The sequence below is a fragment of the Pontibacter ramchanderi genome (genome assembly GCF_002846395.1).
Taxonomy (GTDB): Bacteria; Bacteroidota; Bacteroidia; order Cytophagales; family Hymenobacteraceae; genus Pontibacter; species Pontibacter ramchanderi.
Map to the genome: position 1 here is coordinate 980416 of NZ_PJMU01000001.1, position 115343 is coordinate 1095758.

104 protein-coding genes (1 of these 104 running past the window's edge) are annotated in these 115343 nt (G+C 53.0%); 37 read left to right on the forward strand and 67 right to left on the reverse strand.

The window, feature by feature from the left end:
- Nucleotides 1-225: 225 nt before the first annotated feature.
- The 14 genes from BD749_RS04175 to BD749_RS04240 form a co-directional block, all read right to left on the reverse strand.
- The gene (locus tag BD749_RS04175) at nt 226-1206 is read right to left on the reverse strand and encodes a DUF5996 family protein (protein ID WP_101443100.1); all 981 of its coding nucleotides are present in this window, start codon (nt 1204-1206) and stop codon (nt 226-228) included.
- A gap of 25 nt (nt 1207-1231) precedes the next feature.
- Nucleotides 1232-1642, reverse strand: a complete 411-nt coding sequence (locus tag BD749_RS04180; protein ID WP_101443101.1) for an OsmC family protein — start codon at nt 1640-1642, stop codon at nt 1232-1234.
- 72 nt (nt 1643-1714) lie between these two features.
- Nucleotides 1715-2233 (reverse strand): DUF488 domain-containing protein, encoded by a 519-nt coding sequence (locus tag BD749_RS04185; protein WP_101443102.1) that lies wholly within the window; start codon nt 2231-2233, stop codon nt 1715-1717.
- Between the two features lie 60 nt (nt 2234-2293).
- Complete coding sequence (locus BD749_RS04190; protein ID WP_101443607.1) at nt 2294-3085, reverse strand: glucose 1-dehydrogenase; 792 nt, start codon at nt 3083-3085, stop codon at nt 2294-2296.
- A 228-nt stretch (nt 3086-3313) separates the two neighbouring features.
- Entirely contained in the window at nt 3314-4564 is a 1251-nt protein-coding gene (locus BD749_RS04195) for a M20 metallopeptidase family protein (protein WP_245868697.1), read from the reverse strand.
- 285 nt (nt 4565-4849) lie between these two features.
- Nucleotides 4850-5383 (reverse strand): TetR/AcrR family transcriptional regulator, encoded by a 534-nt coding sequence (locus BD749_RS04200; RefSeq protein ID WP_101443103.1) that lies wholly within the window; start codon nt 5381-5383, stop codon nt 4850-4852.
- A gap of 28 nt (nt 5384-5411) precedes the next feature.
- Nucleotides 5412-6620: a 3-oxoadipyl-CoA thiolase gene (gene pcaF / locus BD749_RS04205; protein ID WP_101443104.1), complete on the reverse strand. Its 1209-nt coding sequence runs from the start codon at nt 6618-6620 to the stop codon at nt 5412-5414.
- Nucleotides 6621-6712: 92 nt separating this feature from the next.
- Nucleotides 6713-8059 (reverse strand): 3-oxoacid CoA-transferase, encoded by a 1347-nt coding sequence (locus BD749_RS04210; protein ID WP_101443105.1) that lies wholly within the window; start codon nt 8057-8059, stop codon nt 6713-6715.
- 6 nt (nt 8060-8065) lie between these two features.
- The gene (gene pcaD, locus BD749_RS04215; RefSeq protein ID WP_101443106.1) at nt 8066-8875 is read right to left on the reverse strand and encodes a 3-oxoadipate enol-lactonase; all 810 of its coding nucleotides are present in this window, start codon (nt 8873-8875) and stop codon (nt 8066-8068) included.
- A gap of 19 nt (nt 8876-8894) precedes the next feature.
- Nucleotides 8895-9812, reverse strand: a complete 918-nt coding sequence (gene catA, locus BD749_RS04220; RefSeq protein ID WP_101443107.1) for a catechol 1,2-dioxygenase — start codon at nt 9810-9812, stop codon at nt 8895-8897.
- Between the two features lie 39 nt (nt 9813-9851).
- The gene (catC, locus tag BD749_RS04225; protein ID WP_101443108.1) at nt 9852-10148 is read right to left on the reverse strand and encodes a muconolactone Delta-isomerase; all 297 of its coding nucleotides are present in this window, start codon (nt 10146-10148) and stop codon (nt 9852-9854) included.
- A 3-nt stretch (nt 10149-10151) separates the two neighbouring features.
- Nucleotides 10152-11273: a muconate/chloromuconate family cycloisomerase gene (locus tag BD749_RS04230; protein ID WP_101443109.1), complete on the reverse strand. Its 1122-nt coding sequence runs from the start codon at nt 11271-11273 to the stop codon at nt 10152-10154.
- Between the two features lie 267 nt (nt 11274-11540).
- Nucleotides 11541-13310, reverse strand: coding sequence for a SulP family inorganic anion transporter (locus BD749_RS04235; RefSeq protein ID WP_101443110.1), 1770 nt, complete (start codon nt 13308-13310; stop codon nt 11541-11543).
- 162 nt (nt 13311-13472) lie between these two features.
- Nucleotides 13473-14360: a helix-turn-helix domain-containing protein gene (locus tag BD749_RS04240; protein ID WP_101443111.1), complete on the reverse strand. Its 888-nt coding sequence runs from the start codon at nt 14358-14360 to the stop codon at nt 13473-13475.
- Between the two features lie 113 nt (nt 14361-14473).
- On the opposite strand from BD749_RS04240, the gene BD749_RS04245 reads away from it, so the two are divergent.
- The gene (locus BD749_RS04245; RefSeq protein WP_101443112.1) at nt 14474-15517 is read left to right on the forward strand and encodes an LLM class flavin-dependent oxidoreductase; all 1044 of its coding nucleotides are present in this window, start codon (nt 14474-14476) and stop codon (nt 15515-15517) included.
- A gap of 81 nt (nt 15518-15598) precedes the next feature.
- Here BD749_RS04245 and BD749_RS04250 read toward each other — a convergent pair whose 3' ends face one another.
- From BD749_RS04250 to BD749_RS04270, 5 genes are all read right to left on the reverse strand, one after another.
- A complete protein-coding gene (locus BD749_RS04250; protein WP_101443113.1) occupies nt 15599-16561 on the reverse strand; it encodes an adenylate/guanylate cyclase domain-containing protein in 963 nt (320 codons plus the stop codon).
- Nucleotides 16562-16584: 23 nt separating this feature from the next.
- Nucleotides 16585-16881: a GNAT family N-acetyltransferase gene (locus BD749_RS04255; protein WP_101443114.1), complete on the reverse strand. Its 297-nt coding sequence runs from the start codon at nt 16879-16881 to the stop codon at nt 16585-16587.
- A 46-nt stretch (nt 16882-16927) separates the two neighbouring features.
- A complete protein-coding gene (locus BD749_RS04260) occupies nt 16928-17287 on the reverse strand; it encodes a cupin domain-containing protein (protein ID WP_101443115.1) in 360 nt (119 codons plus the stop codon).
- A gap of 47 nt (nt 17288-17334) precedes the next feature.
- On the reverse strand, nt 17335-18270 hold the full coding sequence (locus BD749_RS04265; protein ID WP_101443609.1) for a ring-cleaving dioxygenase: 936 nt from the start codon (nt 18268-18270) through the stop codon (nt 17335-17337).
- 78 nt (nt 18271-18348) lie between these two features.
- Nucleotides 18349-18888 (reverse strand): YceI family protein, encoded by a 540-nt coding sequence (locus BD749_RS04270; RefSeq protein ID WP_101443116.1) that lies wholly within the window; start codon nt 18886-18888, stop codon nt 18349-18351.
- Between the two features lie 313 nt (nt 18889-19201).
- Between BD749_RS04270 and BD749_RS19320 the strand changes: the two genes are divergently transcribed.
- The 4 genes from BD749_RS19320 to BD749_RS04285 are packed head-to-tail and all read left to right on the forward strand — an operon-like array spanning nt 19202 to nt 23764.
- The gene (locus BD749_RS19320) at nt 19202-19342 is read left to right on the forward strand and encodes a hypothetical protein (RefSeq protein WP_180336307.1); all 141 of its coding nucleotides are present in this window, start codon (nt 19202-19204) and stop codon (nt 19340-19342) included.
- Nucleotides 19339-21030: an arylsulfatase gene (locus BD749_RS04275; protein ID WP_101443117.1), complete on the forward strand. Its 1692-nt coding sequence runs from the start codon at nt 19339-19341 to the stop codon at nt 21028-21030. Before BD749_RS19320 ends, BD749_RS04275 begins: the two co-directional genes overlap by 4 nt.
- A 12-nt stretch (nt 21031-21042) precedes the next feature.
- Nucleotides 21043-21933: a bile acid:sodium symporter family protein gene (locus tag BD749_RS04280; RefSeq protein WP_101443118.1), complete on the forward strand. Its 891-nt coding sequence runs from the start codon at nt 21043-21045 to the stop codon at nt 21931-21933.
- 49 nt (nt 21934-21982) lie between these two features.
- Nucleotides 21983-23764, forward strand: a complete 1782-nt coding sequence (locus tag BD749_RS04285) for a SulP family inorganic anion transporter (RefSeq protein WP_101443119.1) — start codon at nt 21983-21985, stop codon at nt 23762-23764.
- Nucleotides 23765-23912: 148 nt separating this feature from the next.
- Here BD749_RS04285 and BD749_RS04290 read toward each other — a convergent pair whose 3' ends face one another.
- Nucleotides 23913-24854, reverse strand: coding sequence for a ring-cleaving dioxygenase (locus BD749_RS04290; protein WP_101443610.1), 942 nt, complete (start codon nt 24852-24854; stop codon nt 23913-23915).
- 203 nt (nt 24855-25057) lie between these two features.
- Between BD749_RS04290 and BD749_RS04295 the strand changes: the two genes are divergently transcribed.
- Nucleotides 25058-25723 carry an NADPH-dependent FMN reductase gene (locus BD749_RS04295; RefSeq protein WP_101443120.1) on the forward strand — a complete coding sequence of 222 codons (666 nt, stop codon included), beginning with the start codon at nt 25058-25060 and terminating at the stop codon, nt 25721-25723.
- A 142-nt stretch (nt 25724-25865) separates the two neighbouring features.
- Here BD749_RS04295 and BD749_RS04300 read toward each other — a convergent pair whose 3' ends face one another.
- Nucleotides 25866-26270, reverse strand: coding sequence for a hypothetical protein (locus BD749_RS04300; RefSeq protein ID WP_101443121.1), 405 nt, complete (start codon nt 26268-26270; stop codon nt 25866-25868).
- 491 nt (nt 26271-26761) lie between these two features.
- On the opposite strand from BD749_RS04300, the gene BD749_RS04305 reads away from it, so the two are divergent.
- From BD749_RS04305 to BD749_RS04340, 8 genes are all read left to right on the forward strand, one after another.
- Nucleotides 26762-27340 (forward strand): Crp/Fnr family transcriptional regulator, encoded by a 579-nt coding sequence (locus BD749_RS04305; protein ID WP_101443122.1) that lies wholly within the window; start codon nt 26762-26764, stop codon nt 27338-27340.
- 113 nt (nt 27341-27453) lie between these two features.
- Nucleotides 27454-28116 (forward strand): NADPH-dependent F420 reductase, encoded by a 663-nt coding sequence (locus BD749_RS04310; RefSeq protein WP_101443123.1) that lies wholly within the window; start codon nt 27454-27456, stop codon nt 28114-28116.
- 48 nt (nt 28117-28164) lie between these two features.
- The gene (locus tag BD749_RS04315; protein WP_101443124.1) at nt 28165-28737 is read left to right on the forward strand and encodes a YceI family protein; all 573 of its coding nucleotides are present in this window, start codon (nt 28165-28167) and stop codon (nt 28735-28737) included.
- Between the two features lie 21 nt (nt 28738-28758).
- Entirely contained in the window at nt 28759-29211 is a 453-nt protein-coding gene (locus tag BD749_RS04320) for a DoxX family protein (RefSeq protein WP_101443125.1), read from the forward strand.
- 117 nt (nt 29212-29328) lie between these two features.
- On the forward strand, nt 29329-30162 hold the full coding sequence (gene ygiD / locus BD749_RS04325; protein WP_101443126.1) for a 4,5-DOPA-extradiol-dioxygenase: 834 nt from the start codon (nt 29329-29331) through the stop codon (nt 30160-30162).
- 42 nt (nt 30163-30204) lie between these two features.
- Entirely contained in the window at nt 30205-30864 is a 660-nt protein-coding gene (locus tag BD749_RS04330; protein WP_101443127.1) for an alpha/beta hydrolase, read from the forward strand.
- A gap of 384 nt (nt 30865-31248) precedes the next feature.
- Nucleotides 31249-31545, forward strand: a complete 297-nt coding sequence (locus BD749_RS04335; protein ID WP_101443128.1) for a hypothetical protein — start codon at nt 31249-31251, stop codon at nt 31543-31545.
- Complete coding sequence (locus BD749_RS04340; RefSeq protein WP_143741228.1) at nt 31518-31889, forward strand: hypothetical protein; 372 nt, start codon at nt 31518-31520, stop codon at nt 31887-31889. Before BD749_RS04335 ends, BD749_RS04340 begins: the two co-directional genes overlap by 28 nt.
- Before the next feature lie 40 nt (nt 31890-31929).
- On the opposite strand, the gene BD749_RS04345 is transcribed toward BD749_RS04340, so the two are convergent.
- Complete coding sequence (locus tag BD749_RS04345) at nt 31930-33222, reverse strand: DUF5690 family protein (protein ID WP_101443130.1); 1293 nt, start codon at nt 33220-33222, stop codon at nt 31930-31932.
- 170 nt (nt 33223-33392) lie between these two features.
- Here BD749_RS04345 and BD749_RS04350 point away from each other — a divergent pair, with 170 nt between their 5' ends.
- The 4 genes from BD749_RS04350 to BD749_RS04365 all read left to right on the forward strand — a co-directional run bounded on the left by BD749_RS04350 (nt 33393) and on the right by BD749_RS04365 (nt 42563).
- Nucleotides 33393-33863, forward strand: a complete 471-nt coding sequence (locus tag BD749_RS04350; RefSeq protein WP_101443131.1) for a hypothetical protein — start codon at nt 33393-33395, stop codon at nt 33861-33863.
- A 161-nt stretch (nt 33864-34024) separates the two neighbouring features.
- A complete protein-coding gene (locus BD749_RS04355) occupies nt 34025-34273 on the forward strand; it encodes a hypothetical protein (protein ID WP_101443132.1) in 249 nt (82 codons plus the stop codon).
- Nucleotides 34274-34979: 706 nt separating this feature from the next.
- A complete protein-coding gene (locus BD749_RS04360) occupies nt 34980-38765 on the forward strand; it encodes an outer membrane protein assembly factor BamB family protein (RefSeq protein ID WP_101443133.1) in 3786 nt (1261 codons plus the stop codon).
- 474 nt (nt 38766-39239) lie between these two features.
- Complete coding sequence (locus BD749_RS04365; RefSeq protein WP_394341662.1) at nt 39240-42563, forward strand: SBBP repeat-containing protein; 3324 nt, start codon at nt 39240-39242, stop codon at nt 42561-42563.
- Between the two features lie 349 nt (nt 42564-42912).
- On the opposite strand, the gene BD749_RS04370 is transcribed toward BD749_RS04365, so the two are convergent.
- The 4 genes from BD749_RS04370 to BD749_RS04385 form a co-directional block, all read right to left on the reverse strand.
- On the reverse strand, nt 42913-46107 hold the full coding sequence (locus tag BD749_RS04370) for an efflux RND transporter permease subunit (protein WP_101443135.1): 3195 nt from the start codon (nt 46105-46107) through the stop codon (nt 42913-42915).
- Nucleotides 46108-46142: 35 nt separating this feature from the next.
- Nucleotides 46143-47288: an efflux RND transporter periplasmic adaptor subunit gene (locus BD749_RS04375; RefSeq protein WP_101443136.1), complete on the reverse strand. Its 1146-nt coding sequence runs from the start codon at nt 47286-47288 to the stop codon at nt 46143-46145.
- Nucleotides 47289-47306: 18 nt separating this feature from the next.
- Nucleotides 47307-48641, reverse strand: coding sequence for a TolC family protein (locus tag BD749_RS04380; protein ID WP_101443137.1), 1335 nt, complete (start codon nt 48639-48641; stop codon nt 47307-47309).
- A gap of 166 nt (nt 48642-48807) precedes the next feature.
- Nucleotides 48808-49410, reverse strand: coding sequence for a TetR/AcrR family transcriptional regulator (locus BD749_RS04385; protein WP_245868704.1), 603 nt, complete (start codon nt 49408-49410; stop codon nt 48808-48810).
- A 165-nt stretch (nt 49411-49575) separates the two neighbouring features.
- Between BD749_RS04385 and BD749_RS04390 the strand changes: the two genes are divergently transcribed.
- Nucleotides 49576-50037 carry a DoxX family protein gene (locus BD749_RS04390; RefSeq protein ID WP_101443139.1) on the forward strand — a complete coding sequence of 154 codons (462 nt, stop codon included), beginning with the start codon at nt 49576-49578 and terminating at the stop codon, nt 50035-50037.
- 268 nt (nt 50038-50305) lie between these two features.
- Here BD749_RS04390 and BD749_RS04395 read toward each other — a convergent pair whose 3' ends face one another.
- Nucleotides 50306-51223, reverse strand: coding sequence for a cyanophycinase (locus BD749_RS04395; RefSeq protein ID WP_101443140.1), 918 nt, complete (start codon nt 51221-51223; stop codon nt 50306-50308).
- Between the two features lie 206 nt (nt 51224-51429).
- Nucleotides 51430-51771 (reverse strand): hypothetical protein, encoded by a 342-nt coding sequence (locus BD749_RS04400; protein ID WP_101443141.1) that lies wholly within the window; start codon nt 51769-51771, stop codon nt 51430-51432.
- Between the two features lie 475 nt (nt 51772-52246).
- Between BD749_RS04400 and BD749_RS04405 the strand changes: the two genes are divergently transcribed.
- A complete protein-coding gene (locus BD749_RS04405) occupies nt 52247-57067 on the forward strand; it encodes a PAS domain-containing protein (RefSeq protein WP_101443142.1) in 4821 nt (1606 codons plus the stop codon).
- A 146-nt stretch (nt 57068-57213) separates the two neighbouring features.
- Entirely contained in the window at nt 57214-57492 is a 279-nt protein-coding gene (locus BD749_RS04410; RefSeq protein WP_101443143.1) for a hypothetical protein, read from the forward strand.
- A 36-nt stretch (nt 57493-57528) separates the two neighbouring features.
- On the opposite strand, the gene BD749_RS04415 is transcribed toward BD749_RS04410, so the two are convergent.
- Nucleotides 57529-58185 carry a response regulator transcription factor gene (locus tag BD749_RS04415; protein ID WP_101443144.1) on the reverse strand — a complete coding sequence of 219 codons (657 nt, stop codon included), beginning with the start codon at nt 58183-58185 and terminating at the stop codon, nt 57529-57531.
- A 189-nt stretch (nt 58186-58374) separates the two neighbouring features.
- Here BD749_RS04415 and purL point away from each other — a divergent pair, with 189 nt between their 5' ends.
- Nucleotides 58375-62058 carry a phosphoribosylformylglycinamidine synthase gene (gene purL, locus BD749_RS04420; protein ID WP_101443145.1) on the forward strand — a complete coding sequence of 1228 codons (3684 nt, stop codon included), beginning with the start codon at nt 58375-58377 and terminating at the stop codon, nt 62056-62058.
- 386 nt (nt 62059-62444) lie between these two features.
- Here purL and BD749_RS04425 read toward each other — a convergent pair whose 3' ends face one another.
- The 19 genes from BD749_RS04425 to BD749_RS04515 all read right to left on the reverse strand — a co-directional run bounded on the left by BD749_RS04425 (nt 62445) and on the right by BD749_RS04515 (nt 81031).
- Nucleotides 62445-63122 carry a LytR/AlgR family response regulator transcription factor gene (locus BD749_RS04425; protein ID WP_101443146.1) on the reverse strand — a complete coding sequence of 226 codons (678 nt, stop codon included), beginning with the start codon at nt 63120-63122 and terminating at the stop codon, nt 62445-62447.
- A 192-nt stretch (nt 63123-63314) separates the two neighbouring features.
- A complete protein-coding gene (locus tag BD749_RS04430; protein WP_101443147.1) occupies nt 63315-64376 on the reverse strand; it encodes a serine hydrolase domain-containing protein in 1062 nt (353 codons plus the stop codon).
- Between the two features lie 45 nt (nt 64377-64421).
- Nucleotides 64422-65930 (reverse strand): sensor histidine kinase, encoded by a 1509-nt coding sequence (locus BD749_RS04435; protein ID WP_245868707.1) that lies wholly within the window; start codon nt 65928-65930, stop codon nt 64422-64424.
- Nucleotides 65931-66014: 84 nt separating this feature from the next.
- Nucleotides 66015-66263 carry a hypothetical protein gene (locus tag BD749_RS04440; RefSeq protein WP_101443149.1) on the reverse strand — a complete coding sequence of 83 codons (249 nt, stop codon included), beginning with the start codon at nt 66261-66263 and terminating at the stop codon, nt 66015-66017.
- 297 nt (nt 66264-66560) lie between these two features.
- Nucleotides 66561-67427 carry a DUF4625 domain-containing protein gene (locus BD749_RS04445; RefSeq protein WP_101443150.1) on the reverse strand — a complete coding sequence of 289 codons (867 nt, stop codon included), beginning with the start codon at nt 67425-67427 and terminating at the stop codon, nt 66561-66563.
- Nucleotides 67428-67882: 455 nt separating this feature from the next.
- Nucleotides 67883-68503 (reverse strand): HAD family hydrolase, encoded by a 621-nt coding sequence (locus BD749_RS04450; protein ID WP_180336308.1) that lies wholly within the window; start codon nt 68501-68503, stop codon nt 67883-67885.
- 35 nt (nt 68504-68538) lie between these two features.
- Entirely contained in the window at nt 68539-69489 is a 951-nt protein-coding gene (locus BD749_RS04455; RefSeq protein WP_101443151.1) for a phosphatase PAP2 family protein, read from the reverse strand.
- 1 nt (nt 69490) lies between these two features.
- Nucleotides 69491-70111: a sterol desaturase family protein gene (locus tag BD749_RS04460; protein WP_101443152.1), complete on the reverse strand. Its 621-nt coding sequence runs from the start codon at nt 70109-70111 to the stop codon at nt 69491-69493.
- Nucleotides 70112-70118: 7 nt separating this feature from the next.
- Entirely contained in the window at nt 70119-70679 is a 561-nt protein-coding gene (locus BD749_RS19565; RefSeq protein WP_101443153.1) for a DUF4833 domain-containing protein, read from the reverse strand.
- Nucleotides 70680-70694: 15 nt separating this feature from the next.
- Nucleotides 70695-71408, reverse strand: coding sequence for a CDP-alcohol phosphatidyltransferase family protein (locus tag BD749_RS19570; RefSeq protein WP_245868711.1), 714 nt, complete (start codon nt 71406-71408; stop codon nt 70695-70697).
- Between the two features lie 24 nt (nt 71409-71432).
- Entirely contained in the window at nt 71433-73961 is a 2529-nt protein-coding gene (locus tag BD749_RS04475; RefSeq protein ID WP_245868714.1) for a DUF5686 and carboxypeptidase-like regulatory domain-containing protein, read from the reverse strand.
- A 61-nt stretch (nt 73962-74022) separates the two neighbouring features.
- Nucleotides 74023-74394: a GtrA family protein gene (locus BD749_RS04480; RefSeq protein WP_101443155.1), complete on the reverse strand. Its 372-nt coding sequence runs from the start codon at nt 74392-74394 to the stop codon at nt 74023-74025.
- Between the two features lie 14 nt (nt 74395-74408).
- Nucleotides 74409-74855, reverse strand: coding sequence for a phosphatidylglycerophosphatase A family protein (locus BD749_RS04485; RefSeq protein WP_101443156.1), 447 nt, complete (start codon nt 74853-74855; stop codon nt 74409-74411).
- A gap of 9 nt (nt 74856-74864) precedes the next feature.
- Nucleotides 74865-76190 (reverse strand): inositol-3-phosphate synthase, encoded by a 1326-nt coding sequence (locus BD749_RS04490; protein WP_101443157.1) that lies wholly within the window; start codon nt 76188-76190, stop codon nt 74865-74867.
- Nucleotides 76191-76229: 39 nt separating this feature from the next.
- On the reverse strand, nt 76230-77222 hold the full coding sequence (locus BD749_RS04495) for an NAD-dependent epimerase/dehydratase family protein (protein ID WP_101443158.1): 993 nt from the start codon (nt 77220-77222) through the stop codon (nt 76230-76232).
- Nucleotides 77219-78340 carry a hypothetical protein gene (locus tag BD749_RS04500; protein ID WP_101443159.1) on the reverse strand — a complete coding sequence of 374 codons (1122 nt, stop codon included), beginning with the start codon at nt 78338-78340 and terminating at the stop codon, nt 77219-77221. The genes BD749_RS04495 and BD749_RS04500 overlap by 4 nt, the downstream gene beginning before the upstream one ends.
- Entirely contained in the window at nt 78318-79559 is a 1242-nt protein-coding gene (gene spt, locus BD749_RS04505; RefSeq protein WP_101443160.1) for a serine palmitoyltransferase, read from the reverse strand. The genes BD749_RS04500 and spt overlap by 23 nt, the downstream gene beginning before the upstream one ends.
- 192 nt (nt 79560-79751) lie before the next feature.
- Nucleotides 79752-80360, reverse strand: a complete 609-nt coding sequence (locus BD749_RS04510; protein ID WP_101443161.1) for a TetR/AcrR family transcriptional regulator — start codon at nt 80358-80360, stop codon at nt 79752-79754.
- Nucleotides 80361-80629: 269 nt separating this feature from the next.
- A complete protein-coding gene (locus tag BD749_RS04515; protein WP_180336309.1) occupies nt 80630-81031 on the reverse strand; it encodes a DUF983 domain-containing protein in 402 nt (133 codons plus the stop codon).
- A 143-nt stretch (nt 81032-81174) separates the two neighbouring features.
- Here BD749_RS04515 and BD749_RS04520 point away from each other — a divergent pair, with 143 nt between their 5' ends.
- Nucleotides 81175-82053, forward strand: a complete 879-nt coding sequence (locus BD749_RS04520) for an AraC family transcriptional regulator (RefSeq protein ID WP_101443162.1) — start codon at nt 81175-81177, stop codon at nt 82051-82053.
- Nucleotides 82054-82072: 19 nt separating this feature from the next.
- Here BD749_RS04520 and BD749_RS04525 read toward each other — a convergent pair whose 3' ends face one another.
- From BD749_RS04525 to BD749_RS19325, 5 genes are all read right to left on the reverse strand, one after another.
- A complete protein-coding gene (locus BD749_RS04525) occupies nt 82073-82987 on the reverse strand; it encodes a pirin family protein (protein ID WP_101443163.1) in 915 nt (304 codons plus the stop codon).
- 72 nt (nt 82988-83059) lie between these two features.
- Nucleotides 83060-85186, reverse strand: a complete 2127-nt coding sequence (locus BD749_RS04530; protein ID WP_101443164.1) for a PAS domain-containing sensor histidine kinase — start codon at nt 85184-85186, stop codon at nt 83060-83062.
- A 158-nt stretch (nt 85187-85344) separates the two neighbouring features.
- A complete protein-coding gene (locus tag BD749_RS04535; RefSeq protein ID WP_101443165.1) occupies nt 85345-87291 on the reverse strand; it encodes a PAS domain-containing sensor histidine kinase in 1947 nt (648 codons plus the stop codon).
- A gap of 131 nt (nt 87292-87422) precedes the next feature.
- Entirely contained in the window at nt 87423-87977 is a 555-nt protein-coding gene (locus tag BD749_RS04540; RefSeq protein ID WP_101443166.1) for a serine acetyltransferase, read from the reverse strand.
- Between the two features lie 76 nt (nt 87978-88053).
- Nucleotides 88054-88230 (reverse strand): hypothetical protein, encoded by a 177-nt coding sequence (locus BD749_RS19325; protein WP_180336310.1) that lies wholly within the window; start codon nt 88228-88230, stop codon nt 88054-88056.
- 164 nt (nt 88231-88394) lie between these two features.
- Between BD749_RS19325 and BD749_RS04545 the strand changes: the two genes are divergently transcribed.
- The 6 genes from BD749_RS04545 (at nt 88395) to BD749_RS04565 (ending at nt 94133) form a co-directional block, all read left to right on the forward strand.
- Complete coding sequence (locus tag BD749_RS04545; RefSeq protein ID WP_101443167.1) at nt 88395-89507, forward strand: SDR family oxidoreductase; 1113 nt, start codon at nt 88395-88397, stop codon at nt 89505-89507.
- Between the two features lie 36 nt (nt 89508-89543).
- The gene (locus tag BD749_RS19220; RefSeq protein ID WP_143741229.1) at nt 89544-89753 is read left to right on the forward strand and encodes a hypothetical protein; all 210 of its coding nucleotides are present in this window, start codon (nt 89544-89546) and stop codon (nt 89751-89753) included.
- 247 nt (nt 89754-90000) lie between these two features.
- Nucleotides 90001-90474 carry a COG2426 family protein gene (locus BD749_RS04550; RefSeq protein WP_101443168.1) on the forward strand — a complete coding sequence of 158 codons (474 nt, stop codon included), beginning with the start codon at nt 90001-90003 and terminating at the stop codon, nt 90472-90474.
- A gap of 119 nt (nt 90475-90593) precedes the next feature.
- Entirely contained in the window at nt 90594-91715 is a 1122-nt protein-coding gene (locus BD749_RS04555) for an MBL fold metallo-hydrolase (RefSeq protein WP_101443169.1), read from the forward strand.
- Between the two features lie 80 nt (nt 91716-91795).
- Nucleotides 91796-93613 (forward strand): AMP-dependent synthetase/ligase, encoded by a 1818-nt coding sequence (locus BD749_RS04560; protein ID WP_245868717.1) that lies wholly within the window; start codon nt 91796-91798, stop codon nt 93611-93613.
- 97 nt (nt 93614-93710) lie between these two features.
- Nucleotides 93711-94133, forward strand: coding sequence for a hypothetical protein (locus BD749_RS04565; protein ID WP_101443170.1), 423 nt, complete (start codon nt 93711-93713; stop codon nt 94131-94133).
- A gap of 23 nt (nt 94134-94156) precedes the next feature.
- On the opposite strand, the gene BD749_RS04570 is transcribed toward BD749_RS04565, so the two are convergent.
- Nucleotides 94157-94447, reverse strand: a complete 291-nt coding sequence (locus BD749_RS04570; RefSeq protein ID WP_101443171.1) for an isoamylase early set domain-containing protein — start codon at nt 94445-94447, stop codon at nt 94157-94159.
- A 651-nt stretch (nt 94448-95098) separates the two neighbouring features.
- On the opposite strand from BD749_RS04570, the gene BD749_RS04575 reads away from it, so the two are divergent.
- Together BD749_RS04575 and BD749_RS04580 are read left to right on the forward strand one after the other, a co-directional pair.
- Nucleotides 95099-96574: an alanine/glycine:cation symporter family protein gene (locus BD749_RS04575; RefSeq protein ID WP_101443172.1), complete on the forward strand. Its 1476-nt coding sequence runs from the start codon at nt 95099-95101 to the stop codon at nt 96572-96574.
- A 355-nt stretch (nt 96575-96929) separates the two neighbouring features.
- Nucleotides 96930-97298, forward strand: coding sequence for an endonuclease domain-containing protein (locus BD749_RS04580; RefSeq protein WP_101443173.1), 369 nt, complete (start codon nt 96930-96932; stop codon nt 97296-97298).
- Between the two features lie 363 nt (nt 97299-97661).
- On the opposite strand, the gene hrpB is transcribed toward BD749_RS04580, so the two are convergent.
- The gene (gene hrpB / locus BD749_RS04585; RefSeq protein ID WP_101443174.1) at nt 97662-100118 is read right to left on the reverse strand and encodes an ATP-dependent helicase HrpB; all 2457 of its coding nucleotides are present in this window, start codon (nt 100116-100118) and stop codon (nt 97662-97664) included.
- Between the two features lie 340 nt (nt 100119-100458).
- Here hrpB and BD749_RS04590 point away from each other — a divergent pair, with 340 nt between their 5' ends.
- On the forward strand, nt 100459-101067 hold the full coding sequence (locus BD749_RS04590; protein WP_101443175.1) for a c-type cytochrome: 609 nt from the start codon (nt 100459-100461) through the stop codon (nt 101065-101067).
- 563 nt (nt 101068-101630) lie between these two features.
- On the opposite strand, the gene BD749_RS04595 is transcribed toward BD749_RS04590, so the two are convergent.
- The 3 genes from BD749_RS04595 to BD749_RS04605 all read right to left on the reverse strand — a co-directional run bounded on the left by BD749_RS04595 (nt 101631) and on the right by BD749_RS04605 (nt 103693).
- A complete protein-coding gene (locus tag BD749_RS04595) occupies nt 101631-102236 on the reverse strand; it encodes a YceI family protein (protein WP_101443176.1) in 606 nt (201 codons plus the stop codon).
- A gap of 377 nt (nt 102237-102613) precedes the next feature.
- The gene (locus tag BD749_RS04600) at nt 102614-103033 is read right to left on the reverse strand and encodes a DUF4345 domain-containing protein (RefSeq protein ID WP_101443177.1); all 420 of its coding nucleotides are present in this window, start codon (nt 103031-103033) and stop codon (nt 102614-102616) included.
- Nucleotides 103034-103108: 75 nt separating this feature from the next.
- A complete protein-coding gene (locus tag BD749_RS04605; protein ID WP_101443178.1) occupies nt 103109-103693 on the reverse strand; it encodes a Crp/Fnr family transcriptional regulator in 585 nt (194 codons plus the stop codon).
- Between the two features lie 125 nt (nt 103694-103818).
- Between BD749_RS04605 and BD749_RS04610 the strand changes: the two genes are divergently transcribed.
- The gene (locus BD749_RS04610) at nt 103819-104712 is read left to right on the forward strand and encodes a tRNA pseudouridine synthase A (RefSeq protein ID WP_245868719.1); all 894 of its coding nucleotides are present in this window, start codon (nt 103819-103821) and stop codon (nt 104710-104712) included.
- Between the two features lie 2 nt (nt 104713-104714).
- Here the strand turns inward: BD749_RS04610 and BD749_RS04615 are convergent, their stop codons facing one another.
- The 3 genes from BD749_RS04615 to BD749_RS04625 form a co-directional block, all read right to left on the reverse strand.
- Nucleotides 104715-105803: a DUF3616 domain-containing protein gene (locus BD749_RS04615; protein ID WP_101443179.1), complete on the reverse strand. Its 1089-nt coding sequence runs from the start codon at nt 105801-105803 to the stop codon at nt 104715-104717.
- Nucleotides 105804-105979: 176 nt separating this feature from the next.
- On the reverse strand, nt 105980-106489 hold the full coding sequence (locus BD749_RS04620) for an SRPBCC family protein (RefSeq protein WP_101443180.1): 510 nt from the start codon (nt 106487-106489) through the stop codon (nt 105980-105982).
- Nucleotides 106486-106806 (reverse strand): ArsR/SmtB family transcription factor, encoded by a 321-nt coding sequence (locus BD749_RS04625; protein ID WP_101443181.1) that lies wholly within the window; start codon nt 106804-106806, stop codon nt 106486-106488. The genes BD749_RS04620 and BD749_RS04625 overlap by 4 nt, the downstream gene beginning before the upstream one ends.
- A gap of 284 nt (nt 106807-107090) precedes the next feature.
- Between BD749_RS04625 and BD749_RS04630 the strand changes: the two genes are divergently transcribed.
- Nucleotides 107091-108107, forward strand: a complete 1017-nt coding sequence (locus BD749_RS04630) for a proline iminopeptidase-family hydrolase (RefSeq protein WP_245868722.1) — start codon at nt 107091-107093, stop codon at nt 108105-108107.
- A gap of 61 nt (nt 108108-108168) precedes the next feature.
- Nucleotides 108169-109302, forward strand: a complete 1134-nt coding sequence (locus BD749_RS04635) for a sensor histidine kinase (RefSeq protein WP_101443182.1) — start codon at nt 108169-108171, stop codon at nt 109300-109302.
- A 15-nt stretch (nt 109303-109317) separates the two neighbouring features.
- Here BD749_RS04635 and BD749_RS04640 read toward each other — a convergent pair whose 3' ends face one another.
- Together BD749_RS04640 and BD749_RS04645 are read right to left on the reverse strand one after the other, a co-directional pair.
- Nucleotides 109318-109782 (reverse strand): DUF6644 family protein, encoded by a 465-nt coding sequence (locus tag BD749_RS04640; protein ID WP_101443183.1) that lies wholly within the window; start codon nt 109780-109782, stop codon nt 109318-109320.
- Nucleotides 109783-109805: 23 nt separating this feature from the next.
- Nucleotides 109806-110159 (reverse strand): DUF6152 family protein, encoded by a 354-nt coding sequence (locus BD749_RS04645; RefSeq protein ID WP_101443184.1) that lies wholly within the window; start codon nt 110157-110159, stop codon nt 109806-109808.
- Between the two features lie 163 nt (nt 110160-110322).
- On the opposite strand from BD749_RS04645, the gene BD749_RS19330 reads away from it, so the two are divergent.
- Nucleotides 110323-110499: a hypothetical protein gene (locus BD749_RS19330; RefSeq protein ID WP_180336311.1), complete on the forward strand. Its 177-nt coding sequence runs from the start codon at nt 110323-110325 to the stop codon at nt 110497-110499.
- 60 nt (nt 110500-110559) lie between these two features.
- On the opposite strand, the gene BD749_RS04650 is transcribed toward BD749_RS19330, so the two are convergent.
- Together BD749_RS04650 and BD749_RS04655 are read right to left on the reverse strand one after the other, a co-directional pair.
- Entirely contained in the window at nt 110560-111177 is a 618-nt protein-coding gene (locus BD749_RS04650) for a hypothetical protein (RefSeq protein WP_101443185.1), read from the reverse strand.
- A 170-nt stretch (nt 111178-111347) separates the two neighbouring features.
- A complete protein-coding gene (locus BD749_RS04655) occupies nt 111348-113555 on the reverse strand; it encodes an acylase (protein ID WP_101443186.1) in 2208 nt (735 codons plus the stop codon).
- Between the two features lie 256 nt (nt 113556-113811).
- Here BD749_RS04655 and BD749_RS04660 point away from each other — a divergent pair, with 256 nt between their 5' ends.
- Nucleotides 113812-114750 (forward strand): NADP-dependent oxidoreductase, encoded by a 939-nt coding sequence (locus BD749_RS04660; protein ID WP_245868725.1) that lies wholly within the window; start codon nt 113812-113814, stop codon nt 114748-114750.
- Nucleotides 114751-114775: 25 nt separating this feature from the next.
- On the opposite strand, the gene BD749_RS04665 is transcribed toward BD749_RS04660, so the two are convergent.
- Nucleotides 114776-115048, reverse strand: coding sequence for a hypothetical protein (locus BD749_RS04665; RefSeq protein ID WP_101443188.1), 273 nt, complete (start codon nt 115046-115048; stop codon nt 114776-114778).
- Nucleotides 115049-115122: 74 nt separating this feature from the next.
- Nucleotides 115123-115343, reverse strand: partial view of a hypothetical protein gene (locus BD749_RS04670; RefSeq protein ID WP_101443189.1) — the 3' portion only. It continues 397 nt past the right edge of the window; 221 of the gene's 618 nt are visible here — the last part of the coding sequence; its start codon lies beyond the right edge, outside the window — the gene reads right to left on this strand; it ends in the stop codon at nt 115123-115125.

Consider the following 115343-nt stretch of genomic DNA (forward strand, 5'->3'; position numbering starts at 1 on the left):
AAGCAACGTTAAGCATACGTTATTTTCTATTATTTGGTAAGCCCTCTACCTGTGGCTTTATATAGCTTCTTCCGTTGTAGACTGCCTGGCGCAGCCAATACTTGGTGTGCTCGTGTGGAAAATGATGTTTAGGGAGCGCTATAATTCCGTTATCATGTGGCAGGGTTCACTGCAGACCGTTAGGCGAAATGCCCATACCAGCTAAGGGACTGCCTTTTCAACATACTAGTCTTTTGGTTCTTTATTCCTTTTGTCTACCTGCTTGTAGGTGTTCTGATCGGATTTCCTTCGTTCGGAGAAGTCTTCCTGCTCCAGCGCTCTCCGATCCCACTTGGCCAGCTCAGCTGCTGCCTCATAGGTACTTTGCAGGAAGTCCATCAGCATGGCTTCCGGATCTTCAGCCTTCTGAACGGCCTCGTATGGCAAAATGAATTCGCGGAGCTCCGGGTGGTAGTAGGCCTGCTTTGGTTTTATACGGGCGACTTTGAATCCTTCCGGTTCGGGATAGATATAGCTGTAAAACGCTGCCTGTGGTAGCGCCTCGCTTCCTGGCCAGAAACCGCAGCTATATACTTCTTTGGAATAGGCTTCCTGCGCCACCCAATCGGGCAGGTTGGGTACGCCACCAGGGTGCTTCGGTGCATCGCGACCAGAGAAGCGCGACACCGCCAGATCGAAGCTACCCCAGAACAGATGCACGGGACTGCATTTGCCACTGAACCTGGCTTTGAATTTGGAAAAAACATCGTGTGCCCGAAGGAATGCCTGGTGCAAAGCTGTAGCGTGTTCCGGATTGTAAGTGGCATGTATTTCATCCTGGTCAAAGGGAATGGGGTCTTCCAGTTCGTTTGGCACGGGGTTAATGTTTGCCTCTATACCTACCTGCCGCAGGGCATCCTGTAATTGCTTATAGCACCCCGCCACCGAGAGTCCCTTTAAGTCGATGCTGTGTGATTCGCCTGCACTGGTTTTCAACCGCAGTTGATGGCGTATAAAGTCAAAGTCGAGCTGAAAGTGTTTTTCTCCATCCACCATATCGGAGGTAGTAAAACCACTTGGCGTGACATAAAGCGTGACGTGCCAGGAGTGATTGAACCAGGGCGTTTTGACTAGTCTGATCTTCCCCACGATCTGCGTCCAGAGGTGTATCGTTTCGTATGTTTTGTGAGCCTCCGCATAGGAGAGCTCAGGCCAGGTAGTTTTCATAGTTAGTTATATTCTAATGGCTTTTTTATTCCAGAAGCGTGATGATGTCGCTTGGCTTGTTCAGGAGGCGGTGTAGCGGGCAAGCTTTGGCTATTTTGTGCAGTTTTTCGCATTGCTCTGCTGTCAGCTTTTCACTGAAAGACAGATTGCAGTAAAACGTGTTACTGCCCGCGGCTTTATCAATGTTTTTAACCAGGTTCACCCTTGCTCTGATCCGCCCGATCTCCCACCCTTTCCGGGTTATATACATCCGAAGGGTAATCACCATGCAGGACGCCAGCGCCATGCACAGGAAATCGCCGGGGGCGGGACCCAGTTCCTGGCCTCCCAGGTCCGTGGGCTCATCGGCTATGAGCATGTGCTGGTTTGTCTGAAGCGTTGTTGTGTAGGCTTCACCTGTATTTTCGGCTTCGGCAGTAGCGATGATGTTGGGCATTTGTCTGGGGTTAGATGTTCTTATAAGGCCAGATGCCAATTTCTCAAAAACCTGACAGCCGGTATCTGACTGCTATACCTTGTCGGGGTGTGTTTCGAGGTAGGCGGAGGTATAGGGATGTTCTTTGACAATACCTTCATCCATGATGTGCAGCACTGTCCAGCCTCTTTCTTTGAGATAGTCTGAGATAATGGCGCGGTGACAACGCCACCACACAGCTTCCGAACACATGTAAGCCGTCTTTTTTCGGGCAGCCACTTCCGTCAGCGTTGCAATGGCTTCTTCGAATTCCTCCGTCTCACTGTAATCGGCATAGCCGCGAAACGATTCGCTTTTCCAGACTGTGTTAGGTGAATCGGGTCTAGGTTTTCTGCGACCACCCAAATCCTGCGCGGGCATATACCTGATGCCGGCCTCTGGCAGGAAGGTCTCCAGTGCGGATACATTGAAATGAGGGTATTTCCTCGAACCGGGGTAGCGGCGCACGTCTGCCAGCACCTCTATCTGAAACGACTTCAGCGCGGCCACAAATTCATCCGGGCTTCTGGTGGAGTGGCCGAAGGTCCAGATGGTCCTGTTTGTTGTTAACATAGATAAAAATAGCACGATGCCCTTTTCAGGGATTAGAAGAATGGTTTAGAAAATCGGCTGTTAAACGAAGCCGTAAGTATTCGACTCGCCTCCGTCAATGGCAATGGTCTGTCCGTTTACGTAAGACGCGTCTTCGCTCAGCAGAAAAATAACAACTTTCGCCACTTCCTCGGGCAGTCCCAGGCGTTTGGTAGGATTGGCTTTTGCATACTCGGTTTCGGCGGCTTTGGGGTCGTCGGGGTTTACCTGCCGGAAAGCTTCGGCTACCATGGGTGTTAAGATGGCACCAGGCGCAATGGCATTGGTGATGACGCCGTAGCGCCCAAATTCCAGCGCAGCATTTTTGGTCATACCTGAAACGGCGTGCTTGCTGGCCACATAAGGGGTTTGGTTCAGAACACCCCTGATACCGCCCACCGATGCCACGTTTACAATCCGACCATACTGTTGCTTTTGCATGATGGGAATGATGTAGCGCATGCCGTAAAACACGCCCATCAGGTTAATGTCAATCACTTTTCTGAATACTGCTACATCGTACTCGGTCATCAGCGCTTGCTTCCCTTCGATGCCGGCATTGTTGTAAAAGCCGTCGATGCGGTTGAAGGCCTTCACCGTTTCATCAACGTATTTTCTCACTTCCTCCTCTTTCGAAACATCTGCCGTCACAGTGATCACTTTTGCATCCGGGTACTCCTGCAAGACGGCTTGCTTTGCCTCACCCAGGGCTTTCTCATTGTAATCGACCAGCGACAGCTGTGCACCCTGTTTCGCTGCTTCCTGTGCCGCTGCAAGACCCAGGCCCATAGCAGCTCCGGTGATGACAATCACCTTATTTTCCAGTTTCTTCATACCCATTCTTTTTAACCCAATCCACATTCTAGGCAGGCTTGATGCTATACATTCCTGCCCATATCATCGCATAAAAACAAACGGAACCTAATTAATTGGTTCTTTAGTATTTGGCACTTTTACGACCTGCCCAATTCATGCCGGAACTGCTCCTAAACCCTTTCACCACACATTAAAGCCAGTTACTGCAAGATGACTTATACCTGACCTGCCTTCCGAAGACAGCCCTTATTTATTTAAATAGTCCAGGATGAGCTGCACCTGTGCTTTTACCCCATTTTGCAGGGCGCTTTCATCTACCTTGAACCCGGGGTTGTGGTTTGCCGGACCGTCGCCGATGCCGAGCGTCATAAAGCTGACAGGGGCAATCTTCCGGTAGTAGGCAAAGTCCTCGCTGGCTGTCATCATAGGGGCATCAAATACCTGCTCCTTTCCCAGAATGGCAGCAGCGCTTTTCCTTACCTGAGCGTTGAGCGCTTTATCATTCTGTATGGCTGGGTAGGTATTGATATAATCCAGCTCGTAGGTAGCTCCATAGGCTTTGGTGATGCTTTCAATTATTTCCTTCACCCTTTGCTCTACCTGTTTTCTGGTCTTATCGGATGTAGTGCGGATACTGGCAGCCAATTCGGCCCTGTCTGCAATCACATTAAAGGCATCTCCGGACTGAAATTTGCCGATGGTCACCACCGTCATCTCCCCTGGCTCAACGTTTCGGGACACAACCGTTTGCAAGGCGCTGACGATGGCCGCGCCTACCACAATCGGGTCAATTCCTAAATGGGGCATGGAGCCATGCGATCCTTTTCCGATGATGTTCAGGTTAAAGATGTCCTGCGCGGTGGAGGCAGCGCCATCGGGCAGTATACCGACGTGGCCGGCAGGGAAGTTGGGCAAAACGTGCATCCCGAAAAAGGCCTCTACTCCCTTCAGTTCACCAGATTCCACGATGTCGATGGCCCCGCCGGGCGGCTGCTCCTCGGCGTGCTGGAAGATAAAGTAGACCGTTCCCTTTAGCTCCTGCTGCATTTTAGACAAGGTGGCCGCAGTTGCCAGCAGCATGGCGGTGTGCGCATCGTGCCCGCAGGCGTGGCTTACGTTCTTCTCTTTCGAGGCATACGGAAGGCCCGTTTCCTCCTGAATGGGTAAGGCGTCCATGTCTGCCCGAAAAGCGACGGTTCTGCCAGGTTTGGCTCCTTTTAGTACCCCAATTAAACTTGTTTTGGCCGGCTTGATAACCTCCACGTTAGGCAGCTTGCTCAAGACTTCCTCCACATATTTGCTGGTTTGTTCCTCCTCGAAGGACACCTCCGGGTGTTGGTGAATGTGGCGGCGCCATGTAATCAGATCTTCTGTGGGGATGTGCTTTACCCAGGCTGCCTCTGGCTGGTTTTTCCGTGCATTGCTGCCTTGCCTGGTTTGGGCCTGCACCACGCCAGCACACAGAAATGCCATCAGTAAGAATATAATTTCCTGCATAGACATACTCGTTTTAGATAAAAAGAAAACCTTATACCTTCAGGAATCAGCGCATCAGGCATTGGGTCGCGTGCCGCCGCGTGGGTGAGGATGCGAACGGAAATGAGTTAAAGATCTTGTACCTATAGTACGTCCTGCTGACTGCTTGGTTGATACGTTATCTTGCCGCCTGGTGACAGGCCTTTCGCTTACAGGCAGGGACAGGTATAGGGCGCTGCACTTCAGGTATAGCTATGTTGATTTGCTTCGTTGTCAATTTGTAGAGGCCTGATCACTGGCCGTGCGCTACAGCTTATACTTCTGCCTCATGGCTGAAACCAATGCCTTTCTTTTGGCAACATCCGGTTGATGTGCTGCAAAGTACTTCCAGACGCCGTCGATGTGAATCAAGAGTAACTCTGCTTCCAGTTCAGGTGCTCTATACCCCAGATCTTTAAAACACTCGATCAGGCGCAACTGGCAGGGCCGCATGAAATTTTCGTGGTAGCGGGAAGAGATCGGGTTCAGGGCCATGATCTTGTACTGCATCCGCCAGAAGTCGGGATTCGAATTTGTGAGCAGGATTGGCAGTTCAATCATGCTGCTGACATACTCGCCCGCCGAGAGCCCCTTAAGGTATAGGTTTGTTTCAAGGGCTGCTGACTGGTAGGCTTTTTTGATGATGGTTTCCAGCAGATGGTCCTTTGTGCCATAGTGCTTGAAGATCAGCGCCTCCGAAGTATTTGCCTCCGTAGCGATTGATTTTGTGGAAGTGGCGCGGACGCCACTTTCCGTAAACAGCTTTAAGGCTGCGTCCAGGATCGCTTCCCTCTTATTCATGTTCACTAATAAATCAACGGAAAAGCTCTTATACCCTTTCCAGGATTACGGCATAGCCCTGCCCTACGCCCACGCACATGGTGGCCAGCGCATAGCGTTTCTGTTGTCTTTTCAGCGAAAGTGCGGCACTGTACACGATCCGTGTACCGGACATGCCCAGCGGATGCCCCAGGGCAATGGCTCCTCCATTCGGGTTTACGCGGGCATCGTCGTCGGCTAAACCAAGCGCTCGGGTGCAGGCCAGGCTTTGCGCGGCAAAGGCTTCGTTCAATTCGATCACGTCCATGTCGTCCAGGGTCAGGCCCGCCTTTTGCAGGGCTTTTTGTGTGGCAGGCACCGGGCCAATACCCATGATGCGGGGCTCCACACCGACCACAGCCGAACTCACGATGCGTGCCAGCGGCTTAAGGTTATACTTCTCCACAGCTTCTCCTGACACCACATAGGTAGCCGCCGCGCCATCATTCAGGCCAGAGGCGTTCCCAGCCGTCACTGTACCACCGGCCTTGAAAGCCGGCTTCAGTTTGGCCAAAGTTTCCAGGGTGGTATTGGGTCGCACAAATTCGTCTTTCGACACCACAGTAGGTTCCCCCTTCCGCTGCGGAATGCTAACCGGCATGATCTCTTCGGCCAACTGGCCGTTCTGCTGTGCTTTGGTGGCTTTCATTTGCGAATGGTACGAGAATTTATCCTGATCTTCACGGGAGATCTGGTACATCTCCGCCAGGTTCTCAGCCGTGATGCCCATGGGATCGACGCCGTACATTTCCTTCATCTTGGGGTTCACGAAGCGCCAGCCGAAACTCGAGTCATACATCTGCGAATCGGTGCCAAAGGCTTTGCTGGGCTTGGAAATGACCAGCGGCCCCCGCGTCATGTGCTCTACGCCACCGGCAATGAACACATCGCCGTCTCCAGCCTTAATAGCCCGCGCCGCATGCATGATCGCTGACATACCCGAGGAGCACAACCGGTTTACGGTCTCACCTGGCACGGTTACCGGCAACCCGGCCAGCAGCGCCGCCATGCGGGCTACGTTGCGGTTGTCTTCACCGGCCTGGTTATGGCAACCCAATATGACGTCATCAACGGCCTCTTTTGGTATTCCCGGATTCCGTATGATCAGCTCTTGTATGACCATGGCTGCCAGGTCGTCGGTTCTGACAGGCGACAAGGCCCCACCCAGGTTACCGATCGGTGTTCTGATTCCATCTATGATAAAGGCTTCTTTGCTCATCAGTAAGGTAATTTTAGGTATAGATTTCAATTGTTAAGCCGTGCCGTTCAGGTTGTTATTTGTATCAATGTAAAAAACTCTGAACAGGACGACTACTGCAGCTTCTCTATAAATTTGGCCGTTGTTTTAGCCCGCACCTCTTCCAGGGTAGCACCCGGCATCAGTTCGATGAGGGTCAGCTGCCCGTCGATGAAGCGGAAAACGGCCAGGTCGGTGATGATCATGTCCACGGCTTTGAGGGCGGTGAGAGGCAGGCTGCAGGTCGGCACTACTTTCGAAGAACCGTCTTTGTTCGTGTGGGTCATGGTGATGATGAGCGTTTTGGCACCCGAGGCCAGGTCCATGGCGCCACCCACACCGAGTAGTGGCTGCCCCGGCACGGCCCAGTTGGCCAGGTTAGCCTGCTCATCCACTTCCAGACCGCCCATCACGGCAATGTCCACATGGCGCCCGCGGATCATGGCAAAGGAATCGGCACTGTCGAAGTAGCTGGAGCCCGGAAGGGCCGTTACCGGAATTTTGCCGGCGTTGACAGGGTAATCCATTGCGCCGCCGCCATCTTTTGGCGACGGGCCCACACCCAGCATCCCGTTCTCGGTGTGCATCACAATGCCGTCCTCTGGAGTGATCAGGTCAGCTACCAGCGTCGGTATACCAATGCCCAGGTTTACCACATCTCCTTTTTTGAGTTCGTTTAGTGCACGCCTGGCCATGTTCATGCGGGTTTCGTCTGCTTTTCTGGACGAGGCCACGGAGGCAGAGGAGCCAAGGTCTTCCAGCGTCAGTTTCGCCTCTACCAGGTAGTCCACGTAAGAGCCCGGCGTGTGCACGTGCTCCGGAGCGATCTCGCCCACAGGCACAATCTCTTCCACTTCGGCTATCACCAGGTCAGCGGCAGTGGCCATGGCGCGGTTAAAGTTCTGCTCGGTCATGCGGTAGGTCAGGTTGCCGGCGGTGTCGGCTTTCCAGGCGCGCACGAAAGCCACATTGCCCCGTATGCCCTCGACAAATACCTGCTCCTTGCCCTGGATCACTTTTGTTTCGCGCCCCCTGGCCAGTTCGGTGCCGGCAGAAGTTGGCGTGAAGAAGCCGCCTATACCTGCGCCGCCGGCCCGTATGGCTTCGGCCAGTGTGCCCTGCGGCAGCAGTTCGTACTCCACCATGCCCTCCTGCGCAGCTTTCACCGCCTCCGGATTGCTGGTAAAAAACGAGCCGATCATTTTCCTGATCTGCCCGTTGCGCAGCAGTTTGCCGCCCCCTATACCTACCTCCCCTACGTTGTTGCCAATAAAGGTTAGGTTCTTCGTTCCGGTTTCGGCCAGCGCGTGCATCAGGTGCACCGGATTGCCCGTCATCCCAAAGCCACCCTGCAACAGTATATCCCCATCCTTTACCAAAGCAACCGCTTCTTCCAGGCTTATCTGTGGTACCGATTTCATATGCTATTAATTGTAAATTTGTAGATAAAAGTCGCCCTCATTTTTGGCGGCGTACAGTACATTCTTGGCAAACTCAGCAGGCAGTTCCATGCTGGAGAGGTGGTTGGCCTCTAGTTGCACATGCCGGGAGCGCGGGATGCCGCCCGCCAGAAATTCGCCATCTACGGGTGTGGTCACTTCGTCTGCGGTGCCACTGATCACCAGTGTCGGCACTTTCAGCTTCGGCAGTTCTTTCCGGAAATCGGCATCGCGTACGGCAGCGCAGTTGGCAATGTATCCCTGCAACGAGGTATGGCAAAACTTCTCCAGCACGGCCTCGACCACCTCGGGGTGCGCCTCCCTGAAAGCCGGCGTAAACCAGCGCTCCGCCGTCCCCTGCAGTATACTTTCCAACCCATGTTCCCTGACTTGCGCAATGCGTGCGTTCCAGCCCTCGGCTGTCCCGATCTTTGCGGCGGTATTGGCCACGATTATTTTCTTGAATCGCTCCGGATGGTGAATGCCCAGCCACTGCCCGATCAGCCCTCCCATGGATAATCCGCAGAAGTATACCTTGCCTATACCTAACAAGTCGAGCAAGGCAATGACATCCTGCCCCAATTCGGCGATGGTAACCGTGTCGGAACTGATGGTGCTTTGGCCATGGCCGCGGGTGTCGTAGCGCAGGATGTTGAGATGCTGCCTGAGCAGTTGCACCACAGGGTCCCACATGCTCAAATCTGTACCCAGCGAGTTGGAGAACACGATGGTATCGTCGTGCCCCAGTTCTTCATAGGTATAGAAACAGTCGTTACCGGCAATTTTTATTGTTGGCATCTGGTGCTTGGTTTAGCTATTAGCGAGGTCCGTGGGTACGTTCAATCTCGGCTGCAAACACGCCTTCCCGCTCTTTGTGTATCTCAAAATCGAAATCTATGGAAGCAAAAGGCTCGTCGATGTTAAACTTCTCTTTGGCCTCAGCAGCGGTATAGCGGGTGATGTGCGGTACAAGTTCCTCGCGGGAGGCAAAGGCAAAATCATCCCATATGAGCGGGTCGCCCTCAATGTTGATCTGGGTGGTAAGCTTGCGGTAGCCGGGTGCCGTCACAAAGAAGTGGATGTGGGCCGGCCGGCTGCCGTGGCGCCCGATGGCTTTGAGCAGTTGGTCGGTCGCGCCGCCCGGAGGACAGCTGTAGCCGACCGGCAAAATACTCTTGAACTTATACCTGCCGTCTGCGTCAGTGATGATGGCACGGCGCAAATTGAACGGCGGCTGCGAAGAATCAAATACCGAGTACATACCTTTCAGGTTGCAATGCCATACCTCTACTTTGGCGTTGGGCACCGGCCGGCCGTCTTCGTCGCGTACCTGGCCCTGCATGTACAGGCGCTCGCCTCCCACTTCGGGTTCTGTTTCCAGCTCGGCATAGCCTACCGACTCAGGTGAACCTGGCACATACAGCGGCCCTTCAATTGTTCTCGGGGTGCCACCTGTTATACCTGCTTTGGCTTCGGCCTCGTCCATGCGCAGGTCCAGGAAGTGCTCCAGCCCGATTCCGGCCACGACCAGTCCCCATTCGTTGTTTCTGCCGGTTGTGGTAAGCCAGTCCACCGCTTTCCAAATTTCCTCCGGCTGAATGTCCAGGTCCTCGATGGCGTAGAACAGGTCGGTGGTGAGGCGGTTTACAATCTCTTTGATGCGCTCTGAGCCTTGTCCGGGCACTTCTGTTGATTTGATTCTTTCAACAACGGCGTCTATCTGACTTCTTTCCATGATAGTTAAAGGTTTAGTTTGATTAGTCTTTAAGGTGAGTTAGTGGGCTTCCTCCTCGTTCTTGACAGAGGAATAGTGCTGGCAGAGGGCTGTGACTTCCACCTGCATGAAGGGGTATAGCGGAAGCGACATGAGGATGTCGTGGAGTTCGCCTGCACTGTTCACATTAAAAATGCTGATGTTGGCATACTGGCCGGCGATGCGCCAGATGTGCGTCCATTTACCCTGCCGCTGCAGCTCCTGCGAAAGCGCTTTTTCTTTTGTTTTCAGCCCCTCCACATAGTCTTTGTCCAGATCGAGGGGGATGTTTACTGTCATGTGCACGTGAAATAGCATAGCTTATCTTCTTTTGAATTTTTCGACTTGTTGCATGTCCAGTTCTATACCCAGGCCAGGGCCTTGCGGAATTTCCATCACACCATTCTCGTAGGTCAGCCTGGTCTTGACGATGTCCTCAGTCAGCAGAAGCGGCCCGAAAAGCTCGGTGCCCCAGTCGAGGTGCGGGAGTGTGCTGAAAACCTGCGCCGAGGCCACCGTACCCACGGTGCCTTCCAGCATGGTGCCTCCGTACAGGCTGATACCTGCGGCCTGGGCAATGGCAGCCTGTCTCTGGATATTGGTCAGACCGCCGGCTTTGGCTATTTTCAGGGCAAACACGCTGCCTCCTCCTATTTTGGCGAGCTTAAAGGCATCGGATACCGTGCCCGCCGCTTCGTCCGCCATAATCGGCACTTTAAAATATTGTGTGAGCCGGGCAAGCCCGTCGAAGTTGGTTTTGATGATGGGCTGTTCGATCAGGTCGATGCCTGCTTCCTGCAGCAGGGCTATACCTTGTTTGGCGGTGCTTTCGGACCAGGCCTGGTTCACGTCAACGGTCACTTTCACATCGGGGCCGACGGCTCTTTTGATCGCACTCACATGGCGCACATCGGTTCTCCAGTCGTGGCGACCGATCTTCAGTTTGAAGGTATTGTGCCGGCCTTCTTTTAAGAGCGCGTGGGCCTCCTCGATGTCTTTTTGGGTATCCCCGCTGGCAAGCGTCCACAGCACGGGCAAGGTATGGGTCAAGGCTCCGCCGAGCAGGGTGGCCACGGATACGCCGAGCCGTTTGCCCTGGGCATCCATAAGGGCCGTCTCGATGGCAGACTTGACAAAGTTATTTCCCTTGATGTGACTCTCGAGCAAAGCCATGAGAGCGTTGATGCTGAGGGCTGATTTTCCCTGCAGCAGAGGGGCGATGTAGGTGTCCAGTGTCAGCTTCATCCCTTCCGGCGATTCATCCCCGTAGCTCAGTCCGCCAATGGTGGTCGCCTCGCCAATCCCTTCGATGCCGTCGCTGCAGAACAAGCGCACGATCACCATAGCCTGGTTGCGCATCACGGCCATCGACAAGTGGTGCGGACGGATGGTGGGCAGATCCACGATAACGGACTCAATCCGCTGTATCTGAATGTCTTTCATGTTCTAGATGTACGAGTGTCTCTTAAAAATGAGCGTGCACTTACACAGGAAAGTAACCACTCACTATGTAATACAAATGTACTCGTACAACAGCCCTACGAGTAGGACAGATGCGCTTTTACCAAGACAAATCGAACATGAGGGTGCTTAACCGAACTTCCTGCCTTTCATTTCAAGAAAAACGGAAGTCCAGCCTCTTTACTTCAGTGTCCTGGTAGATTTGGCGAGAACCTGAAGCCAGGTTGGCAGGTGAGAAAGGTATTAGAACTACTGGTTTGTTTCCTCGCGTTCCAGCAGCCAGGCCTCTGCATCTACCACTGCATTGTGGGTGGAAAGGCCGAGCTCGGGCTCCACCTTAAAGGCTTTTACCGGCCCGTTCATGCGCAACAGGTCAGAGTGTAGCACTTCCCTGTTTACGCCTTCGCTTACGCCGGTCAGGTATAGCTTGCCATTAACACTTTTTAGCATCGCCGCATAGTTGGCCAACACAGAAACAAGGGTAGCTCCCAGACTGGAACGTCCTCTCAGGCGCAATATGACCACCGGGTTCTGTGCATTTTCCGGTTGAGGCAACAAGTGCTCTAGTGTCCTGGCACCTGCATAGTATAAGTTCCCGTACACATTCAGCACGGTTACCTTGTTTCTCTTCAAGGTTTTAGGTGGTCTGTGCTCCTCTATTTTTCCATCGTCCCGTTTCCGGAGCTCCACCAGCGTAACTTCTGTAGAAGACTGTGTAACGAACAGGAAGGCGGACAGCAGCACACCAATGCCCACCGCGGAAGGGATGGGCAAAATGAGGGTGGCCCCAAAAGTAACGCCCGCCGCCAGAAAGGAAGGCCATGATTTCCAGCCGGGATTCCAGGTGGCTACGATATCGGAAAGCTTGATGCTCCGAATACCAGCCAGAATGAGCATGGCACCCAACGAGGGCATGGCCGTATAGGCAACAACACCTGAAAACACGGCCACGATCAGTGTCATCGCCAGGCTCGAGAAAATGGAAGCCCAACGGGTTTGTGCCCTGGCCAGCACGTTAATGGCCGTTGTCCCTAAAGAGCCGCCAACCGGCAGGCCCTGAAAAAAACCGCTGGCAATATTCGCGGCTCCATGTGCTACAAAATCGCGGGAGGTATTGGAAGGAGAACCATCTTTGTTGGGCACACTCTGACTGACACCGGCCCCTTGTATTAGAATAACGATGGCTACCGCTGCAGCCCCGGTGATGATATCAAGACTAATGGCAGAAAAAGGGGGCACGACCAGGCTTGGTATACCTCCGCTGATGTCGCCCACGTCCTGCACGACTTTCACGCCTTCCAGGCCAAAAAAGAAAACAACAGCAGAAGGTATAGCGATGGCAATTAAGGCGAAGATTTTTTTGAGCGGAGTCTTTTGTAAAAAGATGGCAAGCAGAACAGTTAAAGCCGCCATACCGGTACTGGGCAGATGCAACTTGTCGACATTGAGCAGCAGGTTGATAGTCCGGTAAATACTGTTGCTCCCGCTCGGGGTATAGCCGGTGGCGGTTGGGAGCTGGCTCATGATCAAGAGGACCGAAATACCGGTCAGAAAACCGATCATGACCGAAAAGGAAACGAAGCGGGTCAGCCGTCCCTGGCCTAACAGCCCCAATACGGCCTGGAAAACCCCGATCAATACTACCAGCAGGAAGAACACCTGCCCCCGCTCATCTGCTGGTAGCCCGCGGAGGGTCTGCCCCGCCATAATGGCCGAGGCGCTCGTCGCGGTGATCATCATCAACTGTGAACTGGAAAACAGCCCTCCTACCAGCGGACCCGCTATGCAGGCATACAGTCCATAGACTGGGTTAACCCCTGCCAACAGACCGTTTGCCATCCCGTCGGGCAGGCTGCTGACGGCAGTTGTCGCTCCGGCTATACCATCCTGCTGCAGTTTGTTGCGCGGCGGCACTTTCCGGGAGGCATTCTGCACCGCATCGCGCAGCACCGTGAGCCCCGGCAGGTGAAACTCATCATCCTGCTTGGTGTTCTTCTCTTGGGTGGTAGCTTCCTGCATTATTTGAACCCTGCTCTGTGTCTTGCCTATACTTGCTGCTTACGCAAAGGTTAAGATCCAGGGGCTTCGGTCATGCCACTTTATTTGCGTTCCCGGAGCCGCCAGGCCCACGGCAATAGGACGAGCATGCTGCTGATTGAGAGCAGGATTACAGCAAAAGGTCTATGAGCGCTTCACGCCTATCTTCTTTCGGAATTCGAGGGGTGTCTGGCCGGTCTTTTTCTTAAATAGCCGGGCAAAGTAGGCGGGGTCCTCGAAGCCGAGCGCGTAAGATATGTCGGCGATGTTGCTGTCCACATCGGAGAGCGCCAGCTGGGCTTTGGTAATGAAGTAGTCGATCAAAAGGTCCTTGGGTGACTGGTCGGCAATGCTTCTGCAGATGCGGCTCAAGTGACCGGTGGAGATGAACAGGTCGCGGGCGTATTCTTCCACTGTTTTCTTGTAGGAGTTCTCTGCCCGGATGAGTTGCTGAAACCGCCGGAAGTATACCTTGCTGCTATTGGAGGAGGAGAAGAAAGCCTGTTTACCGCCCAGCGAAATGCGGTAGAGTTGCACCAGCATCTGCCCGACCAGGTACTGCAGCATCAGGAGCCTGCCGGGAAACGTGCTGTTGTATTCGTCCACACACTGCTGCATGGTTTCAAATACTTCCGTCGTGGCAGGTTCATCCTCCATAACTGGCACGATATGAACTTCCTCCATCCCGAAAATCACATCGGCTTCCCGCTGCAGCATGTGCTCCAGCACGGTGTCCGCCAGGTTGATGATCCAACCGGAAACATCTGTCAGGTGCAGAAAGCCGTGTTCAATATTTTTGGGGACTACCAGAAAAGCCGGGGCCTGTATCGTAACCTTCTCTGTCCCATAATGGAACTCAGTCTGGCCTTCCTGCACCAGAAAGATCTGCAGAAAATGATTGTGGGCATGCAGTTTTACCTGTCCCTGGTGCTGTTTCCCGATTTCGCCGAATGGATGCACGTGTATAAGTCCTTTCGCAAATTCGATGGTGTTGGTGCCGTAAAGCCCCTTGTAAAAGCGTTTCTCCTGCATGTTTTAAGTTGTCACATTTCGCTTTAGGAAGCAAATGAATTTAAGTCAGCTTGCTCAAAGTTTATGTAGATTGCGTAATTTATACTTTGTGTGGAACAGTTGAAATCTTAACTATGGAAATCGGAATAACCACCTTCGTCGAGAATACCCCGGACCCTTATACCGGCCAGCTGCTCCGTCCTGAGGAAAGGATGCAAAACCTGATGGAGGAAATAGAACTGGCAGACCAGGTGGGCCTGGAGGTTTTTGCCATCGGGGAGCACCACCGACCTGACTACATCGTATCTTCCCCGGCTGTTGTTCTGGCGGCGGCCGCTGTAAAAACCAAAAACATCAGGTTATCGAGTGGCGTGACGGTCTTGAGCTCCGACGATCCGGTGCGTGTGTTCCAGGACTTTGCGCACGTCGATCTTTTATCGAAAGGCAGAGCGGAGATCATGGCTGGTCGCGGCTCCTTCATTGAGTCTTTTCCGCTTTTTGGCAATGACCTGAAAGACTACGATACCTTGTTTTCAGAGAAACTGGAACTGCTGCTAGCGCTCAACAAAAGCGAGAAGATAACTTGGGAAGGCAAGCACCGCCCGGCTATCGATAACCGCGGGGTATATCCGAGACCTTATCAAAAAGAGTTGCCGATCTGGGTGGCCGTCGGTGGCACGCCACAGTCTGTGGTGCGGGCTGCCACGCTTGGTTTGCCGATGGCGCTGGCCATTATAGGCGGGGAGCCGGAGCGCTTTGTGCCTTTCACCAATCTGTACAAGGAAACCTATAAAAAGGCCGGACACGATCCTGCCAAACTGCAGCTGGCCATCAATTCGCATGGGTTCATTGCGGATGATGCGCAGAAAGCTGCTGATGATTATTATGGCCCTTACGCCTATGTGATGAGCAAGCTCGGGCGTGAACGAGGCTGGTCTCCTATGAACAGGCAACACTACGAAGCAATGCGAGCTCCAACGGGATCTTTGCTGGTGGGCAGTCCGCAACAGGTCATCGATAAAATACTGTATGAGCACGAGTTGTTCGGCAATACCCGTTTTCTGTTGCACATCAGCGTAGGCACCCTGCCGCATAACATCCTGATGCGCGCAATCGAGTTGCTTGGGACGGTGGTGGCACCAGCCGTTAAAAAAGCTGTGGCAAAAAGTTCGTCCTAAAGCCGCTTACAATGCTTAGGCTTTCAGCCATTTGCTGCAGCCAGGGCAGGCAACCCGGTCGCTTGACCTATAAATGCAGGTCTATACCTGGCTGGTTTCGGGGAGAACCGGGGTGTCTTTTATTTCGTAGGGCTTCCCGATCAGTTTCACTTCATAAGGTGTGCTGACGCCCTTCAGATTCAGGTAATTACAACCCACGGCATACGGCGGATTCTTGAGTAAGCGGTAGGCGACAGCTGAGATCACGAAGCTGTTGTTCAGTTCTTTGGTGGCGGCCTGCAGCCTGGCGGCGATGTTCACCGGAAAGCCCATCACTGTCAGGTTATGGCTCAGGCCTATCCCTACGTTACCCACCACTACCTTCCCTACGTGCACGCCTATACCTACTTCAAAGGTATGGTTAAAGTAAGGCCGCATGTAGGTGTTGTTAAAGATCCGCAGGTCGGACAGTATCTTTAACCCGGCCAGCACGGCCGAGTTGGCGGCTTGCTTTATTCTACTGTTCAGCCCAAAGACGGCATATAGGCCATCACCGGCCGTGTCGATGATCTCCCCATCGTACTGGGTAATGGCATTTTTGAGAAGTGCGAAGATCCGGCGCATGATGTGGATGACATCGAAGGGCAGGCTCCTTTCGACAAAAGGCGTAAAGTCACGGATATCGATAAAGAAGAGCGCCAGCTTACGGCTCTCCCCCATCACAGTGGTAAAGCTGTCTTCCGTGTCATCAACAAAAATAAAACGGTCAATTTCATCCCGTATCAGTCGCTGTACTGCTACCCCTTCCCCGTTTACACGAGATTGGCAGGCGAGCCGCACATTGTCCGGAAACTTCTTCACTTTTTTAATCGCCTGCTCCAATGCAGTGGGCGGCGTCAGCTTTTCCTGCCCCTCCAGTACCAGCACGCGGCAAGTGGTGCATTGCCCTTTTCCACCACAGGCATGGTAGTGCGGAATGCCGGCAGCCAGAGAAGCCTGCAGAATCGTCTGTCGCTCCTCTACCGGTACTGCTTTCTCGCCTTTGAAATTTACATGATGGGTCATGTGTACTTTTCGTTGATTATACCTTACTCGCTTTTAGCCGGTTCCTTACGCACCAGGTACTGGTATTCCGGGTGCTTTTTAAGGTAGGAGCGCATATACGGGCACAGCGGCACCAGCTCCAGCTTGTTTGCTGCCATGTGCTCCAGCGCATACCTGGTCATGGCGCCGGCTATACCTCTGCCTTCCAGTGCTTTTGGCACCTCAGTGTGCAGCACGGTCATCACGCCGGGCTTCAGTTTATACTCGATGATGGCGGTATGGCCTTCCAGGGTTGTCTCGAACCTGTTTTCGGCCGGATTATCTTTTACTTCTATCTCCATGATACTAATTCTTCGTTTTGCTCATATAAAGGATGGTAGCTATACCTTAGGCCAGCGTGATGAAAATAGAGCTCCGGACGGCCTGCTCCAGGTTACGGGTTTTATGGCCCTTCCCGGTGGTATCCTCCAGCAGCAGGACCTCTCCCTGCCTGAAGGTACGTTTTTCACCCAGTGAGGTCTCTATCTCTATACCTACATCCAGCACGACAAGGTACTGCCGGGCCGGCGCCGTGTGAAAATCGTAATCATAAGTAGAGGGCACTTTCCGGAAAATGACACTCTCCGCTACCTCCGGCTCCGACAGGAAACCGATCTCCCCTTCCGGATTCAGGGGCCTGGTAATATCCTCAAACCTGCTGTCGCCGTTTTCGTCAGCGTATACCCTGGTTATTGCAAAATTCTCCATAACTACTCTCTTCTTTTATCCTTACACTTTGCTCGCTTTTACCCAGTTTAGTCAATCTTAGGCAGGGCTGCTTCTATCTCCGCTCTGCGCGACTCGTACCGTGGTGGCAGTAGTAAACCTGTTCCCAGTTCTTCCCACGGCTCGTCGATGCCAAATCCGGGGTTGTCGGTGGCGATCTCGAACAGGATGCCGTTCGGTTCGCGGAAGTAGAGCGAGTAGAAATAGTTGCGGTCTATCTTCTGGGTGATGTTATACCCCAGGTCGGCAATCTTTTTCTGAAAATGCATCAACACATCCTCATTCTTCACCCGGAAAGCGATGTGGTGGTTGGTGCCGGCACCGCCCAGGCCGCGCGGTTCGTGGGGCAGTTCCACCAGGTCGATGATGTTGGCCGTGTCGACTGCATCGGTTACGTAGCGGTAGCGGTTCACGCTTTGCTCCTGCAAGGTATAGCCGAAGATATCGGTCAGCACCTGCGCTGTCTTCTCCTTGTCCTGCACCGTCAGCGTCACGCCATGAAAGCCCCTGGTCGCCACGGCCGCTTTCACTTCGTCGGTTTCCCAGGGTATGCGGTTGTCCTGCTTTTTGGGGATCACCAGTTCCAGCTTCAGCCCGTCCGGGTCTAAGAACGTGAGGTACTGCTCGCCGAATTTTTCGGAGGGCTTGTTGTAAGTGACATAGTGCTTTTCGAAGCGGTCGATCCAGAAATCGAAGCTGCCCTCGGGCACGGCGTAGGCAATGTTGGTGGCCATGCCGGTACCGGCGCTCCCCCTGCGGGCTCCCTCGTGCGGGAAGAACGTCAGGATAGTACCGGCGCTGCCCTTCTCGTCGCCATAGTAAAAGTGGTAGGTACCCGGATCGTCGAAATTAACGGTCTTTTTGAGCAGGCGCAGGCCCATCACGTTGGTATAAAAATCAAGATTTTGTTTGGCCATACCCGCAATCGCAGTGATGTGGTGCAGGCCTGCTATTCTATTTTCCATGAGCTTAATTTTAGGTACCATCTGCCTGTTAATCAGGTATACGGCTGTTTAATATATTGAATTATCTTCCACTTCAGTTTAGACCGACTGTTTCACCAGTTGCACTTCCGCGTGTAGCCGGATCTCGTCACCCACCACCACGCTGCCCGCTTCGGTCACGGCGTTCCAGGTCAGTCCAAATTCCTTGCGGCTGATCTTGCCATCTACCGTGAAACCGGCTTTTGTCTGTCCGTACGGGTCTATAACGATGCCGCCAAGCTCCACCTTAACGGTTACCGGTTTGGATACATCGCGTATGCTCAGGTCGCCGTGTAGTTTGTATTGACTGCCGCTTACATGCTCGTAGCGATTAGCCACAAACCGAATCTCGTTGTGCTTCTCCACATCGAAGAAATCCGGTGATTTGAGGTGCGTGTCGCGTTGCTCGTTGTTGGTGCTGATCGAGTTGACATCGGCTGTAAAAACAACCCGCTCCACGTTCGTGAAAGCCTCATCCGGTGTAAGCGCCTCAATGTTAAAGTTTCTGAAATAACCCGTCACGGTCGTGATCATCAGGTGCTTTACCTTGAACTGTACTTCGCTGTGTATCGGGTCTACTACCCATTTTGTAGGTGCCATGCTGATTCCTTTACGTGCTTCATATAATGCTTTATCGATTTTCACTACAAATGTACATACATTTATTGTATATACATTATTTCTCGATAAAAGTTTCCTCTTTATGCAAACAATGCCCCAAAGGCGAGTTATCAATTAGCCATACCTGCGTCCAGACTGCCACCATCCGCTACATGTATTACCTTTTCTCTGCCAAGCGTCACCATCCTAACCAGAACTGCTTCGGGCATTACTTCCTGCCTCTGCTTCACCAAGCCGCCCCTTTCTCGTAATACTTTATTAATCAGCAAGTAGACCGCTTGTTCACCGGAATATGCCGGAAGGATCTGGCTACTATACCTATACCTTGAAACCCGCATTTGGTGGCGAAAACCTGTTAGGGAAACCCAGCCATGTGAAACAAACAGAAGTCGATGCACCAGGCTATGAACAAAAAACAAACGACATCACATGAATCATGAACGGCAACCGAATTTCCTGCTCATTGTAGTGGACGACATGGGCTACTCCGACTGCCAGCCTTTTGGCGGCGAGATCAACACGCCCAACCTGCAGCAGCTAGCTGACAACGGCGTGCGTTTCCGCCATTTCCATACCTCGGCGCTCTGCGCGCCTACCCGGTCCATGCTGCTATCGGGCTGCGACAACCACCAGGCGGGCCTGGGCAACATGCCAACGGCACACGCCACCAACCAGTACATGCAGCCCGGCTACGAAGGCTACCTCAACAAAGAGGTGCTGACCATTCCTGAGATTCTGAAAGAGGCCGGCTACCATACCTACATGTCCGGCAAATGGCACCTGGGCGAGCTGGACGGCTTCAGGCCCCACTCCAGGGGCTTCGAGCGCACCTTCTCCTTTCTGGGCGGCGGTGCCAGCCATTTCAACGATCAGCGGGCCCTGAGCGAATTTGAGCAACCGCACACAAAGTATTCGGAAAACGGTGAGACAGTGGAGCACCTGCCGGAGGACTTCTACTCATCTGACTACTATACCGACAGAATGATCCAGTACTTAGCAGAGCAGCAGGACGATCAGCCCTTTTTTGCTTACCTGGCCTTTACCGCCCCGCACGACCCCCTGCAGGTGCCCGACGCGTGGCTGGATAAGTACAAGGGGGCGTACGATGGCGGGTATGACGCCATCCGGGAGCAGCGCCTGCAGCGGATGAAGGAGCTCGGCCTTGTCCCCCAGGACCTGACCCCGAACGAAGGCAGTGGCATGTTTGAAAAGTGGGAAGAGCTAAGAGAAAACGAGCGAAGAGAAGCCGCCCGGAAAATGGAGATCTACGCCGCCATGATCGAAAACCTGGACTGGAACCTCGGCCGCCTGTTTGACAAGCTGAAGGAGCTGGACAAGTTCGATGATACCATCATTTTCTTTCTGTCCGACAACGGTGCCAACCCGAAGGAGCCCTATTTCTATGCGCCAAACACGAAGGAATTGATTGCAGCGGAATACGACAACAGTCTGGAGAATATGGGCAGGATCAACTCGTTCATCTCCATCGGCGGTGCCTGGGCGGAAGTGGCGAACACGCCGCTTTCCTACTTTAAGCTGACAACCTACGAGGGCGGCACGCAAACACCCTTTATCGTTTCGGGCAGGCGCATGCACAAACGCGGCATCGTGACAGATGAGCTGCTCCACGTCACCGACATCCTGCCCACCATCCTCGACTACGCCAATGTATCATACCCCAAAGAGAAAGGCCTGAAGCCACTCTACGGCACTTCGCTGAAACCCTACCTGCAGCAGGAAACCAGGCAGCCGGTGCGCAACGACTTTGACGTGCTGGGGTTTGAGATAACCGAATGTAAGGCCGTGCTCAAAGGCGACTGGAAACTCATCTTCATGCCTCCACCCTACGGCAAGGGCGACGAGTGGCACCTGTACAACCTAAAGGAAGACATCAAGGAAGAAAACAATTTGGCAGAGCAGTTTCCTGCCAAGTTCAACGAACTGAAAGCCGACTGGCAGGCCTACGCCATATCAGTGGGTTACATCAAAGCTAATGATGAAAGAGCAGTGGCTAAACTGGGCTATGAGGAGTTTTACCGATTTGACCCGAAGCACCGGGTGCAGGAGGACGTGGGGGCGGAGTCTCCTGCACCAGCCTCACCAAACGCTTTGGGGGATTGATAAGCAGGCAGTATGTTCCAAATCCTAATCAACATAGCGGGGATCGCGCTGCCCGTCTTCGTCTTCCTGACCATGCTCAACGTGGGCCTCACCCAGGAGCCGAAAGACATTGTGAAATACCTCAGGGACAGGAATTTTGCCCTGCGCATGTTGGTAGCCAACTTTGTGCTGGCGCCACTGCTCATGTGGGGGATGTTGCAGGTCTTTTCCATTGATCCATACCTGCGGGTGGGCCTTACCATCTTCAGCATTTGCGCCGGCGCCCCCTTCCTGATAAAACTCACGCAGCTGTCGGAGCACGACCTGGCACTCGGTGCCAGTACCATGATCACGCTGGTGCTGGCCACCGTGATTGCCGCGCCCCTGCTTCTGCCCCTTATCGTGCCGCAAATCGAGATCAATGGCGGCATGATTGCCTGGACCTTGCTCAAACAGCTGATCCTGCCCATTGTGCTGGGCATGGTGCTCTCCAAAGTGCTGCCCAACCTGACGGAAGCTGCGCAACCCTGGGTAGCCAGAATAGGCAACTGGACCTTGTATGTGGTGCTGGTTGCCACCCTGGCAGGCTACTTCCCTGAAACGAAGGCGATAATGGGGCAGGGCGCCATCCTGATCGGCATTGCCTTTATTCTGGGGTCTTTTGGCATCGGTTACCTGCTGGGTGGCCGCGACAAGGAAGATCACCTGCAGGATATTGGAGCACTGGGCACGGCACAGCGAAACACGGCTGCCAGCATGATCATCGCCGCGCAGAATTTCAGCGACTACCCGGAAGTACTCGTCATCATCACGATTGCCAACACCCTGGGTATAGCCATTCTGCTCGCGATTGCCAAGTTCTTATCGAAGGACAATAAAGTGGGGATCTATACCTATCGGTACCGATTGCGCACGGATACCTGATGCAATCTAAAAAAGACAGCTAACCATTGTAAAACCTCGTTTGTGATCTATGACTCTCGATCCGGTAAAAAATAAAGAAAGGGAGAACGCCGCAAAGGTGCCGGAAGACCTGCTGCCGGGTGAGGCCAAGCTGAAGCATACGGTAGAAGTAACAATGCACAAGCAGGCAAAGGTCTCCACGCTAAAGGATGACGCCAATGCCGGTCTGACCGTGGCCATGAACGAGATTCCGGATGGGATGGCCTGCGGTTTGCTGGCAGGAGTGAGCCCCGTGATGGGTCTGTTCGCCGCCGTGTGCGGAGGCATTGTGGGCGGTATTTTCAACAGCTCCAAACTGATGATCATCTCCACTACCAGCGCAGCCGCCTTCCTGCTTTACCAGCTCACGCAGGCCTACCCGGAGGCACAGCGCGTGGATGCCCTGATCCTGCTGGTGATCCTCTCCGGCGCTTTCATGATTCTGATGGGGCTGCTGAGGCTGGGGAGCCTGGTGCGTTTCGTCTCGCATTCGGTCATGACGGGCTTTCTGGCCGGTATCTCCATCCTGACTATCCTGAGCCAGCTGCCCACGCTTTTTGCTATACCTGCCGAGGGTACCAACAAGATCCTCCAGACGATCAACCTGTTCCAAAACATCCACCTCACCAACTGGCACGCGCTTCTACCGGGACTTGCCACGATCGCCTGCATGATCCTGCTTCCCAGAACACCCTTGGGCCATAAATCAGCCATCGTTGCCATCGCGCTGCCGTCTCTGCTGATCTTTTTCATGAACTGGACCGACGTGGAAGTGGTGACCGATGTGGGGGAGATCCCGACAGGTATACCGCCGCTGCGCCTGCCCGATTTCTCGCTCCTGCAGCCCTCCCTCCTCAGCGGAGCGCTTTCACTGGCCCTGATCACGCTGATTCAGGCAGCCGGGGTCAGCCAGAGCGTGCCCAACCCGGACGGCTCGCGTTCCAACACCTCCAAAGACTTTATCAGCCAGGGTATAGCCAACGTTACCTCGGGTCTGTTTGGCGGCATTGGCGTGGGCGGCTCCCTGGGGTCTACTTCCCTGAACATTGTTTCGGGCGCGCGGAGCCGCTGGGCGGGCATCCTATCTGGAACGCTGGTTCTTACGCTCGTCTTGCTGCTTCCGGGCTTAGTTGGCAATGTGGCCATGCCGGTACTGGCCGCCATCATGATTTTTGCCATGGCCAGCTCCCTGAAAATGGAGGAGAACATCCAGGTATGGAACGCCGGCTGGGCAGCCAGAATCGGCCTTGTCTCCACCTTTCTGGTCACTTTGTTTATGCCGGTTCAGTACGCGGTGCTGATCGGGGTCCTCATTTCCTTTACTCTCTATTTTTTCACTTCGTCGCGACTGGTAAAACTGCGCAGAAGGCGGCTGACGAGGGAAGGGTGGTTTGAAGAAATGGCCTTGCCTGCAGCCATTGAACAGGAAGGCATCCACATTTTTGCGGTGGACGGCGACCTGCATTTCGCCGGGGCGCGGACCCTGGAAAACCAATGGCCCAAGCTGGCTCCGGAAACCCGGCGCCCCGTCATCATCCTGGAACTGAGAGGCCGCAACAACATCGGCGCCACACTGACGGAGGTGATCGAGAATTTTTACGACAAGATCAGAATGGCTGGGGGCAGGTTCTACCTCACTGAGTTGGGAGCGAACAGCTATGTCGCTTTTCAGGCGCAGGCGGCCTCGGAAGTATTGCGCGGCATACGCATGTTGCGGAAGGACACCATTGTCGGGAACAGCACCCGGCAGGCAGTGCTGGAAGCACAGGAATGGCTGAAAAAAGGGGCTCCCGCAGAAGGAACCTATACCTAGCCCAACGGCCGTTTGAGATCGGGCTTAAGCAACTTGGCAGCGCAACTTCAACTCCGGCGCAGGTATAGGTATAGGTATAGGTATAAGGCCGCCTCAATCAGATGCGAGATGGATTAAACCGTTTGTTTTGCTCTCAGTTAAGAGAGGGCTACTCTTTCGCAAATTCTCTGGTGCTTCTGACCGTATCGATGGACCGCACCATTTTCTCAATGGCTTCCCGCTTAGGCTCCAGGAAAGGAGGCAGCGACAGCTTCTCGCCCAGCGTTTCATAGGGTTCATCCCCCATAAAACCGGCTCCGTCGGTGGCCAGCTCGAACAAGATACTGGGCGCAACCCGCGTGTATACCGACTCGAAGAAATGACGGTTGACGTAGCCGGATGAAGGGAGCACGGCGCGGTTCTCCACCCGGAAAGCGACGTGGTGCACGGTTCCAAACCCTTGCTGGGCCATCGCCACATTTCCGTTCTGCTCGACGATCACAGCAGCACCGTTTCCGCCCTCCCCTACTTCAAACCGATGGAAGGTGCCCTCCTGCGCGGTTTCTTTAAACAGAAAGACCTTTTCCAGTATTTCTTTCAGGTAGTCAAACTCTCCGATCCGGATAAAGACCGGACCCAGACCCGTGATGGCATGTTCAAGCGGAACGGGGGCTTTTTGCCAGGGCGTGCCCGATGCTATACCTGTGTTCTTTTCGTCCGAGATAAGCTGGTACTGTTGGTCGTCAAAATCAACGAAAGAGAGGGTTTTTCGGCCAAACTGAACTTCCAGATCAGTTTGCTTTACGTTCAGACGGTCAAAGCGCTTTTCCCAGTAGGCCAGGGCCGCGTCGTTTGGAGCCCGGAAAGAGGTTTTGGCGATCTCATTTGTGCCGTGCACGCCTTTCGGAATGCCGGGGAAATCGAAGAAAGTCATGGCGGTGCCGGCACTCCCTTTGTCATCGGCGAAGAACAAGTGGTAGGTTTGGATATCGTCCTGGTTCACCGTTTTTTTCACCAGGCGCATGCCCAGGGTATAGGTGAAGAACTCATATATCTTTTCGGCGCTGCTGGTGATGGCCGTGACATGGTGTACTCCTTTTAGCTCGTTCATGCTATTTGCTTTTTGTTCGTTTTGGCGGCAGGTATAGGTTTTATACATTGCCTCTGCCCCAAACAGGTATAGCACCTGAAAAACTTACACCGCAGCCTCGCGCTATACCTGACTCTCCGGTTCTGTTAGTCCAAACAATTGTCGCCCACCTGCTTAAAACTTTTTAGCGGGCTCCCGTTTAACAAAATAAAAAAAAGATAGCCATGGCAGAAGAACAAAATAAAAGCCGGGAGCACACCAGTTTTCTGGTTTTCTCGGCCTCACTCCGAAAAGATTCGCTGAACACCAAACTGGCAAAACTGGCCGTGAAAGTGATTGAGCAACATGGTGGCACCGTGGACTTCGCCGACATGGCCGAGTTCGACTGCCCCACCTTTAACCAGGATCTGGAAGTGGACGGCTTTCATCCGGATGGGGCCAAAGCGTTTCGGGAACGCATTCTGGCAAACGATGCCATGATCGTTTCATCGCCGGAGTATAATGGTTCCATGCCCGGCTACCTTAAAAATGTGATCGACTGGACCTCCCGTTTCCGTCCGCAACCCTTCCACCAGCACCACGCCCTGCTGATGTCCGCTTCTCCCTCCATGGCGGGCGGTAACCGCGGGCTTTGGGCCTTGCGCGTTCCCTTTGAGCACCTCGGCACTAGGGTATACCCGGATATGTTTTCACTGGCTACTGCCCACGAGGCTTTTCATGAAGATGGTAGCCTGAAAGATAAAACGCTGGCCAAACGGTTTGAGGACAACCTGGTTGCTTTTATGAACCTGGTGGAAGCCTCCAAGCACTATCCGTGCATCCGTAAGGCCTGGGTAGAGTTTTTGGGAGAGAAACCGGCCAAGGAAACAGAACGGGTGGAAGAGAGCTGATCCCTAACGAGGGCACTATGCACTTACGCTACAGGTATAGCATCTGGAATCAAAAAGCCGCAGCATGTCGGGCTGCGGCTTCATCAGGTATGTGGAATCGATTGTGACCTTGAACCAGGCACGGTGCCCGGCGCGGGACCTACTACGTTTTGGCCTCGGTGAGTTGATCGAGAATGCTCTCGCCCAGTACGATGTCGGCCACCTTTATACTCCCTTTGCCGATCTGTTTCCACACGCCGCTTACCTGCAGCACCGCAATCCTGTCGGTAGGGGACACTTCGGCAACATAGGAGATTTTGGACTCAACCAAGCGGTTGGCCACAGCTTCGTGCAGCTCTTTTACGGAAGCAGGATGGGTGAGCATGTTGCGGAAGTCTGCCAGCAAGGTATAGCCCGGGGCTGCCACGCTGATCACTTTATTCCAGTCATTCAAATAATTCGGCACCACCTCCGGCGATTTCCAGTAACTATTGATTCTGAGGTAAATACGGTTCTTTTTAGGATTGTAAGCTAGTTCGTAGAATTTGTTATCCGATACAGTAATCATCCCGCAAATTATAATTTAACGAAACACAAAGATAAGAAAACAACAGATGCCTGCTATGTATGTTTAGACCAGACTCTCTAAAGCGGCCCTCTAGACAGGGGTGACGCCCCCTGTTTGCCCACAGGGCCGTTAAGTTCTGCAAAAACTATCCCCTTGAGGGGATTATAGGGGTGTTAATTCGGTACATAAATGCCAATTATTCACTAATTCGTAATACAACCGCTGTTGCAAACACCCCTCTGCGCTCCCCTCAAGGGGAGAATTCCCCTAGAACTTAACGGCCCTGCCTGTGAGCCCAGCCGTAAATGCCCGTTTTTGTGTAGGACTCATGCATGTGTTCAGGCATTATACGGCCCATGAAATGAAAGTGGCCGGTGGCTGGGCGAGAAAGCGCTGCGGGAAGCGAAAGGCAGAATAATTCGTAAATTAGCCCCAGGTATAAAACAGCAGGTATAAAACACCCTACACCTTACAACGATAACGGTCTTGCGATGTACAACTTATTCTTTCAGAACCTAAACAGTAAAGTCCAGCTTACGGAAGAGGAACAGGAGCAGATCAAAACCTACCTGACCCTGAAGAAGCTCCGCAAAAAGCAGTACCTGTTGCAGGAAGGCGATGTGTGCAAAGTAATCGCTTTTGTGGAGAAGGGTGCCCTGCGCGCCTACTCTGTGGACGAGAACAGCAATGAGCACATCATCCAGTTTGGGCTGGAGGGCTGGACGATCTCGGACCTCTACAGCTTCCTGACGGGCGAGCCTGCCACCTACAACATCGATGCCCTCGAAGACTCAGAACTGGTGATCATCAGCAAATCGGCACACGAAGAGCTGCTGCAGACCATGCCCAAGTACGAAACCTTTACCCGACTCAACATCACGGGCGCCTATCTGGCCATGCAGCGCCGCCTCACTTCCATCATCAGCGCTTCTGTCGAAGAGCGTTACCAGGATTTCATCAATCTCTACCCACATATTGCGCAGCGGGTTCCCCAGCACATGATCGCCTCCTATATGGGCCTCACCCCTGAGACCCTGAGCCGCATCAGAAAACGCATCTCCTCTAAATAAGCCTATACCTGCTTTTGCAAAAGCATTGATTTGAATCAATGTGCTTTCTTGACTGGGCTCAATGCGACGAGGCAGCGCATGGTCGTACCTTTGTATTGTTAATAATAAAAGGTATGAAGACAATGCAAACCATCGCCATTATAGGAGCTTCCGGAAACATGGGATCAGCCATTTCCAGAGGCCTGGCCAAAGGCAACTACCGGCTACTGCTTTGCGCCAACGACCTGGACAAAGTACAAACCGTAGCCGACGAGATCAAGAGCAGCCACCCAGGCGCCGAAGTAGCGGTGTCGGACTGCTCCCGGGATGCCTCCTGGGAGGCGGACATCATCATCGCGGTGGTACCTTACGCCGCTGAGCAGGAGGTGGCCGAAAAGATAAAAGACGTAGCCAATCAGAAGATCGTGATCAGCATCGCCAATCCGCTGAACGACACATACGACGGGCTTGTGACCGCCCCGGAAACCAGTGCTGCGGAGGAGCTGCAAAAGCTGCTGCCGAACGCCAAAGTGGTCAAGGCTTTTAACACAACCTTCGCCGCAGACTTCGCCACCCCTGTCATTGACGGGAAACAGGCCGACGCCTTTGTTGCCGGAGATGACCAGGAGGCCCTGCAGACCGTGGTTGAACTGGTAGAAACGGTTGGTTTCAACCCAATTGTAGCAGGTGGCCTGTCCGTGAGCGGCACGCTGGAGCGTATGCAGTTGCTGCTGATCCAGCTCAACATGAAGAATGGCTATAACTGGCTGGCTGGCTGGAAGATCCTGCATCACTAAGTAAATCACCAACAATTATATTCAAACACTATTTAAATCACACATTTTATGAAAAGAGTATTCTTAATCCTGTTCGCTTTTGTATCCCTGACGGCATTTACTACCCTGAACTCCGTTTGGACAAACGATGACGCCCACTCACAGCTCGGCTTTACAGTGAAACACCTGGGCATTGCCGATGTATCGGGCACTTTCAACGACTTTGATGTGAAGATCACATCCACCAAACCTGATTTCAGTGACGCCGTGGTAGAGTTGACTGCCAAAACTGCCTCAATCGACACCCGTGTTGATGACAGAGACAACCACCTGAAGAGCCCGGATTTCTTTAATGTAGAGAAATACCCGACGATGGACTTTAAGAGCACCTCCATTAAGAAAGCTGGCAAAGACAGCTACAAGCTGACTGGTAACCTGACTCTGAACGGTGTAACCAAGCCCGTGACCATGGACATGAAATACAACGGCACAGTAGAGAACGCCATGAACAAAAAGCAGACTGCCGGTTTCCAGGTAACAGGTACCATCAAGCGCTCTGACTTTAACCTTGGCAGCGGTTTCCCGGCCCCAATGATCAGCGACGAAGTGCGCATCAAGGCGGACGGTGAGTTTATCCAGTAATTTATAAAGGAATAATCAGCCATGAAAAAGCTATTGAACGTGTACCAGAGCGCGAACAGCATAGATGTGGCGCTTCTGATTACCCGGGTAGGCGTAGCGGCCCTGATGCTTGTGCACGGCTGGCCAAAACTGGAGATGCTTTTCTCGGATGGCCCGGTTCAGTTCCCGGCCGTCCTGGGTCTTAGCGCTACAACATCGCTTGCTCTGGCGGTATTCTCTGAAGTGCTTTGCTCGCTGCTAATCCTGGTTGGTTTGGGCACAAGGCTCGCCACCATCCCCTTGATCATTACCATGCTGGTGGCCGTGTTCCTGGTACATGGGGCGGATCCGTTCGCAAAACAGGAACTGGGACTGCTATACCTGATGCCTTACATCGCGCTGCTTTTAGCGGGTAGCGGCAGGTACTCCCTGGATCATCTGCTGATGCAAAAGGTGCTTCGCCCGGCTTATGTTAGGCCACTTTCTATGCAGTAAAAATGATCTTTTAATAGGTGCTTCCGGGATACACCCTTCCTGGAAGCACCTTTACTAATACAAGCTGTTATGAAACGAAAACAGTTTATTAAAACCCTTTTAACAGGAGTAGCAGGGATGACCACACTATCCGCTTTCAATCGATTTACAGATAACCTGAGTGAGCAGGAGCAACTGATGCCGGTTCTTTTTATCGGCCACGGCTCGCCCATGAACGGCATCCTGGACAATGAATTCAGCCAGAAGTGGACGCAACTGGCCAAAGATATTCCGACACCCAAAGCTGTGCTGGTGGTATCGGCTCACTGGCTGAGCAAAGGCACCCGCATCACGGCCATGAATTTCCCAAAAACCATCCATGATTTCGGTGGCTTCCCGCAGGAGCTGTTCAATGTGCAGTACAAGGCACCGGGCAGCCCGGAGTTGGCCAGGGAAACGGCTTCTATCATTAAATCCACGGCGGTGGAGCTCGACCACGACTGGGGGCTTGACCACGGTGCCTGGACCATCATTAGGCACATGTACCCGGAGGCGAACATACCCGTGCTGCAGCTGAGTATCGACTACACCAAAGGACCGCAGTATCATTACGACCTGTCGAAGGAACTGGCCAGCCTGCGCAAAAAAGGCGTATTGATCGTGGGCAGCGGCAACATGGTGCACAACCTGCGCATGGTGGCCTGGGACAGGCTCAACGATGCGGAATACGGCTTTGACTGGGCCGTGCAGATGAACACTACGTTCAAAGACCTCATCCGCAACGGACAGCACGACAAGCTGATCAGGTATGAGCAACTGGGCCGCGAAGCCATGCTGGCTATACCTACGCCGGAGCACTACTGGCCGCTGCTCTATACCCTGGGCCTGAAAGGAAGCAAGGACGATGTTTCTTTCTTCAACGACAAAGTAGTAGGCGGCTCTCTGACCATGACCTCGGTGATGATCGGGTAAGGCTTGTGCTTACCTGCTCCCCTTATACCTAAACGATATACAATGGCAACGATAGAATCGATAAAAAATGACCTCTCGCTCCCCTACCTGGAGCGACCAGCCAGCAGCACAGCCAAACAGCCAAAGGCCCTGGTCCTGCTCCACGGCGTGGGCAGCAATGAGCAGGACATGTTTCAACTGGCTCCCTATCTCCCGGAAGACTTCACGGTGATCTCACCACGAGGTCCGTTTGTGCTTGGAGCGGGTCGTTACGCCTGGTATGAAGTAGATTTCTCTTCGGGCAAGCCCCAGATCAATGCAACGCAGGAGGCCAAAAGCAGAGAGGACATTCAGCACTTCATCCGTCAGGTGAAAGAAAAGTACAACCTGGACACTGTATACCTGGGTGGCTTTAGCCAGGGCGCTATCATGAGTTTCAGCATTGGTCTGACACAGCCGGAGCTAGTGGCAGGTATAGTGGGGTTCAGCGGCAGAATTTTGCAGGAAATCAGACCGCTGTTGCAGCCCAATGAGGCATTAAAGCAACTCCGGGTATTTATCTCGCATGGCACACAGGACGGTACCCTGCCCGTGCACTATGCCCGTGAGGCGAAGGAGTATCTGGAAAAAGCAGGCGTGCAGTTAACCTACCACGAACAGGATATGGGGCACCAGATCAGCGGGGAGGCAATAACAAAAGTGGCAGACTGGCTACAGGTATAGCCGGCTATATAAATTCTTGCAAAACGTTTGAAGCCCCTGAACTAAGTGTGGACTAAGGTCCATCTACAGGCATGTCCCTGTCTGTAACGGAATCCGTTTGCCCTTAGTGGCGTATACAACACAGTTCCTCCTGGTCTCCTCTATAGGGGGTGGCCAGGAGGAATTGTGTTGTATACTCTTTGGGGTTTTAACGTTTGCCCTGTAGTAACCACCTGCGCTTTATCAAAGTATCTGTTAAAGCGCACTGGCCCCGGCAACCGCCCTGCGCATTAGCCCTGAACCGGTGAAAAGCCTTACCTTTGTAAGGGCCCGGTTGAGCGGGACGGAACATAAAGTACGGGTGCCCATTTTGACTGATGTGGCATGCCAAATACCTGAAAATCTATGAGCGCTAGCAAGAAATGTCCAAATTGCGGTCAGTGGTCTCGCTGGAACCAGAACCCAACCGATAGGTGCGAGCACTGCCAGAGCATCCTCGACCCGGTGGCGGTCGCACGTCAGCAAGCCCGCGAAGAACGTCGGAAAGAGGAAGAGGAGCGCTTTTCCATCAAGCTGATCGAGGTAGATCCGGAGGACCCCTGGTATACCCGGTTTTTCAAGCGCATCGGGCTTGGCCTGCAAATCGCCTTCGTGTCCGTCATCTCTTTTATTCTATGGCTGATCGCGTTGCTGGCCGGCTAAAATGGGAAACCCTCAGCCCTTTGTTCTGGGCACTGACGGCCGTATACCTGGGGCATGTCGCCTGGCGTTGGCTTGATTTGCCCCGGCCCCGGTGGGTGCAGCACTACCTCGACGATCTACTCTGCCTGCCCCTCGTGCTCACGGTCACTCTCTTCGTGCTCCGCTATTTCTACGGCACTCAACTGCGCCTTTCCAGGTACCAGATGGCATTTGCGGTAATCTACTTTTCGCTGGCCTTCGAGGTCTTTTTCCCTAAGTTCATGCCCCGCTATACCTCCGATTGGCTGGACGCTGCCCTCTACGCTGTCGGAGGTTTTATCTTTTACCGGTTCCTGAACAAGTAGGAGACTTCTATACCTGGTTTAGGGCTCGGTTGGAGGGCAGCTATACCTGCACAGTGGCGGCAGCGCTTGCTTCGCGGGCTTGCATCCGCTCATATTTTTTCCCGAAGTACACCATCGAGAAAGCGGTCAGCAGTATGCCGATTGCCGAGAGCCACATGACACTGTTCGAAAAGAAAGTGACCCAGTTAAGCTGCACCTGAAAGATCTCTTTGCTGAACAGCACCCCAACACTTCCCACATACCCGAACGAATCGGCCAGGTAAATGAGAAAGCCGACATTGCCGGTATACCTGAACGCCGAGATGAGGCGGTCGAAGAAAACGGCATTGAACGGGATGTAGACCATGTACAACCCCAGGCCTACCAGCATCATCCACCACACCGGATCGAATGACTGTGCGGCGAAAAGCGCTGTAGAAATGCCGGCTATTGCAAAACCAGCCAGAATGAAGATATGAGCCGTTTGCAGGGCCCTGAAGTTATTTTTGATCAGCACCATGCTGCCGATCAGCACCAGGATGATCAGCGTGATGGGCGTTTCCGTTTTCGAAAAGATGGCTGGCTGGTCAAAATAGCCTAGCTCTTTCCACATTTCAGCCCCGAAATTGTCGCGAATATCCCGGAAGATGGTCGCAAAGCAATAGATGAGCACACAGGCCACAATGCCAGCGAGAAACTCCCTTAAAAACCGCTTCCGATCTACTTCTGTCATAGGTGCCCGCTCTGTCCTCAATTGAACATCCTCTCGACTGGGTGGTGGAATCCGCTCCATCAGGAAAACAAACAGCAGGAGCGGCCCGGCAAAGACCAGCCCGGTATAAAAAGGCACCCAAAACTCCGAAACACCGAATTCAACCATCAACCAGGCCCCCACCGACTTGACAAAACCGGAAGCGAAGATGAAGCTCACCGCCAGGGTGGCCCCAATAAAATCGGTGCTCCGCCTACCCTCCACATACGAAAAAACCACACCCCAGAGCATACCCAGCGGGAAACCGTTGATGAACAGAAAAGCAATGTTGTATGGCGGCGGTACCAGCGCGAAAAAAAGCCAGCTGAGCCAGGCTATACCTGTCAGGAGCAGAATCACGGCGCCCCGGCCGGTTCTTTTGAGTTCCGAGATGTATTTGATGCCGTAGAACTTGGCTAGCAGGTAACCCAGCACCTGGCTGATGACCAGAATCGTCTTGTAGCTATACCCGGCAATCTCGATGCCGTCGAAAGTGGCCACCGTAAAGGATTTCCGGAAACCGAAGATCATGGTATAGGCAAAGAAAACCACGATGGCCGCGTACAGCCCCACTTTGATCTGGCTACTGTTTTTGTTTATCATAGTTTCTGCTGAGCTAGGTTTTGGGGTTAGTTGCTTTCTATCCTCCTAGAAATGTAATCATTCAAGATGAAAAATCCCGCGTGCGCTGTGATAAATGTACGTCAGCCTTAATTTTGTTAACTTGCCGGGCAGGATATACCTGGCAGCAAACGCGTCAAGAAAACAAGGAATTGAACAACCAGATCAGAAACCAGATCAGAGCCATTGCGCTTTACCAGATTATCGGCGGCATTTTAGGTATAGCCCTCACCCTTTGGGTGCTATTCAGCGGCGAGATGGTCATCGACCAATCAGCCTTGCGCATCAGCCTCTTTGCCGGTGGCCTCTACATCTTCTCCATTCTGTGCGGGCGCATGTTGTTCCGCAACCAGAAACGCGGACTGGTACTCTCCCTCATCAACCAGGTGCTGCAGGTGGTGTACTTCTCATTCGGAGCCTATGCCTTCCAGTATGTGGCGGGTCTGCGCGTCGGAGCTGGCGTGGACATGGTGGCAGGCTGGGTCTTTAAGTTCAGGTTGGCCCTTTCCTCTTTCCACTTCAGCATCGGCAGCGATACTGGCCAGAAGTTCATCGGTGTCAACCTCGTGGCGTTGTTCCTGATCTTCTGGATAGAGCGGCTGCTGGAAAAGACCTCCAGATAGTGTGCCTGACAAAGGAATATTAGACACAGGACAAAGAACTTTTTAAGTTGAGGCATTCTGACTCTCAGCTTCACACATGCAGCAGGTATAGGTATAGTTAGCAACAGTGCAATAAGATTATAAAGCATTGTTCTTATTTTGATACCCATCATTTAAGTAAAATGAAAATCTATAAAGCTTTATTCTGGATTGCACTGATTGTTGGTATCACCATATTTTCAATTGGTGCATATTTGAAATTCACAAATCAAGCTTCTAACGGGTTGACTGCTGGTAGATTTGGAGATATCCATCATGAAAGAATAACAGGATTTAGCGGAATGTTTCTGGGGGTTATGTTTATAGTGTTATCAATCTGGACCTACAGGATGTATAAAGAAGAAAAAGAGAAATTTGATAAAATGGACTAAATAATCGTTGCAAATTGCTTTACGCTCAAGCAAAAAGAAAGCCCCGGCCGTTTGGCCGGGGCTTTCTTTTTGTAGCACCCGTACTACAGCTAGATCGGTTGGAAATTCATACCTATACATTTGAATCGGTTCTGGGAATACCGTAGCAGTAACCTATGTTATTATTGAGTTACAATTATCCCCTATATTACTATAAAAAGTATACCGCTCTGACTATATTAGCTATCCTCCTATCCACAACACAATTATAAGCAGCATAATCAGAATTTGACTATAACTGTCTTTATCCCTTCTATCTCCCCTTGATTTTGTTCCTCTTAAAGCTCAATCCATTATCATTCACTAAATAATATTATATATTATAAAGAAATAATATCAAAATTCAACAAGTAGTCGTAAAACTATTTATATAGAATGTGCCCTTCACTTACTAACTAATCAGCAGCCCTAATATCCCCGCCCATGCCTCCGATGCTCACTGGCCCGGAGGAAGAAATTGATTTTCAAGAGATACTCACAATCAACCAAATGCTTTAAAACAAGATTTAATTATGCTTATGCTGTTTGATCTCTTTTGATTATAGGCACAGTGTTTTAAACTGTGAAAGTTATCGTGCAATAATGACACAGGCTACCACTTAGCCTACAACGTACAGATTCGGCTGCATCACCTTATCAAGCTTCAATTATTTTAACATTCCCAGCTATGAAACTAAAATTACACTTCCTGCTATTGATCATACTGAATTGCTGCTTTGTAACAACAGTAACAGCCCAACAGCCAACGCTTGAGTGGTCCAAGCGCTTCAACGGGAAAGATAATACTTTGGATAGAGTAATAGCGGTGGTTGTGGATGCGAAGGGGAACAGCTATGTGACAGGTACGAGTGAGTTTAGCTGGATTGCCACAGTGAAATATTCACCTTCTGGAGAGCAACTTTGGGAAGTGCTGGTAAAGGATTATTCAGAGGCCGTGGCCATCGCCGTGGATTCCGCTGGTGGTGTCTTTGTAACGGGTAAGAAGTTCAATAGCGAGTCCAGCTCCGATTTTATCACCATTCGCTATGATGCTGCCACAGGCTTAGAAACATGGACTAGTCGTTACGACGGCCCCGGTAGTGGTCGTGACGAACCGGCCGCTATTGCCGTTGATAATTTGGGTGGTGTCTATGTCACTGGTTACAGCCGCGACCCCAACATGGCCTCCGACTACACCACAATTCGCTATGATGCTGCCACAGGCCAGGAATCTTGGGTGCGGCATTACAAGGACCTGGGCGGTAGGCAAAGCGTGGCCGCGGCCATTGCCACAGACAACCGAGGTGGAATTTACATCACCGGCCGAAGCTACAGTGAAGACTACGTATATCAAGCTACTACTATTCGGTATGACGCGGCTACCGGTGAGGAATCCTGGATCGGCCAATATAATGAGTCCGAGAATAGCGACCACATTGGAACAGCAATCGCTGTTGACGATAAAGGTGGAGTTTATATAACTGGTTACATTAAAACAAGAGACTATGGCAATATCAGCTACCCTACGTTTGACTACCTTACCGTCCGCTTTGATGCAGCTACAGGAGAGCAAACCTGGGCCAGGCGCTACGATGGTCCTGATAGCGACGACGACATCGCTGGAGCTATCGCCGTAGACAACTCAGGAGGAGTATTCGTTACCGGCTACAGTCGAAGCAGGGAATTTGTTGCTGACTACACTACCATCCGCTATGACGCCGCCACCGGTGAAGAAGTATGGGTTCGCCATTACAACGGGCCCGACAACAACTCTGACGAAGCCATGGACATCGCCGTTGACAACCGTGGAGGTGTCTACGTTACTGGCTACAGCTACAGGTACGAAAGCGACTCACCTGATGCTAAATATGTTATCATTCGCTACTCCGCTGCTACAGGGCAGGAGGATTGGGTTAACCACATAGATTCTTTTCATTCTTTCGGAACAGAAGCCAGTGCTATTGCCATTGACAATCAAGGGGGAGTATACATCGTTGGCACCAACATCGCCACTAATACTACTTTTGACCTTGACTATGTCACTGCACGCTATGCCGCCGAAACCGGAGAAGAGACTTGGATTAATCGTTATAACAGAGTTACAAATACCTCTGACATCGCGTTTGCAGTGGTAGTGGATGCAAAAGGAAACAGCTATGTGACTGGCTCTAGCCCAAAGGATGGTTCTGAAAGGATCACTACTGTGAAATACTCCCCAACCGGGCAACAACTTTGGGTGAGGCAGGTTGAAGAGAACTCTAAGGCCATTGCCCTTGCTGTCGATAACCGTGGGGGCGTATTTGTCACTGGTTTAAGACATAACGAAGCAAGCTCAACCACCGTCACGGTACGCTATGATGCTAACACGGGAGAAGAGGTCTGGAAAAGCCTATATAAATGGCCTGACAGCCATTCTGAAACTGGTATGCCCACTGCCATTGCTGTTGACAGCGTCGGTGGCGTCTATGTTACCGGTTATAATTTTGGTGACGGAGACAGCGATGACACTTCTCCCGACTTTCTCACCATTCGCTACGATGCCGCTACAGGGGAGCAGACATGGACTAAACTTTACGACGGACCTGAAAATGGTTATGATCGGGCCACTGCTATCGCTGCCGATAATCATGGTGGAATTTACGTCACCGGGTACAGTATAAATGGCACATTTACAAATACAGTTTACACTACTATTCGCTATGAGGCTGCTACAGGGCAAGAAGCCTGGATCCGGCACTACGACGGACCTGATAGCAACGATAATTTAGCCACTGCCATAGCGGTCGACAGAGGCTCAGTTTATGTTACAGGCTTCAGTGGCTACACTAATAGCAGCTACGCTACCGTTCGCTATGACGCAGCTACGGGAGAGGAGATTTGGGCCAGACACTATAAAGAAGGACCAAAGGAGGCGTCTGCTGAGCCTGTGGCCATTGCAGTAGATGATCAGGGAGGTCTTTTTGTCACCGGCAATACCTTCACCTATAGCGATGAAGGTGATTTGGTCTTTTCCGAACACACAACTATCCGCTATGAGTCGGGCACAGGAGAGAGGTCATGGGCGAGCAGCTACAAAGAATCTGGCAGATCTTTAGATCATGCCTCTGCCATGGTTATTGATAATAAGGGCGGCGTCTATGTAAGTGGTCACAGTTACAGCAGCGACACTGGCTTTGACCTTATGATTATTCATTACGACTCCTATACTGGAGAGAAGGTGTGGGTCGAGCACTATGACGCAGGCAGCGATGATAGGGCAGTAGATCTTGCCCTGGACAGTACCGGCAATGTGATCGTCACCGGATACAGTTACTCGCCCGAGACAAATTTCGACTTCCTCACCCAGAAGTACAGTCGGGAAACTATCTGCCCCACCCTGCCCGATGCCGCCATCCGTGGTGGCTCCACAGTCAGAGTAGGCACTGATAACTCCACCTATTCCCTCTCCACCCCTGGTGCTACCGCCTTTATCTGGAGCATCACAGACCCTGAAGGTAAAACCTACACTTCCTTCACCGGACAAGGCACCGCTGCGATCAGGGTTAACTGGCCTTCGGAGCCCGAGATGTATAAGGTGAGTGTTTCGTACAGCGCAGGCCAAGACTGTTCTGCCAGGAAGGCAGTTACCTATGTACATGTTTTTGATGAGGAAGCCGGCTTTGTCACCGGCGGGGGCTGGACCCACTCCCCCGCTGCCCCGGCCCATGAGTGGATGCGCACTGAAGGCAAGGCCTATTGGGGAGTCGGTGCCAAGTATAAGGCAGGTCAGCAGGTGCAGACGCAGGGCTCTCTCATGCTGCTTTTGGAGAGTAATAAATATGTTTTCCGCAGCACCAACACGACCGAAGGCTCACTGGTGATAGCCGACAACAGGGCTTACTATACTGGAACTGGCGTCCTTACCCGCACCGACAATTCGGGCAGCATGACCGCTGACCAACGTCGCTTCGCCTACCTGGTATCAGCCGTGGACGGGGACATGAAGGGAGGCAAAGGCAAAAAGAGCAGGCAACCTGACCGGCTGCGTATCCTGGTCTGGGAGGTCAACAAGGACGGCAGCCGGGGCCAGGTAGTGTACGACAACCAGCTGGCCTGCCCCGGGCAGGAGCTCAACGCCCCAGCGTGCCAGCCTATTAGTGGGGGCAACATCACCATCCACAAGAAGGGCTTGAAGAGCGAGCTCAGTCTGCTTGCCGCTAGCCTTCAGGCAGAGAGCGGGGGCCTGTCGGCCCACCCTACCGCCTTCTCCGAGAGCACCACCCTCTCCTTTACCCTCGAGCGTGACGCAGACTACAGCCTCGAGCTCTACGACCTGAAGGGCGCCCTGGTCAGGAAAGTGGCCGAAGGCACGGCCCGAGCCGGCCGCAGGACCGAGCACGAGCTGGTGGCTGAGGGGCTACCGCAGGGACTCTACCTCATCAGGCTCTCCACCGGATCCGAGGTGCAGACCGCAAAAATCATCGTGCAACAATAACACGAGCTATCGCCGGACCTGCTGCTATCTGAATTATTCGTCGGTTGAGCCCGCAAGAGATCTATTTACCAAACCATATCCGTTATGAGAACAAAATTATTATACGCAATCCTCCTCCTCTACCCCTTCAGCATAGCGGCCTTGGCCCAACAGCCGACACTGGAGTGGGCAAAAAGTTATGAGGGAGTTTCAACTACACACGATTATGCAAAAGCTATAGCCGTGGATGCGCAAGGCAACAGTTATGTACTTGGCAACAGTGGTGTAGGAGATTATATGTACAAGATGACTACTATGAAATACTCTCCTTCCGGAGAGCTGCTTTGGTCAACGCAGGCAGAGGGATTTGTTCAGGGCGCAGCCATTACCCTTGATGATGTAGGTGGAGTGTATGTAACGGGAACAAGTGGGATTCAAGAATTTGATGTATCTTCTGCTAACTACACGACCATCCGTTACGATGCCGCTACAGGAATGCAGACTTGGATACAACATTACAATGGTCCTGCACAGAAAGATGACTATGCCGTTTCCATTGCGGCTGATAAAGCAGGCGGTGTTTACGTGACAGGTAGTAGTAACAGCGCACCTGGTGAATATGACTCTAGCTCTGACTATGCCACTATCCGCTACGATGCAGCAACAGGAGAACAAACATGGGTACAGCGGTACGATAACCCTACTGGCAGCAATGATGTTGCAAGCGCTATTGCTATTGGTGCAGATGGAAGCATATTTGTAACGGGAACAAGCGATCAATCGAACACTACCATAAGGTATAATGCTACTGGTCAGGAAATATGGATAGGAAAGTACAGTGCCCCGGCTGGCAGCTCAATGATAACTACCGCACTGGCTGTAGACGAAAATGGAGTATACATAACCGGTACGAGACCTATTGATGATGGTACCGACTATGCGACTTTGCGGTATGACCTGAATACAGGAGAGTTATCCTGGGCTGTGTATTATGATGGACCTGCCAAAGGCAATGATCAGGCAATTGCTATTGCCCTTGACAAGGCTGGAGGGGTTTACATAACAGGCACAAGCGGTAATAGCAACTCATATGACGCTGGCCAGGACTTAACAACTATCCGATACGACGCTGCTTCCGGAAAGGAGAAGTGGGTTCAGCGCTATGGAGGCTCTGAAGATGCACGGAGTCAGGGTATCGCAATAGCCGCTGATGAAGCAGGGGCCGTATTCGTAACTGGCTCTAATGAAGGAGAGTCCGTTACGATTCGCTACGAAGCCAGTACAGGGAACAAAATATGGGAGCAACGCTACAAAAGCGCTACTGCTACAGCACTTGCTTTTGATGAAGCCAATGGACTATACGTAACGGGCACCAATACAGATGTTGCCAATAGTGATATAGTAACAATCAGGTATGTTGCTGCCACAGGAGTACAAAGCTGGGTCAGTCGATATGACGGAACCGGTCATACTTTCGACTTTCCTGTCTCTGTAGCTGTGGATACAGAAGGTAATACCTACGTCACAGGCTCGAGCTCCTTCCCCGGATCAGGTCCTATCACTATAGCTACAGTTAAATACTCTCCCTCTGGAGAACAGTTGTGGGCAACGCGATACAGTGGGTACGCTAGTGCAAGAGCAATTGCTATAGATAATAAAGGCGGAGTTTACGTTACGGGCGAGAGTTATGGCAATGATCCAAGTGGTTTCATAGCAGAAGACTTTATCACCATCAGGTATGATGCTGTAACTGGGCAACAGACTTGGGCCAATCTATACGATGGTCCAGCCGGAGATATGGATGGAGCTGTAGATGTAGCAGTAGACGACGCAGATGGGATTTATGTGACCGGATACAGTTACAGCGGTGAGCTTTCCCAGTATAGCGCTGATTATGCAACCATCAAGTACCATGCAACAACAGGAGAACTAATTTGGTCCCAACACTTCAGCGGCCCTGATTTCAATTATGATTTTCCTAGAGCTATTGCCATTGATAAGTCGGGTGGTGTCTTTATAACAGGAGTTACTAGCAATAATCTGGGTAACCAGGATATTGCAACTATACGTTATGATGCAGCATCCGGAAAGCAGACATGGGTAAACCTATATGGTGACTCCAACAGCTACGATGACGTTAGCAATTTGGCTCTAGACACAGAGGGCAGTGTATATATAGTTGGCTCCACTCGTGATGATTATGCCATAGTTCGCTTCGAAACTACTACTGGAAAAATATTATGGGACAAGCACTATGATGTAAGCAGCGGGCATGCAGATAAAGCTACAGCCATTGCTGTAGATGAGGAAAACGGTATCTACGTAACCGGTTGGACCGAAGGCAAGGGATCTAACTTTGTTACAATTCGGCTGAAGCCCAGCTCAGGTGAACTAGAGTGGAACAACTATTCCAACCCATCCGATGAAAGATTCAATATTCCCACAGCGATGAGTGTGGACAACATTGGAGGGCTTTATATTACCGGATTCAGCTATAGCAATAGTAATCCCGATGAACCGAATCATAGTATGATAACTGCGCGTTACCATACAGCTACAGGAGAACAAATATGGATCGAGCGCTATGCAGCTAGCAGTGCCAGAGGAGTAGACCTGGCCCTCGACGGCTTTGGCAATGTGATTGTCAGTGGCTACAGTCAACATCCTGACACCGGTTTCGATTTCCTGACCGTAAAGTACAGCCAGGATGGGGCGTGCCCTGCGCTGGCCGCAGCCCCCGTCTCGGGCTACAGCACCGTCTCGGCCGGCCTTTCGAAAGCGGCCTACTCCCTCGCCGCCCCCGGCGCCACCTCCCTTGCCTGGAGTATCACAGACCCTGAAGGCAACCTCTACAGCGACTTCTCCGGCCAGGGCACTTCCTCGATCAGGGTGGACTGGCCGCGTGAGCCGGAGGTCTACAAAATCAGCGTCTCCTACTCCTCCGGCGAGAGCTGCCCCGCCACCACGGCCACCAGGTACGTCTTCGTCCACGACCCGGCAGCCGGCTTTGTCACCGGCGGGGGCTGGTCCGACTCGCCCCTTCGCCCTGAGCTGGAGCTCATGCGGCAGGGGGGCAGCGCCTGGTGGGCCTTCGCCGCCCGCTACGCCAGCACCCCCCGCTCCAGCGCGGGCAGCCCGGTGCAGGGAACCCTGCTGCTCGCACTCGAGAGCGGCCACACCTTCCGCGCCGCCTCCGTGGAGGAGGGCTCGCTGGTCATCGCCGGCGACAGGGCCTACTTCACCGGCACCGGCAAGCTGACCCGAAGAGGCGCCGCGGGCGGGCCGGAGACCGACCCGCGCCGCCTGGCCTATCTGGTCTCGGCCGTGGACGGGCAGCTGGAGAAGCCCAGGGAGGAGGACCGCCTGCGCCTGGTGATCTGGGTGCTGCGCGAGGACGGCAGCCGGGGCGAGACGCTCTACGACAACCAGCTGGCCTGCCCCGGCCAGGACCTCAACGCCCCAGCCTGCCAGCAGATCGACCGCGGCTCGATCGTCATCCACCGCCAAGGCATCAGGAGCGTCAGCGACCTGTTTGCCACTGCCACAGTGGAGCCAAAGGCGCAGGGGCTCACCGCCTACCCCACTGCCTTCTCCCAGAGCACCACCCTCTCCTTTACCCCCGAGCGTGACGCAGACTACAGCCTCGAGCTCTACGACCTGAAGGGCGCCCTGGTCAGGAAAGTGGCCGAGGGCTCGGCCCGAACCGGCCGCAGGACCGAGCACGAGCTGGTGGCTGAGGGGCTACCGCAGGGACTCTACCTCATCAGGCTCTCCACCGGATCCGAGGTGCAGACCGCAAAAGTTATTGTTGAAAAATAAACACCTTTTAACCATTTATACCAATAGTCATTAAAGTACAGACATTACTGGCTGTTTGGATAACAAACGGAGAAAGTAGCTTCTGCCTGCCACACTTTGATTACACATTCCAGATCAATGATTAGTACTGGTACAAGCAAGTGACTCGAGGCTAACGAAAAATACAGCATAAAAAGGGTGCTCTTATTATACCTGAAGCAGCCTTTTCAGGATGACAATTAAGCAGGCAGCCTCCATCAGAATCCAACTGGTATAGGTATAAAAAAGCCCCGTCCGTTTGGCCGGGGCTTACTTTTATACTGGGTCAAAAAGTCTTTTGCCCTTGGTCTAATAGTCCTTTGTCAAAAAATCAGGTATTCACATAAGCTGGATCGCCCCCGTCGTCACCCGGCATGGTACCGCCTTTGGCACGGAGCTCAGCCAGCCCTTTCTTACCGTAGGCGATGCGGGTGATCACTACGTAAAGCACCGGCACCACAAAAATGGCCAGGAACGTGGCGGCCAGCATACCGCCGATCACCACCCAGCCAATGGTTTGGCGCGAGATGGCGCCGGCACCCGAGGCCAGCGCCAGCGGCACCACCCCTAGGATAAAGGCCAGCGAGGTCATGATGATCGGGCGCAGACGCAGCTTCACGGCTTCTATGGTCGCTTCGATCAGCTCCATACCCCGATCCACGCGTTCCTTGGCAAACTCCACGATCAGGATAGCGTTCTTGGCCGCCAGACCGATCAGGGTGATCATACCGATCTGGGCATACACGTTGTTGTCCAGCTTAGGGAGGAGCGTGAGGGCCAGAATAGCGCCGAACATACCCAGCGGAATGGCAAACAGGATCGAGAACGGCACGGACCAGCTCTCGTACAGCGCCGCCAGCAACAGGAGCACCAGTAGGATGGAAAGCGAGAAGATATAGATGGTGCTCGTGCCGGCCGCACGTTCTTCACGGCTCAGGCCGGTGAACTCGTAACCATAACCGGCAGGCAATACCTCTGCGGCCACTTCCTCCAGCGCGTCCAGCGCCTGACCACTACTGTAGCCCGGTGCTGCGCTGCCGTTGATGTCGACAGAACGGAAGAGGTTGTAGTGTGAGATCACCGCCGCGTTCTCTACAACACGGGAAGTAACCAAAGCACTCAACGGAACGGCTTCGCCCTGTCTGTTCATCACGTAGAACTGCTTCAGGCTTTCAATGTCCATACGGAAGGCGGTATCGGCCTGGGCCACAACCCTGAAGTTACGGCCGTAGCGGGTGAAGTCGTTCACGTAGCGGCTACCCATGTAGGTTGACATGGTCGCGTATACATCGGCCACGTTCACACCCAGCCGCTTGGCTTTCTCGCGGTCCACATCCACATGGTAGCCCGGTGTTTTGGCCGTGAAGAAGCTGTAGGCCATCCCGATCTCAGGGCGGGCATTAGCGGCAGCCAGGAACTGGCCCATCACCTGCTCGAGCTCCTTCACGTCACCAGCTCTGCGCTGCTGCAGCACAAAGGTAAAACCACCCGTAGCACCCAGGCCAGGTATAGCCGGAGGCGCCACCAGACGCACGTTGGCTTCTTTTATACCTGCAATCTTCTGCTGCACTTCGGCCATCACCCCGTTCAGGTGCGAAGCCTCATCCTGCCGCTGGTCCCAAGGCTCCAACTGCACAAAGAAAGTACCGCTGTTCGACTTAAACGAGAAGTTGATCGCGTTCAGACCTGCCACAGAGGTATAGTTACGGATCGCCTCCACAGAGCCCAGCTGCTTGCCAATTTCCTCCAGTATTTCGTTTGTTCGGGTCATCGAGGCACCTTCCGGCAACTCTACCGATACGAACATACGACCTTCGTCTTCAGTAGGAATAAAGCCGGTTGGCTTGTTCACGAAAAGCCCGAAAGTACCCACATACAAACACACCAGTATGATCAGCACCAGCGGCGTTGCCTTGATGCTCTTGCGCACCCCCACAGAGTATCTGTCGGTGGTGCGGGCAAACCAGTTGTTGAAGTTGTAGAAAAACTTATTGATGCCCCGCGAGTCCTTGTTCACGTTCATCGGCTTGAGCATAATAGAACAGAGCGCCGGCGTGAGCGTAAGGGCCACAAAAGCAGAGATCAATACAGAGATTGCGATCGTGATGGCGAACTGCTGGTAAAGCCGGCCTACTATACCTGGTATGAATCCCACTGGTATAAACACCGCCGCCAGGATAAGGGCAATGGCAATAACCGGCGCCGTGATGTCTTTCATGGCCTTGCGGGTAGCCTCTTTTGCCGACAGCTTCTCATGGTCGATGTAATGCTGCACAGCCTCCACCACCACAATGGCGTCGTCTACCACAATGCCGATGGAGAGCACGAATCCGAAGAGCGTGAGCGTGTTGATGGTGAAGCCCAGCGGAATGAAGAAAAGGAAGGTACCGATAATAGACACAGGTATAGCCAGGATCGGGATCAGGGTGGCGCGCCAGCTCTGCAGGAACAGGAACACCACCAATATCACCAGGATCAGGGCCTCTATCAGTGTCATCACTACCTCGTTGATCGACACCTGCACCACCGATACCGTCTCAAACGAAACCACATAGTCCACATCGGCCGGGAAAGACCTTTTCAGCTCATCCAGCGCAGCGTATATACCTTCGGCCGTCTCCAGGGCGTTACTGCCCGGTGCCTGGTACAGCAGCATCATGGTAGCCGGGTTGCCGTTGATCTTGGACTGCCGTCCGTAGTCAAAACGCCCGAATTCAATGCGGGCAACGTCGCGCAGGTATACGATGGAGCCATCAGCCGGATTGGTGCGCACAATGATGTTACCGAACTCCTCCTGGGTCTGCAGGCGGCCCGTCACCGTGATCGGGTACTGAAAGGCCTGTGTGCTATACTGCGGCGCACCACCCACTGTACCAGCTGCCACCTGCAGGTTTTGCTCCTGTATGGCCGCCGTTATCTCGCTGGCTCCAATGTTATACTGGGCCAGTTTGTCGGGCTGCAGCCAAAGGCGCATACTGAAGTCCTGCCCGATGGAAGTAATATCCCCCACCCCGCTTACACGCATCAGCGCGTCTTTGATGTAAATGTTGGTGTAGTTGTCGAGGAACTGAATGTCGTGGGTGCGGTTCGGCGAGAAGATACCGATTACCATCATGATACTCGGGTTTCGCTTTCGCACTGTCACCCCCAGTCGCCTTACCTCTTCCGGCAGCGTCGGCTGCGCAATGCTGGCCCGGTTCTGCACATCCAGTGTCGCAATGTCAATGTCGGTCCCGATCTCAAAGGTCACGGACATGTTCATCTGGCCGGTGCTGGTGTTGGTGGAGGTGATGTACGCCATACCTGGCGTACCGTTAATCTGCGTCTCGACCGGCGTGGCCACCGACTGCTCTACCGTGAGGGCGTCGGAGCCGGTATAGTTCGCCGAAACCGATACCGTGGGCGGCGAAATGTCCGGGTACTGCGTTACGGGCAGGTTCATCATGGCCAGCACACCCACCAACACGATCACAATCGAGATCACCATGGCGGTGACGGGCCTTCTTATAAATACATCTGAAATCATAATAGCGTATAATCTTCTGAAAGACTTGTCATCAATTATTTAGTGGCTCCTGCTTGTGGCTGCCCCTGCTCAGGCCCACCCAGCTGTACCTTGGCCCCCTGGCGCAGCCGCTGTATACCTTCGGTCACGATCTGCTGTCCTTCCTTCAGGCCTTCGCGCACCACAATGTCAGCGCTCACGCGGGTTCCCAACTGCACGTTCTGCTGCACCACCGAGTCGCCCTGCACCACATACACGTAGTACTCGCCCAGCTGCTCTGTCACAGCCTTGTATGGGATCACGATCTGCTCACCCAGGTCCTGGTTCAGCACGTTCAGGCTCACGGTCATACCTGGTATCAGTCTCTCGTCCGGGTTCGGGAACTGCACGCGCACCGTGGTAGTGCCGGAGCTGCGGCCAATGGCCCTGTCGATAGCAACGAGCTTACCGTTGTGCTTGTACTGCTCGCCATTGTTGAAGCTGATGGTGAAGAGTGAATCCGGTTGCTTGCCCTGCTGCAGGTTGGTGAAGCGGCCCAGCTCACTTTCGTTGATCACAAAATCGACCGCAATCGGGTCGGAAGACGATATGGTGTTGAGCAAGGGCTGCCCCGGCGATACCTGCGCCCCTATCCTCACCTGCGAAATGCCAATGGTACCGCTGAAAGGCGCATTGATCACAGAGTAGCTGAGGTCGGTGGAGGCGCTGCGTACCTGTGCCTGGGCGGCAGACACCTGCGCACGGGCGGTCTGCACCTCGGTGCGGGCATAGTCTACCTGCTGGCGGGCGATGGCGTCGCGCTCGGCCAGGCGCTCGTAGCGCTCCAGGTCTTTTTCGGCACGAGCCAGGTTTGCCTTGGCGCTCTGCAGACTGGCCTGCGCCTGCTGTATACCTGCCTGGTATTTATTCTGGTCTATTTCGTAGAGTTTCTGCCCCTTCTTTACGCGCTGCCCGTCCTGCACGAAAATATTGGTGATATAGCCCGATACCTGCGGGCGCAGCTCTACTTCCTGCAGCGCCACAACGGTGCCGGGGTAAGTGTCGCGGCCGGTCACGCTTTGCTGCTTTACCTGTATCGTATTCACCGGAACGGCCGTGGCCATCGGGTTCATTTGTTGCTGTCCGGCATCCTCACCGCCGCACGACACAAGCAAAGTTGGGCTGATGATGGCTGCAAACAGCCAGGTGTACTTATTTTTCATTATCCTGATTTTCTGATTTTATCGGTTGATGTCTATGTTTCCAAGGGCGCGCTGCAGGTCCAGTTTACTGGAGAGCACACTGTATAGGGCATTGTAATAATTGATCTGAGTGGTACGCAGTTCGGTCTCCGCCACGATCAGGTCCACGTAGGCTTTCACCCCCTCGTCGTACTGCAGCTTGATGATCTCGTACACCTCTTCGGCCACGACCAGGTTTTGCTGCACCGTGCGCCATTCTGTGTAATCGCCCTTGTAATTGGCCAGCGCCGTCTGGTATTCCGTGTTAATGGCCCGGCGGGCATCTTCAATCTGACTATCTAACCTGTCTTCCTGCAGCTCAGCTATCTTCAGGTTCTGCAGCCTTCTTGTGCCCTGAAAGATCGGGATCGAGGCCTGTATACCTACCGACGAGTTCGGGAAGTGCTGGTTGTACAGGTTAGCGAATTCGTTGCTGAAGTACAGCAGGTTATAGTTGGCAAAAGCTGAGACAGTCGGCAGGAAGCTCCAGCGGTTGTAGGCGGTGTTCAGCTTCAGCAGGTCGCGCTGCGTCTGCAGTTGCTGTAGCTCTATTCTTCTGTCAAAGGCGATCACCTCGGTCGTGTCTACCTGCACTTCCTGCTCCATGCGGCCGTAGTCATAGGTCAGGTTCAGGTCCTGCTCCACGGGGTAGCCCATCAGTTGCTTCAGGTAGGCAATGTTGGCTTTGATACTTTCCTGCACCCGTTTGCGGTCCGACCGAATGTTGGCCAGTGTGATGGAAGCGCGCTGGTAATCAGTCTTGTCAACCAGGCCCACTTCATAGCGACTGCGGGCATCGTTAAACTGCTTTTCCTGGCGGGAGATGTTCTGGTCCAGGATGCGGAGCTGCTCCTGTGTGAGCAGTACGTTGTAAAAGGCCTTGCTCACTTCTACCACCGTGTTGATGCGGGTGTCGGTCACCTGTTGGTCCAGCAGGAGTTTGCGGGAGCGGGATGCTTTGGAGGCCAGGAACAGGTTGTTGTCGAAAATGCTTTGGGTGGCTTGCAGCGCGATGTTGGAGTTGTATTTCTGCCCGAAGGTGATGATCTCGCCCCCGATCGGCTGTTGCGGCCTCCTGATGTTGTAAGTGCCCCCGAAGTTGGCGTTTAGCTGCGGAAACCACCCTGACAGACTGGCTCTGATCTCCCGCTCTCCGATTTGTTCGTCGATAAGGGCCTGTTCCATGGCTGCCGTGTTTTCCAGTGCATAGTTCACGACCTGCTCCAGCGTCAGGCTGTCGGCTGTCGCCACGCTCCTGCTTTCCTGCGCGAAGAGGGCGCCGGGAACCAGTAGGCAACCGACCAACAGGTGCTTAAAGTATGTGTTAAATTTCATGTATGGTATTGGTGTTCAGCTTTTTGTTTGAGTATTAAACGTGCAGATGCAGCAACTGATAATTCTGCCGCCGTTTTAGTTTTTTCTTTCATGTTTCATTTGTTGCGCTTGTGGTTAGTGGTTATACATCTACAAAGGGTATTTGCTGTTGCGTACAGGTAGCCGGCTAATGGTTACGCGCAATACCGTCCCACAGGAGCTGCTGTATCTGCTGCAACTCCTTCTTGTTGAAACTGAGCCTGCCGCTGGCCGCCGTTTTGGCTATGGAGAGGATGCTGCTGTGCGTGAGCATGGCCAGTATTTTCGGACTCACCTCTTTCAGTTCCCTCTCGCGGACGCCCTGCTCCAGAAAGGCAAATAACAGGCTATAAAACCTGTCCTCTTCCAGCGGAGGCATGGTGGCCTGGTAAGGCGAGTTCACAAACTGCTCGAAAAACCTAAGCAGATCCGGGTTGTCGCGGTAGAAGGTATAGAGACCCATCCAAAGCTTGAAAAAGCATGCTTTAAAGGGCTCGTTAACTGAGGTTTCCCGTTCCACGACTGCAACGGCCTGCTGCTGGGCATAGCAAAACAGCTCGCAGATCAATTGCTCCTTGCTTTCGAAATAGTGGTAAATGGTACCTGCCGCTACCCCGGCATGCTTGGCGATCATGCTCATAGGGGTACCGTGGAAGCCATTCTCCCTGACCAGCTCCATTGTACTTTTAAAAATAGCCGTCTTCTTGTCCGACATCTGCTCCATAGCTGCCTTCCCCAATTGAACGTTCATTCGGTTTGCAAAGCTACAGTTGTAGCTACAATTGTGAAAGTTCTTACGGCAAAAAGCGGAATTAATCCGTCAGACGACTTTGAAGGGCTTTGTAAATAACCGGGATGGTACCTGTTCTCGTAAATATAACTATAGTGCTTTTTGTTTATTTAAACCCTTGTAGCCATGGCACTTACTCACCAACTTCGCCAAACCCGCCGCATCAATAGCGCCAACAACCCGGTCTGGATGGACGGGCTAAGAATTTTGCTCGGTCTTTTTCTGTTCGTAAAGGGGGCCCTATTCCTGGAGCACACCACCGACGTGTTCAACCTCTTCGGCTCGGTCCAGGAGGTGCTCACTGGCGGCAAAGCCCATCTACTTACCAGCATGGTGCATGTGGTGGGCGGCCTGATGATCGCATCTGGTTTGCTCACGCGTCTGGCGCTGCTGTGCCAGATCCCGATCCTGGTAGGCGCTTTGCTGATTGTGGACCCGCAGCACGATGGCATTAGCCTGACCAATGCCGAATTGGTGCTCTCGCTGGCCATTACGGCGCTCATTCTATTCTTTATGATCAAGGGCCCGGGCCGCTACTCTATCGATAACAAGGTGCTGCGGCAAAGACGAGCGGAGCCAACGGTATAGGATAGTTGCAGCACATTAGTTAGCAGTACAGAAAAGCCATTTCCAGGCATCGCCAGTAAACTTAAAATCACGGGTCTTACTTGGCTAAGGGGTCCTGGAGGCAATTTCATAGATCATTTAGACGGATGTCTAATGAAAAATGTAGGTGCCATGACATTGGCCACCCACCTTAATCTGCTGTGCTACAGTATGTCGGCCGAGTTCCGGGCTGCCCGGTTCTGGTCCTGCAAAGAAGGCGGCTGCATGAAGAAATGCAGCATCTTCATGCTCAGGCTGCCGATTTTGCCCCGGCATTTGCTTCTTTGTTAAAGGCAGGTATAATATACGTTTTGCCATCGCCCAGCAGGTGCATCTTCAGGTCGTAAATGGTGAAGGGGTCACCGGATTCTATTTCGTAAATGTTTGTGCTGCTGATATCCATGCCGTCCAGAATGGTGACCAGTCCACTGCCAACTACCTCCACCTCTATCCCATTCTTCACCAATATGGCCGTGTCTTCTTCGAGACCTATACCTATACAGCCCGGGTTCTGGGCCACGGCCTGGGCCATTCTTATGATCCGCCCCCGGTCAATAAAATGCGTATCAATGGCAACGTTTTTGAGCAGGTCGAGCCCGGCGGTGGAGCTCATCTCGTCTTTGAGCATGCCCCCCTGTGCCTCTCCCCTATAGATCATGTTGGTTGACATAGCCGATGCTCCCGCACTGGTGCCGGCCACCACCAGTTTTTCGTTTAGGTAGCGCTCTTTTAGGCGCTCCAGGAAAGGGCTGCCGCCCAGTATAGAGGTTAGCCGGAGTTGGTCACCGCCTGTCAGCATGATGCCCGCCGCTGCATCAACCTGTTTTATTTTCTCGGGATCCTTGGCATCGTCTCGGGTTCTGATGTCCACTACCTCGACTCTCTTGATGCCCAGCTCTTTGAATAGCTTCACATATTCCTTCGCAACGGGCTCAGGCTCGCTGGAGGCAGCCGGAACGACCAGTACCAGCGGATCTTTGCCATAGAGTTCCTTTACAAAGCGCTTCAGAATCTGCTCGCTTATAAATTTGGTGTTCTCTTCCTGTGAATCCGGTCGCTCTTCCTGGCTTTTGCTTTCTTTGCCGCCTATTGCCAGCAGTGTGCCTTTGGGTATGGCCAGACCTAACTGCTGCGCCTTTTTATGTGTTGATTTACTTGCTGTTGCCATACCTAACCAAGGTTTTATAAAGCTGTTTATCAGCAGTATGTATACTTATATGACTACATAAGTTTGGGAAGTGAGCTGTATACACAAAAGCCAGGCAGCGTTCCCTGCCTGGCTTTTGACCACTTCCTCTTTTACCAATTCGAAGCCACGGCGCTTGCACAGCTGTAGTTGCGTATGCGCTATCTGCTTACCGTACGCCTCCTCAGCTAGGCAACAAAGGCCTGCAGGTAAGCGCTACTGAGCTCAGTCTGTTCCAAATCCAACTCCTTAAACAGTAACTGAGCTTTCACACGCAAGGCCATTCCTTCGAAACCGTAGATAAAAGCACTATAGTGTTCCCCTTCAATTATACCTTCCACCCCCTTCTGCAACAAGGTATCCATGAGAAGCTCATTCCTAACTTCGACCAAATAGCTTACCAGACCTCCCATTACAAACTGGCATGTCAGTATACTGCCTACCGGTTTCAACAAGAGTTTATTCCCCATCGGCAGGCCCATCGCTAATTCCTGTAGCTCGTTCAGAAGCAGAAGCCTTTTGTGCGTCATGGCTTAAGAAATTTTCAGGGTGAGTGAATGACACTTTCCTTCCGGACAAATGTCTATTGTGGTGTCGCGTTTTGTCTAGCTATACGCTATATGCTGGTGCGGAGCCGCGTTTCTGTTTCATTATACAGGCTAATTTGAAAAATTACGGGTTTTCCGATGCTACTACGTAATTACTACTACCAACCAGCTACTGCACTCGTATACTTTTTATAACAGCAGCCATTTACCATATACCATAAACACCTGAAATTCAAATATTTAATTTACAAAAACACAGTTAATCAAACCACATCAGGCCATTTGCACCCAGTCGGTCAAAACAGGCTGCCAACGCAGGGATTTAGGCTTGATTGGTTTCTTGTGACGGTCCGGAACTATTGGCCGTTTGCGCATCCACCCTGTAATTAGTAGTTTGGTAAGGCAGCAGAACAATCCAGCCTTCATCCATTATACCTGATACTCTCCCTCCCTACTTATGACCTCTTCTTTTAACCTTCCTCAGGTAGTTATTCAGGCATTTGAGAAAGTGCCGGACCTATACCTGATTCTATCGCCAGAGCTGCAGGTCCTGACCGCTTCGGACGCTTACCTGGCTGCCACACACACCATTCGCAGAAACATTACCGGCAAGTCGATCACCCAAATGCTTTCTGAAAGTGCGCCAGGTATGGAAGCCGACGCCATAAGGCAACTGGTATGTTCCCTGCAAAAGGTGTTGCGCACAAGGCAGCCTCACCGTCTGCAGCTGCAACAGTACTACATGCCAGCCCCAACTAATACAGGCTGCTGTTTAAAAGGATACCGTACGATACTAAACACACCTGTGCTCGACGACAAGGGGCTGGTACTCTATATCATACACAAGCTGGAAGATGCAACAGAAAAGGTAAAAACAGTGCCAGAGCCAGTACAAAGCCACCAGCTGTTGCAAACCACCATCGACAGCTCACTGGACATGATTCAGGTGTTTGAAGCGGTGCGCAACGAGAGCGGCGAAATCATCGATTTCCGGTGGATTTTGAATAACCGTACCTCTGAAGAAATATATGGGGATGTGTTGGGCAAAAATCTGCTGGAGCAGAACCCGGGTGTTGTGGGCGTAGGTATCTTCGACACCTTTAAGCGCGTGGTGGAAACGGGCATACCTGACCAGAGTGAACGGCATTACGTGCACGAGCAGTTCGACGGCTGGTTCTACCAGTCAACGGTCAAGCTCGGCGACGGCGTGGCCACTACCACCAGGAATATCACCAAACGCAAGCAAGCTGAGCAGGAGCTCAGAACCACAAAGGAGTCCTTGCAGGCCTTCCAGGAACAACTGCAAATGGTACTGGCCAATACTGCCAGCAGCATCATGCTGTTAAGACCTATACCTGACGAAACCGACACCATTTACGATTTTGAATACCTCTATGCCAACGACCAATTACTAAAATCAGTAAACCGCAGCGCGTTAGTGGGCAGACGCTTTGCTGAAGAATTTCCGGGTGTGAAACGAACAGAACTTTTCCAGTATTACATCCAGGTGGCAACCGAGGGCGGCACCTGGAGTGGCGAAACCCATATCGACTTCGATGGCTTTGATGTTTGGGCGCAGGTATACGCTACCCGGGTAAAGGAGAATCTGCTGGTAACCTACTACGGTATAACCGAGCGCAAAAAAGCTGAAGAAGCGCTCGTGCAAAGCAAGGAGCTGATTCAGACTGTGTTCGATGTATCCTTAAACCCGATTGCCTACCACAAAGCAGTGCGCGACGCGTCAGGCAAGATCGCAGACTTTGAGTTTCAGTTGGTAAACAAGGCGGCAAGTAAATATGCAGTCAGCGACCATTCAGGGAAACGGTATTCAGAAGCTTTGCCAGTTATAAGAGACACCATTATATTCAAGAAGTATTGCGAAGTGGTCGAGACAGGTAGAAAGCTTGACAACGAAGTGCAAATCAACCTGAAAGGAAAAGACCTCTGGTTTCACTTACAAGGAGTAAAAATGGATGATGGACTGGTGGCCACAGCAGTCGACATTACGGAGCGTAAAAAATCAGAACAGGAAATTCTTCGACTGAAGGATGAAGTAGCCCAAAAGGCGACTGACAAATACCAGGCGCTTTTCAATACAATGGATGAAGGGCTTTCGGTGATAGAGATGATCTATGATGCCGATGGTAAACCTGTGGACCTGAGGTTGCTGGAAGTAAACCCGGCCTATGAAAAAATTACCGGCCTGAAAAATGTGGCGGGCAAGCTAGGCAGCGAAATTGTGCCTTCAGATCAGTACTGGCTCGACGCTTACGATAGCGTCGTAAAAACAGGTAAGTCCTTGCGCTACGAAAATTACCATGCCGGTGCTAGGCAGTGGTACCGTACGCATACTTCCCGAATTGGCGGACCGGGAAGCCATGTAATAGCTAATCTTTTTGAAGACATCACCGAACGCAAACAGCGAGACCTACAACAGGAGTTTCTATTGAAATTCTCCGACAATTTACGAAACCTGTCTGACGAGAAGGCTATTGAAGAAACCGGCTTGCGAATGCTCGCTGAATTCTTGAAGCTGGACCGAGCTTATGTTTTTGTATTATATCCTGTTGATGATCGTGCTGTGGTCAGAGCGGAATATCGAAAAGACAGCCTCTCATCTATGCTAGGCGAAGTTCGGATGTCTGATTTTCCTGAGACAATTCGGCAGATCGAAGACAAAACAATTGTCTTCAATGACATTGATAACGACGTTAGACTTTCTGATTTAAAAAGAACATCACTTCATGCAGCAAATTTGCAGGCGTTCATTTGCGCCCGTGTTCGAAAAGGCGAAAAAAACGTGATCTGGTCGCTTGCCGGAGCAACCGTCACGCCGCGAGTTTGGACAAAAGAAGAAGTGGAATTGATTGAAGTCGTAGCGGAACGGATCTGGGTTACGGCAGAAAGAGCAAAAACAGAAGAGGCCTTACGCAAAAGCGAGGAACGCCACCGCACACTGTTTGATTCAGTAGATGAAGGAGTGTGTCTTTTTGAACGGATTCCAAACCGAACAGATGGGCTTCGCGACTACCGTTACATTGCCATGAACCCAACTATGCAGGCCATGTTTAGCATTCCTGACCTGAGTGGGCAGTCTATCCGCGACAATTTCCCCAATGAGGCGGAAGACTGGTACGATGACTACGATCGGGTGCTGGAGACGGGAGAATCGATGCGCGCTGAGCATGAAAGTGGCCCTCAGGGTATGGCGCTGGAGATGTTCGTCACCCGAGTGGATGATGGTTCAGGGAAACGGCTGCTAGCTGTCATGAAGGACGTTACCGAGCGTAAACAACGGGAAAGACAGCAGGATTATTTGCTGAAATTAAATGATACGCTTCGCTCCGCTGACGCTGCCATTGAGATAGAAGAAAAAGTTACTGCTGTTGCGATGGAATACTTTGGTGCAGACCGCTGCTATTACTGTACTATTGAAGGAGACCACTCTATCATCAGGCGTGATGCCAGAAAAGAAGGATTGCCAACAGTTGCTGGAACATACCCGTTAGGCAGTTTTGCGATCTTTAGAAAAGTGATTGACGATGCTGTCCCCTTCGTTGTTCACAATGCTGCCGATTCTAACATATTGGATGATGAACTGCGGCAGCTATGCCTTCAACTGCAGGTGATATCTTTCATAGATGTACCGGTGATTAAGAATGGAAATGCCGTTGGGATTCTGTGTGTGGTGAAGTCCACACCAAGGCAGTGGACCCAATCAGAAATAAGTATTGCCGTAGAAACGGCCGAACGTACCTGGGCTGCCGTTGAAAGAGCGAAAGCAGAAGAGGCCCTGGCCAGGTCCGAAGAGAAATACCGTACCTTGTTCAATTCGATTGACGAAGGCTATTGCATTATCCAGATGATCTACGATGAGGCAGGCAAGGCCGTCGACTTCAGGTACCTGCAGGTAAACCAGGCTTTTGAGCGTAACAACGGCCTGTACGACGCCCAGGGTAGGACCATCCGCGAGTTGGCGCCTGACATTGAACCGAAGTGGATGGAGATATACAACCAGGTAGCTCAAACGGGAGTGCCGCTTCGCTTTGAGGAGTCTTCCCAGGCACTGCACCGCATCTTCTCACTCTACGCTTTCCGGATCGGTGACCCTGCCGAACACAAAGTAGCTGTTATTTTCACGGATATTACACTGCGCAAACAGGCTGAACAACAACTGCATCACCTGAATTTGACGTTGGAGCAGCAGGTGGCCGAAAGAACACGGGAGCTTAACGAGAGCAAACTTTTCGCCGAGCAAATCACGGAGGCCACCCCTGACTTTATCATGATCTTCAACCTTGGTACAAATAAAGTCGATTTTGTGAACCAGAGCCCCTACTCCGGCAACAACGACCGTTACCACCAGACACTCCAAATTGGCTACAAGCAACTGATGAGCCGATCCCATCCGGAGGACCGGAGAAAGTTACAGGAGTACATCAACAAGTTCAGAACAGCCTCCGACCAGGAAGCCCATACCCTGGAATACCGCGTGACCGATCAGGGCAAAACCATCTGGTACCGGAGCCGTGGCAAGGTGTTCAGTCGTGATAAGTCAGGCAAGCCAACCCATTTCATCAGCGTGGTGCAGGACATTAACGACCTGAAAGAGCTGGAGCAGGAAAACCTGCAGATGCGCCTTGAGCAGCAAAGAACCAACTTATTGGCGATACTCGACGCACAGGAGGAAGAGCGAAGAAGGATATCGGAAGGGTTGCACAATGGCGTTGGGCAGATCCTGTATACAGCGAAGCTGCACCTAAGCCACTACCTCACCCAAAAGCCCAAAAAAGCCAACTCAGAAGCTCCTATTCGTCAGGTGGATCAGATACTCGATGAGGCCATCAGGCAGACAAGGGGCTTGTCGCACCAACTCGCCCCTGCCCTGCTGGAACAGTTCGGGCTGGAGACCGCTTTTAAGGAAATCGGGAATATGCTCAGCACCCCTACGCTGCAGATACAATGCCTGGTATACAACTTACCGAAGAAACTGGACCAACACCTCCAAATTGTGGTGTACCGCGTTGCCCAGGAAATGGCCAACAACATCATCCGTCACGCAAATGCCACCGAGGCCAGCCTGCTGCTCCGAGCACAGCGCCAGCGCCTTATACTTATTGCCGAGGACAATGGACGTGGTTTCGACTCTTCGGTTTCTCATACAAAAGGGATCGGGCTTAGCTCCATCAAAAACCGGGTGGAACTGCTGAACGGTACTTTCAGCACCAGTACCGCTCCCGAACAGGGCACACAGGTAAAAATTACCTTGCCGCTTTAGCACCTATATTTAGGTGGAAATGGTAAAATACGTAGTCCATTTTTTTGAGTAATAGTACTGAAGGAGGAAAAAAAATACATTCTGATATTAGTATCCGGTCTATACCCACCGGAAAAGGGCAAATAACCTGTTCTTATTACTAACCAATGGATAGCGATGTATTGAAAATACTTTTGGAGCATGAGGAGAAGGTCAGACAGAACATCGGTGTCACCTTTAGTATCCGTCTGAACGGGAAAGGCATGCTGTTGCAGGAAGGTGAGCAGGGCGCTGAAACCGAAGTGGTACTGCCGCATGATCTGCACCAAACCCTGATGACCTTTTTCAACAGCAATGAGTGTGTCTCTTATCGGTCCAGTAACTACAACATGCTCAAAAGCCTGCTGAGTGCACATGCTTGCCTGAACAGAATGAAAAACAAGTGACAGAAAAGAGGCATCAGCTATACCTGACCGCTGGTGCTAGATGATGCCGTTCTCGACCGCGTATTTGATCAGGTTAGCCGTGTTTTTGGCCTGTGTCTTCTCCAGTATGTTCTGGCGGTGCGTTTCGATGGTGCGTCGGCTGGTGAAGAGCTTATCGGCAATTTCCATATTGGTATAGCCTTCTGCCACAAGAGCCAGTACTTCCACTTCCCGCTTCGACAAGCCTTTGTCATTGGCCGGTTTCTGGAAACGGTGCTCCTCTTTCATTTTCGATTGCTCCAGCAACTCAATGGACAGGTTTCCGCTGATGTAGCGTGTGCCACTGTCCACTAGTTTAATGGCAGCGCTCAACTCATTGCTGTTGGCGGTTTTGGGCAGGTAGCCGGCCGCTCCACAGTCAAGCATCTTCTGCACGAAAGGCATGTTACTGTGCATCGAAAGGGCAATCACTTTTGTATCCGGAAAGTTGCTGCGAATCTGGGCCGTCGCCTCAAAGCCGTCCATCACAGGCATGTTCACATCCATCAGCACAATATCCGCGTGCCTGTTTGCCAGCATGTCCAGCACTTCGCGCCCGTTTTCAGCTTCTCCCACTATTTCCAGATCCGTATCTTTTTCCAAAAGTGCTTTGAGTCCCTGGCGCAGCACAACATGATCTTCCGCAATAATCAAACTTATTTTCTCTGCTAACATAGGTATAGCTATTCATAAAGGCTGTCTACGCAGCCAATCTAGTATACGCAATCCGCACTCAAACGACTTGCCGGCATGCAGCAGCTTTTAGAATGGAGCGCTGGCCTCTGCAAGTAGAAATGTTTTAACTATTGAAGCAAGCATATCAAACAGAATAACCCTACATTTGTGTATTGAAAAAAAATAAGCATGCTTCACTTCTTTTTTAGTCAACCTGACACAGTTTACGCCCTGCAAGCAAAGGGAGAACTTAACGCCACTGACATCCAAAAGTTGGAATGGCTATTCGGCAACGCCACTCGAAAACAGGAAACTGCGCTGAGTGGCTTTTTTGTTGGACCACGCGCAGCCATGGTGACGCCCTGGAGCACCAATGCCGTGGAGATCACCCAGAACATGGGCATCGAAGGCATCATCCGCATCGAGGAGTTCAAGATCGTAGCCGAGGATTTCACGGATTTCGACCCGATGCTTTCGCAGAAGTACAACGGCCTGAACCAGGAGATCTATACCATCAACATCCAGCCGGAGCCGGTGCAGCCTGTAACGGATATTGCAGCTTACAACAAGCAGGAAGGCCTTTCGCTGAGCGAGGAGGAAGTAGACTACCTGAACCAGCTTTCCGAACGACTGGGTCGACCGCTCACCGACTCGGAAGTGTTTGGTTTCTCGCAGGTGAACTCGGAGCACTGCCGCCACAAGATCTTCAACGGCAAGTTCGTGATCGATGGCCAGGAGAAAGAGAGCTCGCTTTTCAAACTGATCCGCAAGACATCCGAAACCAACCCGAACGATATCGTTTCGGCTTACAAGGACAACGTGGCCTTTATAAAAGGGCCAGTGGTGCAGCAGTTCGCCCCGAAACGTGCCGATGTGCCGGACTATTACCAGGTGAGCGATTTCGAGTCGGTGATCTCCATCAAAGCAGAAACGCACAACTTCCCGACTACGGTAGAGCCTTTCAACGGCGCCGCCACCGGTTCGGGTGGTGAGATCCGCGACCGACTGGCCGGTGGTCAGGGAGCGCTGCCATTAGCTGGAACAGCTGTGTATATGACCGCATTGTCGCGTCTCGAAAAAGACCGTCCCTGGGAACGAGCCACGCAGGAGCGCCCTTGGTTATACCAGACGCCAATGGACATCCTGATCAAAGCCTCAAACGGTGCTACCGACTTCGGTAACAAATTCGGGCAGCCGCTTATCACGGGCTCCGTGCTGACTTTTGAGCATGACGAAAAAGCCGATGAACTGGAGTCGCCACGCAAGCTGGGCTATGACAAGGTGATCATGCTGGCTGGTGGCGTGGGCTATGGCAAAGCGAGCCAGGCGCAGAAAGGACATCCGAAAACAGGCGATAAGATTGTGATCCTGGGCGGCGAGAACTACCGTATCGGTATGGGCGGTGCCGCTGTATCGTCTGCCGACACCGGCGAGCACGGCTCAGGTATAGAACTGAACGCCATCCAGCGCTCTAACCCCGAAATGCAGAAACGCGCCGCCAACGCCATCCGTGGCATGGTGGAGAGCGAGCACAACCCGATTGTTTCCATCCATGACCACGGTGCCGGCGGTCACCTGAACTGCCTCTCGGAACTGGTGGAAGAAACAGGCGGCAAAATCGACCTGGACAAACTGCCGGTGGGCGACCCTACCCTGTCGGCCAAAGAGATCATCGGCAACGAGTCGCAGGAGCGAATGGGCCTGGTGATCGGTGAAAAAGACATTGAGACACTTCAGAAAATAGCCGAGCGCGAGCGTGCCCCGATGTACACCGTGGGCGACGTGACCGGCGACCACCGCTTCACGTTCCAGTCGTCTACCACAGGTGAAAAACCGATGGACCTGGAGCTGAGCGACATGTTTGGCAGCTCACCGAAAATGGTGATGACCGACCAGACTGTGGAAAGAAATTACCAGCCGGTAAGCTACGACAAAAACCAACTCTACACCTACCTCGAGCAGGTGCTGCAACTGGAGGCCGTAGCTTGCAAAGACTGGCTCACGAACAAAGTGGACCGCTGCGTGGGTGGCCGTGTGGCCAAGCAGCAATGCGCCGGCCCGCTGCAACTGCCGCTGAATAACTGCGGTGTGATGGCGCTCGATTTTCAAGGTATAGAAGGTATAGCAACTTCCATTGGCCACTCTCCTATTTCTGCCCTGATCGATCCCGCAGCCGGTAGCCGCAATGCTATCGGCGAGTCACTATCCAACATTGTATGGGCACCGCTGAAAGATGGCTTGAAGAGCGTTTCGCTTTCGGCCAACTGGATGTGGGCTTCGAAAAACGAAGGCGAAGATGCGCGTCTGTACAAAGCCGTGGAAGCCTGCTCGGAGTTTGCCATTACCCTGGGTATCAACATCCCGACGGGCAAGGATTCGCTTTCCATGAAGCAGAAGTATAAAGACGAAGACGTGATCGCACCGGGCACTGTGATAATTTCAGCAGCCGGTAACTGCAGCAACGTGCGCCAGGTGGTGGAGCCAGTGTTGCAGCACAATGGCGGCAACATCTACTACATCAACCTGTCGAACGACGCCTTCAAACTGGGGGGGTCCTCTTTTGCGCAGATTGTGAACAAGATCGGAAACGAGACACCAGATATCACGGATGCAGCCTTGTTCGGCAATGCCTTTAACACACTGCAGCAGCTGATCAAAGAAGATAAGATCGAAGCCGGTCACGACATTGGCAGCGGCGGCCTGATCACAACGCTGCTCGAAATGTGCTTTGCCGACAACAACCTGGGCGCCAGCATCGACCTGACATCTCTTGGTGAAGAAGACAGCGTGAAAGTGCTTTTTGCCGAGAACATCGGCGTGGTGTTCCAGGCTTCAGCTGAGGTGGAGGCTACGCTAGAAGCGAACAAGGTTCCTTTCCACAAAATCGGTACAGCAACTGCTTCTGCTACGTTGGAACTGAAGAACGGAAACGATGCCTATACCTTCGACATCGCCCAACTGCGCGATACCTGGTTCAAAACATCTTACCTGCTCGATATCAAGCAAAGCGGTCCGCACAGTGCCCGTGAGCGTTTCGAGAACTACAAGAAGCACGAGCTGAACTATACCTTCCCGGCGAACTTCGACGGCAAAAAACCGGTGATCGACAGCACGAAGCCACGCATCAAGGCGGCGATCATCCGTGAGAAAGGAAGCAACTCGGAGCGTGAAATGGCCAATGCCATGTACCTGGCCGGCTTCGATGTGAAAGATGTGCACATGACGGACCTGATCTCGGGAAGAGAAACGCTGGAGGATATCCGCTTCATTGGAGCTGTGGGAGGCTTCTCCAACTCCGACGTGCTGGGCTCTGCCAAAGGCTGGGCCGGTGCCTTTATGTATAATGAGAAAGCGAAGAATGCCATTGAGAACTTCTTCAAGCGCGAAGACACTTTATCTGTAGGTATATGCAACGGCTGCCAGCTCTTTGTGGAGCTTGGCTTCATCACAATGGGGCACGACCAGAAGGCGCGCATGCTGCACAACGTGAGCCAGAAGCACGAGAGTATCTTCACCTCGCTCACCATCCAGGAAAACAAATCGGTGATGCTCTCCAGCCTGGCGGGCAGCACGCTGGGTGTTTGGGTATCGCATGGCGAGGGCCGCTTCAGTCTGCCGCACACCGAGGACAAGTACCAGATCGTTTCGAAGTACGCTTACGAGACGTATCCTGCCTGCCCGAACGGCTCTGACTACAACACCGCCATGATCTGCGACGAAACAGGTCGCCACCTGGTGATGATGCCGCACATCGAGCGTTCGCTCCTGCAGTGGCAGTGGGCGCACTACCCGAAAGGCCGTCACGATGAAGTATCGCCCTGGATAGAAGCTTTCGTGAACGCCAGAAAATGGCTGGAAGCGAATGGTAACTAAAAGCTAGGTATAACAGTCCTAATAAACAAGAAAGGCGCTCCGGAATTGACCGGAGCGCCTTTCTTGATTTTGTAGCTGTTCGTCAGTCGGGCTATTTATTCTACCTCTCAGTTACCCTATCAAGCAGAAGTATTCTCAGGTATAGGACCTTTTCATTCTGCAGATTCTCCCCTTGAGGGGAGCGCAGAGGTGTGTTTTACATCTGTGAGGATTTCCCAGTATATCCAACCATTGCATCTTAGCACCGAACCTACATCCCTATAATCCCCTCAAGGGGATAATTTCAGAGAGTGAAACCAATATACTTAAATTTGAGTGCTTCCAAGAGTATATCGGCCCCGCCCTCAAATGAAGCTATCAAAACGACACCACCCCAGGTATAGCAATCAAATCCCCTGCAACTGCTGCATATATGAGGCGCCGACAGGTACTTCGTTTCCTTTGATGCACACCTGGTGACGCTCTATTTTGTCGATCTGCTTTTTGGAGACGATGTAGGAACGGTGCACCCGCACAAAGCTGTCCGCAGGTAGCTGCTCGCTCAGTTCCTGTATCGTCATGCGCGAGAGCAGTTTTCTGCCATCTGCCAGCACAAAGGTCACGTAATTGCCTGCCGCCTCCAGGTACAGGATTTCGTCGTAGTATACCTTCACCTGCTCGTAACCGGTCTTCAGAAACAGGTAATCTTTTACAGGCGCTGTTGTGCCGCGCAGTTGCAGCAGTTCCTGGGCCTTGTTGCAGGCTTTAATAAACCTTGGCAGCGAGAAAGGCTTTAGCAGGTAATCGACCGCATCCAGCTCAAAACTGGTCACGGCATGCTCCGAATAGGCCGTCGTGAAGATGACCATCGGCTTTTTCTGCAGGCTCGTCACGAACTCCAGCCCGGAGATGTCCGGCATCTTGATGTCGAGAAACAGCAGGTCGACCGACTCGTTTTGCAGGAACTCCAGGGCTTTAAAGGCATCCGTAAAACAACCTACCAGTTCCAGAAAGGGCACCTTGGCAGCATGGGCCCGCACTACTTCCAGGGCCATCGGTTCGTCGTCTATTGCTATTGCGCGCATACCAGTTCTTTTTAAGTTCAACCACTTTAGGGTTCCTCAATAATACCTCTATTTCTGTTAAAAAAAGCACTGTAAAAGCCAGGAAGTGAAGCAACATCCAATTTTAGGCTTATGTCCAGAACCTGATCAGCAGCGCCTTGTTACTGCCGGTATAAACTTGCGGACGCTCATGCAAAATCTGCTGCACGCCTGCTAGTTCCCAGCTTCCAGATTTGGTAAATCATATTCCTTATTTAACAGAATATGAAAGATCCCCATCACGATCTCTTTATATGGATAATCTACCCCATTGAAGGTATATGCAAAAGTCATGTCTTGTTTAGGCATATACACCACAAGAGATTTAAAGGCGTCCATACCTCCCATGTGGCCAATCATTTTTTCTTCCTGTAAAACAGGAATAGGGTACATGCCTATGCCAGGCTCTTTCTTCATAAGCGCAAGGGAATTTTCGGATACCAGCTTTCCATCAAAAAGTCCGTTCATAAACTTATTCAGGTCTTCTGGAGTCGAGATGATCCCTGCCGCTCCACGGGGAATGCTTAAGTCAATATGAATAGGTTTTTCCCATACGCCAGCCTTCTTTTCGTAGGAGCTTGACACAAATTTTTTAGGGTTACTTTCCCCGTAATAAGTATTTTTTAGCTGAAGAGGTTTAATGATCCGCTTTTCCAGAATTTTAGCGAAAACCTTCTTTTCAATGTCCTCCAGAATGAGAGATAGAATGATGTAGTTCGTATTGGAATAGTCCCGTTTTTCGCCAGGGGAGAACACACTGCCGTTTTCTTTGATTTTGGTTAACAATTCTTCCTTGCTTCTCTTTTCTACCATCCACTCGTTGAAATTCGGGGATTTTATAATATCAAAAATGCCACTCTGATGTTGCAGGAGATGCTGTATGGTTATCTGATCTGCGTTCGGTAATTCGGGATACAACGTCGACAGTTTGGTATCTAACGATAATTTGCCCTCTTCTATCAATTGCATGACAAGCGTGGCAGTAAACATTTTGGAAACAGAACCAGTCCTGTATGGCGTAGTAGCCGTTGCTTTCACCTTTTTATCGACATCAGCGTAGCCAATTGATTTTTGATAGACGCTTTCGCCCTTGTGATAGACTGATAGACTGCCCATGGCTTTATCATGTTTTTCCAGCAAGGAAAACAAGCTGTCCAATTTTGCTGTCTGAAATTTCTGAGCTGTTACGCTTGTCACGACAAAGAAAAAACCGAAAAAGAACAATGCTATTTTCATGATGCAGAATTTTTAGTAGATGAAAGCAACCTATACACGCTGTGCCTACAGCTGCAGGGTGAGGTGCACAAAAAACTCTTCTGGCGTATCGCGGATGATCAGCTCATGCCGCTCCGGGTATAGCAGATTGAGTCGCTGCCGCACGTTGGCCAGGCCTATACCTGAGGCATCTTTCTCGGGGTCCTGCTCCGACTTCTTCTGCTTGCTGTTGTACACGTCAAAGTAGACCTTGTCCTGCTCGCTGTGCAGGCTTATCCGGATCCAGGACCTGTGCTTAAGGCTGATGCCGTGCTTAAAGGCGTTTTCGATGAAAGGTATAAGCAGCATGGGGGCGATGTACTTATCCCCTACCACATCATCGATCTTGGTCTCGATGGCGATGTTGGGCGAGGCCGAGGTGCGCAACAGCTGCAGGTCGATGTAATTGCGCATGTACTCTATCTCGCGCGAAAGCAGGATCTTTTGCTGGTGGTTTTCGTGCAGCATGAAGCGCATCATGTCTCCCAGCATCTGTATACCTTGGGCAGTGCGCTCGCCTTTTTCCTGCAGGGCCGTGCCGTAGAGCGTGTTCAGGGCGTTGAAGAGAAAATGCGGGTTGATCTGCGATCGCAGGAAATCCAGGTTGGCGCTTGTTGTGCCAAGTTCTTTCTTCAGCACCACCATCTCCTCTCTCCCCTTCATCTGGCGCCTGAACAAGAACCAAATGAAAGGCGCCGCTACCACCAACTGGAAAAGAGAGTTGAAAAAGCTCAGACCAAAGGCATTGTCTTCGTCATGAAAAAACGGCAGCAGCAGAAACGTCACCGGCAAATAGGCCAGGATCACGACCAGAAGTGACACCAAAAGATACTTCCGGAGAGGTTTTTTGGACCGGAGTGCATTCGGAATCAGGTAATAGTAAGCTCCACAATAAAGCGCTAAAGCACTCAGGGAGAGTATCCCCAGGGTTACCGTGATATCCTGATCGATATCGAACACCATCAGCACAAACACACTCACCATCCAGATGATAAAGGCAGTGAGCGTTTCCCGGTTAACAAACTTATACCTGGCCGAAATGGCCGTAGCGTTGGACAGCAGGTATAGGCCACTGTATTTGATAAAGGTATAGATGCCGACCAGCAGCAACAGGAACAGCGTATGGCGGAAACTATCCTGGAAGATCAGATCATAGTCTTGTTCCCCCGGATAATACCAGTTGATCAGGTAGCTCTTGGTATAGGTATCGAGCACGCCCGCAATAAATGAGTAGCCCACGTAGAGCACCAGCAGCAACAAGGCATAGAGCGCTGCGCGTTCCTTCTGCATCAGCTTGGGTATGATCTGGAAATTGAGCAGCAGGAATCCCAGGTATAGCAAGGTATAGCGGATCAGCTGCGGCCAGAAATGATGCTTGTAAAAGCGATAGTGTATCCCTACTTCTTCGAAATCCCACCGATAGGGCTCGTCGGAGGTGGAGAGCGAGAAGATGGCAAAAACAAAGATGGCTGTAGCCGCCCAGAACTCAATTTTAGCGGTCTGGATGGGCTTTGCGATGCGCTGATCTAGTGTCATATCATTCATAAAACAATGATAAATGAAAGGTGTGAGTATATACAAAAAATGTGATGAATACGCGTGAATCTGTGACGGATGGTGCTAAAACAATGTTTCCAGCATAAACTGAAGCAGTTCTGCCCATTTCCCCGCCACATCCATGTCCTCGAAAAGGAAAGACCGCTCTACCTGCCGCTGCAGCAGGGCAACCAGCCGCAGCAGCGTTGGCTCCTTCCCTCCTATGCCGCTTGGCAACGCAAGCAGGCCAAGCAGTAGCAGCAAGCAGGTATTTTTCAGCTCCTGCTTACCAACCGGATTGATTTTTGATAAATGGCTGCTTGATGGGTTCATCTGTCGTGTGCTTTCCGTTCCAGGTCGCTTTCCAATACTATTTCAGGTATAATAGTAGCAAACTGAAAACAGGGCTTCAACTAAAAGTGATGAAACAGCTAAAAGAAGTGATAAACCATACTTGGAACGCCATTTACCCCAAAACCGGGCTGGTATTTAGCGCATAAAAAAGCCGCCCATTGCTTGAGCGGCTTTGCCTACGACGGAACACCAGCTATACCTGCCGAGCCATGCAGGCGAGCGCAGTCAGGTTTAACTCAGCGCGCACTTTTACCTGTAACTGAGCCCTGCGGTTGTTCAGTGAAGTGACAGATAGGTGTAAAACGGCTCGAAATACTCTTCCCTGCTCAGCACATCATCCCGGTTTCTGTCCCAGCTTTTGAAAATGCCGCGCACAAATTCTTTTTCATTTACCAGTTTGTCTTTATTCTGGTCCCACTTTTCAAACAGCCCAAGTTGCTCAATTCCCTGGTGGAACTCTATGTCATCCAACATACCATTCCCGTCTTTGTCCCAAGAGGCCCAGGTCTGCTTTTCAAATTGGAAATCTTTCACAAACTTCTCCCATTGGTCCTTATTTATATAGTTATCCATACTCATCATCATAAGCAGGCCATAAGTGAATTGGGACTTGACGAACTCGACGCCATTAATGAAATCAAAGCCAAACCAACCCCAATCGAGGTAATAGTAAAAGGTATTCTTTTTAAAGGCGTTTTCAAATTCTGCCTGGTTTATGGCGGGCGCATGTATGGTGATCGCCACGGAATCTTTGGCCATGTTTTTTTGCCTGTCCAGTACTTCCAACAGCAGCGTATAGGTTCCCGGGGCTATCTCTCGTGGGTAAAAAGAGCCTGTGAAATCTGTTATGTTCATTGCATCTGTGAATATGAACGGTTCCATGATCTCACTTCTGCTCCCATCGCTACTAACCAAGGATGCTTTCAAGGTGCCTAAAGCCACATTATCTGAAAGCCTGGTATTGAACCTTATCAAATTGATCACGAGGAAGGTGGAGTTTTCTTCCGGGGTCAGAAGCTGGATTTTGGGCTTTTCTGTGTCAGGCGGGTTGTTGACTGTGGACGGAGTTGGGTCATCGTCACCGCCGCAGGATACCCCTATCCACAGCAGTAAAATGAATGAAAGTTGATATATTTTCCTCATAGCAGTACGGTCTAAATGTACAGGAAAACAGGAAGGTCAATGCAATATCAGTCCGGAGACAGGACTGCCGTGGTACTAGAGGGGAAAGCGCAATGTTGTGTTTAAAACAGAGGCTGAAGATAAGTTGGGAAGAGAGCAAGCAGATCAGGTATCCGGAGCGGATAGGAATTTTGAGCCACTCAAAATTAGCATGTTATCACCTTACAGGCAGGCACCGGTATGGCCTGTTATACCTCGTTTATTGTTAGTTACCAGAACAGCTTTGTTGAGGCCTGCCTATACTTAATAGTATACGCATATAACACTTCTGCAGGAAACCCTGCGGGGTAGTGTGAGCAAATTTTACGTGAAAGTGCCCGATACGTCCTCAGATGGTTGTTGGTAGAAGGTAAATTCAAACGAGGGCATTGTTGCTATACCTGTCGGGCGGGTTGTAAATAAGTATGGAGCCCTTGCTATACCTGATCGATCCTGATCCAGCGCATGCCAGCGGCCTCGGCAGCCTGCACACCTGGTTCGCCGTCTTCAAATACCAGGCATTTGTCTGGCGCAACGCCTAACAATGCCGCGGCCTTCAGGAAGGGATCCGGATAAGGTTTGCCTTTTGCTGTGTCGCCGGCGCATACCAGTACTTCTACCAGGTCTGCTATACCTAATACCTCCAGCGTACGCTGCACCGACTTCCTTGCTCCCCCCGACACCACACCGATCCGCAACTTACCGGCACTGGCTAACAGGTGGTCGACTACATACTTAATCGGTTGGGTCTTCTCAATGTATTCGCTGTAGAAAATTTCCGCCTTCTGCGCCTCAAATATCAGCGGGTCGAAGCGGCTGCTATAGCGCTTGTTGATTTCCTTCACCACGGCAGGTATAGGCAAACCGGCAAACTCGTCTATTATGGCAGGGTCAATCGTCACACCCTGCCGTTCGGCCACAGCCACGTAGGTCAGTTTATGCGCGCCCATGTTGTCGGCCAGAGTGCCGTCGCAGTCATACAAGAAAGCCTGGTAGTCGCCTTCCGAAAGAGCTGTTAGCGCCTGCAGCGCTTTTCCGTTCTCTATGTTCAAACTCATTTCAACTGATTTTTTCAAAATATGCTGTAGGGCACTTAGCGTATGGCCGTCACAAACTGCCCGATGGCTTTGCTCACTGTCCCGTTACGGCGAACCAGCCAGTTAAATAACAGGATGCCACACGTCGCGCACACGATACCGGCCAGCACATCGAGCACATAGTGGTGCGAGGTATAGACAGCCGCAAACCAGATGCCGAATGTAATAAGGGTAAAGATGCCCTTGGCAAGCAGCCCCAGTTTGTTCCTGAGCGCATAGTAAAGCACGATGAGCGGGTAGGCGGAGTGCAGCGAGGGCATGGCCGCAAACACATTGGAGCCCTTGGCATAAAGCGAGTGGAAAACGGTGATGCCAAAAAAGTCGTCGAAACGGACCAGACCAGCCGTGTTGCCCGGTGTTTTGGGGATAAACTCGAAGCCGTGCAGCTGCACATACCAGGGCGGGGCGGCCGGGTAAAGGTAGTACACCACAAAACCCAGCAAATTGACAAGCAGAAAGGTAAGCGAAAAATACACGAACTGCTGCCTGTTCCAGAAAAACAAGAAACCGGCAAAGGCCAGCGGCACCGGCACCCAGCTAAGGTAGAAAATCCCGCTCAGCACATCCAGAAAGGTATGGCTGTGCAGCTGCCACCACTCATTCGGGGTTAGCACCGCGTCGCCGCTCTGTATCCCGAAAACCGCTTTTTCGGCATGGTACAGGTCCTCGATGTGCACCGCGTTGAACCAGTAGTTCGGGAAGGCCTTCATGTAATCGTACAGCACCCAGAACACAATAAAGATGGAAAAGCCGGTGATGAATTTGCGGGTAACCGGTGTGGCAAAGTAAAGGACATTGGCCAGGCCGATCAATACCAGCTGATCGGTTTTGAAGCCCACCAGCAGGTAAGACAGCAGCAAATACCCAACAGATAAAGCAGCCAGCACCAGCATTTCTTTGCGCGACACGCGCTTTTTCTCCCCAGCCGCCGCAGTCGTTGTACTCATGTTATTTTTTGTCAAAATCAGATCCAAAAACTTTGTCCCACAAGGCCGAGCTGACGCCATAACCCTTCGTGGCATCGGAATAGTGGTGCAGCATGTGGTGCTTCTTCAGCTTTTTCCAGAACTCGCTCTTAAAGGTGAAATGGTGCAGGGCGTAGTGCGAAATATCGTAAAACAGGTAGCCCACTAAAAAGGCGGCAAAGAAGGCATACAGCGCTCCGCCCGACAATAAAAGCGAAAAGAGCAGATACAGGACTGTTGCCATGGGTATGCTGGCAGAAGGTGGCATCACGAGCCGCTTGGCATCGTTGGGGTAGTCGTGGTGCACGCCGTGGAAAATGAAGTGCAGGCGCAGCGCCCAACCGGCCCTCGGGACAAAGTGGAACACGAAGCGGTGCAGCACATACTCGGTCAGCGTCCAGACAAAAAGCCCCAATGCCGCATAGCCCAAAAAGGCCAGTACCGGAAGTTGCTCTGCAGAGAGCGCCAGCCAGCTCAAAAACAATATGACCGGCACATAAATGTAAAGCGGGACAGTGTAGTGTACCTTAGAAAGCGCCTCCATCCAGTCGTACTTAAACATCCTGACGGAGTCCTGCGAGTTGGAAACAAAGTTCTTTTTCATTTGAAAATCAAGGTTTAAAGCGCCCTGTCACGGCTTTGCCGGTAGTGGCATCCCTGCCTTTCAGCTCTACATACAAAACATTTGGTACCCAGAACGTGCCTCCCTCGATGCGCACAAACACCCGGTCGAGGATGGCTTCTTTCTGGTTGATGGTGGTGTACACGTTATACCTGCCCGCAGCATCTTTGCGCAGGTATAGCGCCAGTTTGCTGTAACTCACGAACTTCAGCTCATAGTGGTCCTTGCCCAGCTTTTTGGTGTTGAGGCCATAGGCAAACTTGCGCTGAATATAGTTCAACTCTCTCTGTTCTCCCCCATCCGCATACCTGATCCAGTAGGCATGAATGGGTTCGGTTTCGTTGAGCTGGCCCTGTGCCGTGCGGTTCAGTTCGTAGACCACGGTGTTGGCATTGGGGTCGCGCTGCACGTAAAACTTCAGGTCCTTGATGCCTTTTGGCACCGGCAGCGAATCGGCTTTTGCCTCGGCTATACCTGCCAGACCGCCGGCGCTGGCACTGCCTGTGCCAAAGTATAAAAGCAGTAATGCCAGGTGAAGTATTCTTCTCACGTTGTAATGCTTCTTTTAGCGGGTCGCCATCTCTTTTGCCTCCATCGCTTTTTTGGAATCCATCAGGCGGTGATAGGCAGTTACATTGGTCATGACGGCCATCACCGTGATAGGCAAAGTGAAAACCGACATGGTCTCGAACACATGGAACGGAACGCCCGGTACGTATACCTTGTAGTCCGCTCCCACGAAATAATAAGTAATACCGCAGGCAATGGCCGACAGGCCGATCAGCACGATTCGCTCCGGACGCTGCATCAGGCCGCCCTTGCATTCCACACCCAGCCCCTCGGCCCGCGCGCGGGTATAGCTCACCATCATAGAACCGATCAGCGCCACAAAAGCAAAGAGCGAACTGAGCAGGTAGTGGTGCGAGATCAGGTAGTAGCAGATGCCCATGAACATGATCATCTCGCTGTAGCGGTCGAGCACCGAGTCGTACATGGCCCCGAACGTGGACTTCATGTTGCCCAGCCGCGCTACCTGCCCGTCGAGCATGTCGAACACGCCGGCGAAGAGCACCAGCGCCCCGGCCCAGCCCACGTACTCCAGCTCGCCCCGGTTGCTGGTTTCCCCACCCCATATAAAGATGCCCGCCACCCCGATGTTGAGGATCAGGCCGGTCGTGGTCACAGCGTTGGGCGTAAAGCCAAGCTTGATCAGTAGCCTCACAAAAGGGTTGATCACCTGGTAGATCCCCTGTTGCAGCGCGTCGCGTAATTTGTCCATGCTCATGCGTTCTTTGACATTTGTTTAAAAATCAAATTTAAACCTGCCCCTTATACCTAATTCCGACACATTTGGATGATCCAGGTAGGTCAGGCGCTTCACAAGGTCCACCCGGAAGAAGTTGAAGATGTTGCCTATACCTACGCTCGCCTCCATATACGGCTTGTTTTCAAGGGTATACGTGATTGGCAGCCCATTCGCATCAGTCGGGAAGTGCAACAGGCCCGGATTTTCGTACGGCCTGTTTTCATCCCGCACTTTGCCATACAGCGCCTTGAAGGTCACGAACTCCCGCAGCTTGGTTTTCTTGATCAGCGGGAGCTTGTTGAAGATGAAACCATTGAAGCTGTGGTCGATGTGCACGCTGGCGTACTGGTCGCTCACAAACTCGAGGAAGTTCATCAGGTTGTATGACTGCAACTGGTACGAGTAGCTCTGGTTGGCGCGGTGTACCGCGAGCAACGGGAACGGCACCTGCCCGAAAACGTAGCCGCCTTCTGTCACCACATCGGAGTAGCCCAGCTGCGACAGGTAAAAGCGCTTGCTCACGTTCAGGGCTACTTTCTGGTACTCGAACTGCCCGCCAAAGGTACCCTTTAAACCTGCCGCTGCCCGCAGTGTGAACACCGGGTGCCGGTTGGCCACAGGCGTGCGGTAGATCTTGCCTTGCAGAAACTGCTCATTCGGTGCCCAGCGCAGTTCTACCGAGGCCTCTGTCGTAGTCAGGTGCTGCAGCGCCATTGCCTCATCATCGCCGCTACCATCTCCTACCTGTATGTACTGCAGCGATCCAGCCGGCGACTGCCTCCAGTTACGGAAGCCGATGCGGTACGACATGTGGTTCTCAAATTCCCGCAGGTAATCGATGTTATAGGTCTCGTTGTAGAGCCATTTGTCGTTATCGCCGCGCTTAAAGGAAAGCAGGAAATTGTCTTCCTGCACAAACTGCAGTTCCTGACCAGGTATGCTGGTGTCCTTCTGGTAGCTCACGCGTATGGCCCGCACCGGGAACTCCCAGATGGAACGGTCGGTGAGCGAGTAGGTGCCGCCCAGGTAGTACTTCCACTTCTCGTCCTTGAAGCCATAGGCCGTATAGGTTTCCAGCATCACTTTCTTACTGAAGTTATTGGTCGTCCGGCCGCCAAAGCGCAGGCGGAATCCCTCCACCGGGTTAAAGCTGTAGAAGGTGTTGATCGGACCTATCTCGATGTTGGCCCCTGCCCGCTTATACCCGGCGATCAGGGCAGTACCCCAGTCCATGGTGCGCCTGAAGGACTTCATGTTCACCAGGCTGTCGATGTTGGTATAGGTATTCACCTCCACAGCCGAGAGCGAGTCATGCCGGCTGGCCTGCCAGAAATCTTCCCCCAGCCCTGCCTGCAGCACGCGTACCACCGCATCGCCTTCGTAGCGTGCCCCAGGTTGAGCCTCGTTTATCTTGTAATCCCTGTAAGAAACTACACGCTCCCCATAAAAGCCCATGTCGCTGTTCTGCGTCAGGCCGAAGTCTGCTTTCAGGCCGCTTCTGCTCAAATGGTAGCGGCCGTCCGGGTTCTTCTCGAAGTCCAGTTTGATCTTAAGGTCACGCACCCAGTTGATACTCACGCCCTTGCTCACTTCCATGTCCACGCTCTGCACGGCGTAAGTGCCGTCCAGTGTTACGTACAGGCTGCCCGTGAACATAAAGGCTGAGGGGTTGCGCGGCTCAAACTGCAATCGGGCCAACTGCTGTCCCTCATCCGTGCGCACCGTGTCTTTCAAGTAAAACTTGTAGAAGGTGGGCGCCATGTCGGCGATCGGGCTCAGGAACTGGTTGGTCAGGATAGTGATGTTGTTGTCGTAGATGTCCACGTCCTGGTACATGTGCTGCATGTAGGCCATGATGCCCTTGTTGTCGACAAACTCCCCGAAATCCACCTTTTTCTCAGCCTTCACCACTGTTTTGCGCGCCTGCGGCGACTTCCTGAAATAATTTTCAGTCAGCTCCTCCTGTATATAAAAAGGCAGCACTGCCCTGCCCGGAAGCAGCGTCGTGTCGAGGTTGTTGGTGATGAAGTCGTACTTCCGGAGCAACAGGTTACGCTTGAGTTTCTCCGGTGTGTTCACCAGCGACATCTGCGTTTTCTCGTACTGTTCGTACTGCACATAGTCGTAGCTCTCCGGCCGGTTCTTCTGCTTGTTGTCCACGATCTCGCGGATCAGGTCCACAGCCGGGTTGTTTTTGTTGCTGTAGTGCACCTTGCGCTTCTTGCCCACTACCATCACCTCGCTCAACTGCCTGGCATCGGCCTCGAGGCGCACGTTCAGGGTCTGCTCCTCTCCCGGTTTGATGGTGTAGGTAGCCGTTCTGTAACCCAGGTACGAAAACTGTATTTTATCTTTTTGTTGATTGGTTCTGATTTGAAAGTTACCCTCGTAGTCGGTGCTGGTGCCGGTGCTGGTACCAGGTATAAAAACCGAAACACCGATCAGGGCTTCTTTGGTTGTGGCATCCGTCACGGTTCCTTTTACAGCGGTAACCCCGATCTGCGCCATCACGCTGCCCGCGTTCAATCCGGAAAGTAAAAGAACCAGGAAGCAAAGCGTAAACTTGATATATAGTGTATATATACCCTTAGCGGAATACATATTTTTTTTGAATAATATAGTTATAAGAAAATCCGACGAACAGCGATACCAGCACCTTGGAGAAGATGTAGTTTACGCCGCCGTATTGCGTTACCACATACACCCCCGATGCATTGAGCGCCAGGCTGCCGTTCCAGACCATAAAGTATTTGAGAAACTGCGTGGGTATGGTTTTGTCGGATGCTTTAAAAACCCATGTTCTACCGAGCGAAAAATGCGTGATTCCGCCTGAAACTGTGCCGAGGATAGTGCCCGTCACATACCAAAGGCCAGCCATCTCCACAGCCAGGATCGTCATCACAAAATCGACACCGGAGGCTGCCAGCGAGGCGGCCTGTGCCCTCAGGAAGGTGAACATCTAAAGAATGTTGATTAGAAAAGTAGCTGTAAAATGATGTTCGCGTAAACGCCCGCCACTACGTCGTCCAGCATTACGCCTAGTCCTCCTCTCACTTTTTCCAGTTTTCGAATATACAGCGGCTTCACAATGTCAAAGAAGCGAAACAGCACCAGCCCGACTAGCAGCGAACTGAGCGTGACAGGTATAAACAGCATGGTAATCAGCATGCCGGCCACCTCGTCTATCACCACTTTTTTATCATCCTTGCCCCAGTGCGGCTCTAACTCGTTGGCGGACCAGATCCCCAGGACCGTCAGCAGCACCGTTGCCAGGGGGAGCCAGGTCACCAACTGGTCCCCACCAGCCAGGTGCAGGGCATAGAGGCACAGGCAGGTCGCCACAGCTGCCACTGTGCCGCCTCCTTTGCCCATGTAGCCAATGCCCAGGCTGGTGGAAACTAGTTTGTGTACTCTTATCATCTGATCAGACTAGAGCGACTCCACCAGATCCTGGTAATAATCCAGGCCCAGGTGCGTGATCAGGTCTTCGCCCATGATATGGCGCAGGGTGTTCTGCAGCTTGATCAGCTGTTTGAAGATGTCGTGCTCCGGACGCAGGCCTTCAGCAGTCTGCGGCGACTTGTAGTAGAAAGACAGCCACTCCTGGATACCGCTCATACCGGCACGCTGTGCCAGGTCCGTGAACAGGGCTAGGTCCAGCACGATAGGCGCTGCCAGGATCGAGTCGCGGCACAGGAAGTTGATCTTGATCTGCATCTTGTAACCCAGCCAGCCGAAGATGTCGATGTTGTCCCAGCTCTCTTTGTTGTCGCCGTGAGGCGGGTAGTAGTTGATGCGCACCTTGTGGTAGAGGTCGCCGTACAGCTCCGGGTTGTCCTCCGGGTGCAGAATGTCTTCGAGCACGCCCAGTTTCGATACTTCCTTTGTCTTGAAGTTATCCGGATCGTCGAGTACCAGACCGTCGCGGTTACCCAGGATGTTGGAAGAGAACCAGCCGTTGATGCCCAGCGCTCTCGCCTGCAGACCAGGTGCCACGATCGTCTTCATCAGCGTCTGACCGGTTTTGAAATCCTTGCCGGAGATGGCCACGCCATTCTCTTTTGCCAGCTCCACCAGCGCCGGAATATCTACTGTTAAGTTAGGAGCACCGTTGGCGTAAGGCACACCCATTTTCAATGCGGCGTAGGCATAGATCATGCTTGGCGCAATGCGCGGGTCGTTGTTGCGCAGGCCTTCTTCAAAGGCAGCCACGGTCATGTGCACGTCGCTCACCTCAGTGTATACCTCGGTAGAGCCGCACCACACGATTACCAGGCGGTCGCAGTTGTTTACCTCTTTGAAGGTGCGCATGTCTTCCATCAGCGCCTCGGCCAGTTCAAACTTGGTAGCGGCCTCTTTCACGTTGGTGCCGTCGAGGTTACGGGCATAAGCTTTGTCAAACACGGCCTTCATCGGCTTGATGGCCTCCAGCTCCGGCCTGATGGAGTGCAGCAGCATCGGCTCCAGCACCTGGGCGTTCACAGCGGCTTCAAAAACGTTGTCTTCGTACACGTCCCAGCCACCGAAAACGATGTCGTTCAGGTTCGCCAGCGGCACAAAGTCTTTGATCAGCGGGTTGCGGTTGTCCGTGCGCTTGCCCAGGCGGATATTGCCCATCTGGGAAAGCGAGCCCACTGGCTTCGAGAAACCTTTCTTGATTGCCTCTACCCCTGCAATGAATGTGGTGGCAACTGCTCCCAGTCCCGGAAGCAGGATGCCCAGACGCCCTTCGGCCGGTTTTACTTGATATTCCATCTTATTCACTTAAAGTCTAAAACTGTTTAAAATCAATACTTATAGCCAATTGTTTTCTTTATACCATGTCAAGGTGTGCGCCAGTCCCTTCTCCAGGTCGTACTCGGGCACAAAGCCCAGGTCCTCCCGGATTTTGTCGATGCTGCAGTTCCAGTTTTCGGCGGCCAGCTCGTTGAGCTTTTCCTTGTTCAGGGCCGGCGTTTTGCTGCTGCTCGCGTAGGCTGCCTCCATCAGGCTAGCCATCACACGCACCACGCTCATCGGCAGGTGCACGCGGATGGACTTTTTGCCCAGGAGGCGCTTGCTGATGGTCGCCAGGGCGTAGCGGTCGTAGCGGTTGCCGTCTGACACGTTGTAGGCCACATGATCTATACCTGTGCCCAAAGCCTGCATCACCGCCTTTGCCAGGTCCTTCACATACACAAAGCTCAGCCACTGCGGCTTATTGCTGATGTAGGGTTCCAGCCCCATGTTCAGGGTCTTGAGCACGATAAAAATGTCTTTCTCCCGCGGACCGTATACCGCCGTCGGGCGCAGCACTACCAGCGGCAGGTGCTCCATCTCCGCCAGGTACTGCTCGGCCAGGAGCTTGCTCTTGCCATAGGCCGTGACCGGCCGGGCCTTGCTCAACTCGTGAATCGGGGTTGCCTCGCTGTAGGGCACCGGCCCCAGCGCAGCCAGGCTGCTGATGAAGACAAACTTCTTCAGCGGAATAGCGGCCTTTACTGCTGCCTCTGCCAGGTTCCGGGTATAGCCGGCGTTTACCCGCTTATACTCTTCTTCTGTCTTGGCTTTGGTGATGCCAGCCGCGTGGATGATGTAGTGGTACTGCTTCTCCTCCAGCTCCTTTACCAATGCCTGCGGATTGATAAAGTCAAGCGAGGTATAGCGGATATCGAAAGGCTGCAGATGCGCCACATCGCTGGAAGGGCGCACGGCGGCGTATACCTCCATACCTGCCTGCAGGGCTGCCTCCACCAGGTGATGCCCCACAAAGCCGCTCGCTCCCGTGATCAGTACCCGCTCCTTCATATCGCCTTTTCGTAAATCCTGTATTTTTTGTAAGGCCTGGCGCCCATCTTCAGCAGTCCCTGGTTCATCAGCAGGTTATTTTCCAGTATCCAGGAAGCCTCTGCCGATTTCATATTCTTTTCGCGGTGCTTCTGCATGGCCGCGCCATAGAAACACGCCTCTATCCCCATCTTCCGGTACCCTTCTATCACCCCCAGCGCAATGATTCGCACGGCGCTTATCTTCTTGCGCAAGAGCAGCAGCTTAAAGATGCCGGTTGGGAACAGTCGTCCTTTTTTGATCTTCTTCAGAATCTGGTTGATGTCAGGTATTGCCAGTGAAAAGCCTACTACTTTGCCGTTGTGCTCGGCAATCAGACAAAAATCCGGGTCTACGATCAGCTTCAGGTCTTTGGCCATGTAGTCAAACTCCTTTGGCGTCATCGGCACAAAACCCAGGTTCTTGTCCCAGGCGCCGTTGTAGATCTCGCGCAAACTCTCGGCTTCCTGCCTATACCTTTTCAGGTCGATCGGTCGGATGATGATGCCCTTCTGCTCCAGCCGCTCGCGGAGCATGGCCGACATGCGGGCCGCTTTGTCGTTGTAACCCGCCGCCAGAAACTGGTAAGCCAGCAGATCCACCTTTTTCTGAAAGCCCAGCTTTTCCAGCAATTCCCTGTAGTAGGAGTAGTTATAGGGCATCATGGCCACGGGCGAACTGTCAAAGCCCTCCACCAGCAGGCCGCAGGTTTCGTTGGTCGAGAAGTTCACCGGCCCGATCATGGTTGTCAACTGTTTGGACAGCAGCCACTGCTGTGCCTCCCGGATGAGCAGACCGGCCACCTCGCCATCGTTCACGCAGTCAAAAAAGCCGAAAAAACCGTCACGGCTATGGTTGAAGGCGTTGTGGTTGTTGTTGAGGATGGCCGCAATGCGCCCCACCAGCTCCTTTCCCCGATAGGCCAGGTATAGCTGCACCTCGGAGTGCTCGTGAAACGGATGTTTTCCCGGCGTCAGCAGGTCCTCCTGCGCCATATAAAGCTCCGGCACGTAATGCGGGTCGTCTTGATACAGCGCGTGCGGAAAGTCGATGAAAGCTTTCAGCTGCTGCTTGGTCTCAACAGGCAGTACGCGCTTCATATGAGGTGTTTCGGGAGTTGATGCCTAGCAATTTGAATGCATCGGCAATTTTAGTAACGGCCTCTTCTATCTGGCTGAAGGTATGGGTAGCCATGATCGAAAGGCGCAACAGCGTAGAGTCAGCAGGCACGGCGGGTGCTACCACCGGATTCACGAAAATACCGTTGTCCTGCAGCACTTTGGTCACCTGGAAAGTCAGGTCGTTGTCGCGCACAAACACCGGAATGATCGGCGTCTCTGTCGGTCCCAGCTCCAGTCCGGCGGCCTTCATCAGCTCTACGGCATAGTGGGTGTTGCGCCACAGCTGCTCCCGGCGCTCGGGCTCCGACTGAATAATGTCCAGGGCTGCCAGTGTGCTGGCCACTGAGGCGGGCGACATGCTGGCGCTGAAAATGAGCGAACGGGCATGGTGCTTCAGGTACTGGATGGTATCGTAATCGCTGGCGATAAAGCCGCCCAGCGAGGCAAGCGATTTGCTGAACGTTCCCATGATCAGATCCACCTGATCGGTCAGGCCAAAGTGCGAGGCCGTGCCGGCCCCCTGCTCTCCAATGACGCCCAACCCGTGCGCATCGTCCACCATAATGCTGCCACCATACCGCTCTGCCAGGGCCACCAGCTCCGGAAGATTCACAATGTCACCTTCCATACTGAACACGCCATCCACCACAATCAGCTTGATGGCCTCGGCAGGCAGGCGGCTCAGCTTGCTCTCCAGGTCCTGCATGTCGTTGTGTTTGTACTTGATCACTTTGGAAAAGGAAAGCCTGCTGCCGTCGATGATGGAGGCATGGTTGTACTCATCCAGAATGATGTAATCGTTGCGTCCGGTCAGGCTCGAGATCACGCCCAGGTTTACCTGAAAGCCGGTGCTGAAAACCAGTGCGGCCTCTTTGCCCACATAGGCGGCCAGTCTGTCCTCCAGTTCCATGTGGATGTCCAGGGTGCCGTTCAGGAAGCGGGAGCCCGCGCAACCGCTGCCATACCTCATAATGGCATCCACGGCCGCCTCCTTCACCTTCGGGTGGTTCGTGAGCCCCAGATAGGCGTTTGAACCAAACATCAGCACTTTCTGGCCGTTTATGATCACTTCCGTATCCTGAGCAGACTCTATTGATCTGAAATAAGGATAGGCCCCCTGCGCCATTGCTCTTTCGGCTGCATGGTAAGCAGCGCTCTTCTCACGGGCGAGGATTCTCTCACGAAGTATATTGCCCATCTACAATACTTTAATTAACCTAAATTTATTTAACCGCCCTGAACTTACCTGTCCCCCTGGTTGGTCCAAAGCGCTGTATTCCAGCTCTAACAGTTCTGCTAGTTCATAAGTTATAGAACTATTTATACCTACGAATACTACCATTTATAATTGAAAAATCCTTACTTTTTCTGGATTATTTTGGAGTATTTATTAACTATCGGGGCCGCCCTTTGTTTTGAGTCCCCGCATCAAGATATTGTTTATAATATCCATCCTACCTTCCAGGGCGGCGAATTTGTTCTCCACCAATAGGCCAACTTCCAGCCCCCGAAAAGCACAAACCATGGCAAAGGCGATGGAGTCGATGTCGTCGGCTGCGTACTGCGCAAACTCTTTCCGCTCCAGGCCAAACCGCAGAATGCTTCTTACCAAACTGATTTCCCGCAGTTCGTAGCATCTGTGCAAATCTCTCAGGCGCGGTATATTCGCTTCGATATCGCCCTTGATCACATTGTAGAGGTTGGCCTTCTTCTTGAGGATGTTGAACCGGGTCAGGCACAGTGTCCTCATTTTGCCCTCGGCCGTCTCCTCTTTGCCTACCTCCTCCTGCAGTTTACGGAAAACCTCGTCCATCTCCCGCGTCAGAACGGCGTCGAAAATCTCGTCTTTGCTCTTGTAATAATAGTAAAGGGTACTTTTTCCTTTACCGGCAGCTTTGGCTATGTCCTCCATGGTGGTTTTGGACCAGCCGAAGTGCCTGAACAGCTTTTGGGCCTCGTCGAGAATCTCCTTTCTTACAAGTTCATCCTTCTCATTCATACCCGTTAGACCAAAATCGTTTTTCGGTCCAAAGTTAAGAGAAAGTTAAATAGCAATCTACGTTTTGAAAGCAATATTTTTTCAGGCGCACGAGTTGAATAACCCTATACTTATGCTCATAAAACGACAGACCGCTCCAGGTATACCCGAAACGGTCTGATCAAACTAAACCTACAGAAAACAATTTCTATTCAAGACCGGGCCAGTACGGCGCACGGTATATTTCCCAGCCAGCCTGCCTTGGCAATGGCGATCAGGCTCTGTGGCTACTAGGCGTGTAGCTTCCGCGGTATCTCCGCGCTGGGGCCCTCATACTGGATGAAGATATTGATCCACAGCGCTCTGGACAGGCGAAAGATGACCGGCAGCAAGCCCACCACCGTAATCCCGACCAATCCCATCATCATCGGAATGGTCACCTCCACCCCGAGCTGGTGCAGCACAAACAGGGCCACCAGAAAAATAGCCACATTAAAGGCAAAACTCACGTACATGGCGCCGTAGTAATAGCCCGGTTCCGGCTCAAAAACCTGCCCGCAACATGGGCAGTTCTTATACATATCCGCAAACCTGCGGCTGTACAAGGTTCCTTCCGGAAACATATTCCCCTCGCGGCAGCGCGGGCATTTTGTTGTAGCAACACTGTATAAAAAGGATCTTTTCTCACGCATGGCCTTGTCAATTCTATCAACAGTACAAAGTTAGGTGATTTGGTCAGGGTTGAATCGGCACAAAAACGACGAAATGCTGTACTTTTATGCCCGGCAGCCAGCCCCCAGTCCCAACCGAAACATAAAGACTGCATAAGCACGCCATGGCAAAAGAACACCTTCCCATTTACCAGATCCAGGATTTCGAGGCGAAGTCCCGCCAGGACCGGTATTTTTACGTCAGTTCCCTGTCGGACCACCTGCAGGAACACCTGTTCATCCGCAGGCCCCACAAACACGATTTCTACATCATTCTGTTCGTCACGCAGGGCAAAGGCACGCACACTATCGACTTCAAATCCTATGGTGTAGGGCCCGGCGCTGTTTTCTTTCTCACGCCAGGCCAGGTGCACAGTTGGGAACTCTCAAGCGATGCCGAGGGCCTGATCATCTTCTTCACGCAGGAGTTTTACACGAAGGCCTATCCGCACAGGATGCTCTTCGATTTTCCGTTTTTCAATGCCCTGCTCTACAACCCGGTCTTGCAGATCAGCGACACCCAGCAAGACGCGCTCAGGCCCATCCTGCAGTTGCTGCAGCAGGAATACAGGCAAGCCGGCCAGATGCGGGACGTGGCCCTCAGTAGGTATCTGGATATCCTGCTGATCGAGCTGACCCGGATTTTCAGGCCTGATGAGGCAATGAAGGGGAATTTTGGAAAAGACCTGGCGCTGCTGCAGCAACTGGAGCGGCTGATTGACCTGCACTACCGGGAACACCAGCCGGTGGCCTTCTATGCTGAGCGCCTCCATGTAACGCCCAAGCACCTCAACGACGTTTGCCGGAATGCCTTGGGCAAAACAACGAAAGACCTGATCCAGTACAGAACGCTGCTGGAAGCGCAGCGGCTGCTGGTGCATGCCGACCTGACGAGTTCACAGATCGCGGCGGAGCTTGGCTATTTTGACAACACTTATTTCTTCCGCTTTTTCAAAAAACAGCTGGGTTGCACCCCTGAGCAGTTCAGGGCGGCAAATAAGTAGGTGCTATACCTGCTATACCTCAGGACAGTGCCTGCGGTGAGGGTCCTCCGGCAGGTTTGGAGCGGTCAGCCGGAAGCGGCACGTACTCCAGGTTGTCGGTGGGTGGCAACAGGATGCGGCCTTCTTTCCAGTCGGCTTTCGCCTGCTCTATCCTGTCCTTGCGCGACGACACAAAATTCCACCAGATAAAGCGTTCGCCAAGGGCTTCCCCTCCAAGCAGCATCAGGGTTGTGGGCTCTTTTGCCAGTATAACCGGATCGGCGCCTTTTGTAAACACAAGCATCTGCCCGACAGTGTAGGTACTGTGCGCAATTTCGATGCTGCCTTTGGCAACGTAGATTCCCCGTTCCGAATGCTCTTTTGGCAAACCGAAGCGAGCGCCTTTTTGCAATACCACATGCAGGTAAAACAGGGGCGAATGGGTCTTTACGTCGTTCCGGAGGCCGTAGGCATCTCCGGCGATCAGGCGCATCCATACGCCGGTTTCCGTAAAGATGGGGAGTTGCTCGGGTTTGTAATTCTCGAACGAGGGGGCGGCTTCCTCGTCCTTCTCCGGCAAGGCAACCCAGGTCTGTATCATTTCGAGTTCACCGCCTGCCAGGGTAGCGGGGTCTTCGAAGCGCTCCGAGTGGGCAATGCCACTGCCCGCCGTCATCCAGTTCACCTCCCCCGGCCGGATGACCTGCTCCACGCCCAGGCTGTCGCGGTGCGTAACCTGTCCGCCAAATAGATAACTGACCGTCGAAAGGCCGATGTGCGGATGGGGCAGCACGTCCATGTCGTGGGTTAGCGGAGGTTGCAGGTTCACGGGTCCTGCGTGATCCATGAAAATGAAAGGCCCCACCATGCGGCGTAAGCGGAATGGCAGGATGCGCCGCACGTCCATTCCGGGGGCAAGCGCAGCTTTACGGGCTTCAATGACGATATCCAGCATCTTTTAGCTTTTATGTTATACCTGTACCTGTTACACTGACTTCAATACTGTTTGCTGCCATACCTGACGAAATCACTCACTGAAGTATACGCTAAAGGTGGTGCCTGTGCCTACCTCGCTTTTGACCTGTATGCTGCCACCGGCATTCTCCACGATCCTTTTCACCATGTACAGGCCCACACCCGAACCTTCCACATGGTCGTGGAAGCGTTTGAACATGGTAAAGAGCTTGCCCTGCTGCGTTGCACTCAGGCCGAGGCCATTGTCCTGCACCTCCAGCACATGCTGCCCATCCTCCTGCCGGCAACTTACCTTTATATGCGGCTTTCGCTGCGGATGGCTGTATTTAATCCCGTTTGATAGCAGGTTGTACACAATGCTGCGAAGGTTTCGCTCCGAAAAAGCCTTGGTCGAGCAGTTGGCAATGTCGGTCTCCAGGTGGGCATCGTACTCCGTAATCACCTTCTCCAGGTCGAGCGCTACTTCCCTTACCACATCGGCCACTTGCACACGCTCCTGTTTGTTCAGGTCCTCTTTCTTCAGCCGCGAGATATCCGTGAGGCTGGCGATGGTCCTTTTGAGCCTGGACACCGAGCCCTGCATCATGTGGAGAATGCTCTTGACCTCCTGCCGGCTGAGGCTTTCCTCCGGCAGTTCGAGCAGGAGCTCGCTCATGAGCATCTCAATATTGGAGATCGGGGCCTTTAAGTCGTGGGAAGCGGTGTAAATGAAATTATCAAGGTCTTTGTTGATATAGATGAGCTGCTGGTTGGCAATGTCATACTCTTTGTTGGCTAGCTGCAGCTGCTGCTCGCTCGCTTCCACGGCCTTGCGCGCCTGCACCTGCTCAGTCACTTCCAGGGCAAACACCACCACGCCGTCTATCTGGTTTTGCTCGTTGTACCGGGCCTGCTGAATGTAGCGGAAATACCGGTCCTCCAGCTCGCCGCCCTGCCCCACAAACGGGATGCACCTTTCCTTTTCCTCGTGGGTGCGGCCGGTTCTATACACTTCCAGGAAGGTCTGGTACACCGGGTTGTTTTCTATCTCGGGCAGCACCTCCAGTATGGGCTTTCCAAACAGCTCACGCTCCGGAAAAAGGGCTGCGTAGGCCGGGTTCACCAACTCATACACCAGGTCGGGGCCGTTGAGGATGCAGATAGCCGCCGGTGCCATCATAAACAGACTTTCCAACCGTTTGCTTTGGCGCTCCGCCTCTGCCTGTGCCTGGGCCAGTTCATGGGTCCGCCGCCTGATCACTTCCTCCAGCCCGAGGTTCATGGTTTGCAACGAGGCCGCGCTCGACTCTACCTGCTGCCGGGCTATAACAAAATCCGTCACATCCAGCGCAAAGATCAGGATACCGTTCACGTTGCCCTCTGCATCCAGCAGGGCCTGGTATATAAAATTCCAGTAGATGTCCTCAGCCGGCTGGTCAGCGTAGCGGGCAACCGGTATCAGCACTTCCTTGCCCTCGTAGGTTTCGCCGGTTCTGTATACCTCATGAATGATGTCGTAGACGGCCTGGTTCCGGAGCTCGGGCAAGGCCTCGAACAAAGGCAGATTCAGCAACTCGCGACCCGGGAAAAGCTGCTGGTAGGACGAGTTGATGACCCGGTAGATGAAGGTCGGGCCCTCGAGCATGGCACAGGCCGCCGGCGCCTGATCGAAAAGGCGTTCCATGCGGAGGCGTTGCTGCTCGGCCTGCGCAAGTGCCACCTGTTCTTTCTCGCGGCTCTGTTGCAGCTGCGCCTTCGTTTTCAGGTCTTCCGAAATGTTCTTGGCTTCATATAGGATACACACCAGCTGGCCCTGGCTGTTGTAAATGGGTGTGTTGGAAGCACTCCAGAAGCGCTCCATAAATTCGCCGGGACGATCCGGGTGCTGGATGTCGTACTGGATAAGCTCGATCGTCTCCCGTTCGCGGCGCGCGATGGCCCGCTCAATAGAAGCCCGCAGGGTTGCCGAGGGAGAGCTGCCCGGGGTATTCGGGTTGTCCGGGAACACGTCAGAAAGATGCTTCCCCATGATCTGCTCACGGGACACGAAGGCTTCGCGCAGGTAAGCTTCTGAGGCGCCGATCACAGTGAGGTCAGGCGAAATGAGCAAAATCAGGCCACTTTGCGCCTCCAGCAGCTGCTGGTAAGGAATACTTTGGTCAGAGTGACTCCCCTGAGCGGGAGCAGCGGTGTGTAGCATGCGGTATTTCTGATTTACACGACTAGCGCGTAGGTATACGATCTAACTAAATAGCGGCCAGTCTTTTGAAAAGACGCATTCTCCACAACCACTGGCCAGGCTATACCTGCATTGGTCTAGCTTTTGCCGGTTTGCAGGCGAATGCATTTTCCCGGAAATCAATGTTTGGGCTGACGGAAACTTACCAGGAACCTGGAGCCTACCCCCTCTTCACTCTCTACGGAAATGTTGTCGCCGGTATTGTCGAGAATGCGCTTCACCAGGTATAGCCCGATCCCGGAGCCCTCCACATGGTCGTGCGCACGCTTGAACAGCGAGAAGATCTTCCCGATCTGACTCGGGGCGAGCCCCAGCCCATTGTCCTGCACGGCGAGTTCGTATACCCCTTCCGGCGTGATCGCTGTGCTGATGTGCACGATCGGCTTGCGATCAGGGTCTGCGTACTTGATGGCATTCGACACCAGGTTAAAGAGGATGCTCCGGAGGTTTTTGCGGGAGTAGCGGAGCGTTGTAAACTCCATGGTTGTGCACTGCACAACAGCGCCCGTGTGCTCTATGTAGGGTTTCAGGCTGATCTCAATGTCCTTCAGCATATCCTGTATCTGCACATCTTCCGGCGACTCCTGCTCGTGCTTGAGCTTGGTGACGTCCGACAAATCGGCGATCACGTTTTTGAGCGTGCCGATGGCGCTCCCCATGTACTCCAGGAGCACTTCGTGTTGAGATAGGTTTTCCCCCAGGTCTTCCCGGAGCGCCTGCAGCAGACCTTCCAGGTTGGTGATCGGCGCTTTCAGGTCGTGCGAGGCGGCATACACAAAATTATCGAGCTCGTTGTTGATCTTGATAAGCTCGCTGTTTTTGTGCATCAGCTCTTCGTTGCGGCGGCGCTCTGTCAGGTCGCGGGTAACTTTAGAGTAGCCCAGCAGCCGCTTGTTGCTGTTGTAGATCGGGGTGATCACCACGTTGGCCCAAAAGGCGGTGCCGTCTTTGCGAATGCGCCAGCCCTCGTCTTCAAAACGTCCTACCTCCTGTGCCTTGCGGAGCTCATACTGCGGAAACCCTTTCGCAATGGCCTCCCGGTTGTAGAAAGTGGAAAAGTGCCTGCCAATGATCTCTTTCGGTTTGTAGCCCTTGATGCGCTCGGCCCCTTCGTTCCAGCTCATCACAATGCCCTCCGGATTCAGCATCAGGATGGCGTAGTCTTTCACGCTGTCGATCAGCAGGCGGCTCTTCTCCTCGCTTTCGCGCAGCTCTTCGTTCATGCGGAAGAGCTGCTGCTCCATTTTCAGCTTGTCGGTAAGGTCGCGGGTGATCTTCGAAAAGCCGATCAGCTCTTTTTGGGCATTGTAGATGGCCGTAATCACGGTGTTGGCCCAGAAGGCGGAGCCGTCCTTGCGGTAGCGCCAGCCATTGTCCTCGAAGCGCCCATGCTCCTTTGCCTGCTGCAGTTCGTAGGCCGGGAAACCCTCCGCAATCAGCTCCTGGCTATAAAACCGGGCAAAATACTTCCCGATGATCTCGTCGGCCTCATAACCGTTCATGCGATGGGCCCCGTTGTTCCAGGTGGCCACGTTTCCGGCCGGGTCGAGCATGAAGATGGCATAGTCGGTCACGCCTTCAATCAGCAAACGAAAGCGCTCCTCGCTCTCTTTCAGCTCCTCAAAAGCACGGTACAGGTCGTCCTCGGCCTTCTTGCGCTCCGACAGATCGCGGGTGATCTTGGAGAAAGCGATCAGCTCCTTTTGCTCATTAAAGATAGGTGTGATCACGACGTTGGCCCAGAAAACGGAGCCGTCCTTCTTCACGCGCCAGCCCTCGTCTTCGTACTTGCCCCTGGCAACCGCCTCTTTCAGTTCCTTTAACGGATAGTTGTCGTCGATGTCCTTTTGGGTATAGAAAGTGGAGAAGTGCTTCCCAATGATCTCATCAGCGTCATAGCCCTTGATCTGTTTGGCGCCCGTGTTCCAGGTGATGATGTACCCTTCTGCGTTGAGCAGGAAAATGGCGTAGTCGGTGATGCTGTCAATAAGAATCCGGTACTGCTCCTGTCCGCGGGTGTTTATACCTGCTGCGGCAGCAGTCACTGATGTTAAGTTTATGTCCATTCAAAAAGCTGCTTAGGTAAGGTGAGTTAGGTATAGGTACGTTCAGCCTTTATGGTACGAATTTGCTGGTTTAGGCCAATATAAGAGAAAAGATTGATACAAAGGAGATTTGGTTAGGAAAACAAACCGGGCTATACCTCCTGAGCCTGCAGTTCGGCGCCCACTTTGTCGGGCATGGCCGGTTGGTCGAGCCGCTTGATGACGCGGGCCGGGTTGCCGACGGCCACGCAGTTGTCAGGTATGTCCTTCACAACAACAGAACCCGCACCGATACGCACGTTGTTGCCGACGCGCACCTCCCCGATGATGCACACATTGGCGCCCAGCTCCACGTTGTTGCCGATGATCGGGGAACCGGTGTAACTGCCATCTTCGCGGCGAATGTTGCCCAGGGTGGTCGAGTGCCTGAAAAAGCAGTTGTCGCCGATCACCGAGCAGCCATTTACGACCAGGGCCTGACCGTGGCCCAGGATGAAATTCTTGCCCACTTTGGTCCAGTGCGGCAGTTCGATGCCCATAAACCACTCTACCAGAATTTTATAGAACATCAGGTAGGGCAGCCAGATAATACGGAAAAAGGTGTTGATGGAAGCAGGACGGGCTATTCGGAACATCAGCATCACCAGGCGACCTTTCAGGTTTCCTTTGTTCGCCTTCCAATCCTGAAAAATGTAAGAGAGAAACATAGGCTTGTTTACATGTATGATTCCGCATACGCTGTGTTGTGGTCTGGCGTTGCAGGATTATCCATCAAGCTGCTTTTTAGTCCTCTTTCTGTTTTATAACCCCGTAAAGCACAGGGCTGAAGAAGCGCAGATTTTCAAGGATACAGGCCATGTTGTAAAACTTCTCCGGGTCTATCTCGGGCTCCTCGGCCATGGTGGCCAGCAGCACGTCCAGGGTATACGCAAACGTGGCGTCAAACTCTTCTTCTGTCATTATACACGCATTTAGATAAAAGCTATACCTGTAACAAACTTACAGGCAATTCATTTCAACTGGCGGTCCTTTTTAGCAAGGGACGGCGCATTTCCCAACAAGCGGCGCCTGGGGCCGTACCTTATGAAGGTAGTATTTCATTACTGTTAAAACAACTTATACCTATGACGATCAAACTGAAACCATTGAAAGACCAGGTAATTGTGATTACCGGGGCATCGAGCGGCATCGGGCTGGCAACGGCCTTTGCGGCCGCCGAAAAAGGCGCACGCCTGGTGCTGGCCGCACGCAACGAACAGGCATTGGAGGAAATAGCACAGGAAATTAACGAAAAAGGCGGGCAGGCCATTGCCGTGCGCGCTGATGTGGGACGGCAGCAGGATGTGCAGCGCATTGCCGATGCGGCTCTTTCCCATTTCGGGGGATTCGACACCTGGGTGAACGATGCCGGCGTATCGATTTACGGCCGCCTGCTGGAGGTGAGCGACGAAGACAACCGCCGCCTGTTCGACACCAACTTCTGGGGACTTGTCTACGGCTCGCAGATGGCAGCCATGCACCTGCGCAACCGCGGGGGCGCCATCATCAACATCGGCAGTGTGCTCTCCGACACCGCCATACCCATGCAGGGCATGTACAGCGCGACCAAACACGCTGTGAAAGGGTTCACGGACGCCCTGCGCATTGAGCTGGAAGAGGAAGGCGCGCCGGTGTCGGTTACCCTGATCAAACCAGCCGCGATCAACACCCCTTACCCTGACCATGCCAAAAACTACACCGACCGCAAACTGACGCTACCGCCACCGGTATACGAGCCGGAGGAAGTGGCCAATGCGATCCTGTATGCCGCCACCCACCAGAAGCGCGACATCATGGTAGGCGGAGGCGGCAAGCTCATGAGCCTGACAAACAAACTGGCCCCGGGCCTGATGGACCTCTCCAGCGAAAAACTGATGACCGACCAGCAGCTGCTCGACGAGCCGGCACAGCACCGCGAAGGCGCACTGCACCAGCCGGGTGAGGGCGGCCGCATACATGGCCGTATTAAAGACACCATGCCGACCAGCCTTTATACCCGTGCCGTGACCAACCCAATGGTGGCCGGTGCCGTGGTGGCGGCGGCTGGCGCGGCTGCCCTGGCTTTGATGGGCAAAAAGCGCGCGAACAAGAACGGCGGCAACTACCAGCAGCCTAACACCAGACCGGAGATGGTAGAAGTGGTCGAGATTGTAGAGGAAATTCACGTAACACCGCCCCCGCCGCAGCGACCAATCTAAACGTTTATTCCCAGGTGTTCCTGTAAAAGAGCACACTTGGATAAAACAACCCCAAAAACAGGTGCAGAAGCCAGAACTTTTGCACCTGTTTTTGTTTTATATATAACTGACCAAACGAGTGAATTTATTTATAATAAAAATAATTCAATTTTAAAAAATAACAAGGCTCCCAGTACCGTTGCCACCGCTACTCAACTTAAGCTCAAGAGTGTTGCTTTCGAGGCCATACAGAGAATTTTTCACTAACAGGTCATATCCTATACCTTATATTATAATTATAATTCGCAAATCACTATATCAAAAAACTACCAATTCACGTTGAATTATATAATGGATCAGACTGTTAGCAAGACGGTGGAGGACCAACCAGCCTGGCTGGTATTGCATTCAGGTATAGCGGAATAGCAAGCTGCTGTGCCTCGGGTATAGCCACCTATTTTGCCTTTATATTGGTGAATTTTATGAGCAGCTTAGATTATTATTTAATACCGCAATGTTCGAAACGCTTCTTTATACCTTTCTTTTGAGTATCTCCCCTTTCGGAGAAGCGCGGGCAGGCATACCTTACGCCATTTTAAACAATGTGCACTTTATACTGGCCTTCCTGGTCGGCACGGTGGGCAACACGCTGGTGTTCCCCCTTTTCATGTGGCTGATCGATACCTTCAGCCAGAAGTTCTGGCCATTTAAAATGTATAAGAGAGGAGTTTTATTCCTGTCGAAACGGGCCAAGAAACTGGCGGGCAAGGACCTGCAGAAGCACGGGTTTTGGGGGCTGATGGTGTTTGTGATGGTACCGCTTCCGGGCACGGGAGCCTACATGGGCACGATCGCGGCCAGCATCTTCAAGATTGAGCGCAAGCGGGCCTTCCTGGCCATCAGCATTGGCGTCCTGATCTCGTCGATCTTCATGGCCCTGGCCACGCACTTTGGTCACCTGGGCGTCACGCAGCTTTCTTCTAATTGATTTTGATGCCGCGTTAGCACGCGCAAGCCCTGTTTGCCAGGCCAAAGCGCCCGCGGCAAACAGGGCTTTTTGCTGGTACAGGCTTCGGCTCTGAGCAAAAGAATGCGTAATTTTGGCGCATGACGCTCAAACGATTCACGTCCTACTTTTTGCTTTCGCTGCTGTTGATTTTAAGTGTGGCCGGATGCAGTTTTATGCACCTCTCGCCCCAGTTCGGGGGCGAGGCCAAAGGCGAGCGGCTGAAGCTGATGCAGGCCTCCCCCAACTACCAAGACGGTATTTTCCAGAACCCGGTGCCCACCAACATGGACCTGGGCTTTGGCGGCATCGCCAAGATGATCAACTCGCGCCTCTTTGACAAAACAGAGAACCAAGCGCCCGACTGGGAGCTGCCCGTCCGGAAACTGGACCCGGCAACACTCATCGCGGCGCAGGATACGGCCACGGTCCTCACCTGGTTCGGTCACTCCACTTTTCTTATCGAGCTGGACGGCAAGCGCCTGCTCGTGGACCCCATGCTGGGCGAGCGGGCTTCCCCACTCAGTTTCCTGGGCCCGAAACGCTTTACCGACGAGCTTCCCATTACTGTAGAAAACCTACCCTTTATGGATGCGGTGCTCATCTCCCATGACCACTACGACCACCTCGACTATGGCTCCATCAAGCAACTGGCTGGCAAAACCGATCACTTTTACGTGGCCCTGGGCGTGGGTGCGCACTTGGAGCGCTGGGGTATACCTGCCGAAAAGATCACGGAGCTGGACTGGTGGGACGAGGCCGAGCTGGCCGGTATAAGATTCGTCGCAACGCCGGCCCGCCACTTTTCCGGACGCGGCATTTCTGACCGCATGAAAACCCTCTGGACCTCCTGGGTGATACAGGGGAAAAACGACAGGATCTTCTTCAGCGGCGACACAGGCTATTTCGACGGTTTTAAGGAGATCGGCGAGAAATACGGTCCATTTGATATTACACTGCTCGAGTGCGGGCAGTACAACGAGCTCTGGTCCAGCATCCACATGATGCCCGAGGAAACGGTACAGGCCCACCTCGACCTGAAAGGCAAACTGATGATGCCGATCCACTGGGGTGCCTTTGCCCTGGCCATGCACAGCTGGACCGACCCGATCGAGCGCGTTACGAAAAAAGCAAGGGAGCTGAATGTGCCCCTCACAACACCCCGCATCGGCGAGCCGATCGTGCTGAAACGGTCATACCCGAAGTCGCAGTGGTGGCGGTAGCGGCAGGTATAGCGCCCGATAGCAACACGGATGGCCGCGACACAGTAATGGTGTATAGGTATGATTTAAGGTAAGAATTCGTGAAGAACAACGAAGACACAGCACAGGCGGCAAAGCCCCGACGCCTGTTCGACTGCATAGACTGGCAACTGAAGCACTTCCCGCTGGACGACATGCTGGCCGCCAAAGAAGACGGTGCGTGGCAGAGGTATAGCACCCGCGATGTGCAGGACAAGGTGAACCGCATCAGCGCTGCCCTGCTCGGCCTGGGCATCAGCAAAGGCGACGGCACCGCCGAAGGACGCGACAAGATCGCCATCATCAGCCCCAACTGCCCCGAGTGGATGCTGGTGGACATGGCCATCCAGCAGATCGGCGCCATCTCGGTGCCCATCTACCCGACCATCAGCAACAGCGAACTGGAATTTGTGCTGCAGGATGCCGCCGTGAAGGTGGCCTTTGTGGGCAACGAGCCGCTCTACCGCAAAATACTGGGCATTCAGGACGCGCTCCCGGCCCTGGAGGCTGTCTATACCTTTAAGCAGGTCGAAGATGCCCCATACTGGAAAGAACTTTTAGCGGAACCTTCTCCCTATACCTTGCAACAAGTGCATGTGCTGCGCGATGCCGTGGACGAGCACGAACTGGCCACCATCCTCTATACCTCCGGCACCACCGGCACACCCAAAGGCGTGATGCTCTCGCACCACAACATCTTGAGCAACATGTTCGACAGCGCCCTGATCATACAGGAGATCGGTGTGTTCCGCAAAAAAGCAATCAGTTTTCTGCCCCTCAACCACGCTTTCGAGCGCATGGCCACTTATTGCTATTTCTACTGCGGGGTGTCGATCTACTATGCAGAGGGGATGGAGACCATTGCGGCCAACCTGCGTGAGGTGAAGCCCACCATGTTCACCACGGTGCCGCGCCTGCTCGAAAAGGTATACGAGGGCATTGTGGCCAAAGGCTCCGAGCTAACCGGCAACAAAAAGAGGCTCTTCTTCTGGGCCCTGGAGCTGGCCGAGCGCTTCGAGATAAACAAACCTATGCCATTGGCTTACCGCCTGCAGCTGGCCCTGGCCGACCGACTGGTGTTCAGCAAGTGGCGCGAGGCGCTGGGTGGCGAGGTGAAAGCCATCATTACGGGTGCGGCGGCCTGCCAGGTGCGCCTGCTCCGCATCTTCACCGCCGCCGGCATCGTGATCCAGGAGGGCTATGGCCTGACCGAGGCCTCGCCCATTATCAGCGGCAACCGCTACCCGGAGCATAACCGCATGTTCGGCACGGTGGGGCCGCTGCTCAAGAGCGTGGAGGTGAAGATCGCCGAGGACGGTGAGATCCTGTGCAAAGGCCCGAACGTGATGATGGGTTATTACCGCCGCCCGGACCTGACCGCGGAGGTGATCGATGCCGAAGGCTGGCTGCATACCGGCGACATCGGCACCATGGTGGACGACAAGTTCCTGAAGATAACGGACCGCAAAAAAGAACTCTTCAAAACCAGCGGCGGCAAGTACGTGGCCCCGCAGCCCATCGAAAACAAGATGGTGGAGAGCAGTTGGATCGAGCAGATCATGGTGGTGGGCGAAATGCAGAAGTTCGTGGGAGCGCTCATCGTACCGGCTTTCAACAAGCTGCGCGAGTGGTACGACCAGCAGGGCAAAACCTGGCCCGGTAACAAGGCCGTGCTCGAAGACCAGGAGGTATGGACCCTCATCAAACAGGCTGTGAACCAGTACAACCGGGAGTTCAACCCGGTGGAGCAGATCAAAAAATTCGCGCTTATACCTGGGGAGTGGTCCATCGAGAACGGTGAGCTCACGCCTACCCTCAAACTCAAGCGCCGCGTCATCCTCGAGCGGTATAAAGACCTGGTAAGCTCCCTTTACGTGTAGGGACCGCTATACCTGTAGAATAGGGAAACGATGGTTCCGGGGGCCGCAGACTGCCTGCTGCCGGAACCATCTGCTTTTTTCGAAAGTATGTATAGGTATGAATGACGCCGAAGAAACACTGGAAGGAGCCGACACCGTATTGCCAGCTCCCGAAACGCTTGTACCGACTACGCTGAACAAAGCCAACGTGCTGTTCATTGGCCCCGTGGAGAACGGTTACTTTAAGCCCGCACCCGACTTAAAGCACAGCCCGCCCCGCTGGGAGCCGGGCCTGTACAGCCTGGCTGCAGGCAAGTGGCCCTCACCCAATCTCACCGCCGACCTGCAGGACCTCACGCCCTACAACGGGCAGGCCATCCTGGTCATCGCCTCAGACTGGAACCAGGAGGTGATCAGCGAGGCGCGAATTTTTGGCGTGCTGGATAAGGTGGCCTGCGATGTGATCCAGAAGTTTGCCTACGAGCACATGCAGGACAAGGAGGAAGAAATAGCTTCCTACATCTCCGGCATCAGCAATTAAAAACGACTTCAGGGGTTGGCAGCCTACAGCACCAGCAAAGTGTTGGTGCCGCCGTACTCGTTGGGGGTTTCGCCGTCGGCGTCGGGGTCGTTGCGCCATTCGGTGCCGTTAACCAGGTACTTAAACTCGTGCTGGGTATGGCGCGGAAGATTCTGCACACACTCAAACACACCGTCCTTTCTCTTTTTCATCTGGATCGGCGTTTCCCAGTCGTTGTTGAGGCCGCGTATTTCCACCCGCTCTGCATCCGTCAGGCTCATCGTGAACTTTACCTTGCACTGGTCTTTCGTCTTTAAGTAGGTTTTCTGGATCATCCTTATCTGGTTAATATTATCTGCTCTCTATTGCTGCTGCATTGCGGCAGGATGTGGCGCGTCAGCGGTCCAAATGATGTGCTCACTCCCCTCTTCACAAGTACCCGATCCTTTGCCAAACCGCCAGCCGCACCAGCCCTAACATGTACTCCAATCAATCAAATTTGGTTAACCCTGCTTTTAACATGGTTTTTCCTACTCAATCGTTTTCCTAACGTTTAATAGAGTCTATACCTGACCATGGTGCATAGACTGTGGGCTGAGCACAAAGCGTATGCTTTTACCTGCTGGCGGCGGTTAAAACAGAATGGCCGGCGACCGGTCCGTTTAGGTATAGCCGGAGGTTGCGCTGGAAGCGGGTGTCGGGCATGACACGCCAAACCAGCAGCTTTTCTTATACCTTCCACCCTCCCGTTGCAGGCACCCTACAAAGCACGCTACTGTCTGCTTACTTCCCTGATGGCTAGAAATTTATCGCACGCTTGCACCCCCTCATCACCCGCCCAGCATCCTGGCGCCACCAACAATAAGCTGAGATAAAGTCTACACTTTTCGAATATTCTGTTTAATTTAAACAGCTCAAAACCTGTGGTTCATCCATAACAGCCTTTTAAACTAAACTTTACAAGCTTTTACCTCTGCCATTCTCTCATGGAAAACATCATCAGCTCGGTGAACGACATCGTCTGGAGCAACGCACTTATCGTCCTTTGCCTGGGGGCAGGTGTGTACTTCTCCTTCGCTACCAAATTTCTGCAGATACGCTATCTCCGCGAAATGCTGCGCCTCCTTTTTCAGGGAGAGTCCTCCCACAAAGGCATCAGTTCTTTCCAGGCTTTTACCGTGGCCATTGCCGGACGGGTGGGCACGGGTAACATTGCCGGTGTCGCGACGGCGATTGCCATGGGCGGACCGGGCGCTGTGTTCTGGATGTGGATGATCGCCTTCCTGGGCAGTTCGTCTGCCTTTATAGAGGCCACCCTGGGCCAGATCTACAAGCAGGTAAAAGACGGACAGTACCGGGGTGGCCCTGCTTACTACATCGAAAAAGGCCTTGGCGTAAAATGGTACGCGGTGGTGTTTGCGGTCGCCACCATCATCAGCATGGCCCTGTTCCTGCCGGGCGTACAGAGCAACAGCATTGCCTCGGGTATGAGCACGGCCTTTCAGATACCGATGGCCTATACGGGCGGTGCGGTTACGCTGCTGCTCGCCCTGATCATTATAGGTGGTGTGAAGCGCATCGGTAACGTGGCGCAGATCGTGGTGCCGTTTATGGCGGGTGCTTATATCCTGATGTCGGTGGTGATCATCCTGATGAATATTTCGGAGGTGCCGGCCATTTTCAACCTCATCTTCAGCTCTGCCTTTGACCTGGAGCCCGCTTTTGCCGGCGTGTTTGGTATGGCCATTGCCTGGGGCGTGAAGCGCGGCATCTACTCCAACGAAGCAGGCCAGGGCACGGCGCCGCATGCCGCCGCCGCTGCCGAAGTGAGCCACCCGGCCAAACAGGGACTGGTGCAGGCCTTCTCTGTTTACATCGACACGCTTTTCGTTTGCTCGGCCACGGCTTTCATGATCCTGTTTACGGGGCAATACAATGTAGTGAACCCGGAAGGCGGCTTCCTGGTGGAGAACCTGCCCGGTATACCTTACGGACCGGAGTATACGCAGCTCGCCGTGAATGAGCACTTCCCTACACTGGGCAGCGGTTTTATCGCCATTTCGCTGTTCTTCTTTGCCTTCACCACCATCATGGCTTACTACTACATCGCCGAAACCAACCTGAGCTACCTGAACACCAAAAACAGAAAGTGGATGCTGTGGGCGCTGCGAATCCTGATACTGGCTGCCACTTTCTATGGCTCCGTGAAGACGGCGGAATCGGCCTGGACGCTGGGCGACATCGGCGTGGGCCTGATGGCCTGGCTGAACGTGATCGCGATCTTCTTGCTCCGCAAACCTGCCTTACGTACCCTGCAGGATTACCTGGCTCAGCGCAAAGCCGGCCTCGACCCAACCTTCGACCCGGTGAAGCTCGGTATAAAGAACGCCGGCGACTGGAACAAAGCGATCGGTGTTGATCAAGAGGAAACCATGGATCAAAGAGAATTGAAAGCGGTTTAGCTTTGGAAATAAGAGTTATAAAACTGAAAGAGACGCTGCTAAGGCGTCTCTTTCAGTTTTTAATGGCAATACTATTTTGTGCAGACTATCCTACTCTGTTCGAAGTCCGCTAAATGGGCGCTTCAAAGCTTCTCCATTAGGTTTCTGCCAATGAAACTGTCCCCTTGAGGGGGCAGTCTCGCTTGCCTAAGAAACTTATTTTTTAAGATTTAGAATAATAGTGGGAACTATCCCCTTGAGGGGATTATAGGGGTGTCTTTCAAACCTATAAAGCCAGCACTGTTGCTCTCCGCAGAACTTAAAAATACTGCCTTTTGTATGGGTTACAGAACTTTGAATATGGCAAATAGCAGGTATGAAAAAGAACACCATTATACCTTACAAAGAGTATCTCAAAGCCAAAGCAAGAGAGCTGAGGAAAAACAGTACACTTGCTGAGATCCTTTTATGGCAGGAAATAAAGGAGCGAAAATTAATGGGTACCCAGTTTCACAGGCAAGTACCTATGCTAGATTATATTGTTGATTTCTATTGTCACGAGCTACAACTAGCAATCGAGATAGATGGAGACAGCCATGATTACAGTTTTGACTATGATACAAAGCGACAGTCGGAACTGGAACAGTATGGGGTAAGGTTCTTAAGATTCGATGATATTGAGATCAAGAAAAATATCCAAAATGTACTGCGAACATTAGAGCACTGGATTACTGAGAACAAGTGATATCGCCGGTGCACGATTACACCCCTATAGTCCCCTCAAGGGGACACTCTTTTCTTGCGGGTTCTAAGGCTATTCCAGGGAAACAACTTCTATTTTGATACTAAAAGTATCCAACTAATAAATAGTAATAACGGAACTGTCCCCTTGAGGGGACTACAGGGGTGTAGAGGCGGTGATGGAAAGCAACTAATCACCTATTTGCGATTTCCTCTCTAATGTAAACACCCCTCTGAGAGCTACGCTCGCTACCTTCGAACTCGCATGCTCAGTAATCCTCAAGGGGTGAATCCCGTTGAACGAAACAACCCTGTCTTTAATAGGACTACAAGGGTGTAATCGTGCACAAACTATATCTCCCAACAATCACAGAGCGGTCCGCTCCCACTCCACCTCCGGAAACACCACCTCCAGCTGCCGTTTGATCACGCGGTAATTCCCTTTCCAGAAACTGCCAAGATCCGATACCGCCGTGATCGGTTTCAACTCCGGGGTAAGCAGAGCCAGTTCCACGGTCATCTCGCCATCGTCTACTGTCGGGCTTTCCTCCCAGCTTAGCACGTCCTGCAGGCGTATCTCCAACCTCGGCTGTGCGCCATCGGGTTTATACTCCAGCTCTATAGTTGAACCATCCGGCAGCGCTAAAAAAGCAGGTGCCAACATATCCAGTCGTTCGCGCTGTGAATCATCCAGGTACTTCTTCTCCAGTATTGGCAAGAGTTCCAGTTCCATCAGCTCATCCGGGTGCTCGATGTCGAAGAGGTAGGGCTTCAGCCAATCCCAGTTGATCATGAGCAGGGTGCTGGTGCTTACGTCGGGCCAGAACTCGGAGGGGCGCCATTTGCGGAGGCTCATCACGCGGTTTTGCCATTGCGTGAGCTCGTGGTTGAAGTCCAGCAGGTGCTCGCCTTCTGCTTTGATGGCCTCGGAGATGGCCGGTACGCGGTGCTTCTCGTCGGGTGGTGGCAGCGGCTTGCTTTGCAGCACGATGCTGCCGATGCGGGTGTCCAGCGAGGCAGTGAGTTCGCCCTCGTTTACGTCCCAGTGGTATACCTCCTGCTGCTTCAACAGCGGAGCCAGGTCGCGTGGATTGAGCGGCGAGGCCAGGAAAATGCGGCCCGGGTTGTCGCCCGAACCGGCATGCATATGCGCCACGGACAGCCAGGGCTCGTGCGCCAAATCGTCGCGGTGACCGGCGGAGGCGTACTGTCCGCTGGCCAGCTGGAACTGCGCGTTGTTGCCGGGACGGGCGTAGGCGATGCGCTCCGGGTAGCAATGCGCCAGCAGCACACCAGTTTCATACTCGTCGAAGGTACCGTTTTCGGGCGCTACCTCAAACAGCTGGCGATACGAGCGGGCAATCTTCTCGATCTTGGCAAAACGCTTGCCCTGCCCCTGTTCGGCTCTATACCTGCGCAGGGCTTCCACTCTTAAGTTAATGTCGATGCCGGCGTTGCGGTCCAGCGGATCGCGCTCTTCCAGAATGGCAGCAATGTCACTGGCCAGGGCTACCTGGTCGGTTTCTTCGGCTTTGAGCAGCATGTGCGCGATACGCGGGTGACAAGGCAACGCGTGCATTTTCCTGCCATGCTCCGTAATGCGGCCGTTCTCCAGCGCCTGCAGCTGGTGCAGCATCTCGGTGGCGTATTGCAGGGCGGCACGTGGCGGCGGGTTGAGCCAGGTCAGGCTGCGGATGTCCATAATACCCCACTGCGCCATATCGAGCACCAGGTTGGCCAGGTCGGCTTCCATGATCTCGGGGGTGCGGTGCGGGGACATGCGCTCCTGCGTGGTTTTGCTCCACATACGGTAGGCCGTGCCGGGACCCAAACGACCGGCACGACCGGCACGCTGGTCGGCGGCGTCTTTGGAGATACGCGCTGTTTCGAGGCGCGACAAACCCGACTTCGGATCGAAGCGGGAGGTTTTGCCGAAGCCCGTATCCACCACCACCGAAATGCCTTCTATGGTTAAGCTGGTCTCGGCAATGCTAGTCGCCAGCACCACCTTGCGCCTGCCCTGGCGGTCGGGCATGATGGCGGCGTACTGCTTGCCGAAGGGCAGCATACCGAACAGCGGGTGTATCTGCACGCCGCGCAGCTGCTTGCGCAGGAGAATCTCTACTTTGCGTATGTCGTTTTCGCCGGGCAGAAACACGAGGATATCGCCTTCCTGCTCCTTGGCGGCCTGCTGCACCACTTTGGCAGTCATTTCGGGCAGCATGCGGTCGTCGGCGTCGCCGGTGTAAAAGGTCTCGATGGGGTATTGCCGCCCCATGCTCTGCGCCACCGGGGCCTTGAGCAGGCTTGTGAGCTGAGGCATGTCCAGGGTGGCCGACATCACCATGATGCGTAGGTCCGGGCGAAGCACTTGCTGCGCTTCCCGGCTCAGGGCCATGGCTACATCGGCATGGATGCTGCGCTCATGAAACTCGTCGAAGATCACGATGGCTATACCTGTCAGCGAGCGGTCGCTGTGGATCATGCGGGTGAGGATGCCTTCGGTCACGACTTCAATGCGGGTTTTGTCTGAAATGCGGTTCTCAAACCGGATACGGTAACCGACGGTCTGGCCTACCTCCTCGCCCAGCAGCTGCGCCAGGCGCTCGGCAATGGTTTTGGCCGCCAGGCGACGCGGCTCCAGCATGATGATCTTCTGATCTTTCAACCAGGGCTCGTCGAGTATCGCCAGCGGCAGCAAGGTGCTTTTACCTGCTCCCGGAGGGGCGTTTACGATCAGGGTATTCTGCGCCGAAAGGTGTTCTCTGACGGCAGGTATGATTTCCCGAACGGGGAGGTCTATGGAGAAGGGGTTGAAAGGCAATTTTTGTATTTTATAGTTGTACTTCAGACAGGTATACTTCGCTGCCAGCCAGCAAAGTTACACAAAGTTGGAGGGATATAAATCACTATTCAAAACGGTGTACGCATCCATAAAACGTAATTTGTCATAAACCCCGAAATCCGGCTTAGTGCATATACTAACCTAGCTTTTGGTTGTGCTTCCTGCCTGGAAATAATGATTCATCATTGAAATCTTTCCCTTAACATCAAACACTAATCAGTTCACCAGGTAATACCACTATTGATTCTACTTCTTCCGGATAATAGGTAAATTAGGTAAGGCAGTTTACATACTAATTTCAGAACAAAACCTTACAGCTATGAAAACTATACTGGTTATTACCTCCCTGGTTATCTTCTCGTTCATCATGTTTCTTTCACCGTTTTCGAAAGGGCGCCCTGATACAAAGCAGGCTAGCTTTGACACCATGCTGCAAGGAGATAAAGAACAGCTTAAACTGGGGGAGCACCTGGTCACGATTGCCGCCTGCCACGATTGTCATACGCCTAAAAAGATGACAGACAAAGGTATGGAAATGGACTTCTCAAAAGCTTTGTCCGGTCATCCGGCTACTTTGCCGCCTCCTGATATAAACCGCGAAGAGGTAGAAAAGAAAGGCCTGGTGGTAACACAGACGCTGACCGCCTGGGTGGGGCCCTGGGGAATTTCTTACGCTGCCAACTTAACTTCAGATGAGACCGGTATAGGTAACTGGACCGAAAAGCATTTTTTTACAGCTATCAGGCAGGGCAAGCACAAGGGACTGGAAACTTCGCGCATGCTGTTGCCACCAATGCCCTGGGACATGTACAAAAATATGACGGACGAGGAATTAAGGGCCGTTTTCGCCTACCTGAAATCTACAAAGCCAATTAAGAATGTGGTGCCAGCCCCTCAGCCTCCAGTAGCGGCTGCAGAAAGAAAGTAGCGTTCCTAAATTAACATCACACACCACAGTAATCCCTCTCCTACCAGAGTATTTTTTCAGGCATCAAGCACCACTGCAAACCTAGCGGCAGCAAGGGGCTTTTAGTTGCGCCGCCACTTGCCTACCCATAAACGTGTCTATCAGATATGCCTCGGCTCCTACTACTTATACTTACTGGCTGACGCACAACAAACTGCCTGCGCAGAAAGAAAGCAAGAAAGTGCTCAGTGTGCGAATAAGAAGGACCACACCTCCGTCACGGTTCAGGATTAAGCAACAATGGCATTACGGTCTCGCTTATCACGGTCGAAAACGGAGGCCATACCTGGCCAGGCAGCGCTCCCTTCAACATCGGCTACCCCCTGGGCAATACCAGCACCGACATCGATATAAATGAGGTTATGTGGCGCTTTTTCGACAAGAACCGGCAGCGATAAGGTATAGGCAGGTATAGCAGGTCAACTGCAAGAAGGCAGGTGCGTTGCTATACCTTGAAAACCAGAAGGGGCTACCGCCAGCAGGCAGCCCCTTCCCTAAAACACTTTTCCTTCACTTTACCGAAGCTATTTCCTGTTTGCCGTCAGGTCGAAGTGTATGTCCACCTCCGGCAGGATGTGGTGGTCGCCCAGCGCTGGATCAGTCGCGTAGGTCATGCCCCATTTGGTTCTGTCCAGCTTAAAGCTTGCCTCCAACTCCAGCTTGCTTCCCTGCAGGTTAATGTTGGCCGGAAACGCGATCGGGTGGGTCTGTCCGAGCATGGTAAAGTCGCCGGTCACGGTATAGTTGGCCCCCTCCGAGACCCTGGCAAGCGGCTGCACCTTCGTGATGCGGAAGGAGGCCGTCGGGTGCAGCGCCAGGTTGAAGAAGTCGGGGCTCTTGAGGTGATCGAGCAGCACGGGCTTCACCTCGTCAGGCAGGTCGAAGTTCGCTATCGTCGCTATTGGAACAGTGAAGGTGCCGGACGTTACCTGGCCATCCACCACCTGGATGTCCTGGCTTTGCACCCGGAAGGAGCCGTCGTGGTACAGCGCCGGGCTGTAGCCTTTCCATATTACTTTCGAGTTACTTTCTTCCAGGGCAAAGGTGCTTTTGCTCAGCTCCTCGTCTTCGCAGCTGGTCAGGGAAAGGGCACTAAAAAGAACACACGCAGCTAACATTACTTTTTTCATGGTTTTATTTTGTTTGAGGTTTGAAATGATTTGGTTTTAATGATTGGGAATAGGCGATGATGCGGGTTTTTGGTTTTGCCACCTTTCACCTTTTGGGAATCGGTTTTGGGAAACTGTCCCCTTGAGGGGACCATAGGGGTGTAAGGCTACGGAGCAGGAGTCGGCAAATGACGGTGAAACAGCAGGTGTAAACACCCCTATAATCCCCTCAAGGGGATAGTTTTGTTAAATGCCGGTTGGGGAAATCCTCACAGATGTAAAACACCCCTCTTGACCTGCGGTCGCAAGTTTCGACTCTCGTCTCACTTGTCCTCAAGGGGATAGTCCTCTTCTTGAGTCTGCAGGCTCGCCAGCTATTCCTTGCTGACGGCCCACCTCTACACCGCCCTATTGCCAGGTATAGCTTTTCTGTTCACCAGCGCCAGGCCCAAAGCAAGCACAAAAAACACTGACTCTATCAGCAGCCACTGGTTTCCGAAATCGCCCAGGGCGCCTTCCGCGAAAATGGTGATGGTGCGCGACAAGGCGTAGAAGCCCCAGAGCAGGCACAGAAACAGCAGGCCGCTTTGGGTGTCGCGCCACATCAGGTAGATCAGGCTCAGGAAGAGCGTCATGCCAACGCCACCATACACCCCACGAATGGAGCTGAAGGCATCGGTATTGTTGAGCTGCACCTGTACCAGGTCCATCACGGCCTGCGGGTTGGCAAAGGCCATCAGGCTAACAGACAGGAGGCTGAGCGCCGAGAGGAGAATGAAGCCTTTGGAGGCTAGGGTTACGGTTCTTTGCGTCTTCATAACATGCTTTTGTTTAAGTTGATGTTACAAAGGTGGCGTGCCCCGGAAAGACTATTCTTGGTAAATACCAAGATTTCAGATGCGCACTTTGTTGAGCAGTTTGCTGAAGTTGGTCGGGTCGATGCCCAGGTAATTAGCCAGGTACTTATGCGGCACCAATTGCAGGATGTGGGGACTGCGCTGCAGCAGTTTCCGGAAGCGCTCCTCAGAGGTATAACACTGCAGCTCAACAAGCCGCGCCAGCAAACCCGACAGGCTGTGGCTCAACCCTTCCCGGATCATGGATTCGATGGCCGGCCTGGTCTGCATGAGCCGTTGCAGCTCCGGGTATGGCGCTCTCAGGAAAACGGAGGGCGTCAGGGTTTCATAATAGTAACGGGAAGGCTGCTGCAGCATAAAGGAGTCGAGCACGCCGCCAAAGGACGGGGAATAGGTGAACACCAGCGTCGCTTCCCGGTCCTGGTCGTCGAAGTAATACACGCGCTGCACCCCATCGGCCACAAAGTACAGGTAATGCTCCACCTCGCCTACCATGGTCAGGGGTTCCTTCCGTTTGGCCACATGGCGGCTCCAGACAGCCGCAAACGCCTCCCAGTCCTCCTCTGGCAAAGGGCGGATGCCGGTCACGAGTTGCTGTAGCTGCTGCAGTTCTTGGTCCATACCTGTGGATGTTGGGCTTGCTTATACCTGCAATTTAGTTTGAATTGCGAGCTCTGCAAATGCTATTTTGAGCACCATGGCCAGCAACCCTGGCGCAGGTATGCGATCCGGTCTTTTGCTTACCTATGTCGCTATACCTGAACGAGCCGCTATACCTGATTTATCGCTATCTTGGCAGGAAATCACACATGCTATACCTGAGCGGCAACTTGCGTTACTTCTTTCATATCGGCTACGACGGCACCCGTTTCCATGGCTGGCAACGACACCCCTACGGCATCGGCGTGCAGCAGGTGCTGGAAACGGCTTTGCAGAAGATTCTGAAACAGCCCGTCGCGATCGTGGGTTGCGGCCGGACAGATGCCGGGGTGCATGCGAGCCAGTTCTTCTTTCACCTGGATGTGGCCCGGCCATGGGAATTCGACATGCTGTTCCGGCTGAACAAAGTGTTGCCGCCCGATATTGCCGTGTTCGATATCCTGCCGATGGAGGGCCTTCCCCATGCCCGTTTCGACGCCAGCCAGAGGAGCTACGACTATCTGCTCCATACCTACAAAGATCCGTTTCTGCATGGGGCAAGCGCCTTGTACCTGCTACCGGTCCTGAACCTGGATGCCATGCAGGCGGCCGCAGCCCTGCTCCCGCTTTACCAGGATTACCGGAACCTTTGCCTCACCCCGGCCGAGCACGACAGCACCCTTTGCCATATTACAGCGGCCGGTTGGTCCGTAAACCCGCAGGGCGACAGGCTGCGTTTTCATATCTCGGCCAACAGGTTCCTGAGCCGCATGATCCGCATTCTGGTAGGCCAGCTGCTGCAGGTGGGAACCGGCGCGCTCAGCCTGCCTGAGTTCGAAAGTTACCTGGCGCTGGAGCGAGCCCCCAAGCACCTGAGCCCGGCCTACCCGCAGGGGCTATACCTGTCCAAGGTAAGCTACCCTTTCCTCAACCTGCCGCCCCGCCCTGCTTTCCTTCCCATCGGCCATCCGGAAAAAGCGGTTGGCTGGCAGAGTTTCTGACCCTACTCCACTACCCGCAATACATCCGCCAGCACATCGTTTTCGCCCACAGTGCGTTCTTCGGTCGGACTGTCGAACACCACCAGCATCTGTTTATCGTCGAGCAGGGTGAGCCCTTCGGCTTTGTCTTTGCCGGAATTTTCGCCAGAGCCGTGCGGCACTTCGTTTAGTCGCTCCAGTTCGTTGTTGTGCACTACCTGCTCGTTGTCTCCGTTCACGGCGTTGCGCCAGCGGTAAATGGCAATCACGCCGTCCAGGTCCATGGTGGGGCCGGCCAGCAGGTACATGTCCTTGCCAGAAATGCGCAGCTCCCGAATGCCTTTGCCCCGAAGGTTCAGAAAGTGCTTCCGGTAAGGTTTCTTTTTGGAGAGCTGTTTCAGGCGCAGGATGCCCGCCTCGTCTTCCTCCGGCTCTACTTCCAGCACCATGGCCCAGCCGCGCAGCACCGGACCGCGCAGCCCAATGAAGATGCGGCTGCCGTGTACGGCCAGTCCTTCAATGTCGAAGCCGTTGTCTTTGCCGGGGATGTTCATGAAGGGCGCGATGTGCTCGTCCTGCTCCATCAGCTCGGTTAACAGATTGCTGGATTTGTCGCCCCGCAACTGCCCCGCCCGCAGCATGTTGCCGGGCTTGTCCGGATCTTCCACTTCTTTGTGCAAGGTATATGCCCCTGTTTTCGGGTCCTGCAGCATAGGGATGCGGGCCAGGATGTAGCGGTTCGGGTCGCTCTTGATCTTCGACAGGCGCTTGATCTGTTCCGGAATGGAATCGTGCCGCTTCGGTTTCTTCCGCTTCAGGCTGTGGGAACCCACCAGCCAGAGGTAATGATCGGCCATGCCCATGCCTTCAATGTCGATCTCGCTCCTGTCCTGCGCCGGCAGGTCCAGGTAGTCGTAGATGTCAAAGGACCGGTGCTCGCCGAAAGTGCCGTCAGACAGGCGGGTGAGGCGCTCGATGGTGGTCCGTTCATCGCAGCTCAGCCACAGGTTATCGCCTAGCAGCAGGGCCGTCGAAAGTCCGTCACGCACATGCTTTCCTTCAGTATTCAGGCTCAGGTCGGGTGAAAAGCTCAGTTTGATTTGTTCAGTCATGCGGTAAGTTTAAGTTCAGGTTCTACCTGTACTGGTTAACATACGCATGGCGGCAGTCAGCGGCACAAGGAAATGCGAAGTACCTGCCGGAAACTATAAAAGCGGGGCTTCAGGTCCATGACCAGCCCCGCTTTTGCAGCATATTATTCACAATGATCGTCTTTAGCTCATTAACTTTAGGCTTCCTGTTTCTGGGCAGCCAGTAAGGCATCCAGTCCCTCCATAGCCGCTGTCAGGCCTTCTTTGAAGCCCATTTGGATGGTGGTTTCGAGCTGAGCCAGGTCATCGAACGTGATCAGGTTTTCAACCAGCGTTACCTCGTCCTGGGGCGTAAAGTTTACCTCCCACTTCGACTGCGGCATTGCGGGGTCTATCACTCCCGCTGCATCGGCAAAGCCATCCATGGCCGTAAAGCGTTTTTTCGGTTCGATGGTCTTGTAATTGGCCAGTGCCCAATGCTCTTCGCCTTCCGGACCAACCATGGCGTAGTGCCAGTGGCCGCCTTCTCTGAAGTCCATTGTTTTGGTGCGGGCTTTCCAGGGTTTGGGCGCCCACCACTGGTCCAGTAGCTCGCTTTTGGTGTAAGCATCCCACACCAGCGGGAGTTCTGCGGCAAACTCTCTTTTAACGGTGATTGTTTTGTTTTCCTTGTTCACGGAAAACTCGAATTCCAGTTGTTTTTTCATGGCTTATTTGTTTTTAGGTTTGATAATACATGGTCGAGTTCGCTGAAACGGTCTTCCCAGATCTTCCTGAACTGTTCCAGCCACTTGTCTATTTCCTTCATCTTCGAAACTTCCAGCTGATAGTAAATCTCACGCCCCTGCTGCTCCTGTTTCACCAGCTGGCACTCTGTCAGGATCTGCAGGTGCTTGGAGACAGCCTGCCTGCTGGTGTCAAAATGTTCGGCAATAGCATTTGGCGTCATGGCCTGCAGGGCAATCAACCCAATAATGGCTCTTCGGGTAGGGTCTGCTATCGCCTGGAAAACGTCTCTTCTCATTTCTTAATTCTCAATATGCAACCGTTTGATTGCTAATATACGCGCAACTATTCGGTTGCACAAATTATTTTTAAATTATTTTTTATAATATCCTGAAAAAGTTACTGTTGTGTGGCACATTATGCCCGTAGAGCTATACCTGCAGCAAGCACCGCAGTAGAAAAAACAAGGCTATACAAGCGCTCTTCAGCCCATGATACTCACGGCGCCTGAAGGTCAAAGGAAACGATACATTGCGTATATTTAGCGTACATACACCTTTGACTCACCTTAAAACCAAAACCATGCAACCACTCCTCTCCTTTCGCCAGCTTTCTCCTCTCCAAAATGCCGGCAGCGCTGCCCCTTCCGTGGCCGACTACCACAACTACACCGGCACAGAAAACGAGCTGAGCGGCGGTGCCCGTCGCATCACGATCAACACCCCAAAAGGCGATTTTTTTGTCTGGACGAAGCGGGTAGGCAATAACCCCACCATCAAGCTGCTGTTGCTGCATGGCGGACCGGGCGGTACGCACGAGGCTTTTGAGTGCTTCCAAAGTTACCTGCCCAGGGCAGGCATCGAGTTTTACTTCTACGACCAGCTGGGCTCCCACTACAGCGACAAGCCCGACGACACCAGCCTCTGGGAAATAGACCGCTTTGTGGAAGAGGTGGAACAGGTGCGCCAGGCCTTACAACTAGACAAGAGCAACTTTTACCTGCTGGGGCATTCCTGGGGTGGCATCTTAGCCATGGAATACGCACTCAAGTACCAGCAACACCTCAAAGGCCTGATCATCTCGAACATGATGTCGAGTGTGCTGGCCTATAACCGCTATGCCGACGAGGTACTGGGTCCGCAGATGCCGGCCGAGGTACTCGCTGAGATAAAGCAGATTGAAGCTGAGAACGACTTTGAGAACCCGCGCTACATGGAACTGCTGCTGCCGCATTTTTATACCCAGCACGCCCTGCGCATACCGCTGGAGCAGTGGCCGGACCCGGCACTGCGCATGCTCGACCACATGAACCAGCAGGTATACGTGCAGATGCAGGGGCCAAGTGAGTTCGGCATCAGAGGCAACGCTTCGCTGCTTAACTGGGACCGCTCTCAGGATCTGGCAGGTATAAGCGTACCTACCCTCACCATCGGCGGTCAGCACGACACCATGGACCCCAAGCATATGGAGTGGATGGCCAAACAGTTCCCGGATGGCCGCTACCTGCACTGCCCCGAAGGCAGCCACATGGCCTTTTATGATGACCAGAAAACTTACTTTGAGGGGTTGGTGAATTTTATGAAGGACGTGGATCGGTAGCCTTGCCATAACCTGTGCTATAGGAAAAGAGTAAATAGCTTAGAACTTTCGCTTTTTACTTATGAATCCACTGCATGATCCGGAAAGGATCAACTCCTATTTTATCCAGCAGATAAAAGACTATGCCATTTTCGCGATGGACACCGGGGGTATTATTGCTACCTGGAACCAGGGCGTAGAGCAACTGAAGGGGTATAAGGAAGAAGAATTTGTTGGCGAGTTTTATGGCATGCTCTTCCCGGAGGAGTACCAGCAGGCGGGCAAACCTGAGTTAGAAATGAAATCTGCCCTGGAAAATGGCGTATACGAAGCGAAAGACTGGCGCAGGCGAAAAGACGGTTCTTTGTTCTGGGCCACCGTTAAACTAACCCCTATTTTTGCCGATGGCAAACACATTGGATTCACGAAGATAACCGGCGACCTAACCGAGCAGAAAGCGCTGCAGGATAAACTCGCCGAACGCCAGCAAAGCGCCCTCGAGCACAAGAATACCGAGCTGCAGCGCATCAATCTCGACCTGGACACCTTCGTGTACACGGCCTCCCATGACCTGCGGTCTCCGATCATGAATATTGAGGGACTGATGGAGATACTGAAAAAGGAACTGGTAGCGGTTAACGCGCTGAACAACGAGATTGAGGAGATCGTGCAGCATGTGGTGGATTCCGTTAATCGGTTTAAACGAACGATTGCCGACCTGACCGAGATCAGCAGGATGCAGAAAGGGTTCAGCGAAAGTGCTTCGGAAGAAGTGATCAACATCAAGGAAGTGTACGACGAGATCATGGCGGACCTGAATAGACCCCCCAAGCTGAAAGACTGCTTTATCCATACCGACCTGCAGGTATACCAGCTGAAGTTTTCGCGCAAGAACTTCAGGAGCATCTTATACAACCTGATCAGCAATGCCATCAAGTTTCAGTCGCCGGACCGTGACTGCCTCATCACCTTAAGCACTCGCCTGGAGGGTTCGTCTGTGCTGGTGAGCATCAAAGACAATGGCCTGGGTGTCAACAGTCGTCAGCAACAGCAGCTGTTCACCATGTTCAAGCGGTTTCACGACCACGTGGAAGGCACCGGCATCGGGCTCTACATGGTCAAGCGCATTGTGGAGAATGCCGGCGGCAAAATAGAAGTGGAAAGCGAAGAGGATATCGGCACTGAGTTCAGGCTCTATTTTCCGGCAGCGGTATAAGGCTCTGGGTATAAGCTAATAAGCCAGCAAGCGTCCGCAGGCAATTACCAGCACCCACACCACAATGGAGCAAAGCGCCACCGCTTTCGCAGCCCGGGGCGTGTTGCCTTGTTGCCATTCCGGCGCTGCAGCAAAGATGTACCGGTGAAATACCCCAGCATTTATTCCGCCCACTACCAGCCCGATGATCTTGATATGAAAAAAGGAATCAGCAGACAGGGCCACCGCATTAGTACTGAACAGCAGTATACCGGAAGGTATGATCAGGTATAGCCCTCTTCTGGACCAGGGCAGTAAATGACGGGCCAGCTCTGGCACAGACAGGTTTTTGGAGAAGCCCAGCAGGCGCAGATCGAACAGGAGAGCGCCGCCAACCAGCAACACAATCCCCAGGATGTGCACGATCTCCAGGGCCGGGTATAGCCAGGTGGATTGCCGGATAGCGCTGGCCAGCGCGGATTCTTCCAGTCCCCGTAGCATTCCCGCCAAGGTATAGGACGCCGCTAGCGAAGTTCGATCTTCTTATCTCCTACATAAATCCGCTCAGCCCGCATTTCATCCTTCACCTCTTTATGCGGATAGCCCACCACCCGCACCGAGTCGCCGGCCTGCAGCATGCCCTTGCTCAGGCCACGGGAGTTCATTCGGCTAGGCGGTGCCAGCACCACCGTCCAGATCTTGTCCTCGTGCTGTAGCTTTAACATCCCATGCGGGTTTTCATACGTGATTTCCTCCACCAGGCCGGTATAGTCCAGCGTTTTGGTCTGGTCGTAGTTTGCCCAGCCATGGTGCAGCGTGGAGAGCGCCACAGAGAAGGGCAGTAATAGAATCAGAAGTAGTTTGGCAGGCAGCATCATAGGTATAAATTTAATAGTGATACCTAGTTAAAAACGGAGAAAACCGGAAAAGGTGCAGGTATGGGCTGGGGCTTATAACACCTCTGATCTTACCCTGTGGCACCTTCTGTAAAATACATCGGATTAACACAGTGATAATGGATTAAACTGCGTACCTTAGGATATGTTAGAAAACACATTCCCCATCGGATCTGAAGTGTTCGCAAAAGTGAATCCGGATCTAAAGTTAACGATCAGACAATACCTGAAGCGCATTTACTACTGCACCGTCAATGGTAATCCTTCGCAGCGGGACCTGGTATACTTCGAGCGTGAGCTGATGCCCATACCGGTAAAATAAAAATAAAGCCCCTGCTTTCGGCAGGGGCTTTTTAATTTACTGGCTTTATGGATGCTGCTGTTACTTGATGCTGTAAGTCATAAGTGGAATGTTTCCAAACTCACCGATGTCTGTCAGAATCAGCCCCACGCCTTTGGCCCAGAAGTAGTTCGTCTCGATGCCCGAATCTATTTCCATCCCCATGAAGGTAATAGAAGTCTTGGCCTGCACATGGATCACATTTTTATAAGTCTTCCCTTCCACCGTTTTGGTCATGCCTTTGGCAATGATGGTAAACGTCATCTTGGTATCGATGCCATTCATCACATTGGTCTGGTACCAGGGCTTGCCTTCGGGCGTCTCTTCTTTCAGGAACATTAAGGCTATGTTCCCGATAGTCGGGTCCATTCCAACGCCGGTATACACACCTTTCTCTTTCAACAGGTAAGACTTCCTGAGTTCATTTCCGTCCTTTGTTTCAAACTCTGAATAGGTTTTTCCGTCGATGACCTTGGTATTGCCCGTGGCGGTCAGGGTGTAAGGATTAGTGCCTCCATAACTCCAGGTAGAGCCCTTTGTGCTAGGAAAATAATCAAGCTCGGCTTCTGTTGCAGGTGAAGCATCATCGTCTTTATTGCCGCACGAAACCAGGATACCCAACAGCAGGCACCACATCATCACAAATCTAAGTTTGTTCATAGGTATATAGTTATTTTACTATGCAAGATAGGGAAATAAAATTGCTGTGGAAATGGAATGTTATTTAGTTTCTGTTCCCACAACAGGCAAACACTCTCCCACAATCGCCACCAAAAAAAGGTCCGGACTTTACAGCCCGGACCTTTTCAATTCACATCATTTTATACCTGCTATTTGCTCTGCTTCTGCCCCGGCTTATACCTTGCCTTGGCTCGCTTCTCCACATCTTCGCGGTAGTAGGCCACATCCTTAAACTTAACATCAGCGTAGCGCTGGGCCTGGTCGTTGAAATGCGGTGACTTGGGATCGCCGCTTTGTCCGCCGGCCAGGATGGTCTTGGCTTTCAATTTGTCGCCGAACTCCACCACGGCCACAAAGCTGTTGCCGGAAGTACCGTACAGGCGCTTGGTGTCGTAACGGTTAGCGCCGTAAGAGGCCAGTGCGCCCCAGTTGCCCGACGCCATACCCACAGGTATACTCGGTGCCGCATCATTGAACGGCTGCTTGATGTCGCCGGTCAGACGCTGGAAGCGGTTGATCTCCCCCCAGGGCGTATTCCACTTGCCGAAGTCCTGCTCCAGTTCAGCGATGGTCTTGCTGAAAATCTCCAGTCGCTCGGCTGCAGGGGCTGTGTTGGCGTAATAGTCGAAGCGCTCCATGATATGACCTTTCGGTGCAGAGCCATCGCGCAGCAAGTTGGTGGCATAGAAGTGTGCCAGCGACATCGCTACTGATTCCTTCGACACGGCATAATCCCAATTGCGCATCACCTCTATGGCTGCTTTCAGTTTCGGGTCGATTGGCTTTTGCGCATCATAGGCTTTCACGAGTCCCGGGATCAATACCTCGAAGCCGGGCAGGTAAGGGTCATAGGCCAGTTCAATCAGTTTGTCGAGCGTCAGGTTCTCAGCTTTCTCCAGCAGGCGAATGGCATGTACGCCCCGGAAGTTTTCTGGTGAGGGGGCCATGTACACGGGGTAGTCTTCTTTTTTGGGACTGTATTCGGCGGCAGCCGTAAAGGGCGTGGAGTTGCAGTTCTGGATCCAGCCGTTTGGAGGGTTCACAAGGCGGATGGTCTCGTCTAAGGTATGCAGGCCGTTCCAGTCGGTTTTGGGGTTACTGCCGTCCACGGGCTTGGAGTAGTCGAACGAGGTATCGCGCTTCGGGAAAAAATTACCATGGTAGTAGGCGATGTTACCGTTGGCGTCGGCGTACACAGTGGCGTTGGAGGAGTTGGTGCGCATCTCCATCATCTCGTTGAACTCTTTCAGGTTGCTTTTCTTGGTGCGGGTATAGGACTGGATCAGCGCTTCCACCGGCTTCCACATCAGGGCCGTGGCCACCCATTTGTCGCCGTTTTGGTGCGTGATCGGTCCGTGGTGGGTACGGTAGGTCGTAAAGGTCTTCTTTTTCAGCGCATCGCCGTCTTTGTAAGCCAGGGTCACTTCCTGCGTTTCCACAGGCCGCAGCTCTTCGCCATACCGGTAAAACAGCTTGCCATCCTCCTTCACAATGGTTTCCTCAAACTCATCGATCACGTCGGCATAGGCGGAGGTGTGCATCCAGCCGGTCTTTTCGTTGAAACCCTGGTAAATGAAGAACTGCCCCCAGGTCACGGCGCCGTAGGCGTTCAGTCCCTCTTCGCTTACGGCATGCACCTCGCCCCTGAAAAAGAACGAGGTATGCGGATTGATCAGCAGCATGGCATTGCCGGAGGCTGTGCGCTTGCCCGAAATGGCAAAGCCGTTAGAGCCCTTTGGTTCCTCAAGCAGGCCAGGTTGCTGCATGCCGTGTCCTTGCTTATGGAAGCCCATCGACCGGTCTTGCTCATAAAATGCCTTGATGCCTTTGGTGGAAACGCTTTCGATGTCGCCCCCAATCGAGCCCTCGCTGAAGTACATCGGCATCCAGGGCTCGAAGCGGGTGAGTAGCTTCGGCTTTACCTCCGGGTGGGTATGCAGGTAATAGTTGATGCCATCGGCAAAGGCCTGGCACAGCTGCTTCAGCCACGCCGGACTACGCTCATACTCCGCCTTGGCTTCCGCCTCGGTCATGTACAGTCTGGCCCGCAGGTCGCTGTAGAGTTGCTCCTCCCCTTCCACCTCGGCCAGGCGACCTGTAGCCCACAGGTAGTTGCGCTCCACGCGGTTGAAATCGTCTTCGCACTGGGCGTAGAGCAAGCCAAAAACTGCGTCAGCATCTGTTTTGCCGTAGATGTGCGGTACGCCAAAATCATCGCGCAGGAGGGTGACACGCGCTGCCTGCTCTTTCCAGCGAGCCACTTCACTGGCAGAATCCGTTTTGCTGTTACCAGCGCAGGAGGATAAGTAGATGAACAAAAACAGCAGGAGCAACTGCGGCCTGAAAAAGTATTTCATGGTTTTAAGGTAGAAAAGCTGAAAATCGATCTTCCAATTTAAGCATTATTCTGAAAACCGCAGGATATTAACCCTACCTGGCCTTTCGAAGCAGTTGGCAGGCTACTGTTGGCGTTTGGCAAGCTTATACCCGGGTATGGTTGCAAACATAAGCGGCGCAGACCGTACATATATACTTCCTGAAAAAAGAGCTCTGGCCTGAATGCAAGAGCATGGCACGAAACGAATACAAATAAGACAAGCTATGGCAAAACAAATGAAAGCAGCAGTATACGAAGGGTTTGGTGGCGCTGAGAAAATACAAATTACAACAGTGAATGTGCCCGAAGTGAAAGAGGGCGAGGTGCTGGTCCGTATCAGAGCGGCCGGGGTCAACCCGGTGGACGCGGCTGTCCGGGAAGGCTACCTCAAGGATTACCTGCCATACCAGTTTCCGATCATTCCGGGTTGGGATATGGCAGGCGTGGTAGAGGAAACGGGTTTCAGCGCTCGGCGGTTTGAGCTAGGGGACGAGGTATACGCCTATGCCCGCCGCCCGGTGGTGCAGCACGGTACCTTTGCTGAGTACATCGTCATACCCGAAAGCTACCTGGCCAAAAAACCGCAAAACCTGTCTTTTGAAGAAGCAGCAGGCATTCCGTTGGTCGGGCTTACGGCCTACCAGTCTTTGTTCGACGCCGGCAAACTGCAGGAAAACCAGACTGTGCTGATACTGGGCGGATCCGGGGGTGTGGGGAGCCTGGGGATACAACTGGCCAAAGCCCGAGGCGCCACGGTGATCGGGGTGGCGAGCGAAAAAAACCAGGATTTCATGAAAGAGCTTGGTGCTGACTTCACGGTAGACTATAAAAGCCAGGATATAGGCGCAGCAGCCAAAGCGATTGCTCCGGACGGCGTGGACCTGATCTTTGACTGTGCCGGCGGCGATACCCTGCAGCAGAGCCTGGCGGCCCTGAGGCCAGGTGGCAAGCTGGTCTCTATCCTGCACCATGGCGAGGGTCTTGCCCCTTCCATCGACTTTAAATACGTGTTTGTGGAGCCAAATGCCAGCCAACTGGACAGGCTGCGGGAGTACGCCGAGTCAGGCCAACTGCAGGTGCACGTGAGCAAGACCTATAGCCTGGCGGAAACGGCCGAGGCCCTGAGCCAGATCCAGTCGCAGCACACGCGCGGCAAAACCGTGATCGTACCCTGAGACACCCCTTTTCGCTTGGGCTGTGTCAGCGGATATCGCACTGAAAGAAACTCTCGTCATACCCTGGCGCGGGCTTATCGTCGATCCGCACAAGGCGGTCGAGTCGGATCTCCTCGCCGGTGGTCAGCACCAGGTATTCTGCCCCATCCCGGTGCATAAGTTCCTTCAGGGTAGCGTGCAGAGTCAGGAACTCGCCGATATCGGAGTAGAACTGCAGCCGGACGGCGGCTCGTTTGGATACCAGCGAAGTCAGCAGCGCATGGTAAGCCTGGTCGATAGGTTGATAAGAGGAGGCCATTGGGAGAATAATTTAACAGCAGACAAGGTATAAAAAAACGCCCGGGGCAGGTATAGGCTCCGGGCGTTTTTGCCTTAAGAAGGAATGCTGCGCCGCCAGTTGCTCCATTGCTGGAGTTGGGTCGGGTTCAGCACGGTTTCAATGTTTTGCAGCAGGGTATGGCGCCGCTCGTGCAGCACCCGCAGGTGGGTTTGTTTCTGCTCATGCTCGTGGAGCTCTGCCGTCAGACGGTCCTGCAAACCAAGCAGCTTTTCGTCTAGCTGCGCTTTTGTGATCCGGTCTTCTTCATAGGCTT

Excerpts from the sequence above, each read along its gene's own strand:
- BD749_RS04175 (WP_101443100.1), bottom strand. The coding sequence starts at position 1,206 with ATGAAAACTACCTGGCCTGAGCTCTCCTATGCGGAGGCTCACAAAACA.
- BD749_RS04180 (WP_101443101.1), bottom strand. The coding sequence starts at position 1,642 with ATGCCCAACATCATCGCTACTGCCGAAGCCGAAAATACAGGTGAAGCC.
- BD749_RS04185 (WP_101443102.1), bottom strand. The coding sequence starts at position 2,233 with ATGTTAACAACAAACAGGACCATCTGGACCTTCGGCCACTCCACCAGA.
- BD749_RS04190 (WP_101443607.1), bottom strand. The coding sequence starts at position 3,085 with ATGAAGAAACTGGAAAATAAGGTGATTGTCATCACCGGAGCTGCTATG.
- BD749_RS04195 (WP_245868697.1), bottom strand. The coding sequence starts at position 4,564 with ATGCAGGAAATTATATTCTTACTGATGGCATTTCTGTGTGCTGGCGTG.
- BD749_RS04200 (WP_101443103.1), bottom strand. The coding sequence starts at position 5,383 with ATGAATAAGAGGGAAGCGATCCTGGACGCAGCCTTAAAGCTGTTTACG.
- pcaF (WP_101443104.1), bottom strand. The coding sequence starts at position 6,620 with ATGAGCAAAGAAGCCTTTATCATAGATGGAATCAGAACACCGATCGGT.
- BD749_RS04210 (WP_101443105.1), bottom strand. The coding sequence starts at position 8,059 with ATGAAATCGGTACCACAGATAAGCCTGGAAGAAGCGGTTGCTTTGGTA.
- pcaD (WP_101443106.1), bottom strand. The coding sequence starts at position 8,875 with ATGCCAACAATAAAAATTGCCGGTAACGACTGTTTCTATACCTATGAA.
- catA (WP_101443107.1), bottom strand. The coding sequence starts at position 9,812 with ATGGAAAGAAGTCAGATAGACGCCGTTGTTGAAAGAATCAAATCAACA.
- catC (WP_101443108.1), bottom strand. The coding sequence starts at position 10,148 with ATGCTATTTCACGTGCACATGACAGTAAACATCCCCCTCGATCTGGAC.
- BD749_RS04230 (WP_101443109.1), bottom strand. The coding sequence starts at position 11,273 with ATGAAAGACATTCAGATACAGCGGATTGAGTCCGTTATCGTGGATCTG.
- BD749_RS04235 (WP_101443110.1), bottom strand. The coding sequence starts at position 13,310 with ATGCAGGAAGCTACCACCCAAGAGAAGAACACCAAGCAGGATGATGAG.
- BD749_RS04240 (WP_101443111.1), bottom strand. The coding sequence starts at position 14,360 with ATGCAGGAGAAACGCTTTTACAAGGGGCTTTACGGCACCAACACCATC.
- BD749_RS04245 (WP_101443112.1), top strand. The coding sequence starts at position 14,474 with ATGGAAATCGGAATAACCACCTTCGTCGAGAATACCCCGGACCCTTAT.
- BD749_RS04250 (WP_101443113.1), bottom strand. The coding sequence starts at position 16,561 with ATGACCCATCATGTAAATTTCAAAGGCGAGAAAGCAGTACCGGTAGAG.
- BD749_RS04255 (WP_101443114.1), bottom strand. The coding sequence starts at position 16,881 with ATGGAGATAGAAGTAAAAGATAATCCGGCCGAAAACAGGTTCGAGACA.
- BD749_RS04260 (WP_101443115.1), bottom strand. The coding sequence starts at position 17,287 with ATGGAGAATTTTGCAATAACCAGGGTATACGCTGACGAAAACGGCGAC.
- BD749_RS04265 (WP_101443609.1), bottom strand. The coding sequence starts at position 18,270 with ATGGAAAATAGAATAGCAGGCCTGCACCACATCACTGCGATTGCGGGT.
- BD749_RS04270 (WP_101443116.1), bottom strand. The coding sequence starts at position 18,888 with ATGGCACCTACAAAATGGGTAGTAGACCCGATACACAGCGAAGTACAG.
- BD749_RS19320 (WP_180336307.1), top strand. The coding sequence starts at position 19,202 with ATGCCGGAAGGATCTGGCTACTATACCTATACCTTGAAACCCGCATTT.
- BD749_RS04275 (WP_101443117.1), top strand. The coding sequence starts at position 19,339 with ATGAATCATGAACGGCAACCGAATTTCCTGCTCATTGTAGTGGACGAC.
- BD749_RS04280 (WP_101443118.1), top strand. The coding sequence starts at position 21,043 with ATGTTCCAAATCCTAATCAACATAGCGGGGATCGCGCTGCCCGTCTTC.
- BD749_RS04285 (WP_101443119.1), top strand. The coding sequence starts at position 21,983 with ATGACTCTCGATCCGGTAAAAAATAAAGAAAGGGAGAACGCCGCAAAG.
- BD749_RS04290 (WP_101443610.1), bottom strand. The coding sequence starts at position 24,854 with ATGAACGAGCTAAAAGGAGTACACCATGTCACGGCCATCACCAGCAGC.
- BD749_RS04295 (WP_101443120.1), top strand. The coding sequence starts at position 25,058 with ATGGCAGAAGAACAAAATAAAAGCCGGGAGCACACCAGTTTTCTGGTT.
- BD749_RS04300 (WP_101443121.1), bottom strand. The coding sequence starts at position 26,270 with ATGATTACTGTATCGGATAACAAATTCTACGAACTAGCTTACAATCCT.
- BD749_RS04305 (WP_101443122.1), top strand. The coding sequence starts at position 26,762 with ATGTACAACTTATTCTTTCAGAACCTAAACAGTAAAGTCCAGCTTACG.
- BD749_RS04310 (WP_101443123.1), top strand. The coding sequence starts at position 27,454 with ATGAAGACAATGCAAACCATCGCCATTATAGGAGCTTCCGGAAACATG.
- BD749_RS04315 (WP_101443124.1), top strand. The coding sequence starts at position 28,165 with ATGAAAAGAGTATTCTTAATCCTGTTCGCTTTTGTATCCCTGACGGCA.
- BD749_RS04320 (WP_101443125.1), top strand. The coding sequence starts at position 28,759 with ATGAAAAAGCTATTGAACGTGTACCAGAGCGCGAACAGCATAGATGTG.
- ygiD (WP_101443126.1), top strand. The coding sequence starts at position 29,329 with ATGACCACACTATCCGCTTTCAATCGATTTACAGATAACCTGAGTGAG.
- BD749_RS04330 (WP_101443127.1), top strand. The coding sequence starts at position 30,205 with ATGGCAACGATAGAATCGATAAAAAATGACCTCTCGCTCCCCTACCTG.
- BD749_RS04335 (WP_101443128.1), top strand. The coding sequence starts at position 31,249 with ATGAGCGCTAGCAAGAAATGTCCAAATTGCGGTCAGTGGTCTCGCTGG.
- BD749_RS04340 (WP_143741228.1), top strand. The coding sequence starts at position 31,518 with ATGGCTGATCGCGTTGCTGGCCGGCTAAAATGGGAAACCCTCAGCCCT.
- BD749_RS04345 (WP_101443130.1), bottom strand. The coding sequence starts at position 33,222 with ATGATAAACAAAAACAGTAGCCAGATCAAAGTGGGGCTGTACGCGGCC.
- BD749_RS04355 (WP_101443132.1), top strand. The coding sequence starts at position 34,025 with ATGAAAATCTATAAAGCTTTATTCTGGATTGCACTGATTGTTGGTATC.
- BD749_RS04360 (WP_101443133.1), top strand. The coding sequence starts at position 34,980 with ATGAAACTAAAATTACACTTCCTGCTATTGATCATACTGAATTGCTGC.
- BD749_RS04365 (WP_394341662.1), top strand. The coding sequence starts at position 39,240 with ATGCAGACTTGGATACAACATTACAATGGTCCTGCACAGAAAGATGAC.
- BD749_RS04370 (WP_101443135.1), bottom strand. The coding sequence starts at position 46,107 with ATGATTTCAGATGTATTTATAAGAAGGCCCGTCACCGCCATGGTGATC.
- BD749_RS04375 (WP_101443136.1), bottom strand. The coding sequence starts at position 47,288 with ATGAAAAATAAGTACACCTGGCTGTTTGCAGCCATCATCAGCCCAACT.
- BD749_RS04380 (WP_101443137.1), bottom strand. The coding sequence starts at position 48,641 with ATGAAATTTAACACATACTTTAAGCACCTGTTGGTCGGTTGCCTACTG.
- BD749_RS04385 (WP_245868704.1), bottom strand. The coding sequence starts at position 49,410 with ATGAACGTTCAATTGGGGAAGGCAGCTATGGAGCAGATGTCGGACAAG.
- BD749_RS04390 (WP_101443139.1), top strand. The coding sequence starts at position 49,576 with ATGGCACTTACTCACCAACTTCGCCAAACCCGCCGCATCAATAGCGCC.
- BD749_RS04395 (WP_101443140.1), bottom strand. The coding sequence starts at position 51,223 with ATGGCAACAGCAAGTAAATCAACACATAAAAAGGCGCAGCAGTTAGGT.
- BD749_RS04400 (WP_101443141.1), bottom strand. The coding sequence starts at position 51,771 with ATGACGCACAAAAGGCTTCTGCTTCTGAACGAGCTACAGGAATTAGCG.
- BD749_RS04405 (WP_101443142.1), top strand. The coding sequence starts at position 52,247 with ATGACCTCTTCTTTTAACCTTCCTCAGGTAGTTATTCAGGCATTTGAG.
- BD749_RS04410 (WP_101443143.1), top strand. The coding sequence starts at position 57,214 with ATGGATAGCGATGTATTGAAAATACTTTTGGAGCATGAGGAGAAGGTC.
- BD749_RS04415 (WP_101443144.1), bottom strand. The coding sequence starts at position 58,185 with ATGTTAGCAGAGAAAATAAGTTTGATTATTGCGGAAGATCATGTTGTG.
- purL (WP_101443145.1), top strand. The coding sequence starts at position 58,375 with ATGCTTCACTTCTTTTTTAGTCAACCTGACACAGTTTACGCCCTGCAA.
- BD749_RS04425 (WP_101443146.1), bottom strand. The coding sequence starts at position 63,122 with ATGCGCGCAATAGCAATAGACGACGAACCGATGGCCCTGGAAGTAGTG.
- BD749_RS04430 (WP_101443147.1), bottom strand. The coding sequence starts at position 64,376 with ATGAAAATAGCATTGTTCTTTTTCGGTTTTTTCTTTGTCGTGACAAGC.
- BD749_RS04435 (WP_245868707.1), bottom strand. The coding sequence starts at position 65,930 with ATGACACTAGATCAGCGCATCGCAAAGCCCATCCAGACCGCTAAAATT.
- BD749_RS04440 (WP_101443149.1), bottom strand. The coding sequence starts at position 66,263 with ATGAACCCATCAAGCAGCCATTTATCAAAAATCAATCCGGTTGGTAAG.
- BD749_RS04445 (WP_101443150.1), bottom strand. The coding sequence starts at position 67,427 with ATGAGGAAAATATATCAACTTTCATTCATTTTACTGCTGTGGATAGGG.
- BD749_RS04450 (WP_180336308.1), bottom strand. The coding sequence starts at position 68,503 with ATGAGTTTGAACATAGAGAACGGAAAAGCGCTGCAGGCGCTAACAGCT.
- BD749_RS04455 (WP_101443151.1), bottom strand. The coding sequence starts at position 69,489 with ATGAGTACAACGACTGCGGCGGCTGGGGAGAAAAAGCGCGTGTCGCGC.
- BD749_RS04460 (WP_101443152.1), bottom strand. The coding sequence starts at position 70,111 with ATGAAAAAGAACTTTGTTTCCAACTCGCAGGACTCCGTCAGGATGTTT.
- BD749_RS19570 (WP_245868711.1), bottom strand. The coding sequence starts at position 71,408 with ATGGACAAATTACGCGACGCGCTGCAACAGGGGATCTACCAGGTGATC.
- BD749_RS04480 (WP_101443155.1), bottom strand. The coding sequence starts at position 74,394 with ATGTTCACCTTCCTGAGGGCACAGGCCGCCTCGCTGGCAGCCTCCGGT.
- BD749_RS04485 (WP_101443156.1), bottom strand. The coding sequence starts at position 74,855 with ATGATAAGAGTACACAAACTAGTTTCCACCAGCCTGGGCATTGGCTAC.
- BD749_RS04490 (WP_101443157.1), bottom strand. The coding sequence starts at position 76,190 with ATGGAATATCAAGTAAAACCGGCCGAAGGGCGTCTGGGCATCCTGCTT.
- BD749_RS04495 (WP_101443158.1), bottom strand. The coding sequence starts at position 77,222 with ATGAAGGAGCGGGTACTGATCACGGGAGCGAGCGGCTTTGTGGGGCAT.
- BD749_RS04500 (WP_101443159.1), bottom strand. The coding sequence starts at position 78,340 with ATGAAGCGCGTACTGCCTGTTGAGACCAAGCAGCAGCTGAAAGCTTTC.
- spt (WP_101443160.1), bottom strand. The coding sequence starts at position 79,559 with ATGGGCAATATACTTCGTGAGAGAATCCTCGCCCGTGAGAAGAGCGCT.
- BD749_RS04510 (WP_101443161.1), bottom strand. The coding sequence starts at position 80,360 with ATGAATGAGAAGGATGAACTTGTAAGAAAGGAGATTCTCGACGAGGCC.
- BD749_RS04515 (WP_180336309.1), bottom strand. The coding sequence starts at position 81,031 with ATGCGTGAGAAAAGATCCTTTTTATACAGTGTTGCTACAACAAAATGC.
- BD749_RS04520 (WP_101443162.1), top strand. The coding sequence starts at position 81,175 with ATGGCAAAAGAACACCTTCCCATTTACCAGATCCAGGATTTCGAGGCG.
- BD749_RS04525 (WP_101443163.1), bottom strand. The coding sequence starts at position 82,987 with ATGCTGGATATCGTCATTGAAGCCCGTAAAGCTGCGCTTGCCCCCGGA.
- BD749_RS04530 (WP_101443164.1), bottom strand. The coding sequence starts at position 85,186 with ATGCTACACACCGCTGCTCCCGCTCAGGGGAGTCACTCTGACCAAAGT.
- BD749_RS04535 (WP_101443165.1), bottom strand. The coding sequence starts at position 87,291 with ATGGACATAAACTTAACATCAGTGACTGCTGCCGCAGCAGGTATAAAC.
- BD749_RS04540 (WP_101443166.1), bottom strand. The coding sequence starts at position 87,977 with ATGTTTCTCTCTTACATTTTTCAGGATTGGAAGGCGAACAAAGGAAAC.
- BD749_RS19325 (WP_180336310.1), bottom strand. The coding sequence starts at position 88,230 with ATGACAGAAGAAGAGTTTGACGCCACGTTTGCGTATACCCTGGACGTG.
- BD749_RS04545 (WP_101443167.1), top strand. The coding sequence starts at position 88,395 with ATGACGATCAAACTGAAACCATTGAAAGACCAGGTAATTGTGATTACC.
- BD749_RS04550 (WP_101443168.1), top strand. The coding sequence starts at position 90,001 with ATGTTCGAAACGCTTCTTTATACCTTTCTTTTGAGTATCTCCCCTTTC.
- BD749_RS04555 (WP_101443169.1), top strand. The coding sequence starts at position 90,594 with ATGACGCTCAAACGATTCACGTCCTACTTTTTGCTTTCGCTGCTGTTG.
- BD749_RS04565 (WP_101443170.1), top strand. The coding sequence starts at position 93,711 with ATGAATGACGCCGAAGAAACACTGGAAGGAGCCGACACCGTATTGCCA.
- BD749_RS04570 (WP_101443171.1), bottom strand. The coding sequence starts at position 94,447 with ATGATCCAGAAAACCTACTTAAAGACGAAAGACCAGTGCAAGGTAAAG.
- BD749_RS04575 (WP_101443172.1), top strand. The coding sequence starts at position 95,099 with ATGGAAAACATCATCAGCTCGGTGAACGACATCGTCTGGAGCAACGCA.
- BD749_RS04580 (WP_101443173.1), top strand. The coding sequence starts at position 96,930 with ATGAAAAAGAACACCATTATACCTTACAAAGAGTATCTCAAAGCCAAA.
- BD749_RS04590 (WP_101443175.1), top strand. The coding sequence starts at position 100,459 with ATGAAAACTATACTGGTTATTACCTCCCTGGTTATCTTCTCGTTCATC.
- BD749_RS04595 (WP_101443176.1), bottom strand. The coding sequence starts at position 102,236 with ATGAAAAAAGTAATGTTAGCTGCGTGTGTTCTTTTTAGTGCCCTTTCC.
- BD749_RS04600 (WP_101443177.1), bottom strand. The coding sequence starts at position 103,033 with ATGAAGACGCAAAGAACCGTAACCCTAGCCTCCAAAGGCTTCATTCTC.
- BD749_RS04605 (WP_101443178.1), bottom strand. The coding sequence starts at position 103,693 with ATGGACCAAGAACTGCAGCAGCTACAGCAACTCGTGACCGGCATCCGC.
- BD749_RS04610 (WP_245868719.1), top strand. The coding sequence starts at position 103,819 with ATGTCGCTATACCTGAACGAGCCGCTATACCTGATTTATCGCTATCTT.
- BD749_RS04615 (WP_101443179.1), bottom strand. The coding sequence starts at position 105,803 with ATGACTGAACAAATCAAACTGAGCTTTTCACCCGACCTGAGCCTGAAT.
- BD749_RS04620 (WP_101443180.1), bottom strand. The coding sequence starts at position 106,489 with ATGAAAAAACAACTGGAATTCGAGTTTTCCGTGAACAAGGAAAACAAA.
- BD749_RS04625 (WP_101443181.1), bottom strand. The coding sequence starts at position 106,806 with ATGAGAAGAGACGTTTTCCAGGCGATAGCAGACCCTACCCGAAGAGCC.
- BD749_RS04630 (WP_245868722.1), top strand. The coding sequence starts at position 107,091 with ATGCAACCACTCCTCTCCTTTCGCCAGCTTTCTCCTCTCCAAAATGCC.
- BD749_RS04635 (WP_101443182.1), top strand. The coding sequence starts at position 108,169 with ATGAATCCACTGCATGATCCGGAAAGGATCAACTCCTATTTTATCCAG.
- BD749_RS04640 (WP_101443183.1), bottom strand. The coding sequence starts at position 109,782 with ATGCTACGGGGACTGGAAGAATCCGCGCTGGCCAGCGCTATCCGGCAA.
- BD749_RS04645 (WP_101443184.1), bottom strand. The coding sequence starts at position 110,159 with ATGATGCTGCCTGCCAAACTACTTCTGATTCTATTACTGCCCTTCTCT.
- BD749_RS19330 (WP_180336311.1), top strand. The coding sequence starts at position 110,323 with ATGTTAGAAAACACATTCCCCATCGGATCTGAAGTGTTCGCAAAAGTG.
- BD749_RS04650 (WP_101443185.1), bottom strand. The coding sequence starts at position 111,177 with ATGAACAAACTTAGATTTGTGATGATGTGGTGCCTGCTGTTGGGTATC.
- BD749_RS04655 (WP_101443186.1), bottom strand. The coding sequence starts at position 113,555 with ATGAAATACTTTTTCAGGCCGCAGTTGCTCCTGCTGTTTTTGTTCATC.
- BD749_RS04660 (WP_245868725.1), top strand. The coding sequence starts at position 113,812 with ATGAAAGCAGCAGTATACGAAGGGTTTGGTGGCGCTGAGAAAATACAA.
- BD749_RS04665 (WP_101443188.1), bottom strand. The coding sequence starts at position 115,048 with ATGGCCTCCTCTTATCAACCTATCGACCAGGCTTACCATGCGCTGCTG.